Annotated in this window: 95 protein-coding genes, 15 pseudogenes and 1 riboswitch (1 of these 111 only partly in view); of the genes and pseudogenes, 78 read left to right on the top strand and 32 right to left on the bottom strand. The window is 33.5% G+C overall.

Annotated features, from left to right (window positions below; genetic code table 11):
* Positions 1 to 286, bottom strand: partial view of a YfcC family protein gene (locus V7S50_RS17595; RefSeq protein WP_242254580.1) — the beginning only. 1,145 nt of this gene lie to the left of the window's left edge; 286 of the gene's 1,431 nt are visible here — the first part of the coding sequence; it begins with the start codon at positions 284 to 286; its stop codon lies beyond the left edge, outside the window.
* 219 nt (positions 287 to 505) lie between these two features.
* On the opposite strand from V7S50_RS17595, the gene rraA reads away from it, so the two are divergent.
* The 7 genes from rraA (at position 506) to V7S50_RS17560 (ending at position 8,120) form a co-directional block, all read left to right on the top strand.
* A complete protein-coding gene (gene rraA, locus V7S50_RS17590; protein WP_242254578.1) occupies positions 506 to 985 on the top strand; it encodes a ribonuclease E activity regulator RraA in 480 nt (159 codons plus the stop codon).
* A gap of 338 nt (positions 986 to 1,323) precedes the next feature.
* Entirely contained in the window at positions 1,324 to 3,111 is a 1,788-nt protein-coding gene (locus V7S50_RS17585) for a DUF4430 domain-containing protein (protein WP_242254577.1), read from the top strand.
* A gap of 58 nt (positions 3,112 to 3,169) precedes the next feature.
* Positions 3,170 to 4,003: a DUF4430 domain-containing protein gene (locus tag V7S50_RS17580; RefSeq protein WP_242254575.1), complete on the top strand. Its 834-nt coding sequence runs from the start codon at positions 3,170 to 3,172 to the stop codon at positions 4,001 to 4,003.
* A 22-nt stretch (positions 4,004 to 4,025) separates the two neighbouring features.
* Positions 4,026 to 4,904: an energy-coupling factor transporter transmembrane component T gene (locus V7S50_RS17575; RefSeq protein WP_242254573.1), complete on the top strand. Its 879-nt coding sequence runs from the start codon at positions 4,026 to 4,028 to the stop codon at positions 4,902 to 4,904.
* A complete protein-coding gene (locus V7S50_RS17570) occupies positions 4,877 to 6,538 on the top strand; it encodes an ABC transporter ATP-binding protein (protein ID WP_242254572.1) in 1,662 nt (553 codons plus the stop codon). Before V7S50_RS17575 ends, V7S50_RS17570 begins: the two co-directional genes overlap by 28 nt.
* The gene (locus V7S50_RS17565) at positions 6,511 to 7,212 is read left to right on the top strand and encodes an ECF transporter S component (RefSeq protein WP_242254570.1); all 702 of its coding nucleotides are present in this window, start codon (positions 6,511 to 6,513) and stop codon (positions 7,210 to 7,212) included. The genes V7S50_RS17570 and V7S50_RS17565 overlap by 28 nt, the downstream gene beginning before the upstream one ends.
* 185 nt (positions 7,213 to 7,397) lie before the next feature.
* On the top strand, positions 7,398 to 8,120 hold the full coding sequence (locus V7S50_RS17560) for a YwiC-like family protein (protein WP_242254567.1): 723 nt from the start codon (positions 7,398 to 7,400) through the stop codon (positions 8,118 to 8,120).
* 32 nt (positions 8,121 to 8,152) lie between these two features.
* Here the strand turns inward: V7S50_RS17560 and V7S50_RS17555 are convergent, their stop codons facing one another.
* Complete coding sequence (locus V7S50_RS17555) at positions 8,153 to 8,344, bottom strand: hypothetical protein (protein ID WP_000554029.1); 192 nt, start codon at positions 8,342 to 8,344, stop codon at positions 8,153 to 8,155.
* Between the two features lie 122 nt (positions 8,345 to 8,466).
* A riboswitch (SAM riboswitch) is annotated at positions 8,467 to 8,565 on the top strand.
* A gap of 40 nt (positions 8,566 to 8,605) precedes the next feature.
* Between V7S50_RS17555 and V7S50_RS17550 the strand changes: the two genes are divergently transcribed.
* The 4 genes from V7S50_RS17550 (at position 8,606) to V7S50_RS17535 (ending at position 10,515) form a co-directional block, all read left to right on the top strand.
* Positions 8,606 to 8,923, top strand: coding sequence for a hypothetical protein (locus tag V7S50_RS17550; protein WP_060631563.1), 318 nt, complete (start codon positions 8,606 to 8,608; stop codon positions 8,921 to 8,923).
* Between the two features lie 253 nt (positions 8,924 to 9,176).
* Positions 9,177 to 9,566: an SWIM zinc finger family protein gene (locus tag V7S50_RS17545; RefSeq protein ID WP_242254566.1), complete on the top strand. Its 390-nt coding sequence runs from the start codon at positions 9,177 to 9,179 to the stop codon at positions 9,564 to 9,566.
* 23 nt (positions 9,567 to 9,589) lie between these two features.
* Complete coding sequence (locus tag V7S50_RS17540) at positions 9,590 to 10,165, top strand: NAD(P)H-dependent oxidoreductase (RefSeq protein WP_242254564.1); 576 nt, start codon at positions 9,590 to 9,592, stop codon at positions 10,163 to 10,165.
* Positions 10,162 to 10,515, top strand: coding sequence for a group-specific protein (locus V7S50_RS17535; RefSeq protein ID WP_242254563.1), 354 nt, complete (start codon positions 10,162 to 10,164; stop codon positions 10,513 to 10,515). The genes V7S50_RS17540 and V7S50_RS17535 overlap by 4 nt, the downstream gene beginning before the upstream one ends.
* Positions 10,516 to 10,555: 40 nt before the next feature.
* On the opposite strand, the gene V7S50_RS17530 is transcribed toward V7S50_RS17535, so the two are convergent.
* On the bottom strand, positions 10,556 to 11,902 hold the full coding sequence (locus V7S50_RS17530; protein ID WP_242254562.1) for a short-chain fatty acid transporter: 1,347 nt from the start codon (positions 11,900 to 11,902) through the stop codon (positions 10,556 to 10,558).
* Between the two features lie 406 nt (positions 11,903 to 12,308).
* Between V7S50_RS17530 and alo the strand changes: the two genes are divergently transcribed.
* From alo to V7S50_RS17500, 6 genes and pseudogenes are all read left to right on the top strand, one after another.
* Entirely contained in the window at positions 12,309 to 13,847 is a 1,539-nt protein-coding gene (alo, locus tag V7S50_RS17525) for an anthrolysin O/cereolysin O family cholesterol-dependent cytolysin Alo (protein WP_242254561.1), read from the top strand.
* A 322-nt stretch (positions 13,848 to 14,169) separates the two neighbouring features.
* Positions 14,170 to 15,399: a serine hydrolase domain-containing protein gene (locus V7S50_RS17520; RefSeq protein WP_242254560.1), complete on the top strand. Its 1,230-nt coding sequence runs from the start codon at positions 14,170 to 14,172 to the stop codon at positions 15,397 to 15,399.
* Between the two features lie 436 nt (positions 15,400 to 15,835).
* Positions 15,836 to 16,351 (top strand): annotated as a pseudogene (locus V7S50_RS17515) (DUF6998 domain-containing protein); the annotation flags it as partial.
* A 384-nt stretch (positions 16,352 to 16,735) separates the two neighbouring features.
* Positions 16,736 to 17,293, top strand: coding sequence for a TetR/AcrR family transcriptional regulator (locus V7S50_RS17510; RefSeq protein ID WP_152155687.1), 558 nt, complete (start codon positions 16,736 to 16,738; stop codon positions 17,291 to 17,293).
* A gap of 14 nt (positions 17,294 to 17,307) precedes the next feature.
* Positions 17,308 to 17,670 (top strand): annotated as a pseudogene (locus tag V7S50_RS17505) (DMT family transporter).
* The gene (locus V7S50_RS17500; protein ID WP_309259123.1) at positions 17,667 to 18,095 is read left to right on the top strand and encodes a YvaD family protein; all 429 of its coding nucleotides are present in this window, start codon (positions 17,667 to 17,669) and stop codon (positions 18,093 to 18,095) included. Before V7S50_RS17505 ends, V7S50_RS17500 begins: the two are co-directional and overlap by 4 nt.
* A 177-nt stretch (positions 18,096 to 18,272) precedes the next feature.
* Here V7S50_RS17500 and V7S50_RS17495 read toward each other — a convergent pair whose 3' ends face one another.
* The gene (locus V7S50_RS17495; RefSeq protein WP_242254558.1) at positions 18,273 to 18,818 is read right to left on the bottom strand and encodes a transcriptional regulator; all 546 of its coding nucleotides are present in this window, start codon (positions 18,816 to 18,818) and stop codon (positions 18,273 to 18,275) included.
* A 123-nt stretch (positions 18,819 to 18,941) separates the two neighbouring features.
* On the opposite strand from V7S50_RS17495, the gene V7S50_RS17490 reads away from it, so the two are divergent.
* From V7S50_RS17490 to V7S50_RS17480, 3 genes are read left to right on the top strand one after another with little or no spacing between them, the layout of a single operon-like run.
* On the top strand, positions 18,942 to 19,181 hold the full coding sequence (locus V7S50_RS17490; protein ID WP_000690914.1) for a PLD nuclease N-terminal domain-containing protein: 240 nt from the start codon (positions 18,942 to 18,944) through the stop codon (positions 19,179 to 19,181).
* On the top strand, positions 19,178 to 20,083 hold the full coding sequence (locus tag V7S50_RS17485) for an ABC transporter ATP-binding protein (RefSeq protein ID WP_242254557.1): 906 nt from the start codon (positions 19,178 to 19,180) through the stop codon (positions 20,081 to 20,083). The genes V7S50_RS17490 and V7S50_RS17485 overlap by 4 nt, the downstream gene beginning before the upstream one ends.
* Positions 20,080 to 20,868, top strand: coding sequence for an ABC transporter permease subunit (locus tag V7S50_RS17480; protein WP_242254556.1), 789 nt, complete (start codon positions 20,080 to 20,082; stop codon positions 20,866 to 20,868). The genes V7S50_RS17485 and V7S50_RS17480 overlap by 4 nt, the downstream gene beginning before the upstream one ends.
* A gap of 54 nt (positions 20,869 to 20,922) precedes the next feature.
* Here the strand turns inward: V7S50_RS17480 and V7S50_RS17475 are convergent, their stop codons facing one another.
* The 3 genes from V7S50_RS17475 to V7S50_RS17465 all read right to left on the bottom strand — a co-directional run bounded on the left by V7S50_RS17475 (position 20,923) and on the right by V7S50_RS17465 (position 23,914).
* Positions 20,923 to 22,182 (bottom strand): serine hydrolase domain-containing protein, encoded by a 1,260-nt coding sequence (locus V7S50_RS17475; RefSeq protein WP_242254555.1) that lies wholly within the window; start codon positions 22,180 to 22,182, stop codon positions 20,923 to 20,925.
* A gap of 100 nt (positions 22,183 to 22,282) precedes the next feature.
* A complete protein-coding gene (locus V7S50_RS17470; RefSeq protein WP_063220952.1) occupies positions 22,283 to 23,482 on the bottom strand; it encodes an MFS transporter in 1,200 nt (399 codons plus the stop codon).
* A gap of 15 nt (positions 23,483 to 23,497) precedes the next feature.
* Entirely contained in the window at positions 23,498 to 23,914 is a 417-nt protein-coding gene (locus tag V7S50_RS17465; RefSeq protein WP_000343680.1) for a MarR family winged helix-turn-helix transcriptional regulator, read from the bottom strand.
* Positions 23,915 to 24,088: 174 nt separating this feature from the next.
* On the opposite strand from V7S50_RS17465, the gene phaZ reads away from it, so the two are divergent.
* The 4 genes and pseudogenes from phaZ to V7S50_RS17445 all read left to right on the top strand — a co-directional run bounded on the left by phaZ (position 24,089) and on the right by V7S50_RS17445 (position 26,789).
* On the top strand, positions 24,089 to 25,006 hold the full coding sequence (phaZ, locus tag V7S50_RS17460; protein ID WP_242254712.1) for an intracellular short-chain-length polyhydroxyalkanoate depolymerase: 918 nt from the start codon (positions 24,089 to 24,091) through the stop codon (positions 25,004 to 25,006).
* A gap of 60 nt (positions 25,007 to 25,066) precedes the next feature.
* Positions 25,067 to 25,294: pseudogene (locus tag V7S50_RS17455) on the top strand (hypothetical protein).
* 114 nt (positions 25,295 to 25,408) lie between these two features.
* Positions 25,409 to 26,605, top strand: coding sequence for an MFS transporter (locus tag V7S50_RS17450; RefSeq protein WP_242254545.1), 1,197 nt, complete (start codon positions 25,409 to 25,411; stop codon positions 26,603 to 26,605).
* Entirely contained in the window at positions 26,589 to 26,789 is a 201-nt protein-coding gene (locus V7S50_RS17445; RefSeq protein WP_000166302.1) for an NETI motif-containing protein, read from the top strand. Before V7S50_RS17450 ends, V7S50_RS17445 begins: the two co-directional genes overlap by 17 nt.
* 101 nt (positions 26,790 to 26,890) lie before the next feature.
* On the opposite strand, the gene V7S50_RS17440 is transcribed toward V7S50_RS17445, so the two are convergent.
* The gene (locus tag V7S50_RS17440; RefSeq protein WP_242254543.1) at positions 26,891 to 27,301 is read right to left on the bottom strand and encodes a DUF4279 domain-containing protein; all 411 of its coding nucleotides are present in this window, start codon (positions 27,299 to 27,301) and stop codon (positions 26,891 to 26,893) included.
* Between the two features lie 364 nt (positions 27,302 to 27,665).
* Between V7S50_RS17440 and V7S50_RS17435 the strand changes: the two genes are divergently transcribed.
* Complete coding sequence (locus tag V7S50_RS17435) at positions 27,666 to 28,124, top strand: VOC family protein (RefSeq protein ID WP_242254542.1); 459 nt, start codon at positions 27,666 to 27,668, stop codon at positions 28,122 to 28,124.
* A gap of 131 nt (positions 28,125 to 28,255) precedes the next feature.
* Here the strand turns inward: V7S50_RS17435 and V7S50_RS17430 are convergent, their stop codons facing one another.
* Entirely contained in the window at positions 28,256 to 29,338 is a 1,083-nt protein-coding gene (locus tag V7S50_RS17430) for an S-layer homology domain-containing protein (protein WP_309259122.1), read from the bottom strand.
* Positions 29,339 to 29,735: 397 nt separating this feature from the next.
* Between V7S50_RS17430 and V7S50_RS17425 the strand changes: the two genes are divergently transcribed.
* Entirely contained in the window at positions 29,736 to 30,068 is a 333-nt protein-coding gene (locus tag V7S50_RS17425; RefSeq protein ID WP_242254540.1) for a DUF3895 domain-containing protein, read from the top strand.
* Positions 30,069 to 30,167: 99 nt separating this feature from the next.
* On the opposite strand, the gene V7S50_RS17420 is transcribed toward V7S50_RS17425, so the two are convergent.
* Positions 30,168 to 30,875, bottom strand: a complete 708-nt coding sequence (locus tag V7S50_RS17420) for a DNA alkylation repair protein (protein ID WP_242254539.1) — start codon at positions 30,873 to 30,875, stop codon at positions 30,168 to 30,170.
* 349 nt (positions 30,876 to 31,224) lie between these two features.
* Here V7S50_RS17420 and V7S50_RS17415 point away from each other — a divergent pair, with 349 nt between their 5' ends.
* Positions 31,225 to 31,491 carry a hypothetical protein gene (locus V7S50_RS17415; RefSeq protein WP_242254537.1) on the top strand — a complete coding sequence of 89 codons (267 nt, stop codon included), beginning with the start codon at positions 31,225 to 31,227 and terminating at the stop codon, positions 31,489 to 31,491.
* A gap of 184 nt (positions 31,492 to 31,675) precedes the next feature.
* On the opposite strand, the gene V7S50_RS17410 is transcribed toward V7S50_RS17415, so the two are convergent.
* Positions 31,676 to 32,908: an MFS transporter gene (locus V7S50_RS17410; RefSeq protein ID WP_242254535.1), complete on the bottom strand. Its 1,233-nt coding sequence runs from the start codon at positions 32,906 to 32,908 to the stop codon at positions 31,676 to 31,678.
* 225 nt (positions 32,909 to 33,133) lie between these two features.
* Between V7S50_RS17410 and V7S50_RS17405 the strand changes: the two genes are divergently transcribed.
* Positions 33,134 to 33,715: a TetR/AcrR family transcriptional regulator gene (locus tag V7S50_RS17405; RefSeq protein WP_242254533.1), complete on the top strand. Its 582-nt coding sequence runs from the start codon at positions 33,134 to 33,136 to the stop codon at positions 33,713 to 33,715.
* Positions 33,716 to 33,796: 81 nt separating this feature from the next.
* Here the strand turns inward: V7S50_RS17405 and V7S50_RS17400 are convergent, their stop codons facing one another.
* From V7S50_RS17400 to V7S50_RS17390, 3 genes are read right to left on the bottom strand one after another with little or no spacing between them, the layout of a single operon-like run.
* Positions 33,797 to 34,243 carry a DUF7832 domain-containing protein gene (locus V7S50_RS17400; RefSeq protein ID WP_242254531.1) on the bottom strand — a complete coding sequence of 149 codons (447 nt, stop codon included), beginning with the start codon at positions 34,241 to 34,243 and terminating at the stop codon, positions 33,797 to 33,799.
* Positions 34,244 to 34,269: 26 nt separating this feature from the next.
* Positions 34,270 to 34,572, bottom strand: a complete 303-nt coding sequence (locus V7S50_RS17395; protein ID WP_063220993.1) for a contact-dependent growth inhibition system immunity protein — start codon at positions 34,570 to 34,572, stop codon at positions 34,270 to 34,272.
* 45 nt (positions 34,573 to 34,617) lie between these two features.
* Positions 34,618 to 35,097: a hypothetical protein gene (locus tag V7S50_RS17390; protein WP_063220964.1), complete on the bottom strand. Its 480-nt coding sequence runs from the start codon at positions 35,095 to 35,097 to the stop codon at positions 34,618 to 34,620.
* Positions 35,098 to 35,525: 428 nt separating this feature from the next.
* Here V7S50_RS17390 and V7S50_RS17385 point away from each other — a divergent pair, with 428 nt between their 5' ends.
* The 4 genes and pseudogenes from V7S50_RS17385 to V7S50_RS17370 all read left to right on the top strand — a co-directional run.
* Positions 35,526 to 37,301: an S-layer homology domain-containing protein gene (locus V7S50_RS17385; RefSeq protein WP_242254528.1), complete on the top strand. Its 1,776-nt coding sequence runs from the start codon at positions 35,526 to 35,528 to the stop codon at positions 37,299 to 37,301.
* A gap of 293 nt (positions 37,302 to 37,594) precedes the next feature.
* The gene (locus V7S50_RS17380) at positions 37,595 to 38,338 is read left to right on the top strand and encodes a DnaD domain-containing protein (RefSeq protein WP_242254516.1); all 744 of its coding nucleotides are present in this window, start codon (positions 37,595 to 37,597) and stop codon (positions 38,336 to 38,338) included.
* Positions 38,339 to 38,418: 80 nt separating this feature from the next.
* Positions 38,419 to 40,809, top strand: coding sequence for a penicillin acylase family protein (locus V7S50_RS17375; protein WP_242254514.1), 2,391 nt, complete (start codon positions 38,419 to 38,421; stop codon positions 40,807 to 40,809).
* Positions 40,810 to 40,957: 148 nt separating this feature from the next.
* Positions 40,958 to 41,083 (top strand): annotated as a pseudogene (locus tag V7S50_RS17370) (SMI1/KNR4 family protein); the annotation flags it as partial.
* Between the two features lie 39 nt (positions 41,084 to 41,122).
* Here V7S50_RS17370 and V7S50_RS17365 read toward each other — a convergent pair.
* The gene (locus V7S50_RS17365; RefSeq protein ID WP_242254512.1) at positions 41,123 to 41,476 is read right to left on the bottom strand and encodes a DUF4878 domain-containing protein; all 354 of its coding nucleotides are present in this window, start codon (positions 41,474 to 41,476) and stop codon (positions 41,123 to 41,125) included.
* A 320-nt stretch (positions 41,477 to 41,796) separates the two neighbouring features.
* Here V7S50_RS17365 and V7S50_RS17360 point away from each other — a divergent pair, with 320 nt between their 5' ends.
* The 9 genes and pseudogenes from V7S50_RS17360 to V7S50_RS17320 form a co-directional block, all read left to right on the top strand.
* Positions 41,797 to 42,624 carry a helix-turn-helix transcriptional regulator gene (locus tag V7S50_RS17360; protein ID WP_242254511.1) on the top strand — a complete coding sequence of 276 codons (828 nt, stop codon included), beginning with the start codon at positions 41,797 to 41,799 and terminating at the stop codon, positions 42,622 to 42,624.
* Positions 42,625 to 42,916: 292 nt separating this feature from the next.
* Entirely contained in the window at positions 42,917 to 43,156 is a 240-nt protein-coding gene (locus V7S50_RS17355; protein WP_000997182.1) for a cupin domain-containing protein, read from the top strand.
* Between the two features lie 800 nt (positions 43,157 to 43,956).
* Positions 43,957 to 45,024: a glycoside hydrolase family 113 gene (locus V7S50_RS17350; protein WP_063220971.1), complete on the top strand. Its 1,068-nt coding sequence runs from the start codon at positions 43,957 to 43,959 to the stop codon at positions 45,022 to 45,024.
* An 89-nt stretch (positions 45,025 to 45,113) separates the two neighbouring features.
* Positions 45,114 to 45,305, top strand: a complete 192-nt coding sequence (locus V7S50_RS17345) for a DUF378 domain-containing protein (protein WP_000670803.1) — start codon at positions 45,114 to 45,116, stop codon at positions 45,303 to 45,305.
* Between the two features lie 210 nt (positions 45,306 to 45,515).
* Positions 45,516 to 46,598 (top strand): 3-phosphoserine/phosphohydroxythreonine transaminase, encoded by a 1,083-nt coding sequence (serC, locus tag V7S50_RS17340; RefSeq protein WP_242254510.1) that lies wholly within the window; start codon positions 45,516 to 45,518, stop codon positions 46,596 to 46,598.
* Between the two features lie 12 nt (positions 46,599 to 46,610).
* Entirely contained in the window at positions 46,611 to 47,783 is a 1,173-nt protein-coding gene (locus V7S50_RS17335; protein WP_242254509.1) for a 3-phosphoglycerate dehydrogenase family protein, read from the top strand.
* A gap of 13 nt (positions 47,784 to 47,796) precedes the next feature.
* Positions 47,797 to 49,044, top strand: a complete 1,248-nt coding sequence (locus tag V7S50_RS17330; protein WP_242254507.1) for a DUF1015 domain-containing protein — start codon at positions 47,797 to 47,799, stop codon at positions 49,042 to 49,044.
* An 85-nt stretch (positions 49,045 to 49,129) separates the two neighbouring features.
* A complete protein-coding gene (locus tag V7S50_RS17325) occupies positions 49,130 to 49,489 on the top strand; it encodes a MaoC/PaaZ C-terminal domain-containing protein (RefSeq protein ID WP_242254505.1) in 360 nt (119 codons plus the stop codon).
* A 723-nt stretch (positions 49,490 to 50,212) separates the two neighbouring features.
* Positions 50,213 to 50,296: pseudogene (locus V7S50_RS17320) on the top strand (N-acetylmuramoyl-L-alanine amidase); the annotation flags it as partial.
* Positions 50,297 to 50,529: 233 nt separating this feature from the next.
* Here the strand turns inward: V7S50_RS17320 and V7S50_RS17315 are convergent.
* Positions 50,530 to 51,825, bottom strand: a complete 1,296-nt coding sequence (locus tag V7S50_RS17315; protein ID WP_242254496.1) for an APC family permease — start codon at positions 51,823 to 51,825, stop codon at positions 50,530 to 50,532.
* Positions 51,826 to 51,975: 150 nt separating this feature from the next.
* Here V7S50_RS17315 and V7S50_RS17310 point away from each other — a divergent pair, with 150 nt between their 5' ends.
* The 11 genes and pseudogenes from V7S50_RS17310 to V7S50_RS17260 all read left to right on the top strand — a co-directional run.
* Positions 51,976 to 52,416, top strand: coding sequence for an Lrp/AsnC family transcriptional regulator (locus tag V7S50_RS17310; RefSeq protein ID WP_242254494.1), 441 nt, complete (start codon positions 51,976 to 51,978; stop codon positions 52,414 to 52,416).
* A gap of 203 nt (positions 52,417 to 52,619) precedes the next feature.
* Positions 52,620 to 53,201 (top strand): isochorismatase family cysteine hydrolase, encoded by a 582-nt coding sequence (locus V7S50_RS17305; RefSeq protein WP_242254492.1) that lies wholly within the window; start codon positions 52,620 to 52,622, stop codon positions 53,199 to 53,201.
* Positions 53,202 to 53,283: 82 nt separating this feature from the next.
* Positions 53,284 to 54,312, top strand: a complete 1,029-nt coding sequence (gene hypE / locus V7S50_RS17300; protein WP_242254490.1) for a hydrogenase expression/formation protein HypE — start codon at positions 53,284 to 53,286, stop codon at positions 54,310 to 54,312.
* Positions 54,313 to 54,322: 10 nt separating this feature from the next.
* Positions 54,323 to 56,653, top strand: coding sequence for a carbamoyltransferase HypF (gene hypF, locus V7S50_RS17295; RefSeq protein WP_242254489.1), 2,331 nt, complete (start codon positions 54,323 to 54,325; stop codon positions 56,651 to 56,653).
* A 79-nt stretch (positions 56,654 to 56,732) separates the two neighbouring features.
* Positions 56,733 to 58,007, top strand: coding sequence for a diaminobutyrate--2-oxoglutarate transaminase (ectB, locus tag V7S50_RS17290; protein WP_242254487.1), 1,275 nt, complete (start codon positions 56,733 to 56,735; stop codon positions 58,005 to 58,007).
* A gap of 81 nt (positions 58,008 to 58,088) precedes the next feature.
* Positions 58,089 to 58,247, top strand: a complete 159-nt coding sequence (locus V7S50_RS17285) for a chemotaxis protein (protein WP_071759482.1) — start codon at positions 58,089 to 58,091, stop codon at positions 58,245 to 58,247.
* A 951-nt stretch (positions 58,248 to 59,198) separates the two neighbouring features.
* Positions 59,199 to 59,897 (top strand): serine dehydratase beta chain, encoded by a 699-nt coding sequence (locus V7S50_RS17280; protein ID WP_242254483.1) that lies wholly within the window; start codon positions 59,199 to 59,201, stop codon positions 59,895 to 59,897.
* Between the two features lie 22 nt (positions 59,898 to 59,919).
* Positions 59,920 to 60,810: an L-serine ammonia-lyase, iron-sulfur-dependent, subunit alpha gene (gene sdaAA, locus V7S50_RS17275; protein ID WP_242254481.1), complete on the top strand. Its 891-nt coding sequence runs from the start codon at positions 59,920 to 59,922 to the stop codon at positions 60,808 to 60,810.
* 293 nt (positions 60,811 to 61,103) lie between these two features.
* A complete protein-coding gene (locus tag V7S50_RS17270) occupies positions 61,104 to 62,423 on the top strand; it encodes an aromatic amino acid transport family protein (protein ID WP_242254479.1) in 1,320 nt (439 codons plus the stop codon).
* A gap of 353 nt (positions 62,424 to 62,776) precedes the next feature.
* On the top strand, positions 62,777 to 63,076 hold the full coding sequence (locus V7S50_RS17265) for an ArsR/SmtB family transcription factor (protein WP_242254473.1): 300 nt from the start codon (positions 62,777 to 62,779) through the stop codon (positions 63,074 to 63,076).
* A 134-nt stretch (positions 63,077 to 63,210) separates the two neighbouring features.
* Positions 63,211 to 63,474, top strand: a pseudogene (locus V7S50_RS17260) (linear amide C-N hydrolase); the annotation flags it as partial.
* 279 nt (positions 63,475 to 63,753) lie between these two features.
* Here V7S50_RS17260 and V7S50_RS17255 read toward each other — a convergent pair.
* A complete protein-coding gene (locus V7S50_RS17255) occupies positions 63,754 to 64,341 on the bottom strand; it encodes a TetR/AcrR family transcriptional regulator (protein WP_242254710.1) in 588 nt (195 codons plus the stop codon).
* Between the two features lie 358 nt (positions 64,342 to 64,699).
* Between V7S50_RS17255 and V7S50_RS17250 the strand changes: the two genes are divergently transcribed.
* The 6 genes and pseudogenes from V7S50_RS17250 (at position 64,700) to V7S50_RS17230 (ending at position 71,955) form a co-directional block, all read left to right on the top strand.
* Entirely contained in the window at positions 64,700 to 65,890 is a 1,191-nt protein-coding gene (locus tag V7S50_RS17250; RefSeq protein ID WP_242254471.1) for an MFS transporter, read from the top strand.
* A gap of 211 nt (positions 65,891 to 66,101) precedes the next feature.
* A pseudogene (locus tag V7S50_RS34060) lies at positions 66,102 to 66,387 on the top strand (protein adenylyltransferase Fic); the annotation flags it as partial.
* Positions 66,388 to 66,791: 404 nt separating this feature from the next.
* Complete coding sequence (gene colA / locus V7S50_RS17245; RefSeq protein WP_242254469.1) at positions 66,792 to 69,674, top strand: collagenase ColA; 2,883 nt, start codon at positions 66,792 to 66,794, stop codon at positions 69,672 to 69,674.
* Between the two features lie 669 nt (positions 69,675 to 70,343).
* Entirely contained in the window at positions 70,344 to 70,556 is a 213-nt protein-coding gene (locus V7S50_RS17240; protein WP_071759488.1) for an alpha/beta-type small acid-soluble spore protein, read from the top strand.
* 408 nt (positions 70,557 to 70,964) lie between these two features.
* A pseudogene (locus V7S50_RS17235) lies at positions 70,965 to 71,164 on the top strand (ATP-binding cassette domain-containing protein); the annotation flags it as partial.
* 284 nt (positions 71,165 to 71,448) lie between these two features.
* Entirely contained in the window at positions 71,449 to 71,955 is a 507-nt protein-coding gene (locus V7S50_RS17230; protein ID WP_242254467.1) for a GNAT family N-acetyltransferase, read from the top strand.
* Between the two features lie 241 nt (positions 71,956 to 72,196).
* Here the strand turns inward: V7S50_RS17230 and V7S50_RS17225 are convergent.
* A pseudogene (locus V7S50_RS17225) lies at positions 72,197 to 72,506 on the bottom strand (IS4 family transposase); the annotation flags it as partial.
* Positions 72,507 to 73,383: 877 nt separating this feature from the next.
* On the opposite strand from V7S50_RS17225, the gene V7S50_RS17220 reads away from it, so the two are divergent.
* Positions 73,384 to 75,366: a methyl-accepting chemotaxis protein gene (locus V7S50_RS17220; RefSeq protein WP_242254465.1), complete on the top strand. Its 1,983-nt coding sequence runs from the start codon at positions 73,384 to 73,386 to the stop codon at positions 75,364 to 75,366.
* 95 nt (positions 75,367 to 75,461) lie between these two features.
* Here the strand turns inward: V7S50_RS17220 and V7S50_RS17215 are convergent.
* From V7S50_RS17215 to V7S50_RS17205, 3 genes and pseudogenes are all read right to left on the bottom strand, one after another.
* A pseudogene (locus V7S50_RS17215) lies at positions 75,462 to 75,837 on the bottom strand (hypothetical protein).
* Positions 75,838 to 75,880: 43 nt separating this feature from the next.
* Entirely contained in the window at positions 75,881 to 76,222 is a 342-nt protein-coding gene (locus V7S50_RS17210) for a YolD-like family protein (protein WP_242254462.1), read from the bottom strand.
* Positions 76,219 to 77,484, bottom strand: coding sequence for a Y-family DNA polymerase (locus V7S50_RS17205; protein ID WP_242254460.1), 1,266 nt, complete (start codon positions 77,482 to 77,484; stop codon positions 76,219 to 76,221). The genes V7S50_RS17210 and V7S50_RS17205 overlap by 4 nt, the downstream gene beginning before the upstream one ends.
* A 342-nt stretch (positions 77,485 to 77,826) precedes the next feature.
* Between V7S50_RS17205 and V7S50_RS17200 the strand changes: the two genes are divergently transcribed.
* The 6 genes and pseudogenes from V7S50_RS17200 to V7S50_RS17175 form a co-directional block, all read left to right on the top strand.
* A complete protein-coding gene (locus V7S50_RS17200) occupies positions 77,827 to 78,054 on the top strand; it encodes a hypothetical protein (protein ID WP_063220989.1) in 228 nt (75 codons plus the stop codon).
* Between the two features lie 316 nt (positions 78,055 to 78,370).
* Positions 78,371 to 79,639, top strand: coding sequence for a glycoside hydrolase family 5 protein (locus V7S50_RS17195; RefSeq protein WP_242254459.1), 1,269 nt, complete (start codon positions 78,371 to 78,373; stop codon positions 79,637 to 79,639).
* 561 nt (positions 79,640 to 80,200) lie between these two features.
* Positions 80,201 to 82,447, top strand: coding sequence for a M60 family metallopeptidase (locus V7S50_RS17190; protein ID WP_242254457.1), 2,247 nt, complete (start codon positions 80,201 to 80,203; stop codon positions 82,445 to 82,447).
* 140 nt (positions 82,448 to 82,587) lie between these two features.
* Positions 82,588 to 84,978 (top strand): putative mucin/carbohydrate-binding domain-containing protein, encoded by a 2,391-nt coding sequence (locus tag V7S50_RS17185; protein ID WP_242254456.1) that lies wholly within the window; start codon positions 82,588 to 82,590, stop codon positions 84,976 to 84,978.
* Positions 84,979 to 85,209: 231 nt separating this feature from the next.
* Positions 85,210 to 85,338: pseudogene (locus V7S50_RS17180) on the top strand (fascin domain-containing protein); the annotation flags it as partial.
* A gap of 824 nt (positions 85,339 to 86,162) precedes the next feature.
* A pseudogene (locus V7S50_RS17175) lies at positions 86,163 to 86,393 on the top strand (hypothetical protein); the annotation flags it as partial.
* Here the strand turns inward: V7S50_RS17175 and V7S50_RS17170 are convergent.
* The 6 genes and pseudogenes from V7S50_RS17170 to V7S50_RS17145 all read right to left on the bottom strand — a co-directional run bounded on the left by V7S50_RS17170 (position 86,365) and on the right by V7S50_RS17145 (position 93,185).
* Positions 86,365 to 86,526 carry a hypothetical protein gene (locus V7S50_RS17170; RefSeq protein ID WP_242254454.1) on the bottom strand — a complete coding sequence of 54 codons (162 nt, stop codon included), beginning with the start codon at positions 86,524 to 86,526 and terminating at the stop codon, positions 86,365 to 86,367. The pseudogene V7S50_RS17175 and the gene V7S50_RS17170 overlap by 29 nt on opposite strands.
* A gap of 104 nt (positions 86,527 to 86,630) precedes the next feature.
* Positions 86,631 to 87,011 (bottom strand): annotated as a pseudogene (locus V7S50_RS17165) (response regulator aspartate phosphatase); the annotation flags it as partial.
* A 552-nt stretch (positions 87,012 to 87,563) separates the two neighbouring features.
* The gene (locus tag V7S50_RS17160; RefSeq protein ID WP_242254452.1) at positions 87,564 to 88,691 is read right to left on the bottom strand and encodes a Ger(x)C family spore germination protein; all 1,128 of its coding nucleotides are present in this window, start codon (positions 88,689 to 88,691) and stop codon (positions 87,564 to 87,566) included.
* The gene (locus V7S50_RS17155; RefSeq protein WP_242254450.1) at positions 88,688 to 89,791 is read right to left on the bottom strand and encodes a GerAB/ArcD/ProY family transporter; all 1,104 of its coding nucleotides are present in this window, start codon (positions 89,789 to 89,791) and stop codon (positions 88,688 to 88,690) included. The genes V7S50_RS17160 and V7S50_RS17155 overlap by 4 nt, the downstream gene beginning before the upstream one ends.
* Positions 89,778 to 91,286 (bottom strand): spore germination protein, encoded by a 1,509-nt coding sequence (locus V7S50_RS17150; protein ID WP_063222327.1) that lies wholly within the window; start codon positions 91,284 to 91,286, stop codon positions 89,778 to 89,780. The genes V7S50_RS17155 and V7S50_RS17150 overlap by 14 nt, the downstream gene beginning before the upstream one ends.
* 855 nt (positions 91,287 to 92,141) lie before the next feature.
* Entirely contained in the window at positions 92,142 to 93,185 is a 1,044-nt protein-coding gene (locus tag V7S50_RS17145; protein ID WP_242254448.1) for a Fic family protein, read from the bottom strand.
* Positions 93,186 to 94,450: 1,265 nt separating this feature from the next.
* On the opposite strand from V7S50_RS17145, the gene V7S50_RS17140 reads away from it, so the two are divergent.
* Complete coding sequence (locus tag V7S50_RS17140) at positions 94,451 to 95,827, top strand: lytic polysaccharide monooxygenase (RefSeq protein WP_242254445.1); 1,377 nt, start codon at positions 94,451 to 94,453, stop codon at positions 95,825 to 95,827.
* A 193-nt stretch (positions 95,828 to 96,020) separates the two neighbouring features.
* On the opposite strand, the gene V7S50_RS17135 is transcribed toward V7S50_RS17140, so the two are convergent.
* From V7S50_RS17135 to V7S50_RS17120, 4 genes are all read right to left on the bottom strand, one after another.
* Entirely contained in the window at positions 96,021 to 97,430 is a 1,410-nt protein-coding gene (locus V7S50_RS17135) for a phosphatidylinositol-specific phospholipase C (RefSeq protein WP_242254443.1), read from the bottom strand.
* A gap of 409 nt (positions 97,431 to 97,839) precedes the next feature.
* Positions 97,840 to 98,409 (bottom strand): methyltransferase, encoded by a 570-nt coding sequence (locus V7S50_RS17130; protein ID WP_336376460.1) that lies wholly within the window; start codon positions 98,407 to 98,409, stop codon positions 97,840 to 97,842.
* A 601-nt stretch (positions 98,410 to 99,010) separates the two neighbouring features.
* On the bottom strand, positions 99,011 to 99,436 hold the full coding sequence (locus V7S50_RS17125) for a hypothetical protein (RefSeq protein WP_336376459.1): 426 nt from the start codon (positions 99,434 to 99,436) through the stop codon (positions 99,011 to 99,013).
* A 280-nt stretch (positions 99,437 to 99,716) separates the two neighbouring features.
* Positions 99,717 to 100,706: a LacI family DNA-binding transcriptional regulator gene (locus V7S50_RS17120; RefSeq protein ID WP_000256373.1), complete on the bottom strand. Its 990-nt coding sequence runs from the start codon at positions 100,704 to 100,706 to the stop codon at positions 99,717 to 99,719.
* 98 nt (positions 100,707 to 100,804) lie between these two features.
* Here V7S50_RS17120 and V7S50_RS17115 point away from each other — a divergent pair, with 98 nt between their 5' ends.
* The 6 genes from V7S50_RS17115 to V7S50_RS17090 all read left to right on the top strand — a co-directional run bounded on the left by V7S50_RS17115 (position 100,805) and on the right by V7S50_RS17090 (position 108,210).
* Positions 100,805 to 102,130, top strand: a complete 1,326-nt coding sequence (locus tag V7S50_RS17115) for a DegT/DnrJ/EryC1/StrS aminotransferase family protein (protein WP_242254438.1) — start codon at positions 100,805 to 100,807, stop codon at positions 102,128 to 102,130.
* Positions 102,117 to 102,977 (top strand): HAD-IIB family hydrolase, encoded by an 861-nt coding sequence (locus tag V7S50_RS17110; protein ID WP_242254436.1) that lies wholly within the window; start codon positions 102,117 to 102,119, stop codon positions 102,975 to 102,977. The genes V7S50_RS17115 and V7S50_RS17110 overlap by 14 nt, the downstream gene beginning before the upstream one ends.
* 17 nt (positions 102,978 to 102,994) lie before the next feature.
* Positions 102,995 to 104,044, top strand: a complete 1,050-nt coding sequence (locus V7S50_RS17105; protein WP_242254434.1) for a Gfo/Idh/MocA family protein — start codon at positions 102,995 to 102,997, stop codon at positions 104,042 to 104,044.
* A gap of 74 nt (positions 104,045 to 104,118) precedes the next feature.
* Positions 104,119 to 105,321: an MFS transporter gene (locus V7S50_RS17100; protein ID WP_242254423.1), complete on the top strand. Its 1,203-nt coding sequence runs from the start codon at positions 104,119 to 104,121 to the stop codon at positions 105,319 to 105,321.
* A 302-nt stretch (positions 105,322 to 105,623) separates the two neighbouring features.
* Positions 105,624 to 105,839: a DUF2164 family protein gene (locus V7S50_RS17095; RefSeq protein ID WP_063222316.1), complete on the top strand. Its 216-nt coding sequence runs from the start codon at positions 105,624 to 105,626 to the stop codon at positions 105,837 to 105,839.
* A gap of 388 nt (positions 105,840 to 106,227) precedes the next feature.
* Complete coding sequence (locus V7S50_RS17090) at positions 106,228 to 108,210, top strand: serine hydrolase (protein WP_309260278.1); 1,983 nt, start codon at positions 106,228 to 106,230, stop codon at positions 108,208 to 108,210.
* Between the two features lie 444 nt (positions 108,211 to 108,654).
* On the opposite strand, the pseudogene V7S50_RS34055 reads toward V7S50_RS17090, so the two are convergent.
* Positions 108,655 to 108,765: pseudogene (locus V7S50_RS34055) on the bottom strand (Tn3 family transposase); the annotation flags it as partial.
* A gap of 100 nt (positions 108,766 to 108,865) precedes the next feature.
* Here V7S50_RS34055 and vanR-A point away from each other — a divergent pair.
* From vanR-A to V7S50_RS17060, 6 genes and pseudogenes are all read left to right on the top strand, one after another.
* Complete coding sequence (gene vanR-A, locus V7S50_RS17085) at positions 108,866 to 109,561, top strand: vancomycin resistance response regulator transcription factor VanR-A (RefSeq protein WP_242254420.1); 696 nt, start codon at positions 108,866 to 108,868, stop codon at positions 109,559 to 109,561.
* Positions 109,551 to 110,705, top strand: a complete 1,155-nt coding sequence (gene vanS, locus V7S50_RS17080; RefSeq protein ID WP_242254417.1) for a vancomycin resistance histidine kinase VanS — start codon at positions 109,551 to 109,553, stop codon at positions 110,703 to 110,705. Before vanR-A ends, vanS begins: the two co-directional genes overlap by 11 nt.
* A 621-nt stretch (positions 110,706 to 111,326) precedes the next feature.
* A pseudogene (locus tag V7S50_RS34050) lies at positions 111,327 to 111,569 on the top strand (D-Ala-D-Ala carboxypeptidase VanY); the annotation flags it as partial.
* Positions 111,570 to 111,625: 56 nt separating this feature from the next.
* On the top strand, positions 111,626 to 112,264 hold the full coding sequence (locus V7S50_RS17070; protein WP_242254415.1) for a VanZ family protein: 639 nt from the start codon (positions 111,626 to 111,628) through the stop codon (positions 112,262 to 112,264).
* Between the two features lie 294 nt (positions 112,265 to 112,558).
* Positions 112,559 to 113,542 carry a glycerophosphodiester phosphodiesterase family protein gene (locus V7S50_RS17065; protein WP_242254413.1) on the top strand — a complete coding sequence of 328 codons (984 nt, stop codon included), beginning with the start codon at positions 112,559 to 112,561 and terminating at the stop codon, positions 113,540 to 113,542.
* A gap of 549 nt (positions 113,543 to 114,091) precedes the next feature.
* Positions 114,092 to 115,291: an FAD/NAD(P)-binding oxidoreductase gene (locus V7S50_RS17060; RefSeq protein ID WP_242254411.1), complete on the top strand. Its 1,200-nt coding sequence runs from the start codon at positions 114,092 to 114,094 to the stop codon at positions 115,289 to 115,291.
* Positions 115,292 to 115,343 lie beyond the last annotated feature (52 nt).

The following is a 115,343-nucleotide window of genomic DNA, read 5'->3' as shown; positions in this document are numbered from 1 at the left end:
CGCCTGTAAATAAAATTAAGAAGATGATAGGAGCAGCAAGTGTCATTCCTTTTTCAATAGCGGTAAAAAAAGAAACAAACCCTACCGGTGATTGCGGAACAGAATGGTAACTTCCTGGTATTGTCGTTGTAACAGTCCCGTTTGTCACTCTTTTAAATTCTCCAGCAGGAACGAAATATGTAGCTATTGCACAAAGTAAGGCAATAAAAAATAGTAGTACGTACGCGTCAGGCATTTTAAATTTTCGTTTACTAGGCTGTTTTTTTGCCTCGGTTTGTAATTGCATAAAACTCCTCCTTTTTCACTTGGTTAATTTTTAATATTCTGAAATTTACCTGTGGAATAGATTATAATAAAGGTGGCTCCCTATGGCAATAGTTTTTCTGTCCTATTCCCGCACATACAAATTATTGCAACATTAGACAGGGAAACGAAAATAATCCAAGAATATGTTAAATAGAAAGTAAAAGTAAAAGTAAAAGGAAAAGGAAAAGAGGGAAAAAAGATGTGGAAAACTACGGATCTATGTGATGAGTTTGAGAATGAATTACAAATATGTCGCCAGTCTTTTCGGTCTTTTGGGAAGAAAGAAAAATTTTACGGAAAAATTGCAACGGTAAAAGTGAAGGATGATAATGTGTTAGTGAAAGAAGGATTGCAAACATTACCAGAAGGAACGGTATTAGTTGTTGATGGCGGAGCATCTACGAATTGTGCGTTACTTGGTGATAATTTGGCAGCTATTGCGGAGGAAAGAAAGCTGGCAGGTATTATTGTAAATGGATATGTTCGTGACTCTAGTGAACTAAAAAACATTAATATTGGTATTTTAGCGTTAGGGACGATGCCAAATAGAAGTGTAAAAGAAGGAAAAGGAGAGCGTGATATTTCATTGCAATTTGGAGGAGTAGAATGGAAGCCGAATGAATATGTGTATGTGGATGAAGATGGCGTCATTATTAGTGAAAAGAGTTTGCATCGTTAAAGGTTAGTAAGTTACTATTCTTAGAAAATAAATCCGATAAATCATGGACAAAATTCTTTGTCAATAGTAAAATAATACAGAAATTTAAAATTAACAGAATGTATAGGTTTATCGTTTTACGATAACTTAAATGGAAGTAAGTTGTGCCTAGAAAAGTGAATGTTATCACAATGATACGTTCATGAACAAAATTATTTTTCCTATACAAATATAGCCGCGAATGATGCGGGTAGGAGGTGTTGCACAGTTTGTTCGACACTTACAAAAAAAGAGTGTCAATTGCACGCCCTTGAAGGGCCTTTTTTTGTGTGAATAGTAGTAAGGGAGGAAATTTTGGGATGGCAATCTTTAAAAAATGGCTGCTTACGTCGTTAATGGCAGTTACACTTGTATTTGTTTCTTTTGCGAATACAGTACATATTACGTTTGCTGAAGGAAATACAGCAAAACTTGCAATTATTGGTGAATCACAAAAAGGCATTATGTTATGTCCGAAAGAAGAGCAAATTAAAGATGGGGAAACAGCTTTAAGTTTGCTGCAAAAAGTCATGGGGGACAAAGTAGAAGCTGAAACGATGTCGTTTGGAACGTATGTAAAAGGCATTGATGGGCTAATGGCCGGGGCTACAAGTGGCTGGCTGTATGATGTAAATGATAAATCTGCAGAAGTTGGAGCGGATAGTTATAAATTAAAATCTGGAGATGTTGTTGTTTTTCGCTTTGTTTCAGACTGGAGCAATATGAGTCAAGAAACATTACAACAAACATTAGATAAATTTGGTACTTGTAAAACGGTAGAAGAACCAAAGACAGATGATCCAAAACAAGAAAAACCAGAAGAACCAAAAACAGATGATCCAAAACAAGAAAAGCCAGAAGAACCAAAAACAGATGATCCAAAACAAGAAAAGCCAGAAGAACCAGAGACGGATGATCCAAAACCAGAAAAACCAGAACAACCAAAACAAGAGAACATTCAAGTGCCAGCAGCACAAGTAAATGAAGCAATCTCTAAGACATCTGAAAAGATGTTACAAGATGGAATTGAAAGTGATTGGGTAGCATTAGGCCTTTCTCGTTCTGGAAAGAATGTGCCAATTGAGGCAAAATTAAATTATGTTAAGGCAGTAACTGAAAAAGTAGAAAAGCGCATTAATCGTTTTTCAGCGACAGATTTAGCTAGAACGATTATTATGATGAATGCAATGAATGCAGACCCGAAAATGGTAGGCGAACATAATTTAGTTCAAAAATTGTACGAATCAGATAAAGTAAATTCTGTTACAGGTTATACATTTGCTTTACTTGCATTTGATACGAAGAAATATGAAGTTCCAGTAAATTCAAAATGGAATCGAGTTGCTTTAGTAGAGGCACTTATAAACGCGCAACATACGGATGGCGGCTGGACTTACGATAGTGCAAGCAGTAAAGATAGTGCTAGTAGTGTTGATGTAACAGGTATGGTTTTATCAGCGTTAGCTCCTTATCAAGACCGAGCAGATGTGAAACCAGCTGTGCAAAAAGCTGTTGCATACTTATATAATGAACAACTAGAAAATGGTGGTTTCTCTGCTGATGGACAAGAAAATTCTAATAGTGCTGCACAAGCAATTATTGGATTATCACTTGTGAAAGATGTAGATCAAAACCGTCTACATAAGGCAGTGCAAAATCTATTATCATATCAACTTCCAAATGGTGAATTCAAATGGTTACCAGGTGATCAAAATGGTAGCGGAATGGCGACAGAGCAAGCATTATTAGCTTTAATTCAGTTTAAAGAACTTGGGAAATCTATTTATGATTGGTCGAATGTAGTCATTGATGAAGTAATTAAACCGAAACCAATTGAACAGCCAGAAAAGATTGTTGAACCGGAGAATAATGTAGTAGATAAAGAAGTTACAGAAGAACCGGAAGAACAAAAACAAGTACAAAAAGAAACAAAAGGTGACAATTTAAAAGTTGTTGTCGATAATGAACCGGTTAAAAATAAAAAGTCTGGAAACGGTAGCATGCTACCGAAAACAGGAACATCTTCTCATAGTGCAGCTACAGAAGTAGGTATGGGTGTATTATGTATTGCTTCTGCATATGTATTATGGAGACGTAAAGCAGCTTAACAAAAATTAGGAGCAATCATTTGCTCCTAATTTTATTATGAAAGGTGAGAGACAACATATGAGTAAGATGAAATGGATTATTTCTTTACTGCTTTCACTTGGACTACTTGCCGGATGTGAAGAGGTAGCTGTAAAGCCTGAGAAGAAAGTAGAACCAAAGCAAGAAGAAGTAGCAAAACAAGAAGAGCAAAAAGATGAAGCGAAACCGGAAGAAAAACCGGAGGAAAAACAAGCTGAACAAGAGCAAAATAAGCAAGAAGAGCAGAAAGAGAAACAAGAACAAAAAGTAGAAGAAAAGCCGCAGGCGCAGCCAGAAGTAAAGAAAGAAGAGAAACAACAGGAACAACCGAAAGAACAACCGAAAGAACAACCAGCTGTAAATAAGCAACCAGAACAGCAAAAAGCACAAGAAGAAAAACAACAGCAACCGAAAGTACAAGAAGTAAAAGAAGAAGCGAAGGTTGTAAATCAGCCGAAAGAAACACCGAAGCAGGAGCAAAAAGTTGATCCGAATAAAGAGGAGAAAACGATACCGACTCCAACAGTACCAACTCCTGAACCGAAAAAACCAGATCCAGTACCAGAACCTAAAGCAAAACAAGTTACTATTTCCGTAAAAGGACATGAAGGATACATATTAGGCGCGAAAAAGGTTGATGTACAAGAAGGTGACACGGTCTATAATGTGCTAAAGAACACAGGATTAGAGCTTGATGTGATGGGCTCTAAAGGTGATATTTATGTAAAAGGTATTAATGATTTATATGAGAAAGATATTACTAATACTAGTGGCTGGAAATATCGTGTGAACGGTGCTTTTCCAAACTATAGTGCAGGTGTAGTAAAAGTAAAGCCAGGAGATAAGATTGAGTGGGTGTTTGTATTAAAATAAGAAAGGGATTCGGTAAAGGACTATGAAAATAAGTTTTTCTTCTTTACATCCTTTTGTGAATTTTTTCTATTATATTGGGGTGATGATACTATGTATGATGTGTCTTCATCCTCTTTTTTTAATTGGGGCAATACTATTAATTATTATTTTAAATGTGATGCAAGGGAATAGCGAAAAGATAAGAAAGATGTTACCGAGTACAATCGTTTTCTTTTTTATGGTCATTTTATTTAATTCGTTATTCACGCATAGAGGCCGAACTACATTATTTTGGTTAGGTGATAGTCGTATTAAGCTTGAGGCAATTATGTTTGGACTAGTAATGGGGTTATTATTAGTTGCGATTATGTTTATGTTTGCTTCGTATAATGATATTATTTCAAGCCATAAATTTTTATATTTATTTTCTAGAATTTCACCGAAAGTAGCATTGTTAACGATGATTACAGTGAGATTTGTTCCTTTGTTTATGAGACGATTACAGAAAATAACACTCGTCCAAAAAACGAAAGGTGTACAAGTAGATGCAGGTTCCATTGTTGAACGCGTGAAAAGTGGTATGCAATTGCTGCAAGTATTATTAATTTGTTCATTGGAAGATGCACTGCAAACGGCAGATTCTATGCAAGCTCGTGGATTTGGTGTAACGAAGCGTACGACATATATTCGGTATAGAATGGAAAGACGCGATTGGTATACGCTCAGCTATTTAAGTATTCTATTTATAATTGCTATTATATGTAGTACGTATGGCGGAGGAAAGTTAATCATTTATCCGAAAGTCGAATCTATTTTCTTTCAGCAATACGATGGGATGATGTTTGTCGTATTAACGATGTTTATTAGTTTACCAATCATAATGGAAGGAAGGGAATGGATATGGTGGCGCATGCAGAAATAAACAATTTATCATTTGTATATACTGATGAAAACGAAAAAGCGTTACAGCATATTTCTCTTTCTATTCAAAAAGGAGAGTTTATTACACTTGCTGGCGGTTCTGGTTCTGGGAAGACGACTTTATTAAAACATTTTAAAAAGGAATTACTTCCAATCGGTAAGCGTACTGGAGATACATATTATGATGGTACTTTATTAGAAAATGTACCGGATTTGTTATCTGCCCAAGAAATTGGCATGGTATTTCAAAATCCAGAAAACCAGCTCGTAATGGATACAGTAATTCAAGAATTAGCATTTTCTTTAGAAAATATCGGGTTACCATCTCATATTATTCAAAAGAGAATAGCTGAACTTATTAGTTTCTTAGGGTTTCAAGATTTATTGCATCAATCTGTTCATACGTTATCTGGTGGGCAGAAGCAACTTGTCAATTTAGCGGCAGTATTAGTTATGCAGCCGAAATTATTATTACTAGATGAACCAACAGCGCAGTTAGATCCAATTGCTGCGAAAGAGTTTTTAGGATTGTTAAAACGTATTAATGAAGAACTTGGCATTACGATCGTTTTAAGTGAACATCGTTTAGATGAAGTAATTCCGCTCGCAACGCGCGTTATTTGTATGAATAACGGCCGAATCGTGTATGATGGTAGTCCTAAAATGGTTATAGCGAATATGTGGGAAGTTGAAAAGTTTCGTCCGTTTATTCCGCAAATTCCAAGATTGTTTTTAGAGTGGAATGCGAAAGATATTCCGTTTACAGTGCGAGAAGCACAAATGAAGATGAATGATTTTTCAGTGATGTCATATGTAAACGAGCCAGTAGCACAAAGTGAAAAGCAAGAAGTCATTTTACATGCAGAGCATATTTCTTTTCAATATGAAAAAAACAGTACGCTTATTTTACGAGATTTAACAGTTTCGATTGAAAAAGGGAAATGGGTGGCTCTTGTTGGGAAAAATGGTACGGGTAAGTCTACACTGTTAACGATTTTAGCTGGATTACAAAAAGCGAGAAGAGGGAAAGTAAAGTGGAATGGGAAAGTGATACATAAAATTGATTCGAAAGAACGATTTAAAAGGATCGGGTATGTATCGCAGCATCCGTATTATCATTTTACATTTGATACAGTGTGGGATGAGGTGTATGAACGTGCACGTGAATTATACGGAGAACAAGGAAAAGAAATTGCAGAAGATACGCTAAAACAGTTTTGGTTGTACTCGCTTAAAGAACGCCATCCGCATGATTGTAGCGGAGGAGAGCAACAACTACTTGCATTATGTACAACGTTATTATCAAAGCCGGCGTTATTATTACTGGACGAACCGACAAAAGGACTAGATCCATGGAAGAAAGAAAGAGTAGGAGAGCTATTTAGAAAGTTGCAAAAAGAAGGGACAACAATTGTAATGGCAACGCATGATATTGAGTTTGCAGCGAAATACGTGGATCAATGTATGATGTTATTTGACGGAGCAGTTATTATGAATGATGCACCGAAAGAATTTTTTAGTGGTAACTTCTTTTATACAACATCTATTAACCGATTCATTCGTAAAGAATTGCCATATGCATTAACGTGGGAGGATGTGTACGAAGCGTGTCCAAACGATATGTTGCATTCATAATATGTATTTTTGCAGTAATAATAGGCACATTACTCTTTACTACACTTATCATGGACGGTTATTACCTGTTAAGTAGTTTGTTTTTATTAGTTGTTATTATGTTACCTTTCTATATCCGTTTTGAAAGGAAGGCATTTGTTTCACGTGAAATTGTTCTCGTTGCCGTATTAGCGGCAATTGCAGCAGTTAGCCGCGTACCATTTTCTATTTTACCGAGTGTACAACCGACTTCTTTTGTAATTATCGTTTCTGCAATTGTGTTTGGAAGCGAAACTGGATTTATGATCGGGGCAACAGCGGCCATCGTATCTAACATTTTTTTAGGACAAGGTCCGTGGACACCGTGGCAAATGTTTTCATGGGGTATGATTGGTTTTATAGCAGGCTTACTTCGCAATACATTTTTAATGAAAAAGTTATGGGGGAGACTATTATATGGGTTCTTCGTGGGCTTTTTATTTGGCTGGATCATGAATTTCTGGGGGCTTCTTGGTTTTATACGTGAAGCAACGTGGGAAGCTGTCATTTCATATTATATAGCAAGTTTTTATTTCGATTTGAGCCATGCGATTTCGAATGTTATGTTCTTACTATTATTTAGTACTTCTTGGATTACGATTCTTACAAGATTTAAAAGGAAATACGGCATATTAGATAAGCATAACATGGCATAGAAAAGCATACTCATATAAGGTAGGGTCGCGACTTACATATTCGTTTGCCTCTTTCATGCTTCTTACATATTGTAAGGAGCATTTTTTATTTGTCAAAAAATCGATTCAATATACGTCGGCTATTATATAAAATTATTTGTATAATAATAGGTGAGAACTATTTTCAAAAGGGAGGTGTATAGTTAATGAAGTTAGTTATTCCGAAGCAACATGGTGCATGGGCCATGCTTGTTATACCATTTCTATTAAGTGTTATTCTTGGGAAACCTACTATGTATCATATCCCATTGTTTTTAGCTTGGTTCTTTATCTATTTAGCTACGTATCCATTTCTTATGTACATAAAACAAAAACGAAAAAAAGAGTATTTACATGCTTCAATTGTATATTTTATCATCGCTTTCGTATTTGGGATGATTTCTCTATTATATGAATGGCGCATTCTTTTATTCGTAGTGGTAATGATTCCCTTATTTATAGTAAATATGTATTACGCTCGTCAAAAGAATGAAAGAGCATTACTAAATGACATTAGTGCAATTATTGTTTTCTGTATAGGTGGTTTAGTTAGTTATTATTTTTCAATGAAGCTTCTAGATAAAACAGCAGTATTTATTGCGCTTATTTCATTTTTATATTTTTTAGGAAGTACGTTTTATGTGAAAACGATGATTCGTGAGAAAAATAATCCGAAGTATCGTTTTATATCTTGGGGTTATCATATCGTGTTAACGATCATCGTATTTGCTATCAATCCGTGGTGTTCTCTTATTTTTATACCAAGTGTCATTCGAGCAATTATATTGTATGGCAAAAAAATTTCAATTATAAAAGTAGGGATTTTAGAAATTGTTAATTCTGTATATTTTTTAATCATAACGGCAATAATTATGAAGTATGCCATTTGAAAAAACTTCCCATCAATTGATGGGAAGTTTTTTCAATCTTGTTCTAAAATGTGAACGGTGTAATCGCAGCGTTGAATAGCTTGTTCGATCGCATAAAGGGATTGCTCAATACGAGCACGATTAAAATCTTTTTCAACAGTCTGTAGTGCTTCTTCTAAACAATGTTTTGCTTCTTGTAACGATTGAAAAGAATCTTGTACATATCCGCGAGCATTTTGATGCATTTCATACTCCTCCTTGAATACTCATATATATATAGTATGAACAGTAAGGAAAAAAATATAATTTGTTATATTTGTTTGACAATTAAAGTGAAATTACGTATAGTAGGTTTTAAGTGAATATTTTCTTATCCAGAGAGGTGGAGGGACTGGCCCGATGAAACCCAGCAACCGCGATGCAGGTGCTAATTCCAGCAGAACATATTTGTTCTGGGAGATAAGACGAAGATATATACGTAACTTCTTCTTATCGGAGAGGTTTTTTTGTTGCAAAAAAACCGATTACGAAAATTTATATTAAGAAGAAAGGGGTTGCGCATTACTGTGACACTCGAAAAATACGTAAAACTGCGTAGTACAGTTTATGAATATATGATAGAGCAAGATAAGCCAATATCATTGTTAGATATTCAAGAACATATCGTTTCGCATCATGAAGGAAAATTCACGAAAAAGATGTTACATCAATTTTATTTATCAAGGCTATTAGATGAACTGAAACTGGATGGGAAAATTACATTAGCTGATGAATATCTCTATACTGAAAAAGGGGTATTTTATAAGGCGAGAAAAGGGAGCTAAGCTCTCTTTTTTTTGAAGTATGTAGAGTAAAAGACTGCTTAAGCAGCCTGATACAGGGAATGGTGTTGAGTGTGTAGTGTCAAAGATTGAATGTGCCTGAAAGAGGCACTTCATATCGGCTGCAAATGAAAAGAGACACCTCCGCCGAATAGGTGTCAGTCGTTTTGTCACATAGACTTGCTATTTGACAGTTATTAGAATAACATGCAGGGGTTGTGGAAGTCAAAAGGGAATTAAAGGAAGAGGTGCTATTATGTACGCTTACTTATTAAATGATATAACGAAATGGATTCCTAAATACATTATGGATAAAGGTTATGAATATTATGAAGAAGGACATGTAGAAGATGTTGAAATACAAGACAAAAAAGTATTTGCTTTCGTTACTGGAAATGCAGGAAACTATGAAGTGATTATTGATCTTGAAGATTTTACAGAAAGTAGCTGCGAGTGTCCGTATGAGAATCTTTGCAAGCATATGGCGGCAGTTGTTTATGATATTCAAGATGCTGGTGAGAGTAAGGTGAAAGAGAAACTGAAAGATTTAGAAAAGGAAGAGTTAATCACAGTATTAAATCGTTTGTTGCAAAGTTCGAAAAACGTGCAAATTGTAGAGAAGATGTTAAAGAAGGGGAAACTTTAACTTATAGAGGGAGTTGTTTGGCAGTGAATGTACTAATTGTATACGCTCATCCTAGTCCTTCAAGTTTTAACAAGGCGATTTTAGATCATGTACAAAAAGGACTACAGGAAACAAATCATTCAGTTACTGTACTTGATTTATACAAAGAACAATTTGATCCAGTCCTTGTTTTTAATGAAGAGAAGAAAAGGCGTGATTTAGTAAATGAAGAAGAAACAGCTCGGTATAGAACGTTAGTGGAAGAAGCGGATACTCTTCTCTTCATTTATCCAATATGGTGGTGGGGGATGCCGGCTATTTTAAAAGGGTTTATTGATCGCATATTCGTAGCTGGATTTGCTTATAAATATGAAGGTGCCCTGCCAAAAGGGTTATTGAAAGGTAAGAAGGCGTGGGTAATTAATACATTAGACTCACCATTATGGTACGTCGCACTATTATATCGATCAGCAGATTGGATTATGATGAAGAGAGGTATTTTACGTTTTTGCGGAATTCGCGATATAAAACGGTCAGTTTTTCAATCTGTGAAAACGAGTAAACGAGAGAAGCGGGAAAAGTGGTTATTACAAATAGAAGAAAAGGCTCGTACATTATGAATGAAATGGAATGTATTATAAAATGTTGTGGGTATGATAACGAACTTTTACGAACGTATATTACATGTTTACTTCAATTGAAAAAATGTAGCGCAACATTTCAGCAAATTCAAATAGAGTTAAGGAATGATTATTTAATAAGAGGAATTTGTGAGAGAGAAGTTGATGAAGTAGTACGGGGAAGTAAAGAATATGAAATATATTTTCTTCCTAAAGTATTACAGTGGAATTTCTTGAGGGAAAATCCACATCTGATTGAAAAAGTATGTGAAGACTTTTTTGCATGTGAGGCATTACATCTTACGGATATAGAGTGGAGAGGTATTATAAATTGCATGGGAAATAAATAATTTATTATGTAAAAAAGCTAGTATAAAACTAGCTTTTCGTTTAAATAAATAGGAAACATAGACTTATGACAAATCCTGCATATAGTAAGTTGACAACGCAAAATCCCATAATATCACGAGCGCCTAAACCGGCTATCGCTAATGCCGGTAATGCCCAGAAAGGTTGAATTAAATTCGTCCAAGCATCGCCCCACGCAATTGCCATTGCTGTTTTTGCAGCAGGTACACCAAGTTCAGCACCAGCTGGAATCATAATTGGTGCTTGCACTGCCCATTGACCACCTCCTGATGGAACGAAAATATTAACGATGCCAGCACTTAAAAAAGTAAAGAGGGGGAAAGTCGTTTCGTTTGAAATGCTAATAAAGAAATTAGAAATAGCTCCTCCAAGTGAAAGTCCTTCACTATTTGCTCCAATCATCATCCCCATAATTCCTGCGTAAAACGGAAACTGAAGTAAAATGCCAGAAGCACTTTTCGTAGAATCTGAAAAAGCACGAATATATTGAATTGGAGTGCGGTGAAAAATAAGACCAGCAATTAATAACATAAAAATCACGATATCGAGAGTAAGGTTAAAACCTTTCGTATAAAAGTAATTGAAAATATAAATGAGACCTAACAATCCAACGCAAAGTGTAATGATGATACTATTTTCCATTTTTTCAGCGAACGTATTTTTTCCTACCTCTTGAGCGGCAGCTTCCTCATGGAATACGCTAGGATCTACTGTTATTGTATGTTTTGCATCTGGATGCATCGCCTTATTAATGAGAGGCATCGTAACTAAAAAGATAATAACTGGAACGAGAGCGTATGGTGAGAATAACGTTTCAGTTATAGGAATCGCTTCTTTAATACTTCCAGCTGTCGTTTTGATTAACGTTTCGCCGCCTGTTGCTAACGTAAGAGGAATAGAAGCAGAAAGCCCCGCATGCCAAATGAGAAATCCAGAGTAAGAAGAAGCAATGGCTAGTCTATAATCTAATCCTTCAAGCTGCCTCGCTACTTCCTTTGCATATAAAACAGATACAACAATACCAAATCCCCAGTTTATGTATGCCCCTAGTAAACTTACGATTGAAATGGCAATAATACCTTGTCCATTCGTTTTCGGTAGTCTTGCCGCGTTCGTTAATCCTTTTTTAATAAGAGGTGCGTTTGCTAAAGCCGATCCTGTCACGAGTACAAGTGCCATTTGCATAGAAAAGGCGAGAAGCCCCCAAATGCCATCACCCCAATGAGTGATCATCTCGACTGGTGTTTGGTGAGTTGCAAACATGCCGAAGAAGATAACAAAAACAGTTAATAAACATGATAAAATAAACGGTTCTGGCAAGAAACGTTGCACCAAGACGACGCAACCATTTGTAAAAGAACGAAACAAAATAGATCAACCTCCTTATGTATATGTATTACAATTATTCGAGGTTGATTCGTTCATAACCTTTTATAATTAGAAAATTCTGATATTTTTAGAGGGATTGAAATATTGTCAAGAAGAGTAGTACCATCATCATCTGACAGAAAAAGTTGCTTTTCCTCAATATGAAATATTGCATATAAAAATGAATTGATGCAAATGCAAAAGCTTATTATAATGAAAGCATAAATATTCAACACATCTTAATACAGCAAAGAGGAGGAAGTAATATGGAAATCGCAATGGCAGTTTTAAAATTTTTAGGTGGAGTAATTCCTTTAGTCCAAGAACTTTTAAAAGCGTTTATGTAAGTTTATTCGTTAGCTATCATGTATCCATCGTTATTATATCTTTACTAAAAAAGAATGGGGTGATTTTTCTGAACATTAAGAAAAATACCAAGAGAAGAAAGTTCCTTACATGTTTATTAGTTAGTCTATGCACTCTTAATTATTCATCTATTTCTTTCGCAGAAACACAAGCGGGTAATGCAACTGATATAACTAAAAATGCTAGTAGCATTGATACTGGTATAGCAAGCCTTAAATATAATAATCAAGAGGTTTTAGCTGTAAATGGTGATAAGATAGCGAGTTTTGTTCCGAAAGAAAGTATCAATTCAAATGGTAAATTTGTAGTAGTGGAACGCGAGAAAAAATCACTTACAACATCACCAGTCGATATTTCAATTATTGATTCTGTAGCAAATCGCACGTATCCAGGAGCTGTACAACTTGCTAATAAAGCTTTTGCAGACAATCAACCGAGTTTATTAGTGGCTAAGAGAAAACCTTTGAATATTAGTATAGACTTACCTGGCATGAGAAAAGAAAATACAATCACTGTCCAAAATCCGACATATGGTAATGTGGCTGGAGCAGTAGACGATTTAGTATCTACTTGGAATGAAAAGTATTCTACAACACATACGTTACCTGCAAGAATGCAGTATACAGAATCTATGGTTTATAGTAAATCACAAATCGCAAGTGCTCTTAATGTTAACGCTAAATATCTTGATAACAGTCTAAATATTGACTTTAATGCGGTTGCAAATGGAGAAAAGAAAGTGATGGTGGCCGCATATAAACAAATATTTTATACTGTAAGTGCTGAACTACCTAACAATCCATCTGATCTCTTTGATAATAGTGTTACTTTTGGTGAGTTAACTCGTAAAGGAGTAAGTAATTCGGCTCCACCTGTTATGGTTTCAAATGTAGCTTATGGTAGAACGGTTTATGTAAAATTAGAAACAACATCTAAGAGCAAAGATGTACAAGCTGCTTTTAAAGCTTTACTTAAGAATAACAGCGTTGAAACGAGTGGACAGTACAAAGATATTTTTGAAGAAAGTACCTTTACTGCTGTAGTATTAGGCGGAGATGCGAAAGAGCATAACAAGGTTGTTACAAAAGATTTCAATGAAATCCGAAATATCATTAAAGATAATGCTGAATTAAGTCTTAAAAATCCAGCATATCCAATTTCATATACAAGCACTTTCTTAAAAGATAATGCAACTGCTGCTGTTCATAACAATACAGATTATATTGAGACGACAACTACAGAATATTCAAGTGCAAAAATGACACTTGATCATTACGGTGCTTACGTTGCTCAATTTGATGTATCTTGGGATGAATTCACATTTGATCAAAATGGTAAAGAAGTATTAACACATAAAACATGGGAAGGTAGTGGCAGAGACAAAACGGCTCATTACTCTACAGTTATCCCTCTTCCACCAAATTCAAAAAATATAAAAATCGTAGCAAGAGAATGTACAGGTCTTGCATGGGAATGGTGGAGAACCATTATTAATGAACAAAATGTTCCATTAACAAATGAAATAAAGGTTTCAATTGGAGGAACAACATTATACCCAACTGCTAATATTAGTCATTAGGTTGGAGTAAAGCGCCCTGGTTATAGGGCGCTTTTTTACTTGTTTGAAAGAATATTGGTGTTTTTAGATGTATCATAATCAATTCGCAAATCTTGTAATCATATTTTTTTATGGCTGTATCAATGTTATTAATGATTGCATTCCCCATTATTAAATCCCCATAAATGTAGCCTATCTTAGGTTGATAGTGATGCATGGTGCCTCCATGTATATAAATGCATTTTGTCGAAATTATTAAAAAGGGGAATTTTTCTATTTGAAGAACTAATAATTGATTGTCAATATGTATTAGAAATCTCAATCTAAACTAAAGGAGAACAAAATGGGACAAAACAATAAGGGCTTTTCTGAAACAGGATTGCGCAAAATGCGCAATATATTGGCGTGGCATGTCGATTCTGGAAAGATTCCTGGGCTCGTCGCCTTAGTCAGCCGAAACGGTGAGACGCATGTCGAAGCGCTTGGAACAATGAGGCATGATGGTGGTGCACCAATGCGTCGGGACACGATTTTTCGATTGGCGTCCACTAGCAAGCCAATCGCAGTTTCACCAGTAATGGTTCTGCTCGATGAGTGCAAACTGCATTTAGACGACCCAGTAGACAAATGGCTACCGGAACTCGCCGACCGGCAAGTGTTGAAACAGCCCGATGGCCCGCTAGAAGAGACCGTCCCAGCACGGCGTCCTATCACTGTACGAGACTTGTTGACCTCCACATTCGGGCTCGGGGTGGATCTCACGTTGATGGGTTCTCCAATCATGAACGCGTTCTTTGAGAGTGGGATATTCGACACGCCAGGGCAGGATATGCCTGATCCAGATGAGTTTATGCGTCGCCTAGGTGGACTTCCGCTAAGCTATCAGCCCGGAGAGCGGTGGCAGTACCATATCAGTATAGAAGTAATCGGCGTTCTTGTTGCCAGGGTCACGGGTCAGACGTTCGAGTCGTTCTTGCACGAACGCATATTCGATCCGCTAGGAATGAAGGACACTGGATTCTACGTACCTCAGCTCAAGATTGATCGGCTTCCACCAGCCTTCAACCCCAATCCGCAGACAGGTGAATTCATCGTGTGGGATGAGGGGGCGGATGGACGTTATAGCAAACCTCCAGCATTCCAAGCAGGCGGTGGTGGACTGCTTGGAACCGTCGACGATTATCACGCGTATTTGCAGATGCTTTTGAATAAAGGGATGCACGGTACTAAACGGATCCTGTCTAGGCCCGCAGTCCAGCTGATGACCACCAACCGTCTTACTCCGGAACAACAAGTATACCGAGACGATTTGGCCAAAAATAACGTCCATTTGTCGTTCGGACAAGGGATTCAAGGTGGCTGGGGCTTTGGGATGGCGGTGCGTACTTATCTTGGAGACTACGCGTCTATTGGTCAATTCGGCTGGGATGGTGGAACCGGTACTTCAGCTTACGCTGATCCAGATAAACAGTTTATTGGAATTCTGTTCACCCAGGTTGGGATGTCCACTCCGGCCCCATCGCATCTTATCCAAGACTTCTGGACTACGGCCTATCAAGCAATCGAAGACTAGGGTACGTTTAAAGGAAAACGCCAAGACGGATAGATAATCATAGGCTTGATGGCCACGATCAACACCATGGTTAAAAGTTAGGATTGGACCGTGTTGGAAGTACTGCGGTAACAGTTGGGCATTATTAATAATAGCACAACAAAAAATCCTCTTGGATGCAAGAGGATTTTTTTATTGGGAATAGTAAGGACGAGAGGAGGTGCATTACATATGGGAAAAGGTAGAAGTAATAATGCTGGTAAAAAGCAACCGAATTTCGATGATTCATCTAATTTCGCTAAACAAAGCCAACCGACAGAAAAGAAGAAGAAGTAAAAAAAGGATCTCTCTTGATAAAGAGAGATCCTTTTTTTAATATATTGACGTTTCGGCACAACATATCGATTGCTCAATCAAATAGTCATTATAGTCATTCATGCAAGGCTTAAACTCCTTCGAAGGGACAGATTGTGAATCTGTTGTAGGTGAGTGGGATAATGGGAAACTTCTTTTTTATAAGGATAAGGATAAGGATAAGGATAAGGATAAAATAGGAATCTCACAAATTAAAAAATTATATGAGGCATACTTTGAAATGTTACGATTTGAAATGAATGTTCTTGGTTGTAAGGCGACTGAATTAAGACATCTTATAGGTCGTTTAGGTGAATTTTTTTGTGTTCTTTATATGAATGGTGAGCTATCCAAAGTGACGAATCAGCATGGATATGATGTCATCAAAGAAGGGAGAAGAATAAGTGTTAAAACAACTGCCCAAGAAAAAGGTTTTATTACGATCAATCAAAACACATTCGACCAATTTGATGACTTCTTCGTAGTTCAGTATAAAGATGATGATTTGAAACTATTATTTTATGGGCCAAAGGAAGAGATTCCATCGCTTAGACCATATGGGAATACTTATGAGGTTGATATAAATTCTTTAAAAAGAGTAGAAAAGACACTCCTATAGGGTGTCTTTTTAGCAGAAGTAAACAGCTCCAACAATGATTCTTCAGCTTTGTAATTGTTATAGGAATCATATGAAACAAAAAATATTAGTGCTCAGTGACTAATATTTTCTATCCGGCCCCATCAAGCTAAAAAAGAATATATACAAACATAGCCTTATACAATTGCATTTAACTTTATTTAAATCTTTATGTATAAGTGTTATTTTATACATTCACTTGATTGTTAAATATGCAGGTATGATTCTCAACGCTCTTATGTTTTACCTGTTTTGAGTTAAAAATAAGAAAATTCGAAATGTTAGTTGTATATATTGTGTTAAATATTGTAAAATGAAATGGTACCAACAAAACTAAATTGGTACCAAAGGTTTAGGGGGCGGATTATGAAACAAAGAATAGTAACAGAAACCATTCATCAAATTCAAACGAAGGGGTTTACATTTACAATTAGTGATTTAGCAAAACAATTAGCTGTCAGTAAGAGGACAATCTATGAGCATTTCTCTTCAAAAGATGAAATAGTAGATGAAGTTATTCGTAATGTAATAGAAAATATTCAAGAAAAGGAAAAAAATATCGCTGAAGATGATACGTTACAAACAGTTGAAAAAATAAGGCTCATTTTAATTTGCATTCCACAACAATTTCAATTTATGGATGCACGTTTATTAGTAGAACTAAAAAAACATCATTATTACCAATGGTTAAAATTAGATCAGTTTTTACGTGAAGGCTGGTCTACTGTAATCGGTTTAATAGAAGAGGGAATGAGAGAAGGAAGCATAAGAAAAATTCAAATTTCGTTTTTTATTGAAGTGTATTTGGGGGCACTGAATCGCATATATGATCCTATGTTTATTGAAAAGAGTGATTATACATTGGGAAGTATGCTTGAATCGATTATGGACATGTTACTATATGGCATTTCTAATTCGAAATAAAAGGTGGGAAAATAGTGCAGTGGATTTATTTAAGTTTAGCAATTTTATTTGAAGTAGCGGGTACAACTGCGATGAAATAATCTGATGGATTAACGAAACTAGTACCAAGCATTCTTATTTTTGTATTTTATGTAGCAAGTTTTACATTTCTTTCATTTGCATTAAAAGGGATGGAAATGTCCGTTGCATATGCGGTTTGGTCAGGTATGGGAATTGTAACGATTACAACAATTGGTTTTATTTATTTTGGAGAAAGTATCAATATAATTAAGATACTAGCAATTCTTTTTATATTAATTGGAGTCGTAATTTTAAATTTTAATAGTGCTGCACATGAAGTGAAGAAAAAAGAAATAGTGGAGGAACGTATACATTGAATCGATTAAAGTATTTTTTCCTTATTACTGATCTTGGATTTGTTGTATATTGGCTCATAACAATTTTTCATATGATTCCGCAAGAATATTTGTTTAAAGATTATGAAGACCCAATTTTAGTAGCATGGAACTGGTCTTTTTTACCCTTGGATTTGTTAATCTCGTTAACGGGACTTTTAAGTTTGTATTTGTATTCTAAACAAAAACATATTTGGAGCCACTTTGCATTTTTATCATTAATTTTAACTTTTTGCTCAGGGTTACAGGCTCTAGCATTTTGGACAATCCGTTTAGATTTTGATATGTCTTGGTGGATCCCTAATTTATATTTATTAGTTTATCCATGCTTCTTTTTAAAAAGTGTTTGGAGAGAGTGTGGATGGTATGAGACTAACATGAGAAAAGAAAGAAAAGAATTCATGTAATATAAGAAAGATTGGATCTTTAAGCACATTCGAATTCTAGATGCAACAACATTTCAGCTTCTAGATAAGTTTTTTCGCTAGCCATACAGTAGTAGTCAAAATAATTTTTGAAATGAAGATAGCCGATGATTCCTATGGTAAGGAAACATCGGCTTGTATTATGTATATTGAGTGAGTTCACGTTTCTGGAATAATTGTAATAGCGATGGTCCGAACCGGAGCCTCTATTTCGTTATTTTTACTTTGGCTATTGTAGTATTTAATCATTAATTCGTTAAGTTCGTTTTGAAATTTTCCAAAGCGTTCCTCATCTAGCTTTAATTCTACTACAGAAAAAGTAGCAGTATCTTCTTGATTGTTTTGTTCCTCTAATTTCTTAAGGTAACTTTGATATTGTGTCATAAGTGATAACTGATAATAGGAAATGTAGTTTAACTTTTCATCATCAGATAATCCTTTCCATTCACTTCCTTCAATTTTTGCATCTTCTTCATTGATTGCGTAATATTTTTCAGAAACAGATTTTACCTTTTTTTCTTTAATCACATGGACGATACCAGAATCAACCATAGTTTGTAGCTGTCTATATAGTGTTGCTTGTGGTACATTTTTAATGATTTTTACCATTTCTAATGGTGTTAGCCCATCTTCTTTATTTCTCATTAACACTTGGCAAATTTTCATTCTTACCGGATGCATTAAAATTTCAACTTTATTACTCATTATATCACCTTATGTATTGTTTTTTTATTCTCATTATAAATAATGAGAATAATGATTGCAATCCATCCGTTTTTATTTTATCATTATCAATAATGATAATGAGATTTAAAAGGAGTGATGACAATGAAAATACATTATGGATTGAATGATCTTAAAGACATTGATATTATGGCTTTTCTACCCATTATATTGCCAGTTATTGCAGTGGGAGCACTTTTAGTTTTAATTGCATTCATTGATTTATATCGACATAGGAAAACAAGAAAAAATGTACTTGTATGGACGTTAATTATTCTTTTCGTTAATATATTGGGACCTATCTTGTACTTTGTTATAGGGAGAAAGGACAGTGAGAAATTATGAAATTAGAGATTAAAAATGTAACAAAATCATTTAAAGGAAAAATTGCTGTGAATAATTTCTCGATGGAACTGCAAGCGGGGGAATGCGTCGGATTAATTGGACCAAACGGAGCAGGGAAATCCACATTAATAAAAGTAATTTCGGATATTACTAATCCAACTGCTGGTGAAGTTTTATTGAATGGGATAAAAATATCAAAAATGAAAAGTGAAATTGGTTATCTACCTCAATATCCTAATTTTTTTCATTGGATGACAGCGAGAGAAACGCTTACGTTTATGGGCCAACTTTCGGGGTTGAAAAAAGAAGAATTGTCAAAGTCGATTCCAAAAATGTTGGAGAAAGTTGGACTAAAGGAAGAAGAAAATGCAAAGGTTAGTACATTTTCTGGTGGAATGAAACAACGACTTGGTATTGCACAAGCATTATTGCATAAACCTTCGCTTATTGTCATGGATGAACCAGTATCCGCATTAGATCCGATCGGCCGGCGGGAAGTATTGAATCTGATTGAAGAAATAAAAAAAGATACAACCATTTTATTATCAACCCACATCTTAAGCGATGCAGAAGAAATCTGTGAACGATTTGTCATTATAAAAGATGGAACAAAAATAGAAGACACAACGATTACGGAGCTTTTACACCGTAATCGTGAAAATAAAATAATTATTGAAATAACAGATAAAGATCAAAATTGGATTGAAGTTGTAAAGAAATTACCGTATGTGAAGAATGTAGAAGTGGTTGGGCTTAAAATCAAAGTGAAGGTTGAAAGTATCGAAATAAACAAAAATATGTTACTGCAAAATGCACTCGAACATAAAGTGGACATCGTTAAATTTAAAATGAGCAACGATACTTTAGAAGAAATTTTCTTGAAATTGGTGGTGCAAAAATGAATAACTCAATGGTATTGATAAAAAAAGAATATGTTCAAATGTTACGTGATTTTAAGATTATTTGGCTACCAATTGTTTTTATATTTTTAGGTGCAACACAGCCGATAGTAACTCATTATTTGCCATCAATTCTAGAAGCGTTAGGTGGAGGCCAGGGAATTACAATTGATCTGAGTATGGCAGCGCAAAAAGGGAGCGAAGTATTAGCGACTACTTTGGGATCCCAGTTTGATCAGCTTGGACTTATGATTCTAGTGATTTCTATGATGGGTGCAATTCAAACAGATAAAGCTAATGGTATGTTGGCCTTTATTTTAACAAGACCCGTTACTGTTACTTCATATGTAGGTGGGAAAATAGTGTCAAACTATTTAATGGTAGCGTTTAGTGTAACAATTGGATACGTAGCTTCTTATCTATATGTAAATTTTCTTTTTACTGCCGTTCCATTTGCACACCTAATTACTGGATTACTATTTTATCTAATTTGGGTTCTTTTTATCGTATCTTTCACAACAATGATAAGTGCTATTTTTCACAGTCAAGGTATTATTGCATTAATTTCAATTGTTTTCCTTTTAGCCTGCAGAGTAATCGTCGGTTTGAATCCAATACTGGATCAGCTTAATCCAGCCGGTATGAGTAAGTATGCAATGGAAACGTTAGTCACGGGGGGAGTAAATTCAAACGCAATAATTACTGGATTACTAACTATAGTGTGGATTTTATTGACACTCTTCGTAACGTATTATTGGATTGCTAATAAAAAGTTTCATTATGAATAACCGTGATGAGGGTAGTGGTTTCAAATAAAACAACGCAATAAGAAGAAGCTTCCACTATTGTGGAAGCTTCTCTAAATGATGTGCAATATCAATATACATGTTGGAGTAAACTGAATGTATTTCATTACTTGGCGTAGCGTTAGAAGAGAAGTGGACAATTACCATATTTGCTTTCGGATCGATGTAAAGTGTTTGTCCGTAACTACCTAACACTTCGAAAGCACCTTGTTCATTGTGCGGAATCCACCATTGATTATGATAAGAAATAGAAGCACCAGTGCCAATTGCAAGTTCACCTTTTTGGACATTTTTTATACTTTCTGTAATAGAGGAAGGGAGGAGTTGTTTTCCGTTATATTCCCCGTTATTTAATAGTAATTGCCCGAATCTCGCCATATCTCTAGCAGTTGCATTTAAACCAGCGCTTGCTTGTTCTACTTTTGTTTCATCTGTTACGTAATATGCGTTTTCTTCCATACCAATTTGAGACCATATTCGTTCGCTAACATTTTCCGCTAATGATTTACCAGTGATAGTTCGAATAACCCAAGCGAGCGTTTCCGCTGATCCGTTATCGTAAGAAAAACCGGAACCGGGCGGTGCGGTTTCTTCTGCCTCTCGTAACATATCATAAATTTTCATTGGACCGTCGTAGTTTTTACCTCGAGGTAAAATATTGCTCGCTAAATATAGTTGTGCATCTTGATTTTCTAACGCTGGATGTTCATATCCGTGAGTAGGGTATTCTACAGAAACTTGCATGTCCATTAATTGCTGAAGTGTAGCTTTACCGAACGGTGTATTGTTTAATTCTTTTATATAAGTGTCAGCTGTTTTCTCTAAGTCAATACGATTTTCTTCAGCGAGAGATTGTATCATTGCCCCCGTAAAGACCTTTGCTAATGAAGCCATACCATGCGGTTCACTCTCGTTATATCCATTGAAATATCGTTCATAAACAAGTTGCCCATTATGTACAACGACAAACGCATCTGTTTTGTTATCGTCTAAAAGTTTTTTTAGAGGAGTTGTATTTCCAAACCTACGCTCCACAGCAAAATCGTCTAAGTTTTGTAATGCGGAAGGGAAGTGAGCAATTTGGTCAGGATTGTTTTTTACGTCATTAATTAAAGTGAATTCTTTCATATGTGTGTAAGACCAACGTAAGTACGGATCATCTAACCAATTTTTTTTCGTCACGTTATTTTTTGATGGAATTGTTTTATTGTGTTTGAAGTATGTAAAACCGAGCCCTGTAATTACAAATATGAATGTGATTATGAGTAAGAGTAGGGGAGATTTTTTTAGTTTCATAGGGGTCCCTCCTTATTATTTCTATTATAAGTATACGCTTCTATTGAAAGAAATACAAAATAAGGAAAGTAAACAGAGAAGTTTACTTTCCTTATTAACGTTAAGCGGAAATTTGTCCGTCTGTACGTTGTTTCTTGAATTTTTGTTTTCGTCCGTGTAATCCATAATAGAGAAGTAAAGTGAACGCAACGATAATAGCTGCGATAAAATACATATTATGGTAACTTGATTTTGCTGCGACGATACCTAAAATGAAAGAACCAAACCCAATACCACTATCAAAGAATGAGAAGTACGTAGCTGTTGCAGAACCACGTCGGTGGTTTGGAGCGGCAGAAATTGCAATTGTTTGGAAGCTTGGAATTAATGTTCCATAACCTAAACCGATTAATACACCTGCGCTTAGGAACCAAAACGGAGTTTGCGCTTGACTTAATGCGAACATCCCAATTGTGAAAATAATAATAGCTGGATAAACAAGTACGTTTTCACCGTAGCGGTCAAAAATCTTTCCTGTAAATGGACGAGAAATTACAACAACAAGTGCATATACAATAAAGAAATAACTTGCAATATCAGCTAAACCGAGCTCTTTCGCATAGATAGGAATAAAGGATAAAATACCACTATAAGAAAAGGCTAAAACAAATCCTGTAAGAGCAATCGGAATAGAGGATGGTTCAATTAAGTCTTTCCATTTCATTTTTTCTCGTTTTTGTTTGCTTACTGGTGCTTCATGCGGAATATTTACAAGTAGTCCTAATAAAAATGCAAGCAATGAAAATACGGAACAAACGATAAATAATACAGTAAATGAAAAATGAGAAATAATTGTTAAACCTAAAAAAGGACCAATTACCATCGGCAGACTCATGAATACGCCGAAATATGCAAGTGCTTCACCGCGTCTATGAGCTGGCGCAACATCAGTTACAATCGTACCAGTTGCTGTTGTCGCCATCCCAAACCCAATACCATGTAAGAAGCGAAGGGCTAGTAATAAAAATAAACTTTGCGCACCGAAATACATAACGGTAGCGGCTAAAAATAGTGAAAGTGAAATAAATAATATTTTCTTTCTTCCTAAATCATCGAGCCATTTTCCTGTGAATGGTCTACATAAAACAGAAGAAATAAGAAAAACAGTTGCAACTAAACCAATTTCCTCAGGTTTTCCTTTTAGACCGTCTATTACATAGACAGGTAGAGTAGTCATAAGCATGTAAAATGTTAAAAAGAGAAATAGACTACTAAAACAAGTTCCGAGGAAATCCTTCGTCCAAAGTTTTTCACTTTGCATCGTCATCCCTCCAATTTAATCTAAGTTTTTAATAATTTGTTGTAACACTTGAAAAGCTTGATGTAAATCATCTTCGTTAATACCTTCTAGCGTCTTTTCTTCGAAAGTATCAACTTCTTCTTGCCATACCGGGATCATTTTTATCGCTGTTTCTGATAAAGAAATGAGCTTCTCACGGCGATCTTTTCCTTCTGTACGAATAATCCATCCCATCGTTTCCATACGTGTTAACGTACGAGTCATCGTTGGTGACTCAACATTTAAATACTGACATAATTCTGTTTGGGTACAAGAACCAGTTTGATTAATACGGAAAATAACAGCCCATTGCGCACTAAATAATCCAGTGGGAGATACGCGTTCATTAAATTTCTTCGTAAACTTGCGAGAAGTCTGGCTGACAATGTGGAAAAAATGTTGTTTTTCGTCCATGTATTTTGATCCTTTCAAATTAGTTACCTAGCTAACTATATACTTTTTTATAATAATTGTCTAGTAATAGACATATTGATTTATGTAAAAAATTCGTATAGCTTTTTTGTTGAGAACATATATTCTGCATGTTATTCTTTAAGTAAGTAAAGAATTTTCTTTCTATTGAAAAGAATGGGGGAACTTGTGATGATTAAGCCTGCAACAATGGAGTTTGTTTCACTATCGAACGGAGAAACGATTGCGTATCAGGAAGTTGGAAGGCAAAATACAGAGATTCTTGTACTCATTCACGGGAACATGACATCGTCACAACATTGGGACTTAGTTATTGAAAAACTGCAAGATCAATACCATATTTACGCTCTTGATTTAAGAGGATTTGGTCAATCAACATATAATCAATCGATAGATTCATTACAAGACTTTGCAAGAGATGTAAAACTATTTATCGATCAATTAAAACTAGAGAAGTTTTCATTAATGGGCTGGTCAATGGGCGGTGGTGTTGCGATGCAATTTACAGCGAATCATCCAACGTTTGTCGAAAAGTTAATTTTAGTAGAATCAGTAGGAATGAAGGGCTATCCAATCTTTAAAAAAGATATTAATGGGCAACCGATCGTAACGAGTCTATTAAAAACGAAAGAAGAAATCGCGCAAGACCCCGTACAAATTGCACCAGTGCTAGATGCGATAAAAAATATGGATAAATTATATTACCGTACAGTATGGAACTTATTAATATATACACATAATCAACCTGAACCGGATCGTTATGAAAAGTATTTAGATGATATGTTAACGCAACGTAATTTCGTAGATGTGAATTATGCGCTCATTACATTTAATATTTCGGATGAACATAATGGGGTTGTAGAGGGAAATAAGCAAATTCATCGTATTAAAGCTCCGACACTCGTCATACAAGGTGATAGAGATTATGTCGTACCGCAAGTAGTCGGTGAAGAATTAGCAAAACATTTGCCGAATGCAGAATTAAAATTGTTAGAAGATTGTGGTCATTCTCCGTTTATTGATTGTTTAGATGTATTTATAAAACATGTAGAGGGTTGGTTAGAACAGAAATAATCCCCGAAATGAACGGTGTTGCATATACTATAACATTGTAGGTAAAAGGGGAGATTATCAGTGCATCATCCGCTCTTAATTGCGCATTCGCCATATAATCATCACTTATATACAAAAATAATGATAGATCCGATGTATATGCAAGTTTCATGAGCTATAGTTCCTTTACAAATGCAGCAGCCATCAATAGCTCATGCACATCACCACTTATATGGACCATCATTTTATGAAAATCCATATTTCAAGCACTTTCATTACAATGTGAAAGCACAAGTTTGGGAAGGATAGGAAGCTAAAAGATTCATTGTTTTAGCTTCTTTTTTACTGCGAATATTCGTACACGCATTTGAAGAAACAGTTTATAATGAAAAGTGGACAGCGTGAGAAGGAGAGGGAAAGGGAATGTCAATGCGTTTTACATTTTGGATTATGGTTGGGATTGTAGCAATCTCGGGTTTGTCACAAGGGATGATTTTACCGGCCATTGCAATGATCTTTGAACAAGAAGGGGTTAGTTCAAGTATTAACGGTATTCATGCGACGGCACTATACATTGGGATATTAGTGATCTCACCGTTTCTTGAAAAACCGATGCAAAAGTTTGGAATGAAGCCAATTATCGTTATTGGTGGGTTTCTCGTTATTATTTCATTATTCTTTTTTACACAAACATTTTCGTTTTGGGTATGGTTTATCCTTAGATTTTTAGTTGGAGTCGGAGATCATATGCTTCATGTCGGAACACAAACATGGATCACGACAACATCAGACCCGAGTAAAATAGGGAGACAAGTATCGATATACGGTGTATTCTTCGGAATTGGTTTTGCCGTCGGTCCGTATTTAGCAAGCACAGTTCAGTACGGTCTTGCAACGCCGTTTATGATATCTACTGTACTTTGTCTAATAGGATGGCTGTTACTATTACCAACAAAAAATGCATTCCCAGCACAAGATGAAAGAGAAGTGAAGAGTGAATCATCATTTTCTCGTTATAAACAAGTTGTTGGATTAGGATGGATTGCGTTACTTGGACCACTTGCATATGGCGTACTGGAAGCAATGTTAAACAGTAACTTACCAGTATACGCGCTTCGAAAAGGATGGTCTGTTTCAGAAGTATCCTTCTTATTACCAGCATTTGCAGTTGGGGGCATTATTACACAAATTCCGCTCGGTATATTAAGTGACAAATACGGAAGGGACCGTATATTAACGTGGACGTTCAGCATAAGTACGGGCATTTTTCTACTGGCAGCCGTATTTGATCAATATTACTGGATCGTCTTTGCCTGCATGTTGTTGGCGGGTATGGTCATTGGATCGTGCTTCTCATTAGGGCTTGGATTTATGACAGATTTATTACCGAGACACTTATTACCAGCAGGTAATATATTATCTGGAATCGCCTTTAGTTTAGGAAGTATACTGGGACCTGTATTAGGAGGCGTATTTATAGAAAAAATACAGTATACAAGCTTTTTTATTGCGGTTATGATTATAATAGGGATTCTCGCGATGTTATATATGATCTACATGAAGAATCAATTCGCATCAAGAAAAATAGAAAGTAGGTTAGGGCATGACAAAACAACCTAATAAAAAGAAATTTGAAGTACTCGAAAATGAAACAATTACAGACTGCTTAGCACGTATGGAACAAGAAGGCTACGCACCGTCTCGTCGCATGGAAGAGCCAATCTTTCATGAAGTGAAGAAAGACGGCAAAACAGAAGTTGAACCGTGCGGTAGAAAAATTGTTTTTGAGGGGAAATTGAAGTAATAAGTTATATAAAAAGAATTTGCTTTCAGGTACAAGTAAGATAAAATATATAGTCACATAAAAAAACGCTGTTGATTCCAATATCAATAGCGTTTTTGTTTTTAATACATATATAGATCAAAATGAATTTCTGCTTGAATCGAACTAGCGAAATCAAGTATATCTTTTTGTAAATACATTGCGGGTGATTCGTTATTCTCCACTTGAATCACTACCATAAAAAGAAACTCTAAACTATATTTCTTCTTGAGATGTTTTAATTGTTCTGTTTTTCCTTCAAGGGATTTTAGAATAACATGCAACTGATTATTTATATCGTATGATTCTTGGTATCCAGTGCTTAAAGTCCAATCCGTCTCTTTTCTATATATGATTTTGGTGGATACAAGATTCGGATTATCACGTTTTGCAACAACATCACCTTTTTTGTAAGTTCTTGTAGGCTCGATACTTAAGGCGTCAGTAATTGCTTCAACAGGGAATATATCACCCGTTGCACTAAAATAAGTCATAACTTTGGTTTTATCCAGAATGGTTCCTCCTCTATTATTAAGATGTCAATCTTATTACATTATAAAAATTTATGGATGTAAATAGAATTTTTATCCTGCTATTTGTGGAGCAAGGCTTCTAATGGGAGAAAAGTAGGTGAGGGCCAATTTTACATAAAATCATGATTAGTGTCGGGGAATAAAAGCTCACTAGTTTCATTGTATTGAATTCCGGCGTTGGGACATTAGTTAAAGCTGATACCTATACCTTTGTAGGAAAGAAAAAATATACAAAAGTAGGATGCTTAAAAATGTATTAATTTGTATGATAAAAACAAAACATATTTTTAAAAATCAGAATGTAGGAGAGGGAGGCGTACATATCATGATACAAAGCATATTTGAAACTCATTTACATGTAAGAAATTTAGAAAAGGCGATACATTTCTATCAAAATAAGTTAGGTTTAACATTAGCAAAGAAACTATTAAAAAGACGAGTTGTGTTCTTTTGGGTAGGAGAAAATAAAAAACAAATGCTCGGATTATGGGAAGTACATACTAATGAAGAGTTTGAGACGAAACACTTCGCTTTTCGTGTAGATTTCGATTTTTTAAAGAATGCTAAATTGTGGTTAGAGAAGCGTGGAATAGAGGTAGTGGGGAGTCAGGGAAAAGGAAATCGAGAACCAATTGTCCAAAGGTGGATGCCAGCTGCAAGCGTATATTTTCTAGATTGTGATGGAAATAAATTAGAGTTTATTTCTATGTTACATGATAATCCAGATGAATTAGAATATGCAACGTATTTAAGTGAATGGGAAGCGGAGCACCAAGAAGAATAAAGTTTAATCAGTGGGAGTTTTATAGCTTTGTATTATGTTAAATAGATAGGAACAAAAAAAATCCCTCAAGAAAAGGCATGTTCTTGAAGGATTTTTTTATGCTTTATATATTTTATATTGCTTGTAACATATTAATGATGTTCACTTTTAGATATTTCAGCGCGTTGAATATAGCCATCAGAGAAGCTGAAATAAAGAGAATAGCTTCCTCGATTATATATGAAGCCTTCACTAGTCATATCTTCTCCGATTCCATCTGGTTCACCAAACCACTCTTTTAATTCGTTAATAGTGATATCCATTTTTACCGATATATATCTAGCGTCTGAAGGGTACATGTCAATATTATAATCGCCGTATACCGCTATATTAGGTGCATCACATTCTGTACATGGTGCTTTTTTCAAAACATCAGGCACTCCATATTCTTTTTTTACGTCAGATAGATCTTTACCTAATACATCTAATTTAAATGGACCAAATGTTCCATTCTGTAAAGCTGTTGTTAACATTTGTTTCATTTCTTCTTTTGAATTGATGTTGAAATTATAATCTCTATTTTTTGCTATTGCATTATAGAAGAATTGTGCATATTGCTCACGCTTCACAAATGTGTTTCCGTTAAAATTACCTGCCTCGTCACCTTGTGCTATACGGTTACTACGCAGTGTATTTACAGCTTCATAAGCCCAATGACCTTTTGGCACGTCTTTAAATTTTCCTTGTTCTTTTGATTCTAAATGAAATGCTTTTTGTAATATTACTGCCATCTCATATCGAGTTAATACATCATCAGGACGAAATGTACCTGTTCCATCACCTGTCATAATTCCAGCTTGCGCAATGGCTTTAATATCTTTTTCAAACATATGATTTGTAATATCACTAAACATATTTCCTTGTTTATCGTCTGCGATTAACCCTAAATGTCGATTGACTAAAGAAGCTACCTGTCCTCTAGTGATGTTGTCCCCAAAACCAAATTTCCCATTTCCATACCCCTTATAAATCCCTGCTGCCGCTAAGTAATCAATAGCATCTTTTGACCAGTGGTCCTTTGGTACATCTGTAAATACAACGTTCGCATTGCTAGCTACCTTATAGCTATTCGTAGTTGTTTGAGCATTTACTGTACCTACCATAGTTGTAGTTGCTAATGCTGCGGTGATTATGAATCCGAAAAATTTTTTAGCTTTGCTTGTTTTCTTTCCCATTTGCGAAAGCCTCCCCAGTTTAAATTAACTTTATTACATATACGTATTACACATTTAATACAACTAAATGCATGCATCGTAATTATAACATGTAAATTATAATTATTTGTCATTTATTTCCGTAATGTGGATAAATTTTTGATAATATAACTGAAAATGTAATATTTGGATAATGGATATTCAGCTCTATTTAATAAGGGTATATACAGTAAAACGTTCTGTTTTCCAATCTACGATAGGAAACAGAACGTATATTTGGTATAATCGAAGTATATTATATGAAACGATGTACATGAGTTTCATATTTACGAAATAAGGTAAGTACTACATAATAATAACTACGCTATAGGATTCAGTTCATGTTATACAAATCAATCGTTAGAAAGGAAAAGAAGTAATGAATCAAATTTCATTTGAAGATTTATTTGAAGAAGAAAACAAACCAGAAAAGGTTGAGGTAGCTGATATACCAGTACCTTTATTGCCATTACAAAAAGATATATTGGAATTAGTGGATTCTGAAGAAATAAGTGCACTTGAGCTATGTGAACAATTAATACGATCCGGCAAAATATCAGATGAAAGATTCACAACGAATAAGCCGAAAGCATATGGACAAGTATGCTTAGTATTAGAAGATTTTGTTAAAGAAGGAAAGCTTATTTTTGTCAAAAGCGATGAGAAAAGAGATAGAGTTTATAAATTAAAAGAAGAAATTTCTAACATATAAGTTGTCCATAGGTAAATGAATGTTTTCTAAGAAGAGAGTTCAGTAGTCAAAGAAAAAGGTGGTATCAATCAAGAAAGATTGATACCACCTTTTTCTTTTTTAACATCTTACATACTTACGTTTGAAACCAAGTCTGCCTCTATCAAGTTCTTTCTGAATACTTTCGGAAGCATGTAGCAAACTGCTTTTTTTATTATCGCGTTTTACTTCAACTATACCAACTTCTTTTGCAATCTCGACTGCCTTTTCGTGTAGTGGCACATATGAAATTGCTACAGTGTTTAGAAAATTATTCATAGCGGATTTTGTTCGTTCTGGTGAATCATGGATCGTATTTTTTACCATTTCAAGCATAGTGGAAATTTTGCTTTCAGAAAACTCATTGTCTTTGCGATTTCCTAAAAGCCAGCAGTAGCAACTCCAGCCCGCTGACATTCGTAGCTCGTCTCCACTTGCAATCCATTTATCAGCAACATCTTGTGCAATATTTGATTCTGATAAAGTTACTGCTACCACATAATCGGACAACATATAAAAATATGCTCCGTCTATCCAGCGATCAAAATCAGACTCACTCATAGCTTTCGGATCCGCAATAATGCCTGCAAAGTACATAGCATCGTAGTTGCCTGTCGCATACAGTTCTTCAGCTAACTCTTGATTTAATTTTATTTTTTTAGCGATTGGTTTCATAGCGCCTGTAGCTACGCCGAAAACTGGTTCGTGCGCACCGTTAGATATGTATATTTTTTTCGTTCTTTCCTTACCGAGGGATTCAAGCTCTTGCATAACTGTTTTTAAATCCATAGCTGTGCACTTCCTTCCTTCATATAAAAATCATTTTAATTGCGATCATCTAGTTTAAATTTTTTATCATGTTTTCCATACTTCCTAATTTTAAATCTTATGTGAGTAGGATGTCTACTTTCTATAATTTATCGATAATTCAGTTAGTGATTTTGAAAGTCTAGCTATCTATAATTGTAAGGGTACTATATGAAAGTAGACGGGAAGGAAATACAGAAGTATAGCTTTTTACATAGATTGTTGGGATGAAAATAATATTTTACCTTCGGCTCTTTCTCGGTATTAGCATGTTATTATTTGGTAAGGGGATAAATGGAATTTAAAGTTAAACATGTGAGGTTGGTTATAAATGATAAAGAAAATTACTAGAGTAGTATTAACTGCAGTTATGCCAATTGGTATTATTGTGGGTTGCGGAACTACTGAAAAAGCTGAAGCAGGTCTCGTTTGGAAACAAATAGAGCGTGGGTCTATTATTGAAGTGCAATATGGTAAAGACCGCAATGATATTGTAGGTGTACAATTAGTAGGAGATCGTGAGCCATACGAAATTAGTGATAAGTTTGATCGGAATACAATAAACGAGATTGTCGAAAATGTTAAAGGGAATTTGTAATAGATGTACTTCGCTAGTATAGGATTTATTATTATAAAATGATGAATCGCATATGTGAAAATTTAGAATCAACGGCATTTTTTATATGAAAATGCCGTTGATTTGTGTTGAAAAGTAAATGCTATTCTATAGTCTTGTAGAAAAACACGTATGAAACATAAATGAATTATTCTTCTTTTAGCTGTTATGATCGCCGTAAGGTTATTATCCAAAATAAAAGAGCACAAGCACTAACAGATACACCTAATATGCATACTCCATCCCAACCATATTTTGCATACATATTTGTTGAAAGAATTGCACCTGTTGCACTACCGATAGAGTAAAAAATCATGTAACTGGCAGTGAGTCGACTTCTCGCTTCAGGACGCACTGTGAAAAGCATACTTTGATTGGTGACATGTACAGCTTGCACCGCTAAATCTAAAAGGATAATGCCGAAAATTAGTAATAATAGAGAATGGTTAATAGATTTAATTAGGAGCCATGAAAGTACTAATAATGATAAGGCTATGCCAGTTGTTCTTTGTCCGAATCCTTTATCAGCTAATTGTCCAGCTTTAGTAGCAGCTAATGCACCTGCAACTCCAGCAAGGCCGAATGCGCCAATAGCTGTATGCGAAAGGTTATGTGGTGTAGCACTTAGAGGCAATACTAAAGAAGTCCATAAAATACTGAATGAAGTAAAAATAAGCAATGCTAATATGCCGCGAATGCGTAAAAGTCGTTCTTCCACAAATAATAAGAGAACAGAGTGTATTAACTTTCGGTAAGACATAGTTGTCACTTTTTTATGTTCAAGAGTTGGTAAGTTCCGGTGTAACAAAACAGTTACGAAGAGTAAAAGAATAGCGGAGGTGAGATAAACGGATCGCCATCCAGCTAAATCTGTTAATGTGCCTGCAAATGTACGGGCAAGGAGAATACCTATTACAACGCCACTTGTAACGAAACCTACTATGCGTCCACGTTCAGTTGGATTAGCTAAAATTGATGCATATGCGACGAGTGTTTGCGTAACAGTTGCAAGAATTCCTACTAAGGCCATACCTATAAAAAGTACGGTGCTTGAGGGAGCGCACCCGATTATAATTAAAGCAAAAACAGATAAAAGCATTTGGAGAATTATTATTTTCTTTTGGTTTAATAAATCACCGAGTGGAACTAATAAAAGTAAACCGAGTGCATAACAAACTTGAGTAATAGTAATCGCAATACCGATAGTCGAATGACTAATCTTAAATTCATTTGACAATGAATCAAGTAGTGGATGAGCAAAGTATATGTTTGCTACAGCCATCCCGCAAGCAATGGAGAATAATAGAGTCATATAGCGGGACATGATTGCACTAGCAGATGAATGTAGCTGAGTATGATTATGTTTTAGAGTGGTCATCATTTTTTCTTTACTATTCATAAAATCAGCTCCTTTTTGTATTATTGAAAATAACATACCGAACGGTATGTTATTTTATAAGTAAAATATAATCTTGAAGAAATATTTATGTCAAGTTTCTTTTGATTTTAATACGACTTTTTTGACACATCGTTTATAATCTAATACGATATATAATATACTGATTGGTACATAAATGGTGGTGTGTAATCTTAATAACTAGATGTAGAAAGGAGATGGTTTTAAATGGCACGACTACGTGAATTTGATGAAGAAAAAGCTTTGGATGCTGCTATGCAACTTTTTTGGGAGAAGGGATACGCAGCTACCTCATTAAGCGATTTAACTGCTAAAATGGGAATACAAAAGCCGAGTTTATATTCAGCCTTTGGTGATAAAGAGGGGTTATTTGAAGCAGCATTAAGGAGATACACAAATTTACATGCGGCTAATATACGAACAAAACTTCAAAACGAACAATCTGTAAAAGAAGCAATTCGGACGTTTTTTGAAAATATGGTAAAAGAGGAATATAAAAAAGAGTTCAGTAAAGGTTGTTTTTGTATTAACACAATGGTCGAACTTGCTCCTCATAATCAAAAGTTTGAAGTACTGACTAGAGAACATCAAATGTATCTTGCAGTTGTTTTTCAAGAATTAATTATGAAAGGAATTCGATCAGGAGAACTACAAAGTGATTTGAACGCTAAAGCAGTAGCGCAAACATTAGTCACTTCCTTAATTGGATTAACAGTGTTAATGAAATCACGCCCAGAACGTTCCGTTATAGATAATTCGGTATCGATAATAGTATCGATAGTAAAATGATCTTTGGGTGAGGTGTTAATCAGCAAATTAGATATTAAGAAAGTCGATTCCTTATTAAAATAAGAAATCGACTTGTTATAATTATTTATTTTGTAAGTTGTCTTTCCAAAAATTATAGCTATTATCAATAACGTTTTTTAATTTGAAATAGTTTTCCCAAGTATCTTGCACGTGGTAGAGAGTTTCGCCTTCGTCTATAAAAACATCACTGTAATCATTTATATATTTCCAGTCCTCGTCATGATTAAAGTAGTACTTTGCGAATTGGTTGCCCTCATCATTTAACATGTCGTCTGCTAAAACGCCATCCAAGTTCATATAAATTTCTGTGCCAGTCATTTGTTTAAGTTTAAACTGATTAATTTCGTCTTGAGACTCTTCTTCAAATTCTTCACTAAATAAATTATGTTCAAGTATCCATCCTAAAAACATACCAGTATGTACAAAAGCTTGATCAATTGGTAAGTCCTCAGGAAAATCACCTTGATAATGGTACTTCGCTTTATCATAAACGATCGTATTTAACAATTAGGTCATCCCCTTTAATATATAATCTAATAAACTTGTACGGTTTGTTTTAATATTTCAACTATGTTTTCAAGCCATTCTACCGGTGTAATTTCTAGCCCTTCAAAATATATCCCATCTGCTGAATATCGAATGTACGCTTGCTTTTCTTCAATGCTATAATCACTTTTTAGAAATTTAGATAGAAAAACAATAGAGTCTTGTAAATATTCCTTGTGTGCCTCTTCTAATAATTCTTTAAGTGCTTCTTCGTAGAAAGTATCTTGATGGAAAGTGCCAGCTAGAAATTGGAAAACTTCATCATCTTCCATATTTTCTATTTGTAGCATACTCATCCTCATCCTCCTTGTTTCGTATGTAGTGATATTTCACAATTAATCTAGAATAATTAATTGTGAAAATAAACTCTCTATGTCTTTAGCATCTTTCTTGAAAAATTTAAGTATGCGTGCCATAACGTAGTAATTTTCCCCGCCACGCTCTGATACTAGAACATTCTTTTCGTTTTCTTTTGTAACTTCATTTTCTAATACAGAGTAGATGTGTTTGAAATCGCCTTTTTCAAATACTACACAACATGTTAATAATGCTATGCTGTAGTAATAGCCAATCACATCATACATAGCAAATTGATTGTTTGGCATTAAATCTAATTGGTAAGAGTGTACTGTATTGGCAACGAGTCTAGTTATTCCTTCAGATTCAATAAAAGGTTTCATACGTAAGCAGTGATTTTTATTTAGTGGTGCATGAGCAAAAGATTTTAACTTATTAACTAGTTTCTTTACAATTTTTTGGTCTTCTTCATTTAATGTATCAATATTAGTGAGTAAAATATGAGCGATTTCTTCCATATAAAAACTCCTTTCAATGTAAAAAGATGACAACTATATTATAGCGGAAAATTGAAAAAGCTAGTATTTTTAAATAGGGAAATTACATTAAATCAGGATCTAATTAATAGATACATAGTAGTTATGAAACATCATAAAGTTCCTTCTTATTGAAAAAAATCAGTAAAAGGTATCCTAATCTATTTTTTGAGAAGTAGTAGGGTGTAAGGGGATAAGTGCTTTTGACGGCGATTGCAATTGGTTATAAAATAATGTCTGTTAAGGGATTTTATAGAAACTATCATTCACCTGCTGGGGATAAAATGAAGTGTTTATAAAAAGGCGGAATAAACATATTTTTATACATAGTAGATTCATAGTATTTCAATAATGAAAAATTAAGGGAGGTCGAGATACTTATACGAACTGTGTAGGTATCGATTACAGCAATGAATATTAAAAAACGAGTAATCGCACTATCCACAAGTTTGGTAATTTTAGGGAGTGCACCTTTATCAATATCAGCAGAAGAGATAAACAAATCTCATACTGACCAGCTTAGTATTGCACAAGGGGAACGTGGAACAAGCGGGTTAAGTTATTCTAATTTCACTCTAGAAACTCCTGATCACATGCAAATTAACGAAGCAGAGGTATCAGAAAACGAGAAAATACTTCTAGAAGAATATAAGCATAAACATGATGAAACAGAAGAGTTACATAAAATGAAAGAAGCTAAAAAAGGTCAAGTAGCAGAAGATGAAGCTATTTCAAACATTGAAAAGGCATTTGAACATGTAGACGGTCGAAATGATGGCTCTACTCGTGAAATGAAGCCGGTTGAAAAGCCAAGAGCTATTCAGTATAGTGCATCGATGACTACAAAGAAATATGGAACACTTGCAGGTACTCCATTTGTAGAGTGGATTGTCCCAGCAGGAAATCCTGATATTCGCCCTGCTAATCCGATGAAAGCACGCTACATTACAATTCACGAGACTGCAAACACAGCCCGTGGTGCGAATGCTGAAAATCATGCGAAATATTTGTATAAACAAGCAACGGAAGGTACGTTCCGAACAGCTTCATGGCATTTTACTGTAGACGACAAACAAATCTATCAGCACTTACCAACAAATGAAAATGGTTGGCATGCAGGAGATGGTGATGGCTCAGGAAATAGAGAGTCTATCGGTATCGAAATTTCAGTTAACCAAGATGGAGATTACAATAAAGCGTTAGAGAATGCAAAAAGACTTGCAGGTTATTTAATGAACAAAGAAGGTATTAGTGCGGATCACATTTATAGGCATCAACAATGGAGTGGAAAAAACTGTCCTGATATTTTAATTTCTCGTGGAAATTGGACTGGCTTCGTACAAGGTATTCAATGGTATGCAAATGTTAACGCACAAATTGATTCGCCTTTACAAGAAAGAAATGAGCTATTTGATTCAAATGAATATAATCCAGCTGAACCTAATATGGAGCTTGTAGTGAATGGTGACGGTATAAACGTACGTAGTGGCGTAGGCCTTGAGCATCATATTGTTCGTAAAGCTTCAAACGGAGATCGTTACAAAGTGTTAGCAGTTAAAAATGGTTGGTATAAAATAGGTAATGATGAGTGGATTTTCTATAACCCAAGTTGGATTAAGATAAACTATAATGTGCCAAATAAAGAAGTGCAAAAACCAAAAGATGATATTACAGGTGGATGGTTTGAAGGGCATATTCGTAAGCTGAACAGCCTCGGAATTATGCACGGTGAAGGAAATGGTGTATTTGCGCCTTATCGTAATGTAACGAGAGCTGAGTTTGCGACATTAATCTCAAATGCTCTAAAGCTACCAGAAGGAAATAAGTCATTTGTAGATATTAACAAAGCGCATCCATCACTTCATAGCGGTATTAAACGTAGTGCAAGTGCAGGAATTATTAACGGTCGTGGCGGAGGGATTTTTGATCCTAACGCATCTATCACACGTGAAGAAGCATCTATCATGATTGACAACGCATTACAGTATAAAGGTGTTACAGGTAAATTAGTCGCATTACCATTTACAGATCAACATTTGATTACATACCAACAGCCAGTTCAGCGGTTATATAGCTTAAAGGTAGTTACAGGTGTTGGAAATAATGAGTTTAATCCTAAAGGGACAACAACTCGTGGTGAAGCAGCTGCCTTTTTAGTGAAGATGTTAGATGCAAGTCAAAAATAGAAAGAATGATAAAGGAGCTATCCAAAATGAGAATTTGGAACAGCTCCTTTTTATATTAGCCACTATTAAGCCCTTTCCAAGCCCCTCATAAGCACCTACCAAGTAATAAATTACTAAGAAAAAACAATACAAAACAAAAACAACTACAAGAACAAAAAGCGCGAAAAAATAAAACCGTCGTTGTAGTAGTTAAAAAAATTTGGAATTAAAATGCAAAAACTAAGCCCTTATCCCTATATGTATATTGAAGAGTTGAAATCTGACTTTATATGAATACAAGGGGAGGTAAATATATGGCGGTGTACCGTAATGTGCAGGTGAACTTTTGGCAAGATGAATTCATATTAGATTTAACGCCAGAGGAGCGTTATTTTTACATATATTTGTTAACTGGTACGAAAACGAAGCAATGTGGAATTTACGTATTACCGAAGCGAGTGGCAGAGCTTGAAACAGGCTACAGTATGGAGACTGTTGAGAAGTTGTTAAGTAGATTTGTGGAATACGGGAAGATTTTATATGATGTGGACACGAAAGAGTTATACATCATAAATTGGCTACACTATAACCCTATTTTAAATACAAATGTAGAAAAGTGTGTGTTGCGTGAGCTAAAGACTGTAAAAAATAAAGAGTTCATACATATGTTTTTACGTAAATGTCTGGAAGAAGAATGGAAGATTCCATTGTTGTTGCAGCATTTTGGTATGCCAGAAGAAGAGGATACTAGTAGTTCGGAAGTAGTTTTTGAAGAGAAAGAAGAGGTAGAAAGTATAGAAGAGACCGTTCCATATAGTGAAGTTTACAAGTCTTATGAACAACATATTAGCAGTTTATCCCCATATATCGTGAAGGAATTGAAGAATTGGATACAAAGACTTTCAGGAGAGAAAGTATTAGAGGCGCTTAAAATTGCGTTTGAACATAATAAGCGAACTTTTGCTTATGTGAAGGGGATTTTGAGGAATTGGTGTAAGAAAGGACGGGGAGATTTCAGTGGAAGAAAGGAAGGAGAAGTCTGTTTACATGATCCATAGCATAAGAAAAGATGGATTTTTCCTATTCTAAAAGGTTCTTTCAAAATAGAAGCGAATAGTTTGAGAAAGGAGGGGGTTATATGGAAGTCGTCGTAAAGAAGAAACGAACTAGGGGTAAGAGAATTTTCATTTGGTCTAGTAGTATCGTTCTTTTGTTAGTTATTTGTACAGCGATTTTTTTGAACATATATACGCTTAGGTCTGTGCCAAAGATAGATGGAACGATAAAGCTAGAGGATTTACAACGTGCTGTTATGGTAAAGCGAGATAGTAAAGGGGTACCGCATATTAAAGCGGAAAATGCACATGATTTATATTTTTCGCAAGGGTATGTACAAGCGCAAGATCGTTTGTTTCAAATGGATTTAAGTAGAAGGCAAGCTTCTGGTATGTTGAGTGAAGTTGTAGGAGAAGCAGCTGTTGATCGAGATAAGTTGTTTCGAACGCTCGGTTTACGGCGAGCAGCCGAAGCATCTGTTAGTCAATATGATGGAGAAGCAAAATATGCCCTGCAGTCATTTGCTGATGGGGTGAATGCTTTTATACGTGAGGCGAAAGAGGAAAAGAAATTGCCGGTCGAGTTTATTATATTAGGTTATGAGCCCGCTGAATGGTCGATTGTTGATACTTTAACAATTGGAAAGTATATGGCGTTTGATTTAGGCGGACATTGGCACGGACAGGCGTTTCGATATTGGGCGCTGAAAAATCTACCGAAAGAGCAAGCAAATGAACTATTTCCTACATATCCGAAAGATGCGCCTAGATTGCTAGCTGAATTGAAAAATACAAATGTGGATGTAGCACAAAGTTTTGCAAAAGCGATTATTCCACCAGAGTTTAATGGTAGCAATAACTGGGTTATAAGCGGTGAGAAGAGTGCGTCTGGTAAGCCTATTTTAGCAGATGACCCTCATTTATCTCTTGCGACGCCTTCTATTTGGTATCAATCGAAACTTGAAATGAAAGATTTGAATGTGAGTGGTGTTATTTTCGCTGGCGTGCCAGGTGTTATAATAGGACACAATGACAAAATAGCATGGGGCGTTACGAATACAGGTCCTGATGTGCAAGATTTATATATTGAGAAGCGAAATCCTAATAATGAAAATGAATTTCTGTATAACGATAAGTGGGAAAAAGCTACTGTTGTAGATGAATCTATTAGAGTAAAAGGCGGAAAGACAATACCGTATAATGTTACGGTTACGAGGCATGGTCCAGTCATTTCAGAGTTTGCAGATAAAGGGAAAGAGAAAACGAAAACAGTATTCGCTTTGAAATGGACTGCTCTGGAGCCTTCCGCTGAATTAAAGGCTGTATTAAATATGAATAAGGCGAAAGATTGGAATGAGTTTGAAACGGCTCTTCAAGATTTTCATATACCGACCCAAAACTTTGTATTTGCATCAAACGACGGCACTATTGCTTATAAAGCGAATGGAAATATACCAGTGCGTAAAAAAGGTGATGGTAGTTTACCAGTGCCAGGATGGACAGATGAATATGAATGGGAAGGGTATATCCCGTTTGATCAACTTCCAAAAGTAATCAATCCAAAACAAGGGTTTATTTCAACTGCGAATAATAAAATTGTTGATGATAATTATCCGTACCATATTAGTAATACGTGGGCGCAGCCATATAGGCAAATGCGTATTCAAGAGTTTTTACAAGAGAAGGAAAAGTATACGGTAAAAGATTTAGAAGAGTTACAGATGGATCAAAAAAATTTATATGGGAAAGAGTTTACTCCTATATTTTTAAAAGAGTTAAATAAAGCATCTTTAAATGAAGTAGAGAAAGAAGGCATAAAACAATTAACAAAGTGGAATTTTTACGATAGTAAAGATGAAGCGGCACCATTAATATTCCATTTGTTAATGAAAGAGATTTCAAATACGTTATTTTCAAAAGAAATACCGAAAGATGTGATGGGATTATTTGAAGGGAAGTCACAAGTTGTTGATGAATTAATTCGAAAACAAGTAGCAGGAGAAAATAGCGCTTGGTTTACGAAGTACGGAGGCTTCACGAAAGTTGTGCATACTTCGTACGAGAATGTAATGAAGAAATTACAGAAGGAGTATGGACCTGATGTTGCGGAGTGGAAGTGGGGCGATTACCATCAACTTGCTTTTACACATCCCATCTCAAAATCATCTAGTATATTAGCACTACTTGCATTTAATCGTGAGAAAACAGTTCCAATTGGCGGAAGTCAAGTTACCGTTCAAGCAGCGAGTTACGGAGATAACGGTATTGTCAATCACGGAGCGTCTTGGCGATTTGTTATTGATACGAAAGATATGTCAAACGGTTATCATATCGTAGGGCCAGGACAATCGGGACATTTTAGAAGCGATTGGTATCATGATCAAATAGATGATTGGGTAAATGGAACGTATCATACGACTACATTGAATACGGATGGAATAGAGGGGAAGGTGTTAAATTTAGAGCCGAAGTGATAGGATGTTTTTGTTTGCGGAGGGGACTAGTAATAATCTTTTTGATAATGAAAGCTTATCATTTAGAACATAACCTAGCTCTTAAATAATTTTAACAGCCAGCCTACTATCATTTAATTTGATAGTAGGCTGTTTCCATATTCGAAATAGCACTGAATCACCAACAGTAGTATTTTGGGATCATGAAGAAGAAAACATAGAGGAAGCAATATATCCTGTTTGCTCAACATTTACAGAATTGCTTGCTAGTCTACGTGATTTCGAAGAAGATTGAGGGAACTAAAAAAACAGCCTAGAATTCTAGACCGTTTTTTTATGATTTACTAATTTTCCAACCATCATCCGTTTTCTCTAGTTCAATTACGATTACTTTTTTAGGATTACCTTTATATACAGCATCAACAGTTACTGTAGCAATTTCATTTTTCTCTTCGACTTTTCGAATTTTATAGCTTTTAAGATCCTTGCTAACCGATTTCATTAGGTCTGCATTTCCGCCCACAAAAGCAACGATTTTCTTCGCTTCAGGAGTGAATAACACGCCAAAATCTTTAACATTTCCTTCTTTTGCATCTTCGAAATACGCTGTAGCAACTTCTTCAGGATTACGATTATTTCCACATGATGCAAGTGCTGTAACTGATAAAGCCATTACAACTATTAACATGATTATTCCAGTTTTGAGGGGAATTAGTTAACAAAGACCGGGTATTATTTGCAACAGAACCGTCCCTCTGTACCCCTTGTTTCGTCATTTTTCTAGGCCATCCAACTTGACAAATGTTTTTTTACCAAACTACAATGAAAATCATTATCAATAATATAGGGAGGATACTTTTGTCAATAAATGAAAAACAATATATTTATAGGTTAATAATCAGATCTTGTTAAGTCGTATGTACTATTTTTAGTTTAGCGTTGCCCAGAATGTACACCAATTAATCTCGCGAATTACAAGAAAACTATTATTGAAATGAGGCGTGTATTGTGAAGTTGGACGTGAATGAGTTAGCAGAGTATCTTGCCAATACTCCTTTCCGAGTAGAGGGAGTATATCGTTATGCTAAAAATCCAGGTGTGCCTTGTGCTGAGTCTACAGATTCTTTCCCAGGATTTGTATTTCCACTTACAGGGGAGACGCAATTTCAATTTAATGGTACGCTGTATACCCTTTCCCCAGGAAAAGTTATACATGGGGGTGCAAAAATGACATTAGCCCATAAAATGCTTGGTGAAATAAACTGGGAATATATTCTTGTTTTATATCGGATAAGCAATTCAGAACGAGAAGACTCTGGCTTTACTCATCAGCATTTTGAATTATTAACAGGACAATCTCCTCGTCTTGTCGAATTACTTATGCGTCTTTGGGATGTGTATAATCAGCGTGGAGGCATTTCGATGTTTCAGACCGAAATGCTGTTTCGCGAAGCGTTGAATGAAGCTTTATTAAGTGTTGTCAATAGAGAGAATAACTATGAGTCGCATACTTTATTCAAACGAATATCCAGTTACGTTCATAAAAACTATTATGAGGATATTACAATACATACACTTACAGAACAAAATAATGTTAATCGAAATCGTCTTTCTTACGTGTTTAGAAAGCATGCAGGTATGGGGCCAGCAGAATATTTATTGAACTATCGTATAAAGATGGCTCAAAAAATGTTATGTACAAGTGGTGTGCCTGTACAACAAATTGCGCAGGCTGTTGGAATCGCAGACCCTTTTTATTTTAGTAGAGTATTCAAGAAGCGAGTTGGCATTTCGCCTACTAAATATCGCGAGAAGTTCATCAATAATCCATACTAATGTCAACAGGGGTCCATTCTTATTTGAAAATCACTGTTCTATACTTATGGAGAGTTAAAGGAAACATTGGATTGAAAGAACTTTCATTGAAATCACTCCTTTGTACTACCTGAATGAAAAGTTCTGGCCTGAGCATTTTCTTTTAAGCGTAATGACGACTTTTTTACTGAGATTACTGTAATATAGTGGAAGTTAAAAATGAGGAGGAATTATTATCCATTACCAACCTATTAAACTAAATGACGAGTTATCTAAAATTAACGATTATTGGTATCCACGAGTGATTGGTGAAATGAATGATGATCAAATTCAGCTTTTTAAAGCTAATGGAGATTTTATATGGCATGAGCATCCTAATACGGATAAGCTATTTATTGTGCTTGAAGGGGAGATGTTCATCGATTTTCGTGATGGACAGGTGAAAATTTCTAAGGGCGAGATGTTTATTGTCCCGAGAGGCGTTGAGCATAAACCTTTCACTGAAAAGGAATCCCACATCATGTTGGTAGAGCCTAAAAGGGAAATGGATTGATAATTGTATCAAATGTTTCGTTGGCAGATAAGAAAGTGTAGATACAATTGAGAAGTTAGGATTTAAATGCTCTATTATGGAATAAAGCATGCATCTTTAATTGATACCCTATTATAGAAATATTATGTAGTAACTTTTTTCTTATTAATTCGCTCGTATTCCTATTCTAGTATCTAAAATAAAAATGGATACTTTCTTGTCTAAAAAGTATCCATTTTCATGTCCTTGTACATTAAAGAAAGGAGGGGAGGTTAACTTTCTTTATTCATGTGTTCGTTAAATTCCGATTTAATGAACACTTGGATAATATACGTAGCTCTCTCCCTTCTTTATTTTTTAACTAAAAGAATTAATTATAGGTATGATATTCATGAAGTAATTATTACTTTGTACACAGTCAAGAATTTATTTGTATGATGGTGTGATTTTTGAAAGAAGAACAAAGAAATTATTAACTATAAAGGTAAATAATTAATTAAATATAAAATTAATACAAAATCGAATGTAGATAAAAATTTTTTGATACATTTATGAGTATAAAAATTTATTTATACGAAAAGATAGATGTTGTTAGATTATCAGAAAAAGTTCAATAATTTCAATCGTAAAAAGATAAAAAAGGAGCGAAAATACGCTCTTTTTTTATTTATCTTACTATTTTTAGGAGGTTAGTATGAATAAGGTATGAATAAAGGATGAATAGCATTTTTATCGATAAAAATTTATTGGATTTTTTGTGGAATATATATGAAACGTTGTATAAAATAATCAAGAAAGCCAAAAATTATAGGGGGAAAGTTGTGAAGAAAAATAAGAGTTTAATAAGTTTTTTAGGAGTGTTTATTATGCTGTTTTCTTTTTGTTTTCAAGGAAATGTACAGGCAGATGTAAATACTGTTCAATCTGGAAAAATCAAATCAGGAAATGTAACGGTATGGGAAGTTGGAAATGTGGCGAAAGTGTTAGCTGATGTAGAGCGCTTGAATTTAAATACAGTAAATGTACCGATTCAGGTAGATATTCCGAACGTGACTTCTACGAACATGGTAATTAATCAAGCGCAAAAGCAACAGGCTATTATTTTAATTCAAGAATTATTAAAGCGTAATATTCAAGTTATTGTGGAACCGTTCCCATATATTCAGCAAGGAAATGTTGGGGAAACGGAATGGAATCCAAGTAATATTAATGATTTCTTCTGGAATTGGAAAACGGTTATTCTACAAGATATTTTTAATTCGATTACAAGTAAATACAATGTGTACGGGCTCAAGATTGCTTCTAATTTCGTAAATATGGAATATGCAGAAGGATATTGGAGCGATACGATTGATTTCGTCCGTCAGCAGTATAAAGGAAATGTTTTGTATCAAATGAATTGGTGGTTAACAGCGAGTTGGGATCCTTCTTATGAAGCGAAGTTTGTAGAGAAAATAAATCGTCCGTATTTAAAGAAGGTAGATATCGTTAGTATCGATAGTTGGTTTGAAGTTTCTGGAAAAAGAAACCCATCATATGAAGAAGTGAAGCAAAGTTTATTTGCGACGACAGTGTATAATCGTGGGCAGAATGTTGTTCAGCAATTGGAACAATTACATAAAGCAACAGGGAAACCGGTTTATTTTGGTGGGTTTAACGTTCCGGCACGTGAACTTGGACTACAAAATCCGTGGAATCCAGATGTTTCTAATGTGTTTTCAAAAGACGTACAATTAAACGGATGGCGCGCTTACCGTGATGTGTTAGAACCGAAACCATATTTTAAAGGTTTTTCAATTTGGTTTATTGGTTCTAATAATAGTACGCATGCGTATCAAATACATAGTAAAGAAGCAGAGGCAGTTATTAACGGCTGGTATCGAAAATAATTTTTATAAAATAGGTAAGTTTTGAAGTTTACCACATATATTTCTAGTGAAAGGCCTTTCACCATCTTATCACCTAGGGGGCAATCATAATGAAATTTTTGTCTTACCTTACAGTAATTTTGGTGATTCTTGGCGGTTTGAATTGGTTATTTGTAGCGTTAGATTACAATGTAGTTGAGAAATGGTTTGGTTCTATGCCGGCGCTTGTGGACACTATTTATTGGCTCATTGGTCTTTCTGCAATTTATCAAATTTTTGATCGGTTCTTTACGGACAATTAGCTATTATTCTTTTATTACTAGAGTGTTAAGTACGATTATGTACTTAACACTTTTTTGTATGTTTATAAAAATAGTTTGCATATGCAAGCGATTCCATTGCTTCTTACGCCGTAATACTAGAAAACAAATTGACCGTATATTATATTCTAGGTTATAATTCAGAAAGTTTAAAAATTAATAAAAATGAGAAATAGGGAGGTTATTAGGATGATGGAGAGGGTATATAATTTTTCAGCTGGACCATCTATACTCCCTTTGCCAGTTTTAGAGAAAGTGCAAAAGGAGCTTGTAAATTATAACGGGACAGGCATGTCTATTATGGAAATGAGTCATCGATCTTCTTATTTTCAAAGTATTATAGATGAAGCGAGTAGCTTACTTCGTGAATTAATGAATATTCCTGATGAATATGATGTTTTATTTTTACAAGGTGGTGCGTCATTACAATTCTCTATGATACCACTGAATTTAATGAATGCGTATAAAAAAGCAGGATATGTACTGACTGGCTCATGGTCTAAAAAAGCACTGCAAGAAGCCGAAAAGGTAGGAGAAGTACAAGTGATTGCTTCTTCTGAAAATGAGAAGTTTACTACAATTCCTAAACTGGATGGTTTACTAGGCGATGAAAAACTAGATTATGTACATATAACAACGAACAATACAATTGAGGGTACGAAATATGTGGACATTCCACATTTAGATAAAGTACCGCTCGTTGCGGATATGTCCTCAAATATTTTATCAGAACGATATGATGTTTCGAAGTTTGGTCTTATATATGCGGGAGCGCAAAAAAATCTAGGACCAGCGGGCTTAACGATTACAATTATAAAAAGAGATTTAATTGGAGGGGCAGATCGCTCTTGTCCTACAATGTTAAACTATGAAACTTACAGCAAAAATAACTCCTTATATAATACACCGCCATCCTTTAGTATTTACGTAACGAAACTTGTATTAGAGTGGTTGAAAGAGCAAGGCGGCGTATCTGCGATGGAAGAACAAAATAAAATGAAATCTTCACTTCTTTACAATTTCTTAGATGAATCAAAATTGTTTACTTCACCAGTTGATCCTACGTATCGATCACTTATGAACATTCCGTTTACAACGCCGTCAGAAGAGCTTAACAATCAATTTTTACAAAAAGCGAAAGAGCGTGGTTTTGTTACGCTAAAAGGACATCGCTCAGTCGGTGGTATGCGCGCAAGTATTTATAATGCGATGCCAGTAGAAGGTGTGCAACAATTAGTAAATTATATGAAGGAATTTGATCTTGAGAATAGATAGGGAGATGGGGATATGTTTCGTGTTCAAACGTTAAATCAAATTGCAGAAAAAGGTTTACAAGTACTTAGGGGAGAGCGCTATGAAGTAGGGGATAGAATCAATCATCCAGACGGCATTTTACTTCGCAGCTATTCTTTACATCAAGAAGAATTTTCAAAAGACTTAAAGGCGATTGCAAGAGCTGGTGCTGGTGTAAATAATATTCCTGTCGAGCGATGTACAGAAAAAGGGATTGTCGTATTTAATACGCCAGGGGCAAATGCTAATGCAGTAAAGGAACTTATTATTGCCAGCCTTATTATGTCTTCACGTAACATTATTAACGGCGTAAGCTGGACGAAAAATTTAGAGGGTGAAGAAGTACCGCAGCTTGTTGAATCAGGGAAAAAACAATTTGTTGGGTCTGAAATTGCAGGAAAACGTCTAGGAGTTATCGGACTTGGTGCAATTGGTGCTTTAGTTGCGAACGATGCGTTAGCTTTAGGGATGGATGTTGTAGGATATGATCCTTACATTTCAGTTGAAACAGCTTGGCGTCTTTCTACACATGTGCAAAGAGCATTTAGTTTAGATGAAATTTTTGCAACATGTGATTATATAACACTGCATATTCCTCTTACAAATCAAACGAAGGGGATTATTGGTGAACATGCTATAGAGAAGATGAAAAAAGGTATGCGTCTATTCAATTTCTCTAGAGGAGAACTTGTAGATGAAAAGGTTCTTCAAAAAGCGTTAGAAGAAGAGGTTATTGCGCATTACGTAACGGACTTCCCGAATGAAAATGTGATAAAGATGAAAAATGTAACAGCGACGCCACACCTTGGTGCATCTACATCTGAATCGGAAGAAAATTGTGCGGTCATGGCAGCGCGTCAATTACGTGAATATTTAGAGACAGGAAATATTCGTAATTCAGTAAACTATCCAAACGTAGAATTGCCGTATATCGGAAAGAAACGAATTACGATTATGCATCAAAACGTTCCGAACATGGTAGGGCAAATTACAGGATGTTTAGCAGAGCATCATATTAATATTGCGGATATGATTAATCGTAGTAAACATTCTTGGGCGTACACAATGATTGATATTGATAACGGAATTGATGATATAATAAAAGAGAATATTGTGGAAAATATAAGCAAAATTACAGGTGTTGTAGCCGTTCGAATGATTGTGTAAAGGAGAGAGGGAATTGGCAAAAATCCGACCGTTTCGGGCCATTCGCCCAGTAGAAGAAAAAGCAGCACAAGTTGCAGCTTTACCGTATGACGTTTTAAATAGTGAAGAGGCAAGAGAAGTTGTAAAAGGGAATCCATTTTCTTTCTTACACGTTGATAAAGCAGAAATTGATTTAGACCCAGCACTTTCACCGTACGATGATCGCGTATATGAAAAAGCGGGTGAAAATTTAAATCGATTGATACGAGAAGAAGTGTTCATTCAAGATGAAGAGCCAGCACTATATATTTATGAACTGACGATGCAAGGTAGAAAGCAGTCTGGTCTTGTCGTTTGTACGTCTATTGATGAGTATGAAGACGATACAATTAAAAAACATGAAAGAACGCGTCATGAAAAAGAACTAGATCGTATTCGCCACGTAGATGTGTGTGACGCAAATACAGGTCCTATCTTTTTAACGTATCGTACAAAAGAAGAAGTGAAACGTTTCATCGCAAGCTGGAAAGAAGAACATGCGCCAATCTATACATTTACAGCAGAAGACGGCGTAGAGCATGTTGCGTGGAAAATAGCTGATGAAGAAGTAATTGCAAGTTTAGTAAACGTATTTGAAGATATTCCTAATCTTTATATTGCAGATGGACATCACCGCTCTGCGTCAGCTGCAAAAGTAGGGCTCATGCGAAGAAAACAATATCCGAATTACACGGGAGAAGAGGAGTTTAATTTCTTCCTATCAGTTTTATTCCCTCACGATGAATTATCCATTTGGGACTATAACCGGGTTGTGAAAGATTTAAACGGCTTATCAGAAGAACAGTTTTTAAAACAAATCACGCAATACTTTTATGTAGAAGAAGCACCTGTTTCTCCGTATAAACCAAATGAACCAAAAACATTTGGAATGTATGTAAACGAGAAGTGGTATAAGCTTACTGTGAAAGAGGAAACGTTTGATGCGAACGATCTCGTTAAAGGTTTAGAGGTATCTATTCTGCAAGATCATTTATTAAGCCAAGTACTTGAAATACATGATCCGCGATCTGATTCGCGTATCGATTTTGTCGGAGGCATCCGCGGATTAGAAGAACTAGAACGCCTTGTGAACAGTGGTGCATATAAAGCGGCGTTCTCACTATATCCGACATCAATGGAATCTTTATTAGCAATCGCAGACGCCGGAGAAGTTATGCCGCCAAAATCAACATGGTTTGAACCGAAACTGCGCAGTGGGTTGTTTGTACATTCTTTAAAATAAATATAGACTTCATTAGTTTGAAAAACCGAAATGATTTTAGTTTCGGTTTTTCTTATTTTAAAAGAGGTTTTGAGGAGGGGGACCAATGAAATTGCAAGTAGGCGAAAAAATCACCTTTGAACGAACTTTTACAAAAGAAGATGTTGCGTTATTTACGGAAGTATCGAAAGATGAAGGTGTTCATCATGTGACACCAGATGAGCAGGGGAGATTTGTCGTACAAGGGCTGTTAACATCAACACTACCTACAAAAGTAGGCGGTGATTTTAACGTATTAGCTCGCAAGATGGATTTTGAATTTTTACGTCCTGTTTTTAGCGGTGATACGATTCGTTGTGACGTAACAAGTGAGCAATTTGAATCTGATGAAAACAATCGTACAAAGATAATTGCTATGCTTACATATAGAAAACAACTTGAAGAGGAAGTAATGAAGGGGAAATAAGGCTAGGTAGCATAAAAAATATCACTATATGTGGAGTGGTTAATGCAAACATGTGGGTTGAATGGTTTTAAATGATGAATTAGCGGTGATGGAGGGGAAAGAATATGTTGAGTATAAAGATAAAGTAGAAAATATAATGAATTGAACCCGAAAAGTAACGCAGTAATTGGAGGTGGTACACTAAACTAGACATTAAATTAAGTAGAAAATTGCAACGATATATATTTCCTTGTGCTCTAGAACACCTAGCTAAAGAAGATATTGAGCAAAGGAGTTAGTTGTTTTATGTGTATGGTTTAACCAAAAAATTGTAAGTATATAACTCACACCATTATGTAATTACATTGAAGTATCTACAGGTGTTCTTATCATCCCTCAAGAACCACTTAGCTCCCGAAGTTGAGTAATTTTATGCAAATTAAGTGAACGTTTTTCTACATAGATTAGTTGACATTTATATAAGGTTCATCCATTTCTAAAGGTATTTTTGCTTTGTTGTTTTTCAAAAATAACGGATAAAATTTTCGTATTCACGAATTTAGTGCATAATGGTCGTTGGGTAAATTGAAATACCACGTTTCTTTAGAATTTCAGACATATTATCTTTCTCAAACTACTTTTCTTTAACATATCTCATCTATTATGCTCCTTAGTTGGTTTTCCGGAGTTTATTATAGTTTAAAAAAACTGCACGAGAACCTATATTTATACTGTTTTGGTGCAGGTTCGCTACAATATAAAATACACAACAGTAAGGATAAAACCTACTTTGTAATTGCAAATGAAACTTATGTATATGTGAAGTAAGGGGAAAGAGGGTCTGCGCATAATTAATCACCCTTTTTTATAACGTTTCTTTGCAGAGGTACGTTATAAAAAAGGGTTGTTAATTGAAAGATGAAAAATAACTTCTATTAATCATTCATATTTTATTAAATTACATGGATCTAATTATAAGTTAGCTGAAACTGTACTTATTCCAACCTGGATAGTGTTAATAACAGTATATAATTTGTGGTATTAGTTTATAGGAGTAGAAACTAATTTTCATTTGATGTATTTACTTGATGATTGGTTATAGTACTATACTTCTTATTCATAACTATATAAATCCAACCGATAATTGATAAGATAACTGGATAGAAAATAGCCCAACCACTAAATGAGTATACAATAATACATATAATTAGAGATAGGAAGGCCATCCACCAACCTATATCTCGCACTTTTAATAATTTAAGAGCAGCTAGCATTGTAAAAATATATGAGGTAATAAATATTACACTAGGACCTTTAAGAAGCATTTCTAAATTTGGTCGTGCCATACCATAAAAAATTAAAATACAACTAAAAATTCCTCCTAAAACTAGTAATACCCTAGTTGGGGTTTGAAATTGAGAATGTAACTTAGCAAAGAAGGAAGGGAAATGTCCTTCTCTAGCTTGAGCGTAAATCATCCTTGAAAAACCTGCAATGTTAGCATGTACAGCACTAAACGAAATGAAAATTGCTAAAATAGTTGTTATATATGTACCTATCGGTCCTAATCCTTTTGATATTAGAATACTAAGGGAAGCTATCTGGTCCTTATCACCATATGAGTGGGTCCCTATTGTTACAAAAGATATTGCAATGTACATAATGGAGATACAAATTGCTCCTAAAAATAAACTAATCGAAATATCCTTAGCGGGCCTTTTAAATTCTTCAGCTAATGGGGTTATCATTTCCCACCCTACAAATGAGAAAAAGATAATTACAGAAGAAGCGCCAACGGAAGACCACCCGTTTGGTACAAATGGTGTAAAAGAACTTAATTTTACATATGGTATAGAAACGATAACAGCGACAACTATTAAAAGTGAAATAATACAAATTACAAACACACTAACTTTTGATGATAGCTCGATCCCTTTTATATGTAAGAGTAAAGAGGTAATTAAAATTAATGCTGCAATTCCTATAACACTAAGATTGCTTATTGGAAAAACATATCCAATATAATGGGCACCTGTTAAAGCAATAATAGGTACTCCAATAGGAATAGAACCTAACATAATCCAGCCTAGGATGGCACTTGTATTTGCATTAAATGCCATTTGAACATAAGCTGTAATTCCTCCAGCACTAGGAATCATTTTAGCAAGACGCGCTAGAGTCGCTACAATAGGAAAAGCTAATATAGACATGATAACCCAAGATAAAATTGAAGCTGGTCCAGCGCTATTTGCAGTAATTGAAGGTAAAATTAGGATTCCACAACCTAACACAGCTCCTATGGTTAATGCGGTCCCCTGTACCCAAGTAATTGAGCGTTTCAATGATTGTTGTGTCAAGATTCTCAGCCTCTCTTTCATTAATTGATATTAATTATATAAAGTTTTAAAAAAGGATAACATGCTATAATTTATGTATTAATTATAATTTTCTTAAAAAATTTAAGAATTATTAAATGTTTTCTTAATTAATCAAGGGGAGGCCCAGCAATGGATGAAACAGATTTAAAGATTCTTTCTCATCTTCAGGAAAATGCACGTTTAAGTATGGTTGAAATAGGAAAACTGGTAGGTCTGAGTTCCCCTTCTGTCACAGAGCGAGTTAGAAGACTTGAAGAACAAGGGGTAATTATAAGTTATCGCACGATTGTTAATCCGAAAGGATTAAAAAAACATATTACTGCGTTTGTTTTGATGGAACCAAGGGATTGCAACAAATATAAAAAGTTTGCAATGGAACATTCAGATGTGGTTGAATGTCACCGTATTGCTGGTATGTATAGTTATCTAACAAAGGTAGTGACGGAATCTGTACATACACTCGAAGACTATATCAATTTGTGCTTAGAGTATGGAAAGCCTACAACCTTAATAGTGCTTTCTTCTCCAGTAGAACATAAATCATTTTTTACAGAGAGTGAAAAACTATAATTACATATGAGCGATTATTCTAAATAAAAAGCGTAAAATTAATACCTAATGGGAAATAGAGTCCTATTAGGTATTAATTTTCAGAAAATTATTTAGAAAATTTAGATAAAAAATAATATTTGACATATTCTTACTTTTGGTGGAATAATGAACATTGTATTTTAGAAAAATTAAATTCTTAGTTAATTGGAGGTAGGATTATTATGAAATATGCAGTGCTTACAAATGACTTACAGTACGATTTGGTTAATAAAAATGAGGATAGAATTGCAGCTGTGGAGGAGTTTACGCCTAAAATGGTGTCTTTCTTAGATACTATGAGAGAAAATGATGTTTCTATTATTCACCTGCAGTTAATTAACTTAGCAGATGATCCGAAAGCTGAACGATATGGTGATTTTTTACCAGTCACAAAGGGATCTAAAGGTGCAGAAATCTTACCTGAGTTTCTTCATGAAAAAGATATTATTATGGAGAAAAATAAGGATAGTGGTTTTTTTGAGACAAATCTTGATGAAACCTTAAAAAATTTAGGTGTAGATACAATTATTATTACAGGTATGCAAACTCAAATTTGTGTACAAACAACTGCAGCGGATGGATTTTTCCGTGGTTATAATGTAATCGTACCAGAAGATGCGGTTGTTTCAGCGAAGGCTGAAGATAAAGAACGAGCTTTAAAATGGTTAGGTTCATATTGTGCAAAGATTATGAGTATCGAAGAAATCTGCAATTCGATTTCTAAAAATGAAGATATTTCTTTTGATGGAGTTGCAATTCCGTAAGTAAATACGTTGTAATATCACTTGTTCTATGTAGCAAGTGATATTATTTTTCAAAAATAAAAATGAAAAGGAGTTTTAACACATGAAATTAACTAAAGATTTAGAAAATATAATTTTAGATCATGGAACAGGAGGACTATTGAGTCATGATTTAATTAGTTCAATTATTACTGCAAAACTAGAAGATGTTCACCTTGGAAAAATGGAGGATAGTGCCATCCTTGAGGTAAGTAGTAGAAGATTAGCGATGACAACAGATTCTTTTGTTATTGATCCTATCTTTTTTGGTGAGGGGAATATAGGTAAAGTAGCAGTTTGTGGAACGGTTAATGATTTAGCGGTTAGTGGTGCAAAACCACTTTATCTATCATTGGCGTTAGTACTAGAAGAGGGGTTTCCAATTAAAGATTTGGAAGAAATATTAGATTCTATAAGAGAGACCGCGAAAGAAGCTGGAGTGTATATTGTTGCTGGAGATACAAAAGTTGTTAAAAAAGGTGAAGTAGACAAAATTTTTATTAATACAACTGGAATTGGAGTTTTTGAAGGAGAGGTATCACCATTTTCGGTAAACTCTATTCAAGAAGGTGACGATATCATTATAACAGGACAACTAGGAAACCATAGTATACATATCCTTTCCATAAGAGAAGGATTAGGGTTTGAACAGAGAATAAATAGTGATTGTGCACCATTAAATCATATGATTTCAGAGTTAAAAAACCATTTTGGTGATTCTATACATTGTATGCGAGATATTACAAGAGGCGGGTTAGGTACAGTTTTAAATGAAGTTTCAGAAACAATTAATACTGGAATAAAAATACAAGAAAAAGATATTCCGATGTTAGCAGAAACTATTATGGCTGCCGACATGTTAGGTGTTAATCCTATGTATCTAGCTAATGAGGGTAATGTTTGTATGTTTGTGTCTCCAGAGGTAAGTGAAGAAGTCGTGAGAGTACTACAAAATACTAAATATGGTAAAGAAGCTGCGGTAATTGGTAAAGTTACTCAAACACAAGAAAGACAAGTGCTAATGGAAGCAAAATCAGGTGAATTAAAACTCATTGAGTTATTATATGGGGCAGAATTACCTCGATTATGTTAGGAGACAATTTATGAAAAAGGTAATAAATGTGTTTATAAAAAAGTATCAAGTTAAAGGCATTGTGCAAGGTGTTGGTTTTAGACCTTTCGTATATAGAATAGCAAAAAAGTATCATCTAAACGGATGGGTGTTAAATGATTCAAATGGAGTGCTTATAGAAGTAGAAGGGGAACAAAATAATATTACGCATTTTATTCATGACATAGAATTTAATTCCCCAGAATTGGCTTATGTGCAAGAGGTTAAATTGATAGAGGAACAAGAATCCAATAATCGTTATAGCTCTTTTGATATTTTGAGTAGCCAAAAACATAGCAGTAGGCAAACTTTAATATCTCCTGATACTTATGTATGTAATGAATGTTTAGAAGAATTATTTGATCCAACGAATAGAAGGTTTCGTTATCCATTTATTAATTGTACAAATTGTGGACCTAGATATTCAATAATAAAAGATATTCCTTATGATAGACCGTATACTACAATGGCAAAATTTCCTATGTGCAAAGAGTGTGATAAAGAATACAAAGACATATTGGATCGGAGATTCCATGCACAACCAAATGCTTGCTGGAAATGTGGACCACAAGTTCAATTGAAAACAGCAGATGGTACAAATGTCCCCACTGATAATCCAATAGAGAAAACTATTGATTTGTTAAAAAAGGGGAAAATACTAGCCATTAAAGGGTTAGGTGGATATCACTTAGTTGTAGATCCAATGAATCATGAAGCTGTAAAAGAATTAAGAAAAAGAAAAAAACGGGATGAAAAACCTTTTGCTTTAATGTCATCTCAATTAGATGATGTGAAAAATTTTGCTGAAATAACAAAAAATGAAGAAGCTTTATTAGTATCTAAAGAACGGCCAATTGTGCTATTGAACAAAAAGGAAAATGAGTATATTTCTTCAGATGTTGCACCTAATAATAATACCTATGGGGTAATGTTAGCCTATACACCACTTCATCATCTCATTTTAAGAGGGAATTTTATTGCATTAATAGCTACGAGCGCCAATGTTTCTGATGAACCAATTGTATATAAAGATGGAGATGCAATTGAGCAGCTAAAAGGAATTGCAGATTATTATTTAGTACACAATAGGGAGATATTTACTAGAGTAGATGACTCTATTGTTAGAGCAATTGATTTAGATGATGAAATAACAAAATTACACATAATTCGTCGCGCTAGAGGTTATGTACCAAACCCTATTGATTTTAAAGAAGGATCACCTAATGTACTTGCTTTAGGAGCAGAATTAAAGAATACGATTTGTTTAACTAAAGACGAAAAAGCTTTTATTAGTCATCATATTGGTGATTTAAAAAACTATAAAATTTATGAATCGTTTAAAAATACTATAGCTCACTTACAAAAAATCTTTGAAATCAGTCCTTCTGTAATTGCAAGTGATCTTCATCCTGATTTTTATAGTACAAAATATGCATTTGATCAAAAAGTTTTACCAGTTATACAGGTTCAGCATCATCATGCCCACATGGCTTCTTGTATGGTTGATAATCAATTAGATGGTCCTGTTTTAGGAGTTATTTTAGATGGTACGGGTTATGGTGATGATGGGAATATTTGGGGTGGAGAGTTTTTTATCGGTGATTTTCTTAATTATCAAAGAGCGGCATATATCGATTACTTTCAGCTGCCAGGCGGTGATAAAGCTGTTAAAGAACCGTATAGAATTGCTTTAGGAATATTGACGCAAATATATGGTGAACAAGTCAAAGAATTACCAATAAAGATAATTTCAGAGCGAAATAATTTTGAACTAGATGTACTTATAAAAATGATTCAAAAAGGAATTAATTCTCCTCTTACTTCAAGTATGGGAAGGCTTTTTGATGCTGTTTCAGCACTATTGGGTGTCCGTGAAACAGTCCAATATGAAGGGCAGGCTGCTATTGAGTTGGAGCAAGCGATTGATATCAATAATTCTTCCAATCCTTTATTATCTTATGAAATAGTTGCTTCGAATGGAATTAGAAAAATTGATATAAAACCTATGTTTAAAGAGTTGGTATCTTTGATACTTAAAAATAAGTATACCAAGGGTGAATTAAGCTATCGTTTTCATTATACAATGGTTCAGATGATTACAGAAACCTGTAAACAAATTCGTCAAGAAACAGGGATTAATAAACTAGTTCTTAGTGGGGGAGTATTTTTAAATAAGTTTTTACTTGTAGAAACCTATAAGTCACTTAAGGCTTGTAAATTCGAGGTTTACACGCACAAACAAGTACCTACCAACGATGGGGGAATCTCTCTTGGTCAAGCAGCAATAGCAGCTCATCGCTATAAAGATACGCATTCAGTATAAAATTTAGGATAGAAATTATATAACTTTTCATTATTCTTTGTGAGTATAGCAAAAAAGAAAAATTAGGAGGTGCTCTTTTATGGTAGTTAGTTCAAAAATGGATATATTTAATGAACTGGAATCCAAAGTTCGAAGTTATAGTAGAAGCTTTCCAACAATTTTTACTAAGTCTAAAGGGTATAAATTATGGGATGTAGATGGAAAAGAGTATATTGACTTTTTCTCAGGTGCTGGTGCTCTTAATTATGGACATAATGATGAAAAAATGAAACAGGTATTAATAGATTATCTTTTAGAAGATGGTATTATTCATAGTCTTGATATGGGAACAAGTGCTAAAGTGAATTTTTTAAAGCACTTTAACAAAATTATTTTGGAACCACGTGATTTAAACTATAAAATTATGTTTCCTGGTCCAACAGGTACAAATTCTGTTGAAAGTGCACTGAAAATTGCTCGAAAAGTGACTGGACGAACAAATATCATAAGTTTTTCTAATGCTTTTCATGGAATGAGTTTAGGATCACTTTCGATAACGAGTAATCATTTTAAGAGAAAGGGTGCTGGAGTACCACTAAATAATAGTATTATCATGCCTTATGAAAATTATTTAGATTCTCTTAATTCTTTATCATATTTAGAAAAAGTATTAGGCGATAGTGGAAGTGGAGTGGATTTACCTGCTGCAATTATTCTAGAAACAGTTCAAGGTGAGGGTGGTTTAAATACCGCTAGCTCCCAATGGTTAAAGGGGATTGACAGACTGTGTAAAAAATATAATATATTATTGATTGTTGATGATATTCAAGCAGGTTGCGGACGTACGGGTACATTTTTTAGCTTTGAACCTGCGAACATTAAACCAGACATAATTTGTTTGTCAAAATCTATAAGTGGCATTGGCCTTCCGATGGCTATTACACTAATTAAACCAGAATATGATAAGTGGGAACCAGGAGAACATAATGGAACGTTTCGAGGGAATAATCTAGCATTTTTAGCAGCTACAGAAGCATTGAATTATTGGCAAGATATAGAGTTTATTAATGCATTAAAATGGAAAAGTGAAAAAATCACTAGCTTTCTTAATGGGATTTGTTTGAAATACCCCCAGCTTCAAGGAGAAGTTCGAGGGAGAGGCTTTATGCAGGGAATAGCGTGTAATACTTTTGGAATAGCTAAAAAGATTTGCTCAGTTGCATTTGAAAATGGTCTAATTATTGAAACATCTGGACCTAGTGATGAAGTTATTAAGTTATTACCTTCTTTAACAATAGACTTAGAAGGTTTAAGTAAAGGATTGGAACTGTTAGAGGATAGTATTTCTACTATTTTAAAAGAGGTAACTCATTAAGTTTGAACGACTCGCACTTAATAACCTTGCGGACCATTTGCAGTAGTTGAGGTAGAAGAAGGAAAAGAAGCGGCCCACAAAGTGGATCAAACATTCTCATCTATTATGAGAGATATAGATAAAATAATAAGTCAAATTCAAGAGGTTTCTGCATTAACAGAAGAGATATCTGCTGGCACAGAAGAAGTAAGTGCATCTCTTTCATTAGTTTATCATTCTAAATGTTATATGATATTTTAAAATTCAAAACACCTTTCATTCATCATTAAAGAAAGGTGTTTTGAATTTCTTTTTTGGATTGCTTTTATAAATTGCACGTTGATGATATTTCTTTATATATTATCCTCTTATTTTACCTAAAATGGATAGGTGGGGAGAGAGTCAATGGATGAGGAACTAACATATAAGATAGTTGAGTTGTAATGATTTATTCAATTATTAAAACAGCAAGTGAAATTTCTATTTATGAAGAAAACACTTCTAAATATCCAATTTCATTAGAGTTTTGGGATAAATAATATATAACCTATATAGAAGAGCTAACATCTTGTTTTATAGTAGTAGATAGTTCTAAAGTAGTACTTTAGGATTCATAAAGAAAAGTTATTTTTTTCTGAATAATGTATATATATTCACGATGTTTTATTATTAAACAAAATGCTTTTATGTTTTATTAACTTATTACTTTCTATCTTCAATAATCATTTATTACAACAGCTTTCACGTCCAAAATAAGATGTTCCAACAAAGGACAATATAAGTATTATTATAATGATTTTCCAATATAATCAATGTGTTAATGAAAGTAACTCTGTGTTATTTTTGCTTTTCTATTAACTAATACAGCTTCAAAAAAAGGACATAATTGTTACATACTAAGTGTAATTTATTACCCATTCAAAATTCTGTCTATTCAATCTTTCTAAAAATAAAAAAAGATTGAACTCATAAATATACAAGTTATAATGAGGGCGTCGAGAGATAATTTATAACCTCTGGGAAAATATCAAACCTCGTTTTGGTTCAAAAATTCTAAAGAACTTGCCAGTAAGTTGAAGGGTTGTGGATCAAATAGAAAGTTTATTCAACTCAAGAAAGAAAGCGCTATCAAATGGATCTTATTTTGAATTGATCATTCTAATAACTTAGATTCAACAGCAATTAAAAATAATAAATTATGGGGGTGTTTATATGAACATAAATGTAGCATCTATTAAAGAAAAAAAGGTTGTTAAATACAAAAGTTGTTTTGATGTGATTGGGCCCATAATGATAGGTCCTTCAAGTTCACATACTGCAGGTGCTTTGTCTATTGGAACAGTTGCTAATAAATTATTTCAAGGTCTTCCAAAAAAAGTTGTGGTAAAGTATTATGAATCATTTGCTGAAACCCACAAAGGTCACGGAACTGATTTTGCAATAATTGCTGGTATATTAGGCTTTGCTGCCGATGACACCAAAGTGCCAGATGCTATTAAAATAGCAGAATCTAAAGGAATTGATATTACCTTTATTGAAAAATTAGGTGATAGTCCTGCCGGTCATCCAAATACGGCAGATGTATATTTAGAGGATGACAGTCGAAGTATTAGAACGATGGGTATTTCGGTCGGTGGTGGATTGATTGAAGTCAAACATGTTGAAATTGACGAATTTAGCTTAGAACTGCAGGGGCCATTGCCAGTTGTTATTGCGATTTCAGAAAGAGCTGACTTTGAATTTGTCTTACGCAGAATCTTTAAACAATATGATGTTGAAATTAACAACTTTCATAGTTTGAAAGATAAAACAAAATATTTATATGCATTCGCTTTGGATTCGCTATTGCCTGGTAATGCTCAGGAGGAATTAGGGAATTTAAGCAATATAGCTAATCTTATTATTCTTTAGTTACATTAAGGAGTGAGAAAATATGTATATGGCCATAAATGAAATTGTGGATGCAGCTAATAAAAGACAAAAGCCAATTTATAAATTAGCAATTGAACAGGAAATCGAACAAACTAAAGCTTCTTATGAAGAAGTTTGGAGTAAAATGGAACGAAATTTAGCAACTATGCAAAATGCTATAAATAAAAGTATCGAGGGCGACGGTGTATTTTCTCCTACCGGTTTAACCGGAGGTGATGCAGTAAAAATTAAAAACTATCGAGAAAATAGGAAAACTCTTTCTGGAGATTTGATGATGTTAGGGATTCAAAGTGCTATTGGCGTTAATGAAGTAAATGCTGCATTAGGAGCTATTTGTGCAACTCCAACAGCAGGTGCAAGTGGGACGATTCCGGGAGTCCTATTTAGTATTAAAGATACGTTGCAGTTAAGTCATGAAGATATGATACATTTTCTATTCACATCAGCGTTAATTGGAACGATAGTAGCAAACAACGCTTGTATTTCAGGAGCGTATGGAGGATGTCAAGCTGAAGTAGGCAGTGCCTCAGCAATGGCGGCTGCAGCTGCGGTAGAAGCTGCAGGTGGAACACCACAGCAATCTTCTGAAGCTTTTTCGATTGCATTACAAAATTTACTCGGTTTAGTTTGTGATCCGGTCGCTGGTTTGGTAGAAATTCCTTGTGTAAAGAGAAACGCCATTGGAACGGCAAATGCTTTAGCAGCAGCGGACATCGCATTAGCCGGCGTAAACAATATCATCAATGCTGACGAAGTTATTGAAGCGATGTATAGAGTTGGAAGACAGATGCCTCGCGAATTAAGAGAGACAGGTTTAGGTGGAATTGCGGCTACATCTACAGGGATTGCCATTAAAAATAAAATATTTGGGGAGAAACAATCAAATCAATGAACAGTTAACGTCTATATTGTGAAATAGTTAACAATCTATTCTCTATTGTTCGCTTAAGGATTTCTGGATATTGGGGGAATTATCAATAATATATCCTACTATATAATTGGAGCATTTTGTAAGTGGTAACAAACTCGTCAGGTTGATGTTTCGTTAATTTTTTGATTTTGATCAACTTAAAAGAAGGATATACGATGTGGCGCACTTTATAAAAAATTCATTTTTAAAGAACGGTCTATATTCCTATACCTTAAATAAAGACGTAAGAATAGGAAACAAGGAGGAATTATTATATGAATGGGAATACTGCAAAAAACATAGAATTTCAAGCTGATAATACTACAGGAAAAAATAAGAAATATCTAGACCCTAAAAAGTGGCATAAACAAGATACTACCTGGGCATTGAGTCTATTTGGAACAGCAATTGGAGCAGGAGTACTCTTCTTACCTATTAATGCAGGTTCAGGTGGTTTATTATCGTTGCTGTTAATTACCATACTGGCATATCCTGTTATGTATTACTCACATAGGGCGCTTGCTAAAATGATATACGCTTCAAATTCTGCCGACGAGGGGATTACAGGTACAATAAGAGAATATTTCGGAAATAAAGCAAGTATCATTTTTAACATCGTATATTTCGTCTCAATTTATACGATCGTGCTGATGTATTCGGTTGCACTTACAAATACTGCAAGTAGTTTTATTGTACACCAATTGCACATGCCGGAGCCTCCAAGGGCTATTTTATCACTTGTATTAGTACTCGGTCTTATCACTATACTAAATTTTGGTCAGGATATTACTGTAAAGATAATGAGCATGCTAGTATATCCTTTCATTGTTTCTCTACTTTTTATTGCAATATCTTTAATTCCACAATGGAATACTTCAATGCTAAGTTTTTCAAGTGTTTCTACTGCTTCAACTGGAACAGGGTATTTCGGAACGATTTGGATGATACTACCAATCATCGTATTCTCGTTTAATCATTCACCTATGATTTCGTCATTCGTTATGAAACAGAGAGCTACGTATGGAATAGATGCTACTGATGCCAAGTGTGCTCAAATACAAAAAGTTTGTTATATTATGACATTCGCTGTTGTTATGTTCTTTGTTTGGAGCAGTACTTTAAGTTTGACTCCAGATGATCTTAAGGTGGCGAAAGAACAGAATTTGTCAATTCTATCATATCTTGCTAATGAGCTTAATTCGCCAGTAATCACTATTGCGGCTCCTATTATTGCGTTTGTGGCTATTACAAAGTCTTTCCTTGGCCATTATATAGGAGCGTATGAGGTAATGCGTGACATGATTATCAAGTCCGGTAAAAAACGTGGGAAAGATATAGGAGAAAAAACAGTTAAGACAATGATTCTTACTTTTGTTGTACTAACATGCTGGTATGTTGCTTATACAAATCCAAGTATTCTTGGAATCATTGATGCCCTTAGCGGTCCGTTAGTCGCTGCTATCTTATGTCTATTACCGATGTATGCGATTCGTAAAGTACCAGTACTAGCAAAATACAGAGGGAAAATGAGCAATGTATTTGTAATTATTATAGGGATACTTACTGTTCTAGCAAGTATTAAGTCATTATTCTAATTCACTATTGTTAGTACTGATGCAAAAAACGTGGGATATGGAAAAATAAAAATTCTTATCGGAACTGAATTCTATATTGTTGAACTAAAGAGATCATGTTTTTGGACAAACTCCTCATCTTGGAGAGTTTGTCTTTTTAATTATATGCATAACTTTTATACTAGCTTAAACAGACTAGATTAATAGTAAATGGAAACTTCATACAAACCACACATTAACTCCACTACTAGCACAAACTATAGTTGTATACTTTAATTATCATTTTTCAACAACGAACATTCAAATATAATAATATTATGTAATACGGAAGTTGTGTTACGTTAGAAGAAAACAAATAAGGGAGAGCGGATACTATGACGAGATTTGCGAATCAGCATGTAGAGAACACGATTTTAGAAGAGGATGTAGAGCTTTTAAAACTTATGGCACATCCAATGCGTTTAAAACTGATTAATGAGCTTTCAAAACATAAAACACTAAACGTAACCCAAATGACCGAAATTTTAAAAATCCCACAATCAACAGTTTCCCAACACTTATCTAAAATGAGAGGGAAGGTTCTAAGAGGAAATCGTCAGGGGTTAGAAATTTACTATAGCATCGAAAACCAAAAAGCTGAAGAAATTATGGGATTATTAGGACCAATACAATAAAATATTAAGTCTACCATTTAAAAATTTACTTATATAGAATACTAAACCCTCCTTGTTGTGGAGGGTTTTTATTTATTAATTTTTTAAGTAATTATTACTTTAATCCAATGACATCAACATCTAAAATATGTCACGATTTAAAAGAAGAGGGAATATCAGCCGTTGTTCATATCTTATCAAATTGCGAAGTTCCTAAGGGTGGAGTAATCACGGAAGAAGGTATATTAGACAATACTATCTATACAAGCACAATGTGCATGGTGTCTGGTACATATTATTATCATATCTACGATTGTAGACAAATTACAGCCATTCATTTATTTGATGAAAATTTAGATTCAGAAGAGATTAAAACCTATCCGTTCTTGTGTAAACAGAAGATATTTTATGAAAACTAATTAGAATAGGTAAACTGTATACAATACAAATTCAGGGTTCTTATGTGGTTTTAATCTATTTTCAAATGAAAAATCAATAACTAATAAACATTACAACCTGCCAAAAATCAAAAAGAAGCGTTAATAGCTTGTAGATTAAGCCTGTTTTAAAACTGATGCATACGGGGGACAATCCCATATACAACAGTTTTAAAAAATTAGATACTTTGTTTCTCAAGTTAATGCAAGTTACATTATTATAGGAAACAGTGGAAATCTAAAACTTTGTTTATATGTTAATTACTTCAAACGTATCCCTTCGAATGCGTTTATAACCAAGTCATGTACATAGGAATCATCCAACTTTTCACCGGTTACTAGCAAACGATAAAAAATTGGTCCGTAAATGAGATCGATGCTTAATTCAACATCGAGGTTTTCTTTTAATTCTCCTCTTTTCATTCCCTTCTCCAGAAGTTGCTTTGCTTGCTGTCGACGTGGCTGGAAGTATCGAGCACGATATTCCTCTGCTAGTTTCGAATCAAATTGCCCTTCGCCAACTAACTCATTGATAATGGTTCCTTCTCGACTGATTAAAAAACTGGCTAAACTTGTGGCGTGAGTTAAAATATCATTCAACGCTGAACCTGTGTCAGGTACAGGCAATCTGGCAGCAGCAGCAGAAAGAAAACCATCCATTACCACAGCAGCCTTATTTGGCCACCATTTATAAATCGTAGCTTTGCTGACTTTAGCACGGTCTGCAATTTTATCGACTGTGACTGTTTTAAAGCCACTTTCCAATAATAACTCATAGGACGCAGAAAGGATGGCCTTTTGGGTTTCGATATTACGTGGTCGACCTCTTTTACCTTGCACATTAATCATTCCTTTCAAAAACATAAACTATACGTTTAGTATACTTAATATGAACAAAAAACAAAATAGCCTATTTACAAAACTGAACGTTTAGTATATATTTTATTTAATTAATGAACTGAACGTTTAGTTTATTAATTAACTAACATCTTGTAATGGTATGGATATATTTAGGTTCCAAAAATCACAAATTAAATTGCTAAAAAACATTTAGAAAAGGGGGGTAAAAAAGAGATAAACTTGGACCTTTTAAAAGCAGAATGGAAAGTAGTTCAGACTTAATTTATTACAATAAAAAATGGCATCCCAGTAGTTCTTGCCAAGGCGATTTAGCAATTTTGAAATAAAAGTATGGGAGGAAATAGTTATGTCTAATTTTAAAAATAAAGCAATTAATAAGGATATTTCATCAGGTTTAATCATTCTTTTAGCAACTGCATGCGGTATTATTGTGGCTAATCTTTATTATGCACAGCCTTTAATTGGGGTAATTAGTAATGAAATTGGGCTTTCTAATAGTAGCGCTGGATTAATTGTAACGCTAACTCAAATTGGATATGTTATTGGCTTACTATTTCTTGTACCTTTGGGGGATATTGTTGAGAATAAAAAATTGATACTTATGTTGTTATTTTTAAGTGCATTTGCACTCATCGCCATGGTTTTGGTAAAAAGCGCAATCTTGTTGTTAATTACTTCATTCTTTATCGGACTGGGATCAGTCGCAGCGCAAGTGCTCGTACCTCTTGTATCATATCTTTCATCGGAGAATGCACGTGGTCGCGTAGTTGGCAATGTCATGAGTGGTCTGTTGTTAGGTATTATGCTTGCGCGACCGATATCTAGTCTAGTAGCCGATATGTGGGGATGGAATGCAATATTTGCTTTATCTGCTACTGTAATTATTGTTTTGGCATTTGTATTATCGAAAGTACTCCCTACCAGGAAACCAAAGGCAAAAACAAATTATATAGCCTTACTTAATTCAATGTGGCAACTGCTACGAACTACTCCAATTTTACGCCGTCGCGCCATTTATCATGCTTGTGTATTTGGGGCTTTCAGCTTATTCTGGACCACTATTCCGTTATTATTATCTAGTCCTGCTTTTCATTTTTCTCAGACTGCCATAGCATTATATGCACTTGTCGGAATTACAGGTGCAATAGCCGCTCCAATAGGTGGTCGTCTAGCTGATCTTGGCTGGACACGACCCGCCACTGGGATAGCTCTCACTGTTGTTATTATTTCTTTAATACTCCCACTTTTTATTCAAAGTAGCTCACCCTGTGGAATAGCTGTTTTAGTAATTGCTGCAATTCTGTTAGACATGGGGGTATCTGCAAACCTTGTACTTAGCCAACGTTTAATTTTCTCGTTGAATCCAGAAATTCGTAGTCGATTAAACGGGCTATTTATGGCTATTTTCTTTTTAGGAGGTGCTGTTGGATCCTTTATTGGAGGATGGGCATATGCCTTAGGAGGATGGAATCTAACATTATGGATAGGAATCGCTTTTCCGACCATAGCCTTGCTTTATTTTGCTAGAGAAAAATAGTTTTATAATCAAATTTAAACAGCCCGGATTCGTTTGAATGCTTCTTCATTGGTATGTCCGAGTTTTATAGATAAATTGGGGTTATTTTGAAGTTTTTACATCAGAACCAGACTTTTTTTCTATATTGCTGTAATTGAAAAAGACTCACCTTGTTTAATATATTTGAAAAGCAATAAAAAAGAGCTTGTGTCAAAACATAAACTCTCTTTAAGTTGAAATGAATATAGCCCACCCTTTAGAGAAGGAAACTGTAGAGCGACTAGAATATGGCTAGATTTAATCTTTAAAAATGAACTTCATCAGGTGGTCGACTGCAATAAAATTGATAAAGAAGATTATTTACTGTCAATGAAACGCAGCCCAATTAAAGATATTGAAATTATGTATTTACTCCAAAATGCATTCGTAGATGAAATAAATAGTCATGAAATATTCATGAAATATTCATGAAAGGTATTAATATTAGTTACTATTATGAGGGATATACCGAATATGATAAGAGGATTTGTAAAACAAAAAGGACTGAGATAGCCCTTTTTATTTTACAATTTGACGAGTATTTTTGTGAAATTATAAGAAAGGATGGCGTTTTTGTATGTCTATTTCTGTATCCAATGAATTACAACTATTTGCTCAAGAAATTCAAAGCTTTTTATCGCCAAATATCTTACGAAATCTTGCCAGAGAGTTTGGTTTTTTACGATGAACCCGTAAATTTTAAACAAAAGATATACTCAATTCATGAGTAAGGATGAAAAAAGAAAGAAATTCTATATTGTTTTATTTAATATCAGTTTATAAGGAGATTCATGTAATAAAATATGAAATAATACATATTATAATGATTTATTAAGATAAAGTGTTATATTTTTGGGTGGAATATATAAATGGAGGAAATGTAATGAACAAGAACTTAAAATTTACTCAAATGATGATTGGGATTAGTACGATGGCATTATCATTTGGAAGTATTCAGACACACGTATCAGCAGAAGAAAAAGCACCCTATAATATCTTACAGATGAAACCAATGGGGACAGAAACTTCAAAAGATGAAATTGTACATGCTACAAAAGCGGACGAAACTTTGATTTTTGAAGAGCGTTTAAAAGTAGGAGATTTTTCACAACGTCCTACTCTGGTTATGGAACGTGATGAAATTCAATTAAAGCAAAGCTACACTCTGGCAGAACTGAATAAAATGCCTAATAGCGAACTCATTGATACATTATCAAAAATTTCTTGGAATCAAATTACGGATTTATTTCAATTCAATCAAGATACGAAAGCATTTTATCAGAATAAAGAACGCATGAACGTTATCATTAATGAATTAGGACAAAGAGGAAGGACGTTTACGAAAGAAAACTCAAAGGGCATTGAAACATTTGTTGAAGTATTACGTTCTGCTTTTTATGTGGGATATTATAATAATGAATTAAGTTACTTAAAAGAGAGAAGCTTCCATGAAAAATGTTTACCAGCATTGAAAGCGATTGCGAAAAATCCAAACTTTACATTAGGTACAGCTGAGCAAGATAGAGTAGTAGCTGCGTATGGAAAATTAATTGGTAATGCCTCTAGTGATACTGAAACAGTACAGTATGCGGTAAATGTTTTAAAACAATATAATGATAATCTTACTACGTATGTAAGCGATTATGCGAAAGGACAAGCTGTATATGAAATTGTAAAAGGAATTGATTATGATATACAGTCTTATTTGCAAGATACGAATAAGCAACCTAATGAAACAATGTGGTATGGAAAGATTGATAACTTTATAAATGAGGTTAATAGAATTGCTCTCGTGGGGAATATAACAAATGAAAATAGTTGGCTAATTAATAATGGCATTTATTATGCAGGTCGTTTAGGGAAATTTCATAGTAATCCATACAAAGGATTGGAAGTTATTACACAAGCAATGAGCTTGTATCCTCGTCTAAGTGGACCTTATTTTGTAGCAGTAGAACAAATTAAAACAAACTATGGTGGAAAAGATTATAGTGGAAATGCAGTAGATCTACAGAAAATACGTGAAGAAGGGAAACGACAATACTTACCTAAAACATATACATTTGATGACGGATCAATTGTCTTCAAGACGGGAGATAAAGTAACAGAAGAAAAAATTAAGAGATTATATTGGGCAGCCAAAGAAGTAAAAGCGCAATATCACCGTGTAATTGGTAATGATAAAGCACTAGAACCGGGTAACGCTGATGATGTACTAACAATAGTAATTTATAATAATCCAGATGAATATCAATTAAATAGACAATTATATGGATATGAAACAAACAACGGTGGAATTTATATTGAAGAGAAGGGGACCTTCTTTACATATGAGCGTACGCCAAAGCAGAGTATTTATAGTTTAGAAGAGTTATTCCGTCATGAATTCACTCATTATTTACAAGGAAGGTATGAGGTTCCTGGTTTATTTGGAAGCGGAGAAATGTATCAAAATGAACGATTAACTTGGTTCCAAGAAGGGAATGCAGAATTTTTTGCAGGATCTACACGTACAAATAATGTTGTTCCGCGTAAAAGTATGATAAGTGGCTTATCATCTGATCCAGCAAGCCGTTATACAGCAAAGCAAACTTTGTTCTCAAAATATGGATCATGGGACTTTTATAAGTATTCCTTTGCACTACAGTCATATTTGTATAATCATCAATTTGAAACATTTGATAAGCTTCAAGATTTAATCCGTGCAAACGATGTGAAAAATTATGACTCATATCGTGAATCATTGAGCAATAATACACAATTGAATGCAGAATATCAAGCGTATATGCAGCAGTTGATTGATAATCAAGATAAATATAATGTACCGCAAGTAACAAATGATTATTTAATTCAACACGCACCAAAGCCGTTAGCTGAAGTGAAAAACGAAATTGTGGATGTATCAAATATAAAAGATGCAAAAATTACAAAATATGAGTCGCAATTCTTTAATACATTTACCGTGGAAGGCAAGTACACAGGTGGTACATCAAAAGGTGAGTCTGAAGATTGGAAAACGATGAGTAAACAAGTAAATCGAACTTTGGAGCAGTTATCCCAAAGAGGTTGGAGTGGTTATAAAACAGTTACAGCCTATTTTGTAAACTATCGTGTGAATGCAGCTAACCAGTTTGAATATGATATTGTTTTTCATGGTGTTGCAACAGAGGAAAAGAAAAAAACAACTACTATAGTAAATATGAATGGACCATACAGCGGGATAGTAAATGAAGAGATTCAATTTCATAGCGATGGTACAAAAAGTGAAAATGGAAAAGTTATTTCTTATCTATGGAACTTTGGAGATGGTACAACAAGTATAGAAGCAAATCCTACCCATGTATATGAAGAAAAAGGAACATACACTGTGGAACTAACTGTGAAAGATCGTAGAGGAAAAGAAAGCAAAGAACAAACAAAAGTTACTGTAAAACAAGATCCGCAAACAGGTGAATCCCATGAAGAGGAGAAGGTACTCCTGTTTAATACGCTTGTAAAAGGAAATCTGGTTACTCCTGATCAAACAGATGTTTATACGTTTGATGTTACAGATCCAAAAGAAGTAGATATTTCTGTGGTAAATGAACAAAATATTGGGATGACATGGGTACTTTATCATGAATCAGACATGCAAAATTACGTAGCTTGTGGTGAAGATGAAGGAAATACTATAAAGGGGAAATTCGAAGCGAAACCAGGCAAATATTATTTGAATGTTTATAAATTCGATGATAAAAATGGTGAATATTCATTATTGGTAAAATAAATTCATTTCCTATATGTATACAAGGGTTGTATTTCAGGAGGAGTCTGTCACGATAGGCTGCTTCTATTTTTTCTCAAGTATTAGTTCTATAAATTGTTTAAATTCTTTCTTTGTGAAAAGTTTGGTTATCAAGAAAAAGTAAATAGTTTGTCTCTGGTACAGGGTGTAACAGAGACACTTTTCTTATCCAAATTTGCGTAGCATGAGGTTTCTGAAATGTTATCGTTACCCCTAGCTAAAAATACATGCTATAACTTTTAATTTATTTAGATGGAGCGGAATACAAGCCATTTTGGACAGCATGAAGCTGCACATTCTAATCATGCAAATAAGGGCGTATTAGAATTAAGTGTAAAAGTTATAAAAATAAAAGACTATGGTTTAATCGTATGAATGAATATTAAAGACTATTATATGAAACATATGTATTAAATAGTGAAGAGAATTTGAATGATTTTAGTGAAAATGTATCTTGAACAGAAGAAACTGTGTAGTAATGCTTATCAAAAAAAACAGTTACTGTAATAAAAAAGGATAGTTGAATGAAATAAGACCGTTCCTAATTATAGGAACGGCTATAAACTTATCATGTGCTGGAGGTCAATCCGAATGGCATGGAATACCTTCTCTAAACAGTATAGACATGAAAATTAACGAGTATACGTAATGATGGCAAACAATAATAGTGGAAGCCGTAACGAATTATTAGTTCGTGGTGCTGAAAGTGCAATCAATCAAATGAAATATGAAATCGCACAAGAGTTTGGTGTACAACTTGGTGCAGACGCAACAGCTCGTTCAAACCGATCTGTTGGTGGTGAAATCAAAAAACGTCTAGTGGCAATGGCTGAACAACAACTTGGTGGAGGATTCACTCGCTAATGATATAGTTTATGGATTAGAAGGGGAGATTATATATATCTCCTTTTTTATTGGAAAATATATGAGTAGAGTATCTTTAGGGTATTTAAGTAAAACATCAAACTCCTTTTGTAGATAGCAAGAGCTAACCTAATAGTTAGGAATTCATCATTTTGGAACATACTTAATAATAAAAAGCAGTTAGCAAAAGCTAACTGCCATAAGAACATTACATCTATGAATTTAAGGAGTAAACATAGTATGCACGAAAGTTTCAAATTTATGTAACTAAAATTCAAATAGAGCAGTTCACTTAATAAAAGTCCCATGATTTTGGGTTTTTGTGTATTTTTATCAAAAAACCTTGTTAAAGAAGAGAATTTTTAGAGTAAAAGTAAACATATTCTTTATACTCAGCAACGTTCATTTAATTTAATTCAATTAAGTGGCAAACACCGACAACGTGTAGTAATTGCTAGGGCACTATCTTGCTATGTTGTTTTATTTATTGCTGATGAACCAACAGCAAGTAAAATTATTGAGTGTTCCAGGAACTCGCGCATAAAGAAGTTAATTGTGTAATTGTTGTTACGCATTTTCAAGAAGTTTTAAAAAATCAAACTGAGTAGTTTATTTAAGTGAATAGAAGTTAGGATAGTTAAGGAAAAGGATACTTTCATTCTTAATTAACATAATTTTCAAAAATAAAATCTGCGGATGTTAATATTTGTTATATAATATAGTTGTCAAAGTACTACCCCTGTAGTTTCTATGATGAATCGGTAAGATAGTTTGTTTGTCCCATATATTCACCTGATATAAAAAAACTTGTAGAGATTCCTGCAAGTTCTTTTTTTAAAGATTAAATGTGAATCTGAAATAAAGTAACGATTTTTTGAGGAGAGAAAAGTAAATGTTTATAGAAGCAGAAAGATTACTAATACGGAAATTTGAATTCAAGGATTGGGAAGCTGTTCATGAGTATACATCAGATAGCAATGTTATGAAATACATACCTGAAGGGGTTTTTACTGAAGAAGATACAAGAAACTTTGTAAATAAAAATATGGGTGAAAATGCTGAGAACTTTCCTGTGATACTGATAGATGAAAATATTCTGATTGGTCATATTGTTTTTCATAAATATTTTGGCGAGCATACTTATGAAATTGGTTGGGTATTCAATCCTAAATATTTCAACAAAGGATATGCTTCTGAAGCAGCACAAGCTACATTGAAATATGGGTTTAAGGAAATGAAATTACATAGAATTATAGCTACATGTCAGCCAGAAAATATCCCATCATATCGAGTGATGGAGAAAATTGGAATGAGGAGAGAAGGCTATTTCAAGAAGTGTATACCCCATGGAAATGAATGGTGGGATGAATATTATTACGCTATTTTAGAAGAAGAGTAGTGTCTCAGAACGCATTATTAAAATCAAAATCATAATTAAAATTGTGCTATCATTTTTTGAGAATTGCTTGGTCCATAAAAAAATTAAAATGTGGGTGGTGCTCTATGCCCATCAAGCTAACATTATACAAGTTTAATTTCATGTAAGATTTTTTCTTTTTTCTAAAGATCCAGTGTAAGTTCTTTAAAAATTTGCATACTAAATAAACCCTATCGGGCTTTATTTTTTTGGATTACACTACCTAATTGTGGGACATAGAAAAATTATATACGATGCCTAAGATATCAATGAATGTTTTCTTCTTATACCTATGGGATTTTCGTCCGTTTTTCTGTAAGAGATTAAACAGACGAAACAATATCTTTGTTAATTCTTGGGTGTCTTTTGTAAAGATTGATAAAGAAGTGAAAAATAATCTTTTATGATATAAATCGCTTTATATTCGCTTAATTCTCGTTCCGTCTTGCTGAGAGTAATTGGCGCATTTGAAACATGGTGGAGGAATAAAGAAAGGTACTAATTAATTGTCCATATAAATGATATTCAAGTTGTCCTTAATTGATGTACACCTCAAATGTTAGATACGAACAACAATTGGGGTGTACTTTTTTATGGTTAAATTTTCACGAGAGGAAAAAGTAATGGTAGTAAGAAGATATTTAGATGGAAATGATAGAGCGATGAGACGTGCAAAATCTATAAAGGTTCATCCAATTGTAATTCAGCAGTGAGGTAGTTCAAAACAGTTTATTTCGCAAAATACATATGGATTGGTGCTGTTATTCATTTGAATCTTAGTAATACCCTGATTTAGATGCTAGCCCAAAAAAGCTCGCAATCTATTATTAGTAATTCATGAAGATAATATAATGAAAAATATATTTTTTAATTTTAATATTTAAAACTTATGCATGCGTGTTACAATGAAGTCCTCCAATTTATTTTATTCTCCTATTTAGAATTTATGGTTTGGTATCCAATAATACAAAAGTAGCTGTAGTAAATGAAGTGAAGCGGTTAGAGTGGTTAAAAGCCTGTTAAGTATAATTATCCAAAGAATAAATTCACTTAGTTAAGTTTTAGAAGGTTTATTATGGTAAGGATTTCATCAAATTTGAATCGTTCTAGATTAAAATTTTGATCCAATTAAAGTCAAAAATCATCATTTAAATGAATTCCATGTTTCATCTAGGTAATTTAGAATAATTTGTAGTCTTAACATTGCTTACTATAAAAAAATAACATATTCGAAAGGTGGATAGATAAACTCCGCTTGTAAAAATTAAATTGTTATATAAGAAGATGCATGTAAAAGGATATAACGGTGATTTCATATCGAATGATACCATAAATGAATGTAGAAAAAATAAAGGAGCAAACGATTAAATAAACTATATCAGTTGTTAGAATGAAAGGGAGAAGTAGAGAGTGTTTAAAATAAAAGAAAGATTGGAACAAATGAAGCTTAAAACGAAGTTGTCTATGGCATTTATTGCAATATTAATTATACCAAGTCTTATTGTGGGAATAACATCTTATAATGAGTCGAAAACTGATCTTAATGATACAATTCTACAAGCTGCGAAAGATAATGTGAGTATTTTAAATAAGATAGTTGATGATGAATTAGAAAATAAACATGTAGATGTAACTTATTTTGCAAAGATACTTAAACAAGGTGATTATAATGCTGACCAATTGCAAAATGTACAAAGTAAATTTGAACAATATATACAGTTACATCCAGAGATAGAAACAATTTATACTACATCCAGTAATAATCAATTTATTCAAGCACCTGTTGGAAAAATACCAGAAGGATTTAATCCGTTAGAAAGTAGTTGGTATAAGGATGCAGTAAAAGCCAATGGAGAAATTATTGTTTCGTCTCCTTATAAATCAAAGTCTACAGGAAATATGGTAATAGCAATTGCAAAGCAAAATGCTGATAAAAGTGGTGTCATTGGTGTGGACTTAAATATTGATGATATCGTAAAAACTTCTAAAATGATAAAAATAGGAAAACAAGGTTTTGTATCTATAGTAAGTCAAGATAAGACTATAGTTGTTCATCCTACACGTAAGCCAGGTGAGAAATTAGAGAAATCATTAGCAGATGATCTATATAAGAAAGAAGATGGAGTAATTACTTATAGCCTTAATGGAGAGGATCGAAACATAAGCTTTAAGACAAACAAAAAAACAGGTTGGAAAATAGCTGGTATAATGCCTACGAAAGAAATTGAAGAGGCTACCAATCCTATTTTTTATAAAACTCTCACTATAATAGGGGCTTCATTATTGTTAGGTGGAATTGTAATTTTCTTCATTCTTAAATCTATTATTAATCCACTAAAACGATTAGTTATTTCAGCTCAAAGAATTAGTCAGGGAGATTTAACTGAGAAAATAGATATTCGTTCAAAGGATGAACTTGGTCAGTTAGGTGGTAGTTTCAACACAATGGCAAAATCGTTACGTAATATAATTTCTCAAATTAACACATCTGCAGGACATGTGGCTGCTTCGTCTGAGGAACTAACTGCTAGCGTAGAGCAAGCAAGCGTTGCAACAGAACAAATTACAAGAGAGATGGAAGAAATCTCGAATAGTGCAGAAGTTCAAAATAATGAAGTGGAGTCTGGAGCTGAATTAATTGGTGAGGTAACGCGAAATATTCAAAACGTAGCTGATAATTCTTCTGAAGTATCGACTTCATCCATATACACTAAACAAAAAGCCAATGAAGGTGAAAAATTAGTAGAACAAACTGTAGCGCAAATGCAGTCTATCCATCACTCTGTTTCTCAATCCGATACTGTAATAAAATTATTAGATAAGAAATCGCAACAAATTGGAAGTATATTAGAAGCGATTCAAAATATTGCGGAACAAACAAATTTATTAGCATTGAATGCAGCAATTGAGGCAGCTAGAGCAGGAGAACAAGGGCGAGGGTTTGCAATTGTTGCCGATGAAGTTAGGAAGCTAGCAGAGCAATCATCCGAATCTTCAATGGAAATTGGAAGTATAATTAAGGAAATACAAGCAGATGTACATGAGACTGTAAAAGCTATGAATGAAGTAGGAGTTGAAGTGCAGTCAGGGATTCAGGTTGCGAATGATACAAAACAAAGTTTTTATGAAATCTCAAAATCTGCAAATGATATCGTGTCAAAAGTACATGGTATGGTGGAATTATCAAATAAAATGACAAGTGATGTAATGGAAGTCGATACATCAATTAATCAAATATCTATGGCTGTGAAAGAGAATTCTTCAAGTATGCAAACGATAGCCGGTTCATCTGAGGAGCAACATGCTTCTATGGAAGAGATAAATTCTTCAGCAATACAATTAGCACAGATGGCCGAAGAACTTCAAGAATTAATTGGTGGATTTAAGATATAAGTTCAAATTCTAGGATAGAATCCTAGATAGTATGTTTAAGGATAGAAGTTAAAAATCTTATAACGATAAAAGGAGCAATTTAATTTGCTCCTTTTTCATGTGAATTCTACATGAAATTTAGTATCAATGATTCCAAAAGCGACTTTACATGGGAACGGATTTCTCCCTGTTGAAGCAGCACACATACATGAAAGTACCCAGTATTCCAATTCTAAAGGTAAGCGGAATGCTTGGATACTACCATCATTGTTTTTTACTGTTACGATCGGTGTATTTACCCTAGTTGTAGCGAAACCATCTGTCGTTATCATCGCTACTGCATCATTATTATGAAAACCAGCGCTTAAAACCTCGTAAGTTATTCCATTTTTCTCATTGATAATCATAGGTATATTTTAAATAGGGATAGTTATTTATATCATTATGAGTAATTCTTCTCGCTGTATTCTTTCTTATCTGATTCCCTTGCATTTTATATTCTCCTTTATAATACTCCAAAGATAATCACCTAAATCTATTTTACGTCTATTATATTCGGAAATTGTATTGTCATCTTATTATAGAAAGCATCATTACATATGATAGATCTATGTAATGAATCTATATCGATAACGGTCATATAGTTGGTGAGTAAATAACCATCTTCATAATATGTAATTAATATCTCTTCTTCAGATAGCAACGAACATAGTAACATGTTCTCAATCAGTTCTTTCTCTTCAGAGGTTAAAGTGGGACGCGATACTTTAGATTTCTCTTTGATCATTTCACGTATTCCGACGAATTGTTCTGGCATTGCTGCAAACGGCGTCCATTTGACCATTCCTCTGCCTTTTGGCATATTAGCGTTGTTCATGCTTTGTGTCCCCCTAGCAGTGTGTTTCTGTATCTTGCTGTTGCATTATTTGTATAGGAAATTCCTCTTAATATGCTGTTTTTTCCAAACTTTGTGCGTATTTCATCCATTACTTTCGTTAGCTTTATTTCTTTTTCTCGTTGTATGATGTTATCAAAAAGGGAAATTTGTTCTTCTCCTTCACCAATTAGTTTTGTTAGAGAAATAGTAATACTTCTAATTGGTTCTCCAGTATATTGTTGATGTAGAAAATATAGACAAACTTGATAAATGTCCATGGTTAAGTTGGTGGGACGGCTTAAGGTATGTGTTTTGCTAAAGCCACCCGAATAACTTTTACTATATCCAATTGAAAATTGAACGGTTTGAGCAAGTTTGTTTTGTTGTCTTAATCGATAGCAAACTTCTTCGGTATGTTCCAGTAGGATAATCGGAAATTCTTCTATTGTATAATCACGCATTAAAATTTGGCTTTTTCCTATAGAAGTTGTAACCGGAACATATTTCTCTGAAATTCGACTAAAATCAATCCCATTACTATGTAAGTGTAATTCTTCGCCAATCACGCCGAAGCTTTGTTTTAAATATTTAAGAGGATAATTAGCTAAATCACCAATTGAATGTATTCCTTTTTGATTTAATTTTGTTTCTGTTTTATGCGAAATTCCCCAAAACTTACTAAGCGGTCGTATGCTCCATAATTTTGTAGGTATATCTTCGTATGTCCAATAAGCGACTCCGTCTTTATTTTTCTTTGCTTCAATATCTAAAGCTACCTTACTCATCAATAGGTTAGGTGCAATCCCGATTGTGCATTCAATTCGTGTGTGTTCATATATTTCACGTTTAAACTGTAATGCAAATTCATTTGGATTCCGAGCAAATAGATGGATGCTATCGGTAATATCCATAAAAAATTCATCGATGCTGTATTGATGAAAGTCTTCAATAGGAACATATTGTAGAGCTAACTTCGTTATGTAATTGGAGCACTTAATATAGGTTCTCATAATTGGATTCACAATAAGAATATCTTTTTGCCGAGGAATCTCGTATAGCCTTGCCAACTTCTTTACTCCCATTGCTTTTAAAGGTGGAGTTGCGGCTAAAACAATGGACCCATTCCTATTCACATCACCGACTACAGCTAATTTTGTATGAAGTGGGTCTAATCCCATTTTGATACAACTAACAGAAGCATAAAAGCTACGAAGATCAACACATAAAATGATTCTATTCGGTAAAATTGAATAGTCATACACTATAACTCCTCCTAATAATAATGAGAACGTTTGTTCCTATTCTTGTTCTTATTATACACGAACTTACGTTCTTTTATGAAGTGGTTTCTGAAAAAATATTTAATTATATGTAGTAGAAATAAGTAGAACGACAGAGAGAAGTAACGGCCAAATGTTATTGAAATTTCTAGGATATAAGCTGTATCATTTATATTGGTTAGTACAGGAAGAAAATGATGGGAGGATGTAAGGTATATTATCCTTTCAAAAAGTGATAGTAATTTATCGTAAAAAGAAGTTTCTATTACGAGATTATGTGAAAATATAATTTCAAATAATAGATTTAAGGAGGATGTTTCATAAATGGAGCAGGTTATACAAGAGTTTTTTTCTCCAAGTAAAAACTATAAGGTTCAAATCATTAAAAGAAAAGATGGGCTATACACAACAGAAGCTTATAGATGGATGGAGGATTGTGGATCTGAATTTTGGAGTTATATATCACAAGGATTGACTTTGATAGATAGTGAGGAACATGCGCGTAAAATTGCTATGGAGCAACTAAAGGAATGTTCAAGAGATGAGTTTTAAAATACCCTATTTTATCTGTAAAATTATGAGGGAGTATGTGTGATATTTTATGAAAATATAGAAGTGAATTTTATTTAATCTTATTTATTTTATAAGAATTGTAAGGTATACTAAAAGTAGGTGCAAAAATGCACTATTTGAAAAAGAGTGCAAGTCAAAAAGGAATCCATAAAGGATTCCTTTTTTGTTTTTTAGAAAATGAAGCAACTTCCTAATTATTTCTTTTTTATTTATGAGTGAATGACCTTCCATTTTATAAACATAAAAGGTATTTTTGGAAAATTGCCATATTCCTGTAACAAAACACAGGTATGTTATGTGTGTAAAATATAAAGAGAAAGTAGGAAAAGTTGTGAAAAAAATTTTGCCAATTGTTGCGTTATTGGGCATGATGAATTTTGGAGTACAGGAAATGAATGTAAGAGCTGATACCTATTACAAGAGCGATTCAAAAATTAGTTTTTGGGATTCAAAAAGGAAGGGCACTAATTTCATGAATAGTACGTCATTACCTGAGAACTATAAAAGTGCAAAAGAAGCTAATATTGAATATGTTCGTTTAGCACCTGATAAATGGACAAAGGATAAAGATTTTTTATTTGAAGATAAACCAGATACCTCTGGAAAGGATTTTCTGATAGGTAATGCAGATAACTATCAGGGATTAGTAAAAGAGGATTTAGAAAAATTAAAAGCAGATTTAGATGCCGCACAATCGCAGGGAATGAAAGTTGTTCTTACAATGTTATCCTTGCCTGGTGATCGATGGCGCCAATTTAATAATAACAAGAATGACGACAGAATATGGGAAGAAGAGAAGTATCAAGAACAAGCAAGTCAATTTTGGAAAGACCTTGCTTTGGAACTAAAAGATCACCCCGCAGTGGTTGGTTATAATATTATAAATGAACCGCATCCAGAAACAGCTAAAAATAATAGATATAATGATTTTTGGACGGAAGATTACGAGAAATGGTATAAAAAAGTGAAAGGAACAACAGCGGATTTAAACAGATTCTATGAAAAGGTGATTAACTCTATTCGTGAAGTGGACAAAGAAACACCGGTTATTTTAGATTCAGGTTTATATGCTACTCCATGGGCTTTTAAATATTTAAACCCAGTAGAGGATAAAAAAACACTATACGCATTTCATATGTATGAACCATATGAATTAACGAGTCAAGGTGAAAAACAAAACAAGGAATATCAATATCCAGGACTAGTAAACGTAGGGGATTTAGAGAAACCTGTAATGTGGAATAAACAGGGATTAGAGAAATTTTTAAAGCCGATTCAACAATGGTCTAAGAAAAATCATGTACCATCTAATCGAATTATTGCAGAGGAATTTGGAATTAACCGTACTGTTCCAGGAGCTACCCAATACATGCAAGATCTTATTTCTATCTTCAATCAAAAAGGTTGGCATAAATCATTCTATGCATTTCGTGAAGATACATGGACAGGAATGAATTATGAATTAGGAACAGGAAAAATAAAATGGGACGAAGAGGGTAAACCGATACGCCAAGATAATTCACTCTGGGATGTAATAAAAAAAGATTTACAGGGGCATAAGTAGTTTAGAATGCTTGGTTTAAGAACTAAATGTAAGCATCTAATTCAAATAGAATTAGGTGCTTTTTATATTAAAAAAGCGGAGTTATATTAAAGATTCCGTCTTTCTTTTACATATAGAGTAGCAACCAGGTTTATATACAAAAAACAACAAGATTCTTAGAGAATAGTTTAGAAAAAAGCTAAGGAAGTTTAAATAAATGTGGTTGCAATTATTTAAACCATTGAAGTTAAAAAACTTTTATGAATTTTTCGCTAGATTATAAGCTTTAAATGTTGAAATTTATTTACTTATTTCGCCGAATGAATACATTTATACAATTAGATGGAAGTTATGGGTGTTGAATCAAAACATAATAGTTTGTTATTGATGAGTTTATCGTAAAGTTGTTATTTAATGTGTCATCAAATAGTATTTGTATACAATGATAAATAAAGAAAAGGAGATTATTATGAGAAAAAATAGATTAAAAGATACAACATAGATAGCATGAATAGCTTGGGTTGTAAAAACATAAAAAAACAAAAATCCTTAAGTGCATTAAGGAAAAATGAGGGAGAAAATATGGGGAATAATTCAAAATATAAAACGAGAAAAATACTTGCAGCCACCGCTACAGTAACTATGCTTGCAACTGGAATGATTTCTACAACAGATATCATTGCAGAGGAACCGCAGCAGCCAAATAAAATATCGACATCACTTCAAGATGAAAATTCAGTTAAATCAGAAAACAGAGCGTATACAGTCCCAGGAAAAGGGGATGTTGAGGTACTGAAACAACAGGAAAGAAAAAGTATGGCATTTAGTCCATATGAACCGACTGGTTTATATGCAAAGCCAAATGAACAAATAACGATTAATGTAGAAGGAAATCAAAATATTCAAGCATATATTGGAACGTATTCGTATGATGCTTCTTGGAGAGAAGATTCTAAAATAAAATCATTTACATTAAAACCAGGTATAAACACAATCCAATCGCCAAATGGAGGAATGATTTATTTTTACAATAAACAACAAGGTGGTACCATTCGAACAACGGTCACAACTGGTGGAACGACTACTCCTCTCTTTGAACTAGGCAAGCATACAAAACAAGATTTAATAGAAATGCTGAACCAATATCCAAATGCACATGCAGTGGAGCTAAAAGGAGAACGTGTATTAATTACGGCCAGCCCTGCACGTGTTAAGAAATATTTGCTAGGTTCTAATACAGATCCTGTACAACTCTTAAAAAAGATGGATGAAGCTACTCGAGTTCAAGACAAGGTAGCTGGATTATCCGAAGAACAAGTAGACAAGCATTATATTCATTACGTAGAAGAAAATCATTCGCCAGATTATTATATGTATGCGACTTCTTATCGAACTGCATATGTAGGAGATGCAATCCAATACGTGTTGGATATTAATAAATTTATAAAAGATGGTTGGGGTCCATGGCATGAGGCAGGGCATTTGAGACAGCAATCACCTTGGAAATTTTATAATATGACAGAAGTACAAAATAATATTTACAGCCTTTCTGTAGAAAAAGCATTTACATCTAATCAACCTTTTAGATTGCAACAAGAGGGCGCTTATACTAAGGCATTTCAATACTTAGAACAACCTAATAAAAATTATGACGAAGTTAGTGATGTTTTTGTTAAGCTCGTTATGCTCTGGCAACTACAGTTAGCATATGGAGAAGACTTCTATCCTAAATTGCATCAATTGTATAGAGATATGCCTTCTAATGAACTTCCACAAACTGATGAAAATAAAAAACAATTATTTATGATCTCAGCATCAAAAGTAGCCAAACAAAATTTGATTCCTTTCTTTGAGAAGTGGGGATTACGTCCAAATAACGATACCATTCAAAAAGTGAATGCATTAGGATATCCAATTTTAACAGCAGAGATTTGGAAGGGGACGGATTCTAATCCGATTAAACCAGATGTGCCTAATGCAAATAATATTTTAGAAGGAAGCCAGTTTGCATGGTCACTAAAAGGAATAAGTGATTTCGAGTTTGCTAAAATCAATTTCAATAAGTCGGCTGAAGAAATGCAAGTGGACTTAAAAGCAGGCGTACCGCATCATTATTTTAATGAAACATATGCGAGTATTAAAGTACAAAATGCATCGGGGAAAGTAGTATACAAGAAAGATATTTATGGAAACAAACAGCAAAATGCTGAATCACCAAAGGTACCAGTCAAAGCAGGAGATTATATCGAGTTAACACATTTAGAAGGTGTGCATAGAGCTACTTTTATGAATGTCGATAATAGTAAACAAGAGAGCTTTGGAAAAAAAGCCATATACGAAGTTACAAAGGATGGTCTGAAAAAAGTAAATCAAATTGTTAATCCGAAACCAGATACAGAGGCTCCGACACAGCCACAAGAATTATATGCAAGCAACCTTACTTCTAACAGTGTAGAGCTAAAATGGAATCCTTCTACAGATAATGTAGGTGTAAAAGAATATCAGGTATTACGCGATGGACAATTGATTCAAACAGTACAAGGAACGACGTTTACTAATCAGAACTTAACAGTTAATAAGGAATATAAATATGCAGTGAAGGCTGTAGATGCAGCTGGAAATACATCAATTCAAAGTAACATTCTTCCGGTAAAAACAAAAGATCAAAATGCATCTTATGAGAAATGGGATCCAAAGAAGGCGTATACAAAGGGAGACAAAGTAGAACATCAAGGGAAAGTGTATGAAGCTGTTCAAAATCATCAAGGAAATGGTGACCCGAATTGGATATTTGCAGTAGCGTTATGGAAACCACTTACAATCAAGTAATATGTAAGAATCAGATGTGAAGATAGAACAACATAAATTGGGGCAGTATTTTAAAGAATTACTGGATGTTGCTTGAATTTTGATAGATTTCTCTATTAAGTTATTATTCAAAAATTAAAATTAGAAAAGGAAGAAGATTAGTGATTATTCAGAAAGAAAAGAAAAGATTTAATAAAGTTATTATAATTACCGCAGCATGTAGCATGTTTTCTATGTTTGGAACGTCTATTTCGCACACTAAAGCTGCAACACATTCAGCTGCTCCAGCAGTTTATGTCAGTCCCCAAAATATACCTGCCTCAGATATTATTAGTATAGACTGGTCACCAGTTCAGACTCCACCTTATACGTACTGGGCTGTACACAACTGGAATGCAGGTGGTGAAGCTGGAGGATATGCTGGTTTTCAACAACAAAGTGGGTTTGATGAAAATGGAAAACGTACTTTACATTTTGCTTTATGGGATCCAATTTCCTCTAAAGAAGCAATAAAGGCCGAATACTTATCTCCGAATTCGCAAGCTGGACCCTTTGGAGGAGAAGGAACAGGAATGAAGGTTCAAACAACTTATGGTTGGAAAGACTACAATTGGTACAGAATGACAATGCGTTCATGGCAAGAAAATGGTCATACTAAATTTGGACAATGGCTGAAAGATGTAACAAATAATAAATGGCATCAAATTGCAATTATGGATTTTCCTGTCGCTAATGTTGCGTTTAATCATGGATTAGGAATGTTTCAAGAAGACTGGGCTGATAGTGGACAGAATGTTCGAGAAGCGCGCCTGAAAAATGGTTATAGCCGAAAGTTAGTAGATAAACAATGGAATTCTTGGAATAATCAAAATGTTTCAGGGGCGCATGATAATACTTATCAATATGATGGAGGAGCCACTTCAGAATATGTATGGGTCAAAGCAGGAGGTAATACGCAGTCTACCATTGGATCAGGAAAAATATTCACGCTAAATCAACCTACTCAACCTGAAATAGGAAAACTAGATTTTGATATCCAATCTATATATTATGAAAATGAAAAATTAAATGTATCTTGGAAACTAAAAGAAAATAGTACACCGCAATTTAAGGGGAAAATTGAAATTTATAACAATGAAAATATGACGGGCCAACCTATTAACGTAATTGATGATATTAAATCTTATCAAAATAGAATCAGTCAATCTATATCATTATCAACAAATGCTTATGCAAAAATTGTATTAACGGATTTATTTGATCAAACTGTTGAGAAAAAGGTACAAATCAAAAATGAATCTCCAAACATTTTTGAAGGTAACGAATTTGCATGGTCGCTGAAAGGGATTGGAGACTTTGAATTTGCGAAAGTAAATTTAAATAAATCAACAGAAGAAATGCAAATTGATCTAAAAGCAGGTGTACCACATGACTATTTTGATAGTACATATGCGAGTATTAAAGTGCAAAATACATCAGGTAAAGTGATCTATACCAAAGATATTTATGGAAACAAACAGCAAAATGCTGAATCACAAAAGGTACCAGTCAAAGTAGGAGATTATATCGAGTTAACACATCTAGAGGGTGTGCATAGAGCTACTTTCACAAATGTCGATAATAGTAAGCAAGAGAGCTTTGGAAAAAAAGCCATATACGAAGTTACAAAAGAAGGTCTGAAGAAAGTAGAAAAAATGCCAGAAGCAACAATCTTAGATGGAAATCAATTTGCATGGTCATTAAAAGGATATAGTGATAGAGAAATTGCAAAAGTAGATTACGATAAAATGGCAGAAGGGATGAAGATAAAACTAGAAGCAGGTATACCACATTCCTATTTTGCTAGTACGTATGCGAGTATTAAGGTCCAGAATTCTTCTGGAAATGTTCTGTACAATAAGGAAATCGTGGGAAATAAACAACAAAATGCTGAAAGCCAAACTGTGCCAGTCAAGGTAGGGGATTACATTGAATTTACCCATATAGAAGGAGAAGCAACAAAGGAGAAAACGCGAGCAACCTTAACTAACCTTGAAAATAACAAAAATGAAACAATTGGAAAGACAGCCAGGTATCAAGTTACAAAAGAAGGCCTGAAGAAAGTAGAGAAAATGCCAGAAACAACAGTTTTAGATGGAAATCAATTTGCATGGTCTTTAAAGGGATATAATGATCGAGAAATCGCAAAAGTAAATTATAATAGGGTAACAGAGAAAATGCAGGTGAATTTAGAAGCAGGCGTACCACATTCTTATTTTAATAATACGTATGCGAGTATCAAAGTACAGAATTCATCCGGTAGTGTTGTGTACAATAAGGAAATAGTGGGAAATAGACAGCAAACTGCTGAAAGCCAAACTGTGCCAGTCAAAGTGGGAGATTATATTGAGTTTACCCATATAGAAGGGGAAGCAGTGAATGAAAAGACTCGGGCTACACTTACTAACCTTGAGAATAATAAACAAGAATATATAGGCAAAAAAAGAATCTATCAAGTTACTTCAACGGGATTAAACAAAATAGATTCACATGAAAAATATTCGAATTTTTAGTTAGATGCTTAATAGTCGTTCATTATGAACGCCTATTTGGCTTTTATTTAATATAAAGTGAAATTAATTTTAAAAATATGTTTGAGGACTGAGTGATGTTTAGGTGCTATAGATTTGAGAAAAAAGAAAACGAATAATAAGGTATTTGTTGATAAAGACTTTATTTCATTATAATATTTTACATATTTAGTGTGATGTATATGAGTGCTATATATTAAGGGAGGAATGAGAATGAAGAGGTTCATAGCTCATGCAAATGGTAATAAGATCTTTAAAAAGTTAGTTTTAATGGTGTTACCGATGGTTCTAATGATAATGATGATAACCCCATCGAATGATGCATTGGCAGCCAACCAATCAATTAGGAAGTGAACTATTTACATGTTAATATAGATGAAACCTTTTGAGCACCGTGATCAAAAGGTCTTTGAATTAGAGGTTTAGGATAGTGAGATAATAAATCTTCCTGAAAAAGAAAAATGTTTTTTAGATTAAAAGAAGAAAAGACACCTTTTGGGTGTCTTTTCTTTTGGTATACAGCTCACATATTATTGAATTAGATACGAAACCATAATTCGACTATGAAATAAACAACATAAGAAATTTTAACATAATCTGGACTGAACAGATATGTAATAGTGCATTTTTAGTTTTCATTTGGTTTATTGTGGATATAGAACAGCAATATAAATAAAAAAGAGCATGCAGTCGTATCTGCCGCCCTTTTTAGGAGGAATTTAAGACACCAATAGGACACGTATTGGTAAAAAGGCTCAAAAATAGTATATGTAAAAAGAAAAAGCTCTATACCAAAAGTGGACTGAGCTTTTTCTTTTTTACTTATTCAAAATCAGCAAAGCGAACGTATGGTTTGGAATGAAATTAGAAAAAGTATACATGAAAATGGCAGACAACAATTTTGTCGCCTGCCAGTGCCAATGGACTGAATGAGTTAGTCAATTACTATAAATTACTACCCATTACCAGAAGAGTGAAGCCGCTAGTTCAAACGGCTTAAACTTAGTTTGCCTGATAAAGAAAAAATTATGAGTGAAAATTTTGTTTACTCTATATGAAAAGATAAATAGATATTCATCAGACAAGGATAATACAGCATATCTTGAATAGGGTGTAGGAACGAATTAAGGAAAAGAATGTTTTTTTAGGAAGGGACTGAATAAGGAGTGGGACTTTCGGACAGGATTTGGGGAGCCATGGTTGCCTTGGGCATTGCGACTAATATCGTTGCTTGTATAATGGCAGTATACATTCTAAAATATGAGCTGATGATAAACTGGCTTATAAATATTTTATTTTTAATACTTATAGGTAAAACGTTTATTAAGATGAAAATTAACAAATGGATGGGCTTTACATACACTTATACTAAGTTTGTTGTGGTGCACCACTATGATCGCCAACACTATATGAAGGAGCCGGATAATGTCCATGGGTTGCAAGCTGATCTGTTTTATAAAACTCAGAAATTCCCACCGTTAGAACCCCAATAAAAGCAATACCTGATAATAATAGGCTGATTTTTTTCATTATTTTAACACTCCTTTTTCAATTGATTTTCGTCTGGCTTGGTAACAAATATAGAAATAGTCACTTACCTTTTGGTGGTTCTCTAATTGTCTACATTTTGTGGCAAATAATTCAGCGTGTTCAATTTCATCTGGAATGTCTACTAATATCTTTTCTGCCAGTTTATAATGTTCCTCTGCCTCAGTAAAACTTGATATAAAAGTGGAATGAATGGATTTAAAAAAGTGATAATAGAAGCGTAGAAAATGGTCTGTAGGCATATCATAATCACTAATAGCATCAAAACTATTTTGTTGAATACGGAGGCTATCTGTTAAGACTGTGTAGCGAAATTCAAGTAGTGAGTAATAAAGTAACAAATTTTGATTTTGACGCTCTTGATTCGATTCAATGCTTAACTTATTAATTTTTCCATCAATGTTCTTTTTCAGATTAGTAGCTTTTATAACTTGTTGAGATAGCATAGATCGATACCAGTCGTTCAATAGAGAGGTTAATTATTCATTTCTCTTTAATGAAACACTCATTATATACTCCCCGATCCTATAGAAATATCTTAATCCTATTTAATTGTAACTATCATAGCAAAATAGAAGGGAAAATGGAGGTATTTTACAATGATTTTCAATAAAATTCATAAAAAATAATCAATTTGTGTCGAATATACTTAGTATTTAATACCTAAAATTTATTAAAAAGATGATTCTAAAAGCTATTTTTGCATAGAATCAGCAGTTGATGAATTTATCACCATTGGAGAAAGTAAACCAGAGGCTCAATATATAAGTAAGAGCTTTAGTGGAGTAGCTACAAGAAGGGGATAGTTATAAATTTGTTAAAGCACAGTATAATTATTCAAATTTTCACCTTGTTTCCTTTTCAGATAGGTTAAGTAGAAGAAGATAGGAAGTTTTTCTTTGAACTAAGCTTTTTGACAGGAAAAGATATTTTCATTAAAACAAAGCATTATTCTTTCAGAACAAAGGAATCACTAGAACAATATGTGATTCCTTTGAGAAATGCTATTAAATGCTAGACTAATTTCTAATGGTCCCAGTATCTTTTATTTTGATGTGTGTCTTTACATTTATTTTAGCCTCTGCTAACGCTTGCAACCAATCTCCTTTTACTTTTTTCCACTCTTTATATTGAAAAGCTCTAGCATATAGGGATAATCCAATTGGATCAATTTTATTCTGCTGTATTTCATTTAATATATTTTGTAAATTATCATTAATTTCTTTTTGAATAGCACTTTTTAAATTATTTATATTTTTTTTATTATCATAGTGCCCCTTAATTAAATTCGCATTGGTTTTTTCTATTAAAGCTACATTAGCATATATATTGAAATTAAATAAAAACTTTCCGTTTTGATAATTAACATCTACCTTCCTTGTCGCGTTCTGTACGAAGATAGATGTGTTTGTCTTTTTGTTAGGTTTTTTAGGAGGAATCGCAAGGTGTAGTATCATTCGGCCGTTACTTTTTGGCTTATTTATAAGATTGAAAAATTTAACATTTTTTTTAGGGATATGAGTTAAGTATTTCCCTCGGCGATTTAAAAATGCAATTCCTACTGTGTCGATTTCATTCTTTGTTTTTTTGATAATTGGAACAGTTTGCGTCATTCCTTCTTCATTTTGTTCTCTCATTAATTGTTGAATTGTAGAAGAGACGGATTGGTTATTTTGAATTGACGATTCGATTACACCATTTATATAAGATGAAAGTGATGGTTTACTAGGCTTGTGAATTTTAAAAATTTCTTCTGCAGGTCCATCTACAAGTACTACTTTAGCATTAATGGTAGCGTAAGGATCACGATAAGAGGAATCAAGCTCCTGCAACCAATTTGCTTCTTGCGCCAATTTTTTCCCAATTAAAATGATTTCAGCTTTGGAAGCTGTCATAAAGCCAGTTAACTTCGTATCTATTTTACTGAATCCAGTATATACAGTAGATGCTTGTGTCCAATGTTCTATAGTGCTTTTTGGCTGTTTATGATGAAAGTGTGGTATGCTTGTTCCAACTTTTATGTCTCCATTAGGGGTTCTATCCAAGCCAATTAACAGGATTAATGAAACCTTCTCAAGAGGAATTCTCTGACTACAACCAATTAAATATACACAACAAATTACAATCCATATCCATTTTCGAATCAAAGTTGTTTCCTCCTAGTAATCCAAGTAAAAAGAATACTGTAAGCGAAAAATAAGATTGGTAATAGAATAAAGAAAACGACATTTAAGATATCCATAAGAGAATATATAAACAAATATTGATCCACATCGGGATTTAGGAAAATAAATAGGCCAACTATAAATAACATAAAAGCAAGCAGCGCCCAATTGCGCGCGTTTTTTTGAAGTGAAATGGTCACAGATTTAAAACTGAAAAATAAATACGGATATATCGTAGTGGAAAATACAATTAAATAGTAAGCGATATATATAATTTCTAATCGTTCCATGAAAGAAAAACGAACCCCTTTTAACAGATGAAATACTGGCCAGATTACGTCTTTTATCCCCTCCGGACTAAAGTATATATAAGAAAGAATAGTCACATATAGATAGAAAAACATGGTTCCAGTATTCGCAATTAGTAGTCCTTTTATGGCTTTTTGTTTTTTTTGTAAGAACGGGTATATATAATATGCAAGTTCTAAGCCAGCATAAGGAGTAATGGTTTCTTTTGTTGCCTTTAGAATAGGGTATAATCCATCTTTAAAAATAGGTAATAGGTGTAAAGGGTTGTAGTTAGTCTTTAGTGAAAAAAGAAGAAATAGTGGCATCCAAGTAGTGAAGAAGAAAACAAGCATAGAATAACTAGTAAGAGCCCTTAACCCACTCAGGGCCAAAATAATAAAAGGAAATAGTAATAATATGGTGATTTGATAAGCAGGAGTGGAAGGGAATATCCACACTTTTACAATATCAGTTGCCTTTAATAAAGTATTAAAGCCAGCAAAAAATAGATAAAAGGCATATAAAAGAAAAAGAATTGTCCCTATCCATTTACCAAAGTACGTTTTTAGGATTTGTGAGAAATTTTTGTTGGGATTTTTTTGTAACAATAATATAATAAATACGCCGATTATAGAAGTAGTTATCCAGCCAAGAATGATAGAAATCCAGCCATCTGTGCCAGCCGTAGTAGCAAGTGGGCTTGGCATGATTAACATACCTGATGCAAGTTGCAGTGAATGAATGAAAATAATAAATTCAAATAAAGTTATGTTTTGGAATTTAAGATTCCCCATGCGAACCACCTTCTTTTTTCTTTTTTTGTTTCGGCTGTCCTGTACTTGAGCGGGTGGTAATCATAGAAATAGGAAATCTTACAAAAGAATCTTTTAATTCTTGAAGCCGAAATGGCGCGATTGGCAATCCGTATGGTGAACCATAGGAGGTTAGTGAAACAAAATGAGCGAATAAGAGCATTAATCCACTAACGATACCTACAATCCCATAAAAGTATGCCAATAACATCATTGGAAAACGAATAAGGCGTATAGAACTTGATAAATCATAATTAGAAACAATAAATGATGCAATGGCTGTAATAGATACGATAATAACCATAACGTTACTCACAAGACCTGCTTGAACAGCCGCCTGTCCAATTACAATTCCTCCAACAATTCCTATGGTTTGTCCAATGGGTTGTGGTAAGCGAATACCAGCTTCACGTAGCATTTCTAGTGTGATTTCCATTATAAAAGCTTCTAATAAGGGAGAGAAAGGGACTTTGACTCTAGACGTTGCAATAGAAGTGTATAAATCTATAGGAATGATTTCAAAGTGAAAAGACACTATAGCAATATAAAATGCCGGTAAAAAAATAGCTATAATAAATCCTGCAAATCGTAATAAGCGAAAAAATGAAGCAATGAGCCAATGAATATTATAATCATCTGGAGTTTGAAAGAATCCAATTAAATTCATTGGAACAATCATTGCACCAGGGGATCTATCCATTAACACTGCTACTTTTCCATCGAGTATATGATTTGAAATGGCATCTGGGCGTTCGCTTAAATAAGCTTGTGGAAAAGGAGTCCAATTTTGATCTTTTGTATAATTAGATAGTTCTCCAATACTCAATACTGCATCCGTTTTAATTCTACAGATTCTAGTTTCTATTTCTTGGACTACATCTGCGTTTGCTACATCACCTAAGTAAATTAAATAAACTACTGAAGTGGCTCGTTCTCCAATCGTCAGCTTTTTGATCTTTAACTCTGTTGAAGGAAGATATCGACGAATTAAGCCTATATTTTTTGTGGCATTCTCAATAAATCCATCATGTGAGCCTTTAATAGTAACTTCTGAAATGGGTTCTTGAATTGCTCTTTCTGCCCAGCCTTTTGTATTTATTAGAAGTGACCGCTTTTCTCCTTCCATAAATAGAACACATTGACCCTCAAGTAATCCTTCTTTAATTTCATTCCATGTAAATACTATTTTGGTATGAGTAGCAATAATATTAGAATTAAATATTTGACTGTCTTCATTTACTTCTTGTAGTAATGGTGTAACAACATTGCTTTTTAAAGCGACACCATCTGTAAGGCCTTCAAAATAATATAGTAAAATATTCGTGGTTGTTTTTAATTGCAAAGGATGTTCGATTAAATCTGCACTAATATCAAAGATATTATTTAATGTATTTTTAAGTTCTTTTAAGTTACTTGTTTGGATGTTTTTAATGTTTTTATCTGTTTTAGTTTCTAAGGTCTCTTCATTTAAGGACAAAATTGACACCTCTTTAATATATAACGATTAGTTGTATTTATTATTTTTAGTTGAGGGAATTTTATTCACAAATTTAAACAAATTTGGAATGGAAATTAATAATTGAGAGTAAAAAAGTAGAGGTAATTTGTGTGGAAATCTAAGTATCAAGATAGAATTGAAATTTGAATGATTATAACAAAAAAGAACCCTTGTAAGGCTCTTTTTCATAGTTGGTAAATATGTTGTCAACAATAGAGGGCAATTAAGGTAGTAATTTAGATGTCTTTAAGTTAATCAGTTGAATTTTGTAGGAAGAATTCTTTTTTCATATTTTAATGATCGATTAAAAAGACATTACATTTATTTGGGTGTTCTAGTGTATTTAAACTTTGCATGCTAACAATTTTTGTTTAGGGACAAAATATTTTTTCTGAATTGACAGAAAAATTAAAGTGCAAAATTCCTATTGGTTATTTTGGTAGGTATCAAATATTTCTTTGGCCTTATTTTCTTGATGTTACCGTACATTTATATGTTTCTAAGGGAAAGAATTACTTTTATTTTTATTACCCTCTATTGTTTGATTAAGATGGTAACATGAAATTAAAACGTTTACAACCAGAAAATAAAGAAAAAATATTAAAATGAGACTTTTTTCGACAATTTTTCTACGTTAATATCTAATATTTTTATAGGAAAGGGTGGTGGAAAACGTACCCTTTTCCTATAAGATGTTTTGTAGGAATTAGATATAACTAAAGTAATAATAGCCTAAAATTAAAATGAAATTCCATGAATTTGAGCCCAAAGTCATGAAAACCATTGATAACGTTATAATTGAATTTTTGAATCGTAAGAGTTTTAAAAGTAAGGTCAAACTTTAGTCCACTTTGCGTTTCTTCCTTTTGTAACTAGCTTAATATGCCCAAATAATTGCAAGGAATTTAAAGCCTTACTAATTGTACTCTCTGCAATGTCTGGATATGTGTTACGAATACTTTCCTTAGTAAAGGGTTGTTTTTGTTTAAGTATAAAATCCTGAATTCTCTCAACTTTAGTATGTTTACATATAGAATCTAGAACAGTGTTATGCAGATCTTTGTAAGCCTCTAATATAATAGTTAAAAACGTTTTTAACCAAAAGCTACTATTGTGTTCCTCGCAGTACCAATTTACCGAAGATTTATAAATCGAATTGTAATATTCAGATTCATTTTTCTTAATATACTTATCCAAACATACATATTTTACAAATGTATGTCCACTCTTAATTAGCAGCAACTGCATTAACATAAATGCTAGCCTGCCATTACCTTGATTGAAAGGGACTATGCAATAAAAATTTAATATAAAACGAGCTATTAATAAAAGCGAATGTAGCCCCTTACTAGTATTTAATGAGTTGTATTGATCACATAATTGCTCCATAAACTGTGGAATGAGTTCATGTGGAAGAATGCGGTAACTATTCAAGTGCATTCCATGCTCAGGAATACCTGGAATAATAAAAGATTTTTCACGCCATTTGGCACTGTCAGAGGTAAGGTAATGTATTAGTTGAAAATGTAATTCCTGTATAGTTGCTGGATTAATTGATAAAGTACAGGAGTTTTTATGTACAAAAGAAAGTGTTTGATAATAACAAAAAATAGCATCTTCCGAAATGTTTTGAGGTACTATATCATCTAAAATAAGTTCTTTTAATCTTTTATTAGGAACTTTTATATCCTCATAAATAGTAGTGAAATTTTTTATGTAATGTAGTGGTATAGTTTTTTCTAAACTATTAAATATGTCAGGGTTTTGTTCCTGATAAGCAGCTAATTTTCCTTTGAATTCGCTAATTTCACTTATTAAATTGATTAACCTCCTTTTTAATTCAATATTTTTATACTTATCATCAAAAAAATCTCTCATTTTTGTTCCCCCTGTAACCCCTTAACACGTTGTTGCATATATCATTCCATTCCATTCTAAAGGTGTTTCATGACATCATTATCAAATAACGACATTTTTGTTCTGATTTTGATCTTGTTTTAGAATCTATATTTTTATTTGATAATAAAAATATAAAAGTTATAAAAAAGAATCGTTAGGATTCAATTTTAATAGGCATAATCCTAACATCAAATGTACAAATGTACAATAAAAAAATAAAAAATATAAAACTATCGACTCTTTTAAAAGATTATTAAGTAGTTGTGGCTATAGATATGTTTTAGTTTTAGAGTAAATATTGAAGTGGCAATAAATTTTTCATGGTTGAAAAAATAGATAAACTATTAATTTGTGACAGTTATGTGCCTAATCTATTCATTTGTTATGATGAGAATTCCAAAATTAAATCCTAACGAGCTTAACTTTCTATATTTAGGATAAAGATTAGGGGAGGTATGTTGATGAAATGTACCATTAAATATAGATATATGTAACGTTCAACACTTGTATTGTAAAATATTTTGACATGAGTTAATTTAGATACTAGGTACAGGAGCATTTAATAAAAATTCAGTAAAGTACCCTTTAAACGTTTCACCCTAAAAACGTTTATATTTATTGGAATTTCAAGCACACTGAAGTTTTTTGTTTGTTCCTGTACCTTATTAGGTAAAAATAATACAATAAATTGATAGAATGTTATGGGGGAATTGGATTTTTAATTCTCTTTTTCTTACTTTATATTATCAATCTCTAGATGATTTGTTTACAGTAAGGATTCAAAGGATAGAAGATGACTATTCCAAAGTACATAAAGTTAAGTTGGATATCTTAATGATTTTATTGTGTTTTTAGGGTTTAGAAAATATGTGTGAATTTAACCTTGGAAATGACTTGTTTGTATGTTATATAGCAGAAATGTGAAGTCTGGAAGAGACTGATTTAATTAGTTTCTTCCAGACTTTTTTTACTTTAAAAACGTATTTTTTTAGCATGAGGGTAAATATAATTCTTTAAATTAATATTTGAATTTTTTGTGAAATAATGTAAGGATTTTATTCCTCTATTAATACATAATGTTACAAAATAGAGTTATTGTATTTATTTTATTGATATATAAGATTAAAAATAATAATAAATGTATCAATGTATGAGAGATATTAGTATATTTAATAGCAATTTGTTCGTTTATCTCTATATTGCTATTATATTAGCGATAACAATAATATATTGGGGGGACAAGAATGAATTTGAAATTAACATCTAAATTTGAAGGATTAAGAAAAAGTAAAAAAGGAATTGGTGCCTGTATTTTAGCTGCAGGGGTGACGGCTATTACAATGATACCTCAAAGTGCGTATGCACATGGATTTGTTGAAAAGCCAAGCAGTCGTGCTGCTTTATGTAGTCAGAATTATGGAGCATTAAATTTAAATTGTGGAAATATAATGTACGAACCTCAAAGCTTAGAAGCGCCTAAAGGATTCCCAGATGGTGGACCGATTGATGGGAAAATCGCTTCGGCAGGAGGACTGTTTGGAGGGATTCTTGACCAACAAACATCAAATCGCTGGTTCAAAAATACGATTAAGGGTGGAGCAAATACATTTACATGGAAATATACAGCTGCACATCCTACAAGTAAATGGCATTATTACATTACAAAAAAGGGATGGGATCCTAATAAACCATTAACACGTGCTGAATTAGAACCAATTGGAACTGTGAAACATGATGGTTCTGCCGCATCAAATAATTTAACACATACAATTAACGTACCAACTGATCGAAATGGTTATCATGTTATTTTAGCTGTATGGGATGTAGCAGATACTTCAAACGCGTTTTATAATGTAATTGATGTAAATCTAGTAAATAATGAAACTCCCGATACAGTAGCTCCAAGTCAACCAACTGGATTAAATGCGTCTAAAGTTTCTGCCAATAGTGTTGCACTAACATGGAAGGCTTCTACGGATAATATAGGTGTAAAGGAATATCAAGTGTTACGCAATGGGGAAGTAATTGATACGGTACCAGGTACAACATTTATTGATAAAAAACTAAAAGCAAATACGGAATATACCTATACAATAAAGGCGTTAGACTCTGCTGGAAACATATCAAAAGAAAGTGAAGAACTAAAGGTTAAGACAACAAATGAAATCCCAGATATAGAAGCTCCGACTCAACCGAAAGGATTACATAGTATGAGTACAACAGCAACAACTGTTGACTTGATGTGGAGTCCGTCTGAAGATAATGTAGGCGTAGACCATTATATTGTATATAGAGAAAGCGCTGGAGTTATGAATAAAATTGGGACAACGGATAACACATCCTTTATGGATAAAGAATTGAAGGCTAATACATCGTATAAATATGTAGTGACGGCGGTTGATTTAGCTGGAAATGAATCTAGTAGAAGTGATATTTTGAATGTAACAACAAAGTTAGAGGATCCCACATATGAAAAATGGGATGCAAGAAAAGCATATACAAAAGGTGATAGAGTAGTACATGAGGGGAAAGTGTATGAAGCAGTTCAAGATTATCAAGGCAATGGTGACACAAATTGGATTTTTGCCCTATCGCTTTGGAAGCCAGTTTTGAATAAATGATAAGTGGGAAAATGTAGTTAACATTTTTGGGTTTTTCTTTGAAGTAAAGGGTCGTTCCAAATATAAATCCCTGAATGGTTTAAATGATATGTTAATAAATTTAATCACCATCCTAATGTTTACGAAATGAAATCAGAAAAGAATCCTAATGGTATTCCATTAAAAAGGAACTCCAATGGGATTCTTTTATTTACTAATTTGTAATAGCGTATATTTTCACAGTGAATTTGCTAGTGGCACCAATTGGACTTGCGATATAATATTTAGTATTTGAGTAAGCCTCAGTCCTAGATCCATGTGAAATATTTTTCCAACGAATAGAATCGGTACCTAAGGAAACATCAATCATTACATTGAAAGAGATAGTAGAAGGATGATCTTTCTCTGAAGGCTCAATAAACCATTTTAATTCTTTAGTTCCTACAGGTAAATTATCAATTTTAAAGTTTTGACTAGAACGATTTTGTTGTCCAGATAAAGGACTAGATTCGGATGGGATTTGCGAAATTAATATCTCTTTTTCATTTGAATGTACACCATTTAATTTAATGATACTATCAATTAAACCTGGCCCAGGAAAATCAGCTGCGATAATACCAGAATGTCTAACTCTACCTTGTTGTAAGAGTTCGGTCCCAAGTGTATTCATCCCACCATAATATACTTGCCCATTTCTATCGCGGGGGAAATCACTCCACGCATTAGTGTAATTCGTTTGAATCAACTTAGGGCTACTATCAGTATTTCTATTCTCTTTTCCGCTTGCAACAAACCAAGGATATACATTATTTAAAAATGCGGCTGCACCACCCGTACCACTAAAATGGTTAAGATATATTTTTCCATTATTAAAGTTAGTATTTGCACTTTGTAGATGAGTTTTTATCGCATTCCATTTTTCATATATTTCGTCTGGTCCGCTTCCAATTTCAAATTTATCTTGTATATTCAAACTATCGTAATCAATACCGTATAATTGAGAGGATGCAAAGTTTTGTAAGACTACAATTTTACCTCGGATATCTCCTAAAGTAGGGTTGTTTCTGTCTATAGCTGGTACGGAATTAGGATCCCAAAAATATGAAGCATTAACGTTTTTATATTTTAAAAATATTTCCTCAAATGATGAAGATCCACTTGCAGGTGTAGTTTCTTCTTTTAAGCGCATTAAAATTGTTTCAGTCGGATAATCTTTTAAAAATTGAATTGCATCTTTTAATACATCTTCAAACACTGCTTTTTGATTTACAATGCCATGGTACATTGCAAAAGAATCTTTTACACGTTTCACACGCATATCTACATATCGAATTCCAGAATTTAATTGTTGGGGTAAACTCATAGTTTGATTTCTTGTCAAATTTTCATCAAGAAAACTTGCGCCATGTAAAGCCATTGTGCCATGAGTTCCTGGAATAGATATTTCACTTAATTTTGTTGAATCTGCTACTTCTGACATCCACGATGGATTTTGATAACCTAGATTGGGTTCATAGGAATAACCTGGATGACTATCAGCTAAAATAGTTGATGGTGTACCTAAACTTGCTAGTGTAAAACAAGTGAGGATGCTAATTTTAAAGAAATTTTTTATTTTGTTCATTTTATCTCTCCTGACCTTTACATAATAGCTATAATAAGATGGTTTTTGACTATATTTATTGTTTTCTATTCCTAATGTAATGAATTTTTGTAATTGAAAAAGGGGTAGTGAGCTAACTTGAGATATTATAAATTTACTGTAATGAATTGTATCTAATAGCCAAACGGATTCTTAAAGAATAGTAGCATAAAAAGGTGAAAAATAAGCTTTTTGCTGTATTGTATACAAACAAAACAGAAGCCTTAAAAAGACTTCTATTTTGTGACATATTATGAATGATAAGGTGGTTAACAAATTAAGATAATGTGAGTGAGCGGTAAAAATCTATTTATAGCTGTTTCAGGAATTTCTTATAACAAGGCTATTCAGGAAAAGTGGTCCCTACAATGCTAATAAAAATTAAAACATACTATTCATTAAAACTTAGACTAACTACAGTTGCGATAGATTGGGCTGCATGTTCCCAGCTTCCATCTATAACTTTACCAATCTGCTGCCCAAGTGTATTTAAATCATTTGGATTAACTGAAATTCCATTATACGCAGCAAGAATTGATAAAAGTGGAGCAGCAAATGGTGTCCAACCACCTCTATCAATATTAAATACAGGCTTATCTACTACTTTTCCATCTTGCACAGTAAACTCATAATAAAATTGATCATCCGGACGGAAACTTAAATGATGAGAAATTTGTCCCTTAACATATTTTTTTCCTCCACCTAGATTTACTACTTCTATTTCTTTTACATTAAATTCATGCTCAAATACTTTTATTTTTTTGACTTCTGGACCATTTAAGGCAGCATTAACAGCTGTTTCTAAATTATTTTGTGCTAATGGTTGAATACTCATTTGTGCCTCTTTTTGTTGGATAGGAGCCTCTTTTTCTGCAGCAAATACTGATGTAGAAGGTAGTGCACCTGTAGCTAACGTAGCTGCAAGTGCTGTTGTCATCATGATTTTTCTTTTCATCTTCATAGTTTATCTTCCTCTCTTAAAGTTTTGATATATAATCTTTTAAAGACTGACATTGTGTAATATTCTATTTCATAATGCACAAAAAACTGGTTTAAGAATTATGTCAGAGAATTAAAATTATATATGTATTTTAGATGATATCTATCTACACATATTTTTTCAATTTTTAGACAAATACAATGGTAATGACTTCTTAAGAGTCAATTTAGTGCCTTGTTTATATATAGAAATCCTATAAATAAACTAATTCTATAGTGAATGTAATATATTTGATATCAAATGTCGTACATAATGCTATAAAATTTCACAATTTTTTATTTTAAAGAATGGAGCAATAGGGATTCTAATTGCAAGGGATACGGGAATAGCCTAATCAATTAGAGTTTGAAAGAATTCTTTTCTTAGGATTCTCTCACTTCTAAATGAAGTGAAAGAGGGGGGAGTTCAAAATAATGAGAAAGAATCAAAGTTATGATGTATTGAAAGAAAAGAGAAAAGAGCGTACTAATTTTCCGAACCGGGGTTAAATGTCAAAGGTTCGAAATAGTCTTCTAAACCTTGAAATAACAGGTAAAAATAATAAGCACTCACGTAGAAGTGCTTATTCAAATTCGATTTCTGTTTTACCATCTGATGTGAAGTATCTTATGGTTGTTTTGTCGTATTCTTGCAAGCCACTCTGCGCAACGGCGTCTTTTAACTTTGTTCTCGTTCTGTAGCCGAAATTTTTCCGTAAGCCTTCGTCAGCATTTGACAATGCTGTTTTGTCAACGAAAACATATAAGACATACAAGTTATTTTCTTTATTTAATTCAACCGCTGTTACAGTACCACCGAAATATTCTATAATCTCCTTGGTTCTACGTTCAATACTTTTCGTCATTCGTGTCTGCTCATCTTTTGGTTGTTCTGTTTTCACCATTGTTTGTTGTGTTTTTGACTGCTCCTGTTGAACCATTTCTTTTTCACCGCAAGCTGCTAACATTACAATCGATAAACCAACTACTAATACTAATTTCTTCATCATCTAAATCCTCTAAATTTTAATATCTAAATATTATCATAAAATGAAATTTATTACTGAATATGGAGTGATATGTAATGCTTTTCATGGGTATGAATTATGTGGTGTCACCTATTGTAACAGTTAAAATGTTAGTACTTATCTTTCTTAATAACTTTATATATTTGACTTCGTGAAAAGCATTTTAATGGATTGTTTTAGCTTAATATAAAAAGAGAACGCATTATTATTTACGTCCTCTTTTTATATATTAGATAAATTAAAGCAGAAACTTTTATTTTAATTATGTAGATTCACGAATAATTAAGTTAGTAGGATATTCAATAATTTTACGTTTAATAGATTCATCTGTATTTATATATAGTAGTATCTCGTTAACGGTACGTTTACTCAGTTCAACAATTGGAATATCAATAGTACTAATTGTTGGGGTTGTAACTGTACAAATTAATTGATTATCATAACCACAAACAGCTAAGTCAGTTGGAATAGAATACCCTTTAATAGTAGCTCCTTTAATGACTCCAGCAGCAACTTGATCATTTCCAGTAAATAATGCAGTAGGTTTATCTTTTAATTTATCTAGCTTCTCAAAAATTTTAAATCCATCATTAATAGTAATTGCATCTCCAAATAGCCAATTTTTATTGAATGGTAATTGTTTTTCTTTTAAGGCATGCAGATAACCTTGTTGGCGTTTTAATTGTGCTTGACTATTAAGAGAGTCAAAACAAAAGCCAATTTTTTTATGACCTTTGCTTATTAAATGTTTAACAGCTTTGTATCCAGCTTCAAATTCATCGTAACAAATTATCGGAATAGGTGCATTTTCCTCATACTCATTACAAAGTATTATGGGCCCATATGCTAAATAATGCTCTATATTTTCCCAACTATTTTCTAGGGATGCGAGAATTACACCATCTACAGCTTTATTCTTTAGTAATGAAAGTAATTCAAGCTCTATTTTTTTCTCATAAAAAGTCTGATAAATTAGCAATTTGTAATTGTGTTTTAATAATTCTTTAGAAATTTCTCTAGCTAATTTCCCGAAAAAAGGATGATCTATATTTGGAATTGATAGAGCAATGGTTTGTGTCTTATTTATCCTAAGATTCCTAGCAATAGCACTAGGAGTATAGTTGAATTCTTGCATTACTTTTATTATTTTCTCACGTTTTTCTGAATTTACATAAGGATGATTATTTAGAACTCTTGAAACCGTAGCATTTGATACATTACATAATTTAGCTATTTCATTAATTGTTACCATAGAGAAACCCTCCGTAAAAAATATGTTGACATGTAATCGATAACATAAAATATAGTCTACTCATGATTTTCAAAATAATTTCTTAGAGGTGATTTAACGTGAAAACTCTTACTACAATTTCTGGACATAGTAAAGACAATTTAGCTTTATTAAAGTGCCTACAGGGGGAAACAAAAGAAAAAGAATTTGAAATTAGTAATATATTGCCGAATCACAAGATGAAAGAGAAATTATTTAGGGAAAACAAATTGAAAATAGATATTGATATAGAAAAAGATATTTTCAATTATAGCAGAAAAAATATACAGAAAATAGAATTTATGCCAGTTAATCGGTTGATTTCTCAAGATGAGGTTGAAAAAATTATTGGAGTTTTAAAAGATGTTTTACCAACAGGTCAATTTACAAGTGGACCATTTTCAAAAAAGCTAGAAGAAGTAATCGGAAGTTATTTAAATAAAAAGTTTGTAATTGCAACAAGCAGTGGTACAGATGCCCTTATGGTGTCATTGTTATCTATTGGTATTCAGCCTGGAGATGAAGTAATTATGCCAGCTAATAGTTTTGCGGCTACTGAAAATGCCGTGTTAGCAGTCGGAGCAAAACCTATATTTGTAGATATAGATCAGAAGAGTTATTGTATTGATCCATCTAAAATAGAAGAAGCTATAACCCCAAAAACTAAATGCATTTTACCTGTACATTTGTATGGTAAACAATGTGAAATGAAAAAAATTCGTGAAATTGCTGATATATATCAATTAAGAGTTATTGAAGATGCATGTCAAGCTATTGGTTCTTCAAATCTTGGAGAATATGGAGATATTATTGTCCTTAGTTTTAATCCATATAAGAATTTTGGTGTATGTGGTAAGGCAGGAGCAATAATTACTGATAATGAAACTCTTGCCATTCGTTGCAATCAATATAGTTATCATGGATTTGAAATTGATAAAAAAAATAAAAAGGTATTAGACTTTGGATTCAATTCTAAAATTGATAATTTGCAAGCAGCTATTGGTTTGGAAAGAATTAAGCACTTATCATATAACAATTTAAAAAGGGCGTATTTAGCTCAACGATATATACGTGATTTAAAAGAATTAGAGGATAGAGAACTAATTAAGCTACCTACAATGACAGAAGATAATGTCTGGCACCTTTTTCCGATTAGAGTTGAAAATGGAAGAAGAGACGAGTTGAAAAATAAATTGTACCAATTGTATAACATTGAAACAGATATTTATTATCCGATATTATCTCATAAACAAAATACTAAGTGGATAAAGGAAAATGATTTGCAAAACAATATGTTAAATACAGAGCAAGTTCATAAAGAAATATTACATTTACCTTTACACCCAAACATGATGTTAGAAGAGCAAAATTTCGTTTTGGAGGGATTATTCAATGTCAATAAGTAATGAAGTTTTACAGTCTTTAAATTTTGAAAGATTACCACAAGTTAAAAAGCCTAAGTATGTAGTGTTCTGTGATTTTGATGAAACTTATTATCCTCATAACATGGATGATTCTAAAAGAAGCAATATGAAATTGTTAGAAAAGTATTTGTATGAACACGGAAGTAAAGGGGATTTAGTAATTGGTTGGGTAACGGGAAGTAGTTTAGAATCAATTGTTGAAAAAATGAAAAAGGGAAGTATTCAGTATTTCCCTCATTTTGTGGCGAGTGGATTAGGTACAGAAATAACGTACTTTGATAGTAATGGGACTACTATAGATGATCAAATTTGGGAAGAGAGAATTATAGAGGGTGGTTTTGATTCTTCAAAGATTGAAAGAATTATTAAATTGCTAGAAATGAAATATGAAATCTTTTTAAGACCTCAGACACAATTAGGAAGTTCTAAGTACAAATTTAATTTTTATTATGAAGAGCAAAATGAATTTATTGATGCAAAGAATTTAGAAAAGATAGAAGAAATCGGAGAGATATTCCAAGTTGGAGTTAATATTAACAAATGTAATCCATTAGCTGGTGATCCAGAAAATTGCTATGATGTAGATTTTATTCCACTTGGAACAGGTAAAGATGAGATAGTGAAATTTATTTTAGACAAGTACGAACTAGATAAAACAAATGCAATTGCTTTTGGAGATAGTGGGAATGATTTAAGGATGCTACAAGCTGTAAGGCATGGCTATTTAGTAGAAAATGCAACAGAAGAGGCCAAAAAAACACACTCAATGCTAGCTCAAGGTGAATACTCGATTGGAATTTTAAATACTCTAAAGCACATTATTAATTAAAAGGGGATGTTCATATAATGAATATTGGGATTATAGGTGCAGGAAGTATTGCAAGAGCTCATTCTAGAGCATTATCAACTATTGATAATTGTAAATTAGTTGGAGTGTATGATGTTAATTCTGAGAATGCCGATAAATTGGTAGGGAATTTTGGTGGGAAGGTTTTTAATAGCTATGAAGAGTTACTAGAAGTAGTTGATGGGGTAATAATATCTTCCCCGAATTTTTGTCATAAATCTCAAGCAGTTCAAGCGTTATTAAAAAACAAACATGTGTTATGTGAAAAGCCTATGGCAATTTCTTGTGAAGAAGCAAAATACATGATGACAATAGCAAAAAATACTAATTTAGTCGCTTCAATGGGGTTTAACTATCGCTACCTATCTTATGTTAAGGCTTTAAAACAATTAATTCAAAATGAAGAATTAGGGGAAATAGTAGTGGTAAGATTGCATTTTAAAAAGAATAGCGCTTTTAGGAGAACTTCGTTTACTTGGCGAGATGATTTTCAAAGTAATAGAACTAGTGGAGCCTTGGGAGATTTGGGAATTCATCTAATAGATTTACTATGGTTTTTATTTGAGAGTGATTTTAGAGAGGATACTGTTCGAACTAAAATTAAAACAAATGTTAAGGAAAAAGAAAGTAAACCAGTTTTTGTCGATGACTATGCTGAGGTTTATGGCCAATTGAAAAATAAGGTTTTTGTTAATATTACAACATCTAAAAGTTCATTTCTTGATGATTGTGGTTTTAGTATAGAGGTAATAGGTACGAAGAAAGAATATAAGTATTCTTCTAAAGAGCCAAATAAATATATACTTTTTGATGGATTGGAAAAACATGAAATTCCGTTACCGTTACCTTTACTAGTCGATCCAGAAAATGAGATTTTTGAATGGTCTGATTCGTTTAGAAGTGAAATTATAGAATGGGCTAAGGCTGCGGAAGGTGGTCCTAATAAGTCTGTAGCAACATTTGAAGATGGATTTCGTTCACAAATTATATTGGATATGTTTTTTGATAAAAGCAGTAGTAATAAAGAACGATCTGTAGCAACTATTTAGTTTTATGGTAAAAACAGGGGTTTAGAACTTTTACTTAAATCCCTGTTTTTATTTTGGATTGGAGTTGAGAAAAGATGCGGTTAATGTTTTATTATGGTTGCTTGTTTTATTTTATTGTAGGAATAATACATGTTTGCATCGGTAGTTTAATTCCTTCATTAATACAATATTATGGAAGAACCCCTGATCAATTAGGTGTTTTAATATTTTTTCAATTTACAGGTTTTTTATTTGGTGTTCTAAGTTCACCCATACTAGTAAGAAAGTATCATTATTTTAAAACAATAACATTCGGTGTTTTAGTAATGTCCATCGTTCTAGGAGGTTTTATATATATTAAAGAATGGGCATATTTAGCCGTTATTTGTTTTGTATTAGGCTATGGAGCAGGTTTGTTAGAAACTACTATGGGTTCCTTTATTATTTCAACAGAAAGGAATAGTGCTGCTAAATTTAGTATTCTCGAAGTATGGTTTGGGGTTGGGGCGCTAGGGTTTCCGTTACTAGTTAATTATATTACAAAATTTTATGAGTGGTATTTTATTCTTTATGGGATATTACTATTCTTTATTTTTACACTATTTGTTTGGTACATGCTTGGACGTACAAAATTTCTAAATTTTTCTCCTCAAAAAAATGAAAAGGGAGGAGCATCCCTTTCCTCATTCAATCTTAAATTTAAAAGTGAAAAGATTAAAGTTATAGTATTTATTTCACTTTTTGCATTCTTATATGCAGGCATAGAAACCAATCTTGCAAATTTTTTATCTACTATAATGATTCTTACCAATAATGAATTAATCAGTTCAGTAAGTATATCTTGTTTTTGGTTAGCCATAGTTATAGGAAGAATACTTGTAGGTAAGTTAGCTCATAAATTTAATTATTGGACATACATTACATCTAGTTGCTTTACATTAGTGATTCTATTATTTCTATTCCCCTTTGTTCAAGGTACAGGTATGTATTTGTTTATCATCTTCATTATTGGTTTAGTCATAGCGGGTGTTTTTCCAATAACATTAATCTTAGCTTCCCGTATTATGGAAAATAATATTGATGAAGTGACTAGTTTATTTATTGCATCGGCCAGTTTAGGGGGGGCGCTAGTATCATTCCTAATTAGCTGGAGTCTATCATTAAATACTATAACTGTTACTTTTGGGATATTTTCTCTTTTTGCATTGAGTCTAGGTTGTATTATTTTAAAAATGAGGAAAATTGCAACTTACGGTAATGAAAGTGCCAAAAAGGTAGAAAGTATGAAAAATTTGTAGAAAGAATTTTTATAATATGAAAAAATTAATTTTATTTGGAATTCCTAAAAAAGTTGATAAAGTTAAAAATTCTGTATTTGGGCTTTGTTTTATATATTGTGCTGTGTAATATATAAAACAGAGATACTTCAAAAATAAAAATGATATGCAACAGTGACCAGTTCTCAGGCAATTGAATGTTATGATATGAAAAGAATGCCTTGTTGTATATACAATAAGGTAGTAAAGAACATATTTTCATAAGTAATAAAAAGTTATTTTAATTAGCTTTTAAGATTAATCTAAGAGGGGTTTGTTATCGAATGGAGATAAAGATTAGTAAAAAGGATAAGATTAATATCTCTAAAAAATTAAAGTCCTTTTTAGCTGAACAATATTCACTGGAATTGGGTGAATACATAAGCTATGAGTTACTTGAATTCATAATAAAGGAATTAAATCCACATTTTAATCAAGTTACTAGGGATAGGTTGGAAATGTTGTTAAAGAATATAGAGAAAGATATATACAGTCAATAGACTTTAAATGACAATTGAAAAAATAAGGTATCATTTTAGATACCTTAATACCCAGTAAGAATAGAATAAGTAATGCGTTACAAAACACCCATCCAATTTTATTGATTATAAAGGATGGGTGTTTTCTTTCTTAGGATATTATGAAAAACTTGCCGATGAAAGTCTATATTAAAGACTGTCTTGCATTTTTGTATGCTATATCATTTTCTATAACTAAAACCTAATGATATATAGACTAATTCCAAAAGTAGTTAATAAATGACAGAATTGAAATAAAATTAGAAAAAATAACTATATAATGGTAGAATATGGTTGGTTAACCTGTGGATGAATAATCAATAAATCTATTATTAAAGGGGGAATTAATTTGGGTAATAGGAATAAAATAATGAAAATTTATTTTCAAAGGTTAGTAGCTGTAAGTGTTTGTTTTTTGTTAGTTTTTCTGGGGAGCAATTATTCAAAAGCCGAAACTGTTGCACCAATAACATTAAATCCTAAAGATGTAGAAGCATTCACCAATAAAGTAATTCCAGAGAAAATGAAAAAAGAAAACGCAGCTGGTGTAGCTCTTGTCGTTGTAAAAGATAATCAAATTCTATTTCAAAAGGGATTCGGATTTTCCGATAAAGAAAAGAATACTCCCATCGATCCTAAAAAAACAGTTTTTCGATTAGCGTCAATATCAAAAGTTTTTACTGCTAGTGCTGTCATGCAGTTAGTTGAGCAAGGAAAAATTGATTTAAATAAAGATATAGTAAATTATATGGGGGGATTAAAGTACCAAAATAACATGGATGAACCAGTTACAATGGAGCATTTACTTACCCATACAACAGGGTTTGATTACGTAGATCCTAGACCAGAGGACATCCATTATCAAGATAATGATTATACAATGCTTAAAGATTATGTAGAAGATAATATGCCCACAGTAGTGAGAAAGCCAGGAGATACATATACATATGATAATTTTGCTTCTATGCTTCAAGGGTATATTGTTCAAAATCTGACAAACACACCTTTTTACAAATATATGGCCAAAAATGTTTTTTACCCTTTAGAAATGCATAATAGCAGTTTTGTTATGACAAATTTTATTAAAGAAAAGTTAGCAACAGGATATGATGCTAAAGGTAATGCCATTCCATTTTATCAAACTAGACCAACAGATATGCCACAAGGGAGTATGTTTTCTACAGGGAGTGATGTAGCCAATTTCATGATTGCTCAATTGAATGATGGTAAATTTAAAAATAACCAAATACTACAAAAAGAAACTGTAGAAGATATGCAAAAAACAAAATTTGCTTTACATCCCAAATACCCTAATATGACATACGGATTTGAGTTCTTTTCACCGCAAAGTCATAATGGGCAATATGTGTTTGGTAAAGGTGGAAATATACCAGGTTTTTCATCTTTAATGTGGTTAATTCCAGAGCATAGAATTGGAGTTTTTGTTGTTACAAATAAAGATAGTTCAGCACTACCTGTTGAAGTATTTGATGATTTTATGAATGAATATTTCCCAGATAAGACAAAGCCTGAATATTTGAAACCTAATGAAGAAGAATTAAAGAAATTTGAAGGGGTTTACCGTGATTTGAGATTAAAAAACCTAATGTCACATGTAAACATAAGTGAAGGAAAATTATATGTAAGTGATAAAGCATATGGTAAACAGGAGCTAAAACAAATAGACCCTTTACTATTTGAGGATGAAAAAGGGAATTATATGGCGTTTAAACTTCACAAAGATGGTACCGTGAAAGAAATGATACATTGGAACTCTGGTAGTTCAGCGGTGAAGCTAAGTGAGCCTGAGAGATTTAAAGACGTAGATGAAAATCATCCATATGCTAAGTTTATAAATCCTTTACATCAATACGAGGTATTACAAGCAAATAAGGAGGGGAATTTCACTCCAGAATCTTCTCTTACACGAGCAGAGTTTGCATATTGGTTATCTCAAATTGCTTACTTTACGCCACCTTCAAAAAAAGAACCAGTGTTTTCTGATGTGAAAAATCATCCATATGCACCACATATTCAAAAGTTATATGAAATTGGTATTTTATATGAAAAAGAAGGGGAACAATTCCATCCAGACCGTGCAATTACTAGACAAGAAGCAGCATGGATTACCTGGCAGTATTTAAAAATGTTAGGAGCGCCATCTGCAGATGCAACATTAAAGGGAGAAACTGATGAATGGGCAATAGAATCCGTGAAAAACATTGTAGGTCATCGTTTAGTAGGGCCTGAGGTTATATATAATGAAGATGGATCAGCAGATTATCTATCAAAACAAAGTATGAAACGGCAAGAGGCAGCTGCATTATTATTTTACGTTTTATTATCTAGTTAATTTGTTTTGAGATAAATTTCATGAAGAGAGAAGATCTAAAGAGCTTGAAATAATACACAGAAAAAGAATAATCTTTGACCAATGATTATTCGTAACAAATAGAGGTGGCGGAGTTATAAGCATACTCCAAATCTTAAGTATAGCTGTAATTAGAAGGATTTCATAAGCGTTTTGTAATGTAAGGAGCTCCTTTTAGGGGAGCTTTTTTTATATTATTAATAATAATTTCATGTACCGTAATTAATAATAATAATATAAAAACCTATAACAAGGGGATTCAGTCCAAGCCAGGTCACAGTAATACATTCGTTACCGCCTTTCTTTTTTTGAAGGAGATTTTAGTATTTTGAAATAGCGCAAACATTGCTATCAAGTTAAGATTATGCAAAGTCAATTTAAGACGAAATTGTTCTTTTTTCTAAAGGGAGAGTATATTGCTTTAACTATTGTAAATAATTTTGAGTCCAATAGATCTCTTATTCTTGGCGTAAAATTAAACCCCAATAAATGGGTAAATCCGAAAATCTATTTTGTGTAACCGACTGTGTCTGTATACAGCAATATGACTTTACTTGGTTTAATAGGTATGATAGGCTCGTTATTCAGAAAAGATTCCGATTGAGAAAAGCACATCCATAAAGGAGGATTGGTAATCATGAGTGATAAAGTACTTATTGTGGAAGATGAACGTGAAATTGCCGATTTGGTTGAGCTATACTTGAAAAACGAGAATTATACGGTTTTCAAATACTATACTGCTAAAGAAGCGTTGGAATGTATAGACAAGAATGCGATTGACCTTGCAATATTGGACATTATGCTTCCCGACGTAAGTGGTCTCACTATCTGTCAAAAAATAAGAGAAAAGCATACCTATCCAATTATCATGTTGACAGCGAAAGATACAGAAGTAGATAAAATTACTGGGCTAACAATTGGCGCGGATGATTATATTACAAAGCCTTTTCGTCCACTAGAGTTAATTGCCCGAGTCAAAGCGCAGTTACGCCGGTATAAAAAATACAATGGAGTAACGGCACAGAACGAGAATATTATCGTCCACTCTGGTCTTGTTATTAATATAAGCACGCATGAGTGTTCTCTGAACGAGAAACCGTTATCTCTCACTCCCACCGAGTTTTCAATCCTGCGTATCCTCTGTGAAAACAAGGGAAATGTGGTTAGCTCTGAGCGGCTGTTTCATGAGATATGGGGTGACGAATATTTCAGCAAGAGTAATAACACTATCACCGTGCATATCCGACATCTGCGAGAAAAGATGAACGACACGGTTGATAATCCGAAATATATAAAAACGGTATGGGGGATCGGCTATAAAATTGAAAAATAAAAATAAGAATAAAAAAATCGATTATTCAAAATTAAAACGGAAACTCTACCAATATATCCTTACGATTGTCATGGCAGCAGTTGTATTTGTGCTGTTTTTACGTCTATTTATCCAAGGAACACTTGGAGAGTGGATCGTACGTTTTTTGGAAAACAGTTATCATTTAGAGCGTTGGGACGCAATGATAATATATCAGTATACTATACGGAACAATATAGAAATTTTTATTTATGTGGCGGTAGCCATTAGTATTCTTATTCTATGCCGAGTTATGCTTTTAAAATTTGTAGAATACTTTGAAGAGATAAATACCGGTATTGATATACTTATTCAGAACGAAGATAAACAAATTGAGCTTTCTGCGGAAATGGATTTCATGGAACAGAAGCTCAACACGTTAAAGCGAACCCTTGAAAAGCGAGAGCATGATGCAAAGCTGGCCGAACAAAGAAAAAATGAAGTTGTTATGTACTTGGCACACGATATTAAAACGCCTCTTACATCAGTTATCGGTTATCTAATCCTGCTTGACGAGGCACCAGACATGCCAAGAGAGCAAAAGGCAAAATATGTGCGTATCACGTTAGAAAAAGCGTATCGCCTGGAACAGCTAATTGACGAGTTTTTTGAAATTACGCGATATAACCTTCAAACGATTACGCTCACGAAAAAACATATAGATCTATATTATATGTTGGTGCAAATGACTGATGAATTTTATCCCCAGCTTGCCGCGAAGGGAAAACAGGTGGTACTCCATGCTTCTGAAGATTTGACCGTATTTGGTGACCCTGATAAGCTAGCGAGGGTCTTTAACAATATTTTGAAAAACGCCACTGCATACAGCAAGGACGACAGCGTTATTGACATTAAGGCGGACCTATCCGAGGATGTGGTATCTATCGTTTTCGAGAACGCTGGATGCATCCCGAAAGATAAACTCGCTACCATATTTGAAAAGTTTTACAGATTGGATGATGCCCGTTCTTCTGATACGGGCGGCGCGGGACTTGGATTGGCGATTGCAAAAGAAATCATTGTTCAGCATGGTGGACAGATTTACGCGGAAAGTAATGATAACTCTACGACATTCACGGTAGAGCTTCCAGCCTTTCAAGACTGGGTTGATAAAGAGGGTTCATAGAAAATAATCATTGTTTCTTAAGAAATTCTTAAGGTTATTTCTACTTTTTCTTAGGAAATTAACAATTTAATATTAAAAAATGGCTCGTTCTTATGCGGTAGACTTAAACCAGAAGAACGAGCTTTTTTATTTCGTCAAAGAAAGATATGATAACTTATGCGTGGATTAAAATAGCTCAAATGTTTAGAAAAAGAGTGACACAAATATTTCTTTTCCTTTTAACGAATTGTGTCAAATGAGCAATCTGCTGTTTTGGATGTACCTGCACACAACTGAACAGAGTATCCACATAGATATAGCTTCGCTTTGCAGAAAGTAATCGTTAAGAGTTACATATCCGAAATCTTCAACGCTGAATCAGCGTGACATCATCATCAAGTCATTTACTTAAGGAGGAAGCTGAAAATGAAGAAGTAGTGTTTTTTATTGTTATTTTTCTTAGGTTTTGCTTTCATGAATAAAGCACTGTTTTTTCAGAATAAAGTAGAGGTACAAAAATATAATCAAAATCACAAAGATAACATAGATAATACAGGGACTACCTCAATTATTCAAAAGAAAGAGATTGTAAAAGAACAGATCTATCAAGGGAATTTGCTCTTAATTAACAGTAAATAGCCTATTCGCTATGTCGGTTTGCCTCACAGTACGATTATGCAAAAAATGAATTTAGCCTTGGAAGAATACCTGGATTATTTAAAAGAAGAAGAGAGCATTTCAGCAAGCATTGATGGGAAAAAATATACGATTTCATATTATCCCTTTTTTCAAAACAAGACAATTGACGTTGAAATACCAGTAAATGAATTTTGTGAAATACCTGGAAATAATATAGATGGGGTGATTGTGACCACCCGTGCTTGAATTATATTCTAAAATGACAAAGTTATAGATTACAATGTAAAGTTAGGAGATTTTAAATGCATTCAGGAGTTTTGATTAATTATTTATATACTTATTTTTTTACTATTATTTTTTGTATAGTGTTTCAAATTGGATTTTATTTTAAAACGAAAAAAAATATATCTATTCAGCATTTTGTATGGGTGTATGTTTTTCTATTCTACCTTTCACTAGTGTATAAGGTAACGCAGATAGGGACTATATGGGACATAGGTAGATACGAAACATTAATTCGTGCAAATCAAATTAACTTGATTCCATTTGCTTCTGAAGGTATGACTACTTATGTCTTAAACATTTTACTGTTTATGCCATTAGGTTTTTTATTGCCGACTATTTGGCCGCAGTTTAGAACAATGAAAAGTGCTGCCTATGCTGGATTCGGTTTTTCATTGGCTATTGAGTTAGGTCAATTGCTAGATAATAGAATTACAGATATTGATGATTTATCTATGAACACCCTGGGAGCAATTATTGGGTATTTATTATATAGAGTATTATTCAAAATGATATATATAAGAGATGAAAAAAAGATTGATAATAATATTTCTCTAGTAATAAAATACGAGGCTATTTTTTATTTAGTTTGCTCATTTATAGGTATGATGTTGATTTATTATCCAGTTTTATTTAGACGGCCTCTAATCCTTCAATAAGGTGATTAAGATACTGTCAGATAATATACATATAGCAAATTGATTCTTAAATAATAGGATATTACATATACCCATTTATATTAAATTCTCATAGAAATTTTTCAAAACTATTCTTACTGAAAGTTGAGTGGTTATTGAATTGATTTCTATTGCTCTCGTTTTATATCAAAGTACTAGCCTTTAATTAACAATTATATCCATTGTAAAAAAATAAGATAGGCTTTAATATTTACCAGTATTTAAATGCCGAAAATTATTTAAGGCATTTCAACCAAAATTTAAGAGGAGCATACAATGAACAAACTAAAAAGGATACTGAAACGTAAAATGACTTGGATAATTCTTATCCTATTCGTATTTGTTTATGTAAATAACAGTTCTTTTTTTGCTAAGAGGGACGATGGGACTCCTCTTCTTCTTGCTCACCGAGGACTTTCACAAACATTTAGCATGGAAGAGGTTGAGAGTGATACATGTACAGCAGAACGTATAAATAAACCTGAACATTCTTATTTAGAAAATACAATTCCATCTATGGAAGCGGCATTTAAATCTGGAGCTGATCTAGTAGAGTTTGATGTTCAACCAACTAAAGATAATAATTTTGTTATTTTTCATGACTGGACTCTTGATTGCCGTACTAATGGTAAAGGTGTTACAAGAGATTTTACAACAAAAGAATTACAAGCACTTGATATTGGTTACGGTTATACAGCTGATGGGGGTAAAACATTCCCGTTTCGTGGCAAAGGGATTAATCTTATGCCAACACTTGATGAAGTACTTACCCATTTTCCAGACCGTTCTTTTCTTATTCATATTAAAAGTGATGATGAAAATGAAGGAATTCAATTGGCTACTCACCTCAAGAAATTACCAGCGAAGCGCCTTGATCAACTAACTGTATATGGTGGTGATAAACCAATTGCTGCGATAAAAGAGCGCATCCCTAGTTTACGAACAATGTCAAAAGCGACCATGAAAAAAGATCTTATTACTTATATGGCATTAGGGTGGACTGGCTACATACCTTCAAGCCTGAAGCATGGAGAATTACATATACCAGACAAAGTGGCTCCTTGGCTTTGGGGATGGCCAAATCGTTTTCTTAATCGAATGGATAAAGCAGATACTCGAGTTATCATTGTAGGAGGAAATGGGTTTGGGTTTTCAAGTGGATTTGACTCATCTGAAGATATAAAACGCCTTCCTGAAGATTATACAGGTGGAATTTGGACAAATCGCATTGATAAAATAGCACCTGTATTTAAGAAATAAGGGATAATATAACAGTCGAAGTTTTTTCATCTGTTTAACCATTTATATTTTAAAAGAAGACTTATTAATAATTTTAAAGGTTTATATACCGAAAAACACCCCTGATTTCCTATGAATAATGGAAATCAGGGGTGTTTTTCGGATGAATGGAACTTATTTTATAAGATGGTTATCATTCAATAGCTGACATTACGACAAAGTTTTCTGTTAATTCTGGAACGATTAGAGCTTGGAAAATAAGCTATGAAGTGAATGGTGAAGACGGCCTAGAACAAGCACTTTCTTGGAAAAAGGAGATAAAGATAGATTTGAGCGTAGAGAGAAATTGTAATTAAAGTAAGATAGGACAAAGACTAGCATTGAGAAATATAAAAGATGGAAGTAACATAGGGGAATTACGCATAAAGTAATATTGACGGTTTAATTAACAAAATTTTCATTTTAATCAAATAAATACATGGTGTTTTTAAATTATAATAATGTTAATAGGATGAAAATACAGCTACTAATTAGTTATTTTAAAAATCAATTTTAGATAGGAAGAGGATAATGAAGACCAGAGATAGTTATAAAATTATTGTAATTGGTGCTGGGACTGCTGGAATATCTTCTACTGCACATTTGTTACGAAATGTACCCCTATTGAAAGAAAGTATTGCAATTATTGATCCATCAAAAAAACATTACTTTCAACCACTATGGAGTTTAGTGGGGGGAGGAATTGTATCAAAGGAAAGTACGATACGTGATCAAGAATTGCTTATTCCAAAAGGGGCAACATGGATCCCAAAAAGTGTTGTTAAGTTGTTTCCGGATGAAAATAAGCTACTTTTAGATGATGGACTGCTGCTTGAGTATGAAATTCTTATTGTAGCAGCCGGTATACAAATAAATTGGGACGGCATTAAAGGCTTAAAGGAGTCTATTGGGACTAATGGGGTTTGTAGCAATTACTCTTATAAATATGTTGATTCTACTTGGAGAGAAATTGAAAAATTTAAAGGAGGAAATGCGGTGTTTACCCACCCAAATACTCCTATTAAATGCGGTGGTGCTCCACAAAAGATTATGTATTTAGCAGAAGAGTATTTTTCTAATAGCGGTGTAAGAAACAAAAGTGAAGTAATGTTTTATACCGCAAACGCTAACATATTTCAGGTTCCACGATATGCTAATACATTAGAACAAGTACTAGAAAGAAAGCAAATAATAACAAATTATAATAAAAACTTAGTAGAAATTATCGCTGAGAAGAAAGAGGCAATTTTTGAAGATATGCAAACACTGAAAAGAGAGACAGTACCGTATAGTATGATCCATGTTGTTCCACCTATGGGGCCACGTAATTTTATTAAAGAGAGTGAAATAAGTGATTCCCAGGGCTGGGTAGATATAAACCCTTATACTTTGCAACATGTACAGTATAAGAATATTTTCGGACTTGGAGATTGTACCAATTTACCAACCTCTAAAACTGGAGCGGCAATTCGAAAACAAATACCTGTCTTAAAACAAAATATTATGGACGTACTTAACGGAAGAGACTTGCATGCTAAATATGATGGATATACATCGTGCCCCATTGTTACAGGTTATAAAAGTCTTATACTCGCTGAATTTAACTATGAACATGAGCCTCAAGAAACGTTTCCGTTTAATCAAGCGAAAGAACGATATAGTATGTTTTTACTTAAAAGATATATGTTGCCCTATATGTATTGGAACTTTATGTTGAAAGGGATCCTATAGGAGAATATAGAAAGCGGTTACAAATGTTGAAAAGTAATTTGAAATAACTATT

Source organism: Bacillus sp. CCNWLW194, assembly GCF_037120585.1.
Lineage (GTDB): Bacteria > Bacillota > Bacilli > Bacillales > Bacillaceae_G > Bacillus_A > Bacillus_A basilensis.
Note: the sequence above shows the minus strand (reverse complement) of the source record. Positions and strands in the feature narration are given on the sequence as shown.

Excerpts from the sequence above, each read along its gene's own strand:
- V7S50_RS17365 (WP_242254512.1), bottom strand. The coding sequence starts at position 41,476 with ATGTTAATAGTTGTAATGGCTTTATCAGTTACAGCACTTGCATCATGT.
- V7S50_RS17110 (WP_242254436.1), top strand. The coding sequence starts at position 102,117 with ATGTCAATAAGTAATGAAGTTTTACAGTCTTTAAATTTTGAAAGATTA.
- V7S50_RS17335 (WP_242254509.1), top strand. The coding sequence starts at position 46,611 with ATGTTTCGTGTTCAAACGTTAAATCAAATTGCAGAAAAAGGTTTACAA.
- V7S50_RS17240 (WP_071759488.1), top strand. The coding sequence starts at position 70,344 with ATGGCAAACAATAATAGTGGAAGCCGTAACGAATTATTAGTTCGTGGT.
- V7S50_RS17420 (WP_242254539.1), bottom strand. The coding sequence starts at position 30,875 with ATGGATTTAAAAACAGTTATGCAAGAGCTTGAATCCCTCGGTAAGGAA.
- V7S50_RS17380 (WP_242254516.1), top strand. The coding sequence starts at position 37,595 with ATGGCGGTGTACCGTAATGTGCAGGTGAACTTTTGGCAAGATGAATTC.
- V7S50_RS17345 (WP_000670803.1), top strand. The coding sequence starts at position 45,114 with ATGAAATTTTTGTCTTACCTTACAGTAATTTTGGTGATTCTTGGCGGT.
- V7S50_RS17405 (WP_242254533.1), top strand. The coding sequence starts at position 33,134 with ATGGCACGACTACGTGAATTTGATGAAGAAAAAGCTTTGGATGCTGCT.
- serC (WP_242254510.1), top strand. The coding sequence starts at position 45,516 with ATGGAGAGGGTATATAATTTTTCAGCTGGACCATCTATACTCCCTTTG.
- V7S50_RS17190 (WP_242254457.1), top strand. The coding sequence starts at position 80,201 with ATGGGGAATAATTCAAAATATAAAACGAGAAAAATACTTGCAGCCACC.
- V7S50_RS17280 (WP_242254483.1), top strand. The coding sequence starts at position 59,199 with ATGAACATAAATGTAGCATCTATTAAAGAAAAAAAGGTTGTTAAATAC.
- V7S50_RS17585 (WP_242254577.1), top strand. The coding sequence starts at position 1,324 with ATGGCAATCTTTAAAAAATGGCTGCTTACGTCGTTAATGGCAGTTACA.
- V7S50_RS17495 (WP_242254558.1), bottom strand. The coding sequence starts at position 18,818 with ATGAGTAATAAAGTTGAAATTTTAATGCATCCGGTAAGAATGAAAATT.
- V7S50_RS17255 (WP_242254710.1), bottom strand. The coding sequence starts at position 64,341 with ATGATTAATGTGCAAGGTAAAAGAGGTCGACCACGTAATATCGAAACC.
- V7S50_RS17450 (WP_242254545.1), top strand. The coding sequence starts at position 25,409 with ATGTCAATGCGTTTTACATTTTGGATTATGGTTGGGATTGTAGCAATC.
- V7S50_RS17415 (WP_242254537.1), top strand. The coding sequence starts at position 31,225 with ATGATAAAGAAAATTACTAGAGTAGTATTAACTGCAGTTATGCCAATT.
- V7S50_RS17090 (WP_309260278.1), top strand. The coding sequence starts at position 106,228 with ATGAAAATTTATTTTCAAAGGTTAGTAGCTGTAAGTGTTTGTTTTTTG.
- V7S50_RS17265 (WP_242254473.1), top strand. The coding sequence starts at position 62,777 with ATGACGAGATTTGCGAATCAGCATGTAGAGAACACGATTTTAGAAGAG.
- V7S50_RS17130 (WP_336376460.1), bottom strand. The coding sequence starts at position 98,409 with ATGAAGATGAAAAGAAAAATCATGATGACAACAGCACTTGCAGCTACG.
- V7S50_RS17575 (WP_242254573.1), top strand. The coding sequence starts at position 4,026 with ATGAAAATAAGTTTTTCTTCTTTACATCCTTTTGTGAATTTTTTCTAT.
- V7S50_RS17465 (WP_000343680.1), bottom strand. The coding sequence starts at position 23,914 with ATGGACGAAAAACAACATTTTTTCCACATTGTCAGCCAGACTTCTCGC.
- V7S50_RS17395 (WP_063220993.1), bottom strand. The coding sequence starts at position 34,572 with ATGCTACAAATAGAAAATATGGAAGATGATGAAGTTTTCCAATTTCTA.
- colA (WP_242254469.1), top strand. The coding sequence starts at position 66,792 with ATGAACAAGAACTTAAAATTTACTCAAATGATGATTGGGATTAGTACG.
- V7S50_RS17470 (WP_063220952.1), bottom strand. The coding sequence starts at position 23,482 with ATGCAAAGTGAAAAACTTTGGACGAAGGATTTCCTCGGAACTTGTTTT.
- V7S50_RS17125 (WP_336376459.1), bottom strand. The coding sequence starts at position 99,436 with ATGATGAAGAAATTAGTATTAGTAGTTGGTTTATCGATTGTAATGTTA.
- V7S50_RS17170 (WP_242254454.1), bottom strand. The coding sequence starts at position 86,526 with ATGAAAAAAATCAGCCTATTATTATCAGGTATTGCTTTTATTGGGGTT.
- V7S50_RS17145 (WP_242254448.1), bottom strand. The coding sequence starts at position 93,185 with ATGAGAGATTTTTTTGATGATAAGTATAAAAATATTGAATTAAAAAGG.
- V7S50_RS17310 (WP_242254494.1), top strand. The coding sequence starts at position 51,976 with ATGGATGAAACAGATTTAAAGATTCTTTCTCATCTTCAGGAAAATGCA.
- V7S50_RS17410 (WP_242254535.1), bottom strand. The coding sequence starts at position 32,908 with ATGAATAGTAAAGAAAAAATGATGACCACTCTAAAACATAATCATACT.
- V7S50_RS17140 (WP_242254445.1), top strand. The coding sequence starts at position 94,451 with ATGAATTTGAAATTAACATCTAAATTTGAAGGATTAAGAAAAAGTAAA.
- V7S50_RS17200 (WP_063220989.1), top strand. The coding sequence starts at position 77,827 with ATGGAGCAGGTTATACAAGAGTTTTTTTCTCCAAGTAAAAACTATAAG.
- V7S50_RS17230 (WP_242254467.1), top strand. The coding sequence starts at position 71,449 with ATGTTTATAGAAGCAGAAAGATTACTAATACGGAAATTTGAATTCAAG.
- V7S50_RS17375 (WP_242254514.1), top strand. The coding sequence starts at position 38,419 with ATGGAAGTCGTCGTAAAGAAGAAACGAACTAGGGGTAAGAGAATTTTC.
- V7S50_RS17135 (WP_242254443.1), bottom strand. The coding sequence starts at position 97,430 with ATGAACAAAATAAAAAATTTCTTTAAAATTAGCATCCTCACTTGTTTT.
- V7S50_RS17580 (WP_242254575.1), top strand. The coding sequence starts at position 3,170 with ATGAGTAAGATGAAATGGATTATTTCTTTACTGCTTTCACTTGGACTA.
- V7S50_RS17545 (WP_242254566.1), top strand. The coding sequence starts at position 9,177 with ATGTACGCTTACTTATTAAATGATATAACGAAATGGATTCCTAAATAC.
- V7S50_RS17210 (WP_242254462.1), bottom strand. The coding sequence starts at position 76,222 with ATGAACAACGCTAATATGCCAAAAGGCAGAGGAATGGTCAAATGGACG.
- V7S50_RS17385 (WP_242254528.1), top strand. The coding sequence starts at position 35,526 with ATGAATATTAAAAAACGAGTAATCGCACTATCCACAAGTTTGGTAATT.
- vanR-A (WP_242254420.1), top strand. The coding sequence starts at position 108,866 with ATGAGTGATAAAGTACTTATTGTGGAAGATGAACGTGAAATTGCCGAT.
- V7S50_RS17270 (WP_242254479.1), top strand. The coding sequence starts at position 61,104 with ATGAATGGGAATACTGCAAAAAACATAGAATTTCAAGCTGATAATACT.
- V7S50_RS17325 (WP_242254505.1), top strand. The coding sequence starts at position 49,130 with ATGAAATTGCAAGTAGGCGAAAAAATCACCTTTGAACGAACTTTTACA.
- V7S50_RS17195 (WP_242254459.1), top strand. The coding sequence starts at position 78,371 with ATGTGTGTAAAATATAAAGAGAAAGTAGGAAAAGTTGTGAAAAAAATT.
- V7S50_RS17560 (WP_242254567.1), top strand. The coding sequence starts at position 7,398 with ATGAAGTTAGTTATTCCGAAGCAACATGGTGCATGGGCCATGCTTGTT.
- V7S50_RS17435 (WP_242254542.1), top strand. The coding sequence starts at position 27,666 with ATGATACAAAGCATATTTGAAACTCATTTACATGTAAGAAATTTAGAA.
- V7S50_RS17250 (WP_242254471.1), top strand. The coding sequence starts at position 64,700 with ATGTCTAATTTTAAAAATAAAGCAATTAATAAGGATATTTCATCAGGT.
- V7S50_RS17555 (WP_000554029.1), bottom strand. The coding sequence starts at position 8,344 with ATGCATCAAAATGCTCGCGGATATGTACAAGATTCTTTTCAATCGTTA.
- hypF (WP_242254489.1), top strand. The coding sequence starts at position 54,323 with ATGAAAAAGGTAATAAATGTGTTTATAAAAAAGTATCAAGTTAAAGGC.
- V7S50_RS17100 (WP_242254423.1), top strand. The coding sequence starts at position 104,119 with ATGCGGTTAATGTTTTATTATGGTTGCTTGTTTTATTTTATTGTAGGA.
- V7S50_RS17570 (WP_242254572.1), top strand. The coding sequence starts at position 4,877 with ATGGATATGGTGGCGCATGCAGAAATAAACAATTTATCATTTGTATAT.
- V7S50_RS17305 (WP_242254492.1), top strand. The coding sequence starts at position 52,620 with ATGAAATATGCAGTGCTTACAAATGACTTACAGTACGATTTGGTTAAT.
- hypE (WP_242254490.1), top strand. The coding sequence starts at position 53,284 with ATGAAATTAACTAAAGATTTAGAAAATATAATTTTAGATCATGGAACA.
- V7S50_RS17445 (WP_000166302.1), top strand. The coding sequence starts at position 26,589 with ATGACAAAACAACCTAATAAAAAGAAATTTGAAGTACTCGAAAATGAA.
- V7S50_RS17390 (WP_063220964.1), bottom strand. The coding sequence starts at position 35,097 with ATGGAAGAAATCGCTCATATTTTACTCACTAATATTGATACATTAAAT.
- V7S50_RS17095 (WP_063222316.1), top strand. The coding sequence starts at position 105,624 with ATGGAGATAAAGATTAGTAAAAAGGATAAGATTAATATCTCTAAAAAA.
- V7S50_RS17105 (WP_242254434.1), top strand. The coding sequence starts at position 102,995 with ATGAATATTGGGATTATAGGTGCAGGAAGTATTGCAAGAGCTCATTCT.
- V7S50_RS17155 (WP_242254450.1), bottom strand. The coding sequence starts at position 89,791 with ATGGGGAATCTTAAATTCCAAAACATAACTTTATTTGAATTTATTATT.
- V7S50_RS17520 (WP_242254560.1), top strand. The coding sequence starts at position 14,170 with ATGGGACAAAACAATAAGGGCTTTTCTGAAACAGGATTGCGCAAAATG.
- V7S50_RS17425 (WP_242254540.1), top strand. The coding sequence starts at position 29,736 with ATGAATCAAATTTCATTTGAAGATTTATTTGAAGAAGAAAACAAACCA.
- V7S50_RS17070 (WP_242254415.1), top strand. The coding sequence starts at position 111,626 with ATGCATTCAGGAGTTTTGATTAATTATTTATATACTTATTTTTTTACT.
- V7S50_RS17490 (WP_000690914.1), top strand. The coding sequence starts at position 18,942 with ATGAAAATACATTATGGATTGAATGATCTTAAAGACATTGATATTATG.
- V7S50_RS17480 (WP_242254556.1), top strand. The coding sequence starts at position 20,080 with ATGAATAACTCAATGGTATTGATAAAAAAAGAATATGTTCAAATGTTA.
- V7S50_RS17440 (WP_242254543.1), bottom strand. The coding sequence starts at position 27,301 with ATGACTTATTTTAGTGCAACGGGTGATATATTCCCTGTTGAAGCAATT.
- sdaAA (WP_242254481.1), top strand. The coding sequence starts at position 59,920 with ATGTATATGGCCATAAATGAAATTGTGGATGCAGCTAATAAAAGACAA.
- V7S50_RS17510 (WP_152155687.1), top strand. The coding sequence starts at position 16,736 with ATGAAACAAAGAATAGTAACAGAAACCATTCATCAAATTCAAACGAAG.
- V7S50_RS17120 (WP_000256373.1), bottom strand. The coding sequence starts at position 100,706 with ATGGTAACAATTAATGAAATAGCTAAATTATGTAATGTATCAAATGCT.
- phaZ (WP_242254712.1), top strand. The coding sequence starts at position 24,089 with ATGGGGGAACTTGTGATGATTAAGCCTGCAACAATGGAGTTTGTTTCA.
- V7S50_RS17485 (WP_242254557.1), top strand. The coding sequence starts at position 19,178 with ATGAAATTAGAGATTAAAAATGTAACAAAATCATTTAAAGGAAAAATT.
- V7S50_RS17475 (WP_242254555.1), bottom strand. The coding sequence starts at position 22,182 with ATGAAACTAAAAAAATCTCCCCTACTCTTACTCATAATCACATTCATA.
- ectB (WP_242254487.1), top strand. The coding sequence starts at position 56,733 with ATGGTAGTTAGTTCAAAAATGGATATATTTAATGAACTGGAATCCAAA.
- V7S50_RS17430 (WP_309259122.1), bottom strand. The coding sequence starts at position 29,338 with ATGGGAAAGAAAACAAGCAAAGCTAAAAAATTTTTCGGATTCATAATC.
- rraA (WP_242254578.1), top strand. The coding sequence starts at position 506 with ATGTGGAAAACTACGGATCTATGTGATGAGTTTGAGAATGAATTACAA.
- V7S50_RS17355 (WP_000997182.1), top strand. The coding sequence starts at position 42,917 with ATGAATGATGATCAAATTCAGCTTTTTAAAGCTAATGGAGATTTTATA.
- V7S50_RS17065 (WP_242254413.1), top strand. The coding sequence starts at position 112,559 with ATGAACAAACTAAAAAGGATACTGAAACGTAAAATGACTTGGATAATT.
- V7S50_RS17060 (WP_242254411.1), top strand. The coding sequence starts at position 114,092 with ATGAAGACCAGAGATAGTTATAAAATTATTGTAATTGGTGCTGGGACT.
- V7S50_RS17535 (WP_242254563.1), top strand. The coding sequence starts at position 10,162 with ATGAATGAAATGGAATGTATTATAAAATGTTGTGGGTATGATAACGAA.